General features: G+C 37.4%; 97 protein-coding genes and 2 tRNA genes (1 of these 99 running past the window's edge). 54 read left to right on the top strand and 45 right to left on the bottom strand.

The window, feature by feature from the left end:
- From LPB89_RS19100 to LPB89_RS19080, 5 genes are all read right to left on the bottom strand, one after another.
- Positions 1–31 carry the 5' end (the start) of a phospholipid scramblase-related protein gene (locus tag LPB89_RS19100; protein WP_230703255.1) on the bottom strand. It extends 557 nt beyond the left edge of the window, so the window shows 31 of its 588 coding nt (coding positions 1–31); the start codon lies at positions 29–31; the stop codon falls past the left edge of the window.
- Positions 32–133: 102 nt separating this feature from the next.
- Positions 134–799, bottom strand: coding sequence for a carboxypeptidase-like regulatory domain-containing protein (locus LPB89_RS19095; protein WP_230703254.1), 666 nt, complete (start codon positions 797–799; stop codon positions 134–136).
- Positions 800–825: 26 nt separating this feature from the next.
- The gene (locus tag LPB89_RS19090) at positions 826–1,791 is read right to left on the bottom strand and encodes a hypothetical protein (RefSeq protein WP_230703253.1); all 966 of its coding nucleotides are present in this window, start codon (positions 1,789–1,791) and stop codon (positions 826–828) included.
- Positions 1,792–1,793: 2 nt separating this feature from the next.
- On the bottom strand, positions 1,794–2,294 hold the full coding sequence (locus LPB89_RS19085; protein ID WP_154343219.1) for an RNA polymerase sigma factor: 501 nt from the start codon (positions 2,292–2,294) through the stop codon (positions 1,794–1,796).
- A 240-nt stretch (positions 2,295–2,534) separates the two neighbouring features.
- Positions 2,535–3,371, bottom strand: coding sequence for a hypothetical protein (locus LPB89_RS19080; protein ID WP_230703252.1), 837 nt, complete (start codon positions 3,369–3,371; stop codon positions 2,535–2,537).
- 274 nt (positions 3,372–3,645) lie between these two features.
- Between LPB89_RS19080 and LPB89_RS19075 the strand changes: the two genes are divergently transcribed.
- On the top strand, positions 3,646–4,521 hold the full coding sequence (locus tag LPB89_RS19075) for a PPK2 family polyphosphate kinase (RefSeq protein ID WP_230703251.1): 876 nt from the start codon (positions 3,646–3,648) through the stop codon (positions 4,519–4,521).
- A gap of 74 nt (positions 4,522–4,595) precedes the next feature.
- On the opposite strand, the gene LPB89_RS19070 is transcribed toward LPB89_RS19075, so the two are convergent.
- Positions 4,596–5,108, bottom strand: a complete 513-nt coding sequence (locus LPB89_RS19070) for a hypothetical protein (protein WP_230703250.1) — start codon at positions 5,106–5,108, stop codon at positions 4,596–4,598.
- A 188-nt stretch (positions 5,109–5,296) separates the two neighbouring features.
- On the opposite strand from LPB89_RS19070, the gene LPB89_RS19065 reads away from it, so the two are divergent.
- The 4 genes from LPB89_RS19065 to LPB89_RS19050 all read left to right on the top strand — a co-directional run bounded on the left by LPB89_RS19065 (position 5,297) and on the right by LPB89_RS19050 (position 9,711).
- Entirely contained in the window at positions 5,297–6,682 is a 1,386-nt protein-coding gene (locus LPB89_RS19065; protein ID WP_230703249.1) for an MATE family efflux transporter, read from the top strand.
- 29 nt (positions 6,683–6,711) lie between these two features.
- Positions 6,712–6,939: a hypothetical protein gene (locus LPB89_RS19060; RefSeq protein ID WP_127339667.1), complete on the top strand. Its 228-nt coding sequence runs from the start codon at positions 6,712–6,714 to the stop codon at positions 6,937–6,939.
- Positions 6,940–6,978: 39 nt separating this feature from the next.
- A complete protein-coding gene (locus LPB89_RS19055) occupies positions 6,979–8,919 on the top strand; it encodes an LTA synthase family protein (RefSeq protein WP_230703248.1) in 1,941 nt (646 codons plus the stop codon).
- A 249-nt stretch (positions 8,920–9,168) separates the two neighbouring features.
- Positions 9,169–9,711: a hypothetical protein gene (locus LPB89_RS19050; protein ID WP_230703247.1), complete on the top strand. Its 543-nt coding sequence runs from the start codon at positions 9,169–9,171 to the stop codon at positions 9,709–9,711.
- A 27-nt stretch (positions 9,712–9,738) separates the two neighbouring features.
- Here the strand turns inward: LPB89_RS19050 and meaB are convergent, their stop codons facing one another.
- The 3 genes from meaB to LPB89_RS19035 all read right to left on the bottom strand — a co-directional run bounded on the left by meaB (position 9,739) and on the right by LPB89_RS19035 (position 12,239).
- A complete protein-coding gene (gene meaB, locus LPB89_RS19045; protein WP_230703246.1) occupies positions 9,739–10,830 on the bottom strand; it encodes a methylmalonyl Co-A mutase-associated GTPase MeaB in 1,092 nt (363 codons plus the stop codon).
- Between the two features lie 305 nt (positions 10,831–11,135).
- On the bottom strand, positions 11,136–11,777 hold the full coding sequence (locus LPB89_RS19040; protein WP_230703245.1) for an NAD(P)-dependent oxidoreductase: 642 nt from the start codon (positions 11,775–11,777) through the stop codon (positions 11,136–11,138).
- 54 nt (positions 11,778–11,831) lie between these two features.
- Positions 11,832–12,239 carry an Rrf2 family transcriptional regulator gene (locus tag LPB89_RS19035; protein WP_230703244.1) on the bottom strand — a complete coding sequence of 136 codons (408 nt, stop codon included), beginning with the start codon at positions 12,237–12,239 and terminating at the stop codon, positions 11,832–11,834.
- A gap of 230 nt (positions 12,240–12,469) precedes the next feature.
- Between LPB89_RS19035 and LPB89_RS19030 the strand changes: the two genes are divergently transcribed.
- Complete coding sequence (locus tag LPB89_RS19030) at positions 12,470–13,267, top strand: AEC family transporter (protein WP_230703243.1); 798 nt, start codon at positions 12,470–12,472, stop codon at positions 13,265–13,267.
- 151 nt (positions 13,268–13,418) lie between these two features.
- A complete protein-coding gene (locus tag LPB89_RS19025) occupies positions 13,419–14,057 on the top strand; it encodes a peroxiredoxin (protein WP_230703242.1) in 639 nt (212 codons plus the stop codon).
- A 94-nt stretch (positions 14,058–14,151) separates the two neighbouring features.
- On the opposite strand, the gene LPB89_RS19020 is transcribed toward LPB89_RS19025, so the two are convergent.
- From LPB89_RS19020 to LPB89_RS19010, 3 genes are all read right to left on the bottom strand, one after another.
- The gene (locus LPB89_RS19020; protein ID WP_230703241.1) at positions 14,152–16,386 is read right to left on the bottom strand and encodes a cation:proton antiporter; all 2,235 of its coding nucleotides are present in this window, start codon (positions 16,384–16,386) and stop codon (positions 14,152–14,154) included.
- Between the two features lie 238 nt (positions 16,387–16,624).
- A complete protein-coding gene (gene purB, locus LPB89_RS19015) occupies positions 16,625–17,971 on the bottom strand; it encodes an adenylosuccinate lyase (RefSeq protein WP_127339675.1) in 1,347 nt (448 codons plus the stop codon).
- Positions 17,972–18,050: 79 nt separating this feature from the next.
- On the bottom strand, positions 18,051–18,740 hold the full coding sequence (locus LPB89_RS19010) for an NAD-dependent deacylase (protein ID WP_230703240.1): 690 nt from the start codon (positions 18,738–18,740) through the stop codon (positions 18,051–18,053).
- Between the two features lie 171 nt (positions 18,741–18,911).
- Between LPB89_RS19010 and cysC the strand changes: the two genes are divergently transcribed.
- Genes cysC through LPB89_RS18995 form a run of 3 tightly spaced genes read left to right on the top strand, consistent with a single transcriptional unit; the run spans position 18,912 to position 21,164 of the window.
- Positions 18,912–19,448: an adenylyl-sulfate kinase gene (cysC, locus tag LPB89_RS19005; RefSeq protein ID WP_230703239.1), complete on the top strand. Its 537-nt coding sequence runs from the start codon at positions 18,912–18,914 to the stop codon at positions 19,446–19,448.
- Positions 19,449–19,471: 23 nt separating this feature from the next.
- Positions 19,472–20,446 carry a sulfotransferase family protein gene (locus tag LPB89_RS19000; protein WP_230703238.1) on the top strand — a complete coding sequence of 325 codons (975 nt, stop codon included), beginning with the start codon at positions 19,472–19,474 and terminating at the stop codon, positions 20,444–20,446.
- Positions 20,447–20,501: 55 nt separating this feature from the next.
- On the top strand, positions 20,502–21,164 hold the full coding sequence (locus LPB89_RS18995; protein ID WP_230703237.1) for an RNA methyltransferase: 663 nt from the start codon (positions 20,502–20,504) through the stop codon (positions 21,162–21,164).
- Positions 21,165–21,226: 62 nt separating this feature from the next.
- Here LPB89_RS18995 and LPB89_RS18990 read toward each other — a convergent pair whose 3' ends face one another.
- The 7 genes from LPB89_RS18990 to LPB89_RS18960 all read right to left on the bottom strand — a co-directional run bounded on the left by LPB89_RS18990 (position 21,227) and on the right by LPB89_RS18960 (position 31,015).
- Positions 21,227–22,831, bottom strand: a complete 1,605-nt coding sequence (locus LPB89_RS18990; RefSeq protein ID WP_230703236.1) for a PepSY-associated TM helix domain-containing protein — start codon at positions 22,829–22,831, stop codon at positions 21,227–21,229.
- A gap of 77 nt (positions 22,832–22,908) precedes the next feature.
- A complete protein-coding gene (locus LPB89_RS18985) occupies positions 22,909–25,068 on the bottom strand; it encodes a TonB-dependent receptor (protein WP_230703235.1) in 2,160 nt (719 codons plus the stop codon).
- A gap of 94 nt (positions 25,069–25,162) precedes the next feature.
- Positions 25,163–25,528, bottom strand: coding sequence for a hypothetical protein (locus LPB89_RS18980; protein ID WP_230703234.1), 366 nt, complete (start codon positions 25,526–25,528; stop codon positions 25,163–25,165).
- Positions 25,529–25,737: 209 nt separating this feature from the next.
- Complete coding sequence (gene secA / locus LPB89_RS18975) at positions 25,738–29,082, bottom strand: preprotein translocase subunit SecA (protein ID WP_230703233.1); 3,345 nt, start codon at positions 29,080–29,082, stop codon at positions 25,738–25,740.
- A gap of 87 nt (positions 29,083–29,169) precedes the next feature.
- Positions 29,170–29,391 (bottom strand): DUF2795 domain-containing protein, encoded by a 222-nt coding sequence (locus tag LPB89_RS18970; RefSeq protein ID WP_007138072.1) that lies wholly within the window; start codon positions 29,389–29,391, stop codon positions 29,170–29,172.
- Between the two features lie 239 nt (positions 29,392–29,630).
- Positions 29,631–30,200 (bottom strand): cob(I)yrinic acid a,c-diamide adenosyltransferase, encoded by a 570-nt coding sequence (locus tag LPB89_RS18965; protein ID WP_230703232.1) that lies wholly within the window; start codon positions 30,198–30,200, stop codon positions 29,631–29,633.
- 128 nt (positions 30,201–30,328) lie between these two features.
- Complete coding sequence (locus LPB89_RS18960; protein WP_127339684.1) at positions 30,329–31,015, bottom strand: ABC transporter ATP-binding protein; 687 nt, start codon at positions 31,013–31,015, stop codon at positions 30,329–30,331.
- Between the two features lie 298 nt (positions 31,016–31,313).
- Between LPB89_RS18960 and LPB89_RS18955 the strand changes: the two genes are divergently transcribed.
- The gene (locus tag LPB89_RS18955; RefSeq protein WP_230703231.1) at positions 31,314–31,973 is read left to right on the top strand and encodes a DUF6565 domain-containing protein; all 660 of its coding nucleotides are present in this window, start codon (positions 31,314–31,316) and stop codon (positions 31,971–31,973) included.
- 63 nt (positions 31,974–32,036) lie between these two features.
- Here the strand turns inward: LPB89_RS18955 and LPB89_RS18950 are convergent, their stop codons facing one another.
- Positions 32,037–32,828 carry an O-methyltransferase gene (locus LPB89_RS18950; RefSeq protein WP_230703230.1) on the bottom strand — a complete coding sequence of 264 codons (792 nt, stop codon included), beginning with the start codon at positions 32,826–32,828 and terminating at the stop codon, positions 32,037–32,039.
- Between the two features lie 126 nt (positions 32,829–32,954).
- On the opposite strand from LPB89_RS18950, the gene LPB89_RS18945 reads away from it, so the two are divergent.
- Both LPB89_RS18945 and LPB89_RS18940 read left to right on the top strand, forming a co-directional pair.
- A complete protein-coding gene (locus LPB89_RS18945) occupies positions 32,955–34,508 on the top strand; it encodes an SDR family oxidoreductase (RefSeq protein WP_370635588.1) in 1,554 nt (517 codons plus the stop codon).
- Positions 34,509–34,668: 160 nt separating this feature from the next.
- Positions 34,669–35,037: a four helix bundle protein gene (locus tag LPB89_RS18940; RefSeq protein WP_230703229.1), complete on the top strand. Its 369-nt coding sequence runs from the start codon at positions 34,669–34,671 to the stop codon at positions 35,035–35,037.
- A gap of 169 nt (positions 35,038–35,206) precedes the next feature.
- On the opposite strand, the gene LPB89_RS18935 is transcribed toward LPB89_RS18940, so the two are convergent.
- Together LPB89_RS18935 and LPB89_RS18930 are read right to left on the bottom strand one after the other, a co-directional pair.
- The gene (locus LPB89_RS18935; RefSeq protein ID WP_230703228.1) at positions 35,207–37,069 is read right to left on the bottom strand and encodes an ABC-F family ATP-binding cassette domain-containing protein; all 1,863 of its coding nucleotides are present in this window, start codon (positions 37,067–37,069) and stop codon (positions 35,207–35,209) included.
- 93 nt (positions 37,070–37,162) lie between these two features.
- The gene (locus LPB89_RS18930; protein WP_230703227.1) at positions 37,163–38,125 is read right to left on the bottom strand and encodes a T9SS C-terminal target domain-containing protein; all 963 of its coding nucleotides are present in this window, start codon (positions 38,123–38,125) and stop codon (positions 37,163–37,165) included.
- Between the two features lie 235 nt (positions 38,126–38,360).
- On the opposite strand from LPB89_RS18930, the gene LPB89_RS18925 reads away from it, so the two are divergent.
- A complete protein-coding gene (locus LPB89_RS18925) occupies positions 38,361–39,698 on the top strand; it encodes an undecaprenyl-phosphate glucose phosphotransferase (protein ID WP_230703226.1) in 1,338 nt (445 codons plus the stop codon).
- On the opposite strand, the gene LPB89_RS18920 is transcribed toward LPB89_RS18925, so the two are convergent.
- Entirely contained in the window at positions 39,699–40,436 is a 738-nt protein-coding gene (locus LPB89_RS18920) for a tyrosine-protein phosphatase (protein ID WP_230703225.1), read from the bottom strand. It lies immediately after the preceding gene.
- A 136-nt stretch (positions 40,437–40,572) separates the two neighbouring features.
- Here LPB89_RS18920 and LPB89_RS18915 point away from each other — a divergent pair, with 136 nt between their 5' ends.
- The 11 genes from LPB89_RS18915 (at position 40,573) to ftsY (ending at position 49,871) form a co-directional block, all read left to right on the top strand.
- Positions 40,573–41,763: a DUF5009 domain-containing protein gene (locus tag LPB89_RS18915; protein WP_230703224.1), complete on the top strand. Its 1,191-nt coding sequence runs from the start codon at positions 40,573–40,575 to the stop codon at positions 41,761–41,763.
- Between the two features lie 180 nt (positions 41,764–41,943).
- Positions 41,944–43,107: a glycosyltransferase family 2 protein gene (locus LPB89_RS18910; RefSeq protein ID WP_230703223.1), complete on the top strand. Its 1,164-nt coding sequence runs from the start codon at positions 41,944–41,946 to the stop codon at positions 43,105–43,107.
- A gap of 84 nt (positions 43,108–43,191) precedes the next feature.
- Positions 43,192–44,541, top strand: a complete 1,350-nt coding sequence (locus tag LPB89_RS18905; protein WP_230703222.1) for a dihydrolipoamide acetyltransferase family protein — start codon at positions 43,192–43,194, stop codon at positions 44,539–44,541.
- A gap of 163 nt (positions 44,542–44,704) precedes the next feature.
- A complete protein-coding gene (locus tag LPB89_RS18900; protein ID WP_154343507.1) occupies positions 44,705–45,475 on the top strand; it encodes a 3'-5' exonuclease in 771 nt (256 codons plus the stop codon).
- Between the two features lie 97 nt (positions 45,476–45,572).
- Positions 45,573–46,184, top strand: coding sequence for a fumarylacetoacetate hydrolase family protein (locus LPB89_RS18895; protein WP_127339699.1), 612 nt, complete (start codon positions 45,573–45,575; stop codon positions 46,182–46,184).
- On the top strand, positions 46,184–46,528 hold the full coding sequence (locus LPB89_RS18890; RefSeq protein ID WP_127339700.1) for an Hpt domain-containing protein: 345 nt from the start codon (positions 46,184–46,186) through the stop codon (positions 46,526–46,528). Before LPB89_RS18895 ends, LPB89_RS18890 begins: the two co-directional genes overlap by 1 nt.
- A gap of 209 nt (positions 46,529–46,737) precedes the next feature.
- On the top strand, positions 46,738–47,991 hold the full coding sequence (locus tag LPB89_RS18885) for a CinA family nicotinamide mononucleotide deamidase-related protein (RefSeq protein ID WP_230703221.1): 1,254 nt from the start codon (positions 46,738–46,740) through the stop codon (positions 47,989–47,991).
- Positions 47,992–48,062: 71 nt separating this feature from the next.
- Entirely contained in the window at positions 48,063–48,299 is a 237-nt protein-coding gene (gene rpmB / locus LPB89_RS18880) for a 50S ribosomal protein L28 (protein ID WP_008468080.1), read from the top strand.
- A gap of 27 nt (positions 48,300–48,326) precedes the next feature.
- A complete protein-coding gene (rpmG, locus tag LPB89_RS18875; RefSeq protein WP_017495179.1) occupies positions 48,327–48,509 on the top strand; it encodes a 50S ribosomal protein L33 in 183 nt (60 codons plus the stop codon).
- A 7-nt stretch (positions 48,510–48,516) separates the two neighbouring features.
- Positions 48,517–48,669, top strand: coding sequence for a DUF4295 domain-containing protein (locus LPB89_RS18870; RefSeq protein ID WP_127339701.1), 153 nt, complete (start codon positions 48,517–48,519; stop codon positions 48,667–48,669).
- 248 nt (positions 48,670–48,917) lie between these two features.
- Positions 48,918–49,871 carry a signal recognition particle-docking protein FtsY gene (ftsY, locus tag LPB89_RS18865; protein ID WP_230703220.1) on the top strand — a complete coding sequence of 318 codons (954 nt, stop codon included), beginning with the start codon at positions 48,918–48,920 and terminating at the stop codon, positions 49,869–49,871.
- A gap of 315 nt (positions 49,872–50,186) precedes the next feature.
- Here the strand turns inward: ftsY and LPB89_RS18860 are convergent, their stop codons facing one another.
- Positions 50,187–51,251: a serine hydrolase gene (locus tag LPB89_RS18860; protein WP_230703219.1), complete on the bottom strand. Its 1,065-nt coding sequence runs from the start codon at positions 51,249–51,251 to the stop codon at positions 50,187–50,189.
- A gap of 234 nt (positions 51,252–51,485) precedes the next feature.
- Here LPB89_RS18860 and LPB89_RS18855 point away from each other — a divergent pair, with 234 nt between their 5' ends.
- From LPB89_RS18855 to LPB89_RS18845, 3 genes are all read left to right on the top strand, one after another.
- Positions 51,486–51,926, top strand: coding sequence for a hypothetical protein (locus tag LPB89_RS18855; protein WP_230703218.1), 441 nt, complete (start codon positions 51,486–51,488; stop codon positions 51,924–51,926).
- Positions 51,907–52,203, top strand: a complete 297-nt coding sequence (locus LPB89_RS18850) for a DUF721 domain-containing protein (RefSeq protein WP_154343525.1) — start codon at positions 51,907–51,909, stop codon at positions 52,201–52,203. Before LPB89_RS18855 ends, LPB89_RS18850 begins: the two co-directional genes overlap by 20 nt.
- Positions 52,204–52,367: 164 nt before the next feature.
- A complete protein-coding gene (locus LPB89_RS18845) occupies positions 52,368–53,087 on the top strand; it encodes a hypothetical protein (RefSeq protein ID WP_230703217.1) in 720 nt (239 codons plus the stop codon).
- A gap of 119 nt (positions 53,088–53,206) precedes the next feature.
- On the opposite strand, the gene LPB89_RS18840 is transcribed toward LPB89_RS18845, so the two are convergent.
- The 3 genes from LPB89_RS18840 to bshC form a co-directional block, all read right to left on the bottom strand.
- Positions 53,207–53,626, bottom strand: a complete 420-nt coding sequence (locus tag LPB89_RS18840; RefSeq protein WP_026984871.1) for a nucleoside-diphosphate kinase — start codon at positions 53,624–53,626, stop codon at positions 53,207–53,209.
- Between the two features lie 234 nt (positions 53,627–53,860).
- Entirely contained in the window at positions 53,861–55,132 is a 1,272-nt protein-coding gene (locus LPB89_RS18835) for an acyltransferase family protein (protein WP_230703216.1), read from the bottom strand.
- 115 nt (positions 55,133–55,247) lie between these two features.
- Positions 55,248–56,837, bottom strand: coding sequence for a bacillithiol biosynthesis cysteine-adding enzyme BshC (gene bshC, locus LPB89_RS18830; protein ID WP_230703215.1), 1,590 nt, complete (start codon positions 56,835–56,837; stop codon positions 55,248–55,250).
- 484 nt (positions 56,838–57,321) lie between these two features.
- Here bshC and LPB89_RS18825 point away from each other — a divergent pair, with 484 nt between their 5' ends.
- The 5 genes from LPB89_RS18825 to LPB89_RS18805 all read left to right on the top strand — a co-directional run bounded on the left by LPB89_RS18825 (position 57,322) and on the right by LPB89_RS18805 (position 62,187).
- Entirely contained in the window at positions 57,322–58,065 is a 744-nt protein-coding gene (locus tag LPB89_RS18825) for a hypothetical protein (RefSeq protein ID WP_230703214.1), read from the top strand.
- Positions 58,065–59,456: an RtcB family protein gene (locus tag LPB89_RS18820; RefSeq protein ID WP_230703213.1), complete on the top strand. Its 1,392-nt coding sequence runs from the start codon at positions 58,065–58,067 to the stop codon at positions 59,454–59,456. The genes LPB89_RS18825 and LPB89_RS18820 overlap by 1 nt, the downstream gene beginning before the upstream one ends.
- Positions 59,457–59,467: 11 nt before the next feature.
- A complete protein-coding gene (gene prfH / locus LPB89_RS18815) occupies positions 59,468–60,157 on the top strand; it encodes a peptide chain release factor H (RefSeq protein WP_230703212.1) in 690 nt (229 codons plus the stop codon).
- A gap of 36 nt (positions 60,158–60,193) precedes the next feature.
- Positions 60,194–60,727, top strand: a complete 534-nt coding sequence (locus tag LPB89_RS18810) for a hypothetical protein (protein WP_230703211.1) — start codon at positions 60,194–60,196, stop codon at positions 60,725–60,727.
- Positions 60,728–60,909: 182 nt separating this feature from the next.
- Positions 60,910–62,187, top strand: coding sequence for an MFS transporter (locus LPB89_RS18805; RefSeq protein WP_230703210.1), 1,278 nt, complete (start codon positions 60,910–60,912; stop codon positions 62,185–62,187).
- A gap of 58 nt (positions 62,188–62,245) precedes the next feature.
- Here the strand turns inward: LPB89_RS18805 and LPB89_RS18800 are convergent, their stop codons facing one another.
- Positions 62,246–66,277 (bottom strand): T9SS type B sorting domain-containing protein, encoded by a 4,032-nt coding sequence (locus tag LPB89_RS18800; protein ID WP_230703209.1) that lies wholly within the window; start codon positions 66,275–66,277, stop codon positions 62,246–62,248.
- Positions 66,278–66,423: 146 nt separating this feature from the next.
- Here LPB89_RS18800 and LPB89_RS18795 point away from each other — a divergent pair, with 146 nt between their 5' ends.
- A complete protein-coding gene (locus LPB89_RS18795; protein ID WP_230703208.1) occupies positions 66,424–68,646 on the top strand; it encodes a radical SAM protein in 2,223 nt (740 codons plus the stop codon).
- A 19-nt stretch (positions 68,647–68,665) separates the two neighbouring features.
- On the opposite strand, the gene LPB89_RS18790 is transcribed toward LPB89_RS18795, so the two are convergent.
- The 4 genes from LPB89_RS18790 to LPB89_RS18775 form a co-directional block, all read right to left on the bottom strand.
- A complete protein-coding gene (locus tag LPB89_RS18790; RefSeq protein ID WP_230703207.1) occupies positions 68,666–69,190 on the bottom strand; it encodes a hypothetical protein in 525 nt (174 codons plus the stop codon).
- Positions 69,191–69,277: 87 nt separating this feature from the next.
- On the bottom strand, positions 69,278–70,042 hold the full coding sequence (locus LPB89_RS18785) for an MBL fold metallo-hydrolase (RefSeq protein WP_230703206.1): 765 nt from the start codon (positions 70,040–70,042) through the stop codon (positions 69,278–69,280).
- Positions 70,043–70,100: 58 nt separating this feature from the next.
- A complete protein-coding gene (locus tag LPB89_RS18780) occupies positions 70,101–70,781 on the bottom strand; it encodes a response regulator transcription factor (RefSeq protein ID WP_230703205.1) in 681 nt (226 codons plus the stop codon).
- Entirely contained in the window at positions 70,778–72,040 is a 1,263-nt protein-coding gene (locus LPB89_RS18775; RefSeq protein ID WP_230703204.1) for a sensor histidine kinase KdpD, read from the bottom strand. The genes LPB89_RS18780 and LPB89_RS18775 overlap by 4 nt, the downstream gene beginning before the upstream one ends.
- A gap of 162 nt (positions 72,041–72,202) precedes the next feature.
- On the opposite strand from LPB89_RS18775, the gene LPB89_RS18770 reads away from it, so the two are divergent.
- Complete coding sequence (locus LPB89_RS18770; RefSeq protein WP_230703203.1) at positions 72,203–72,616, top strand: DUF1573 domain-containing protein; 414 nt, start codon at positions 72,203–72,205, stop codon at positions 72,614–72,616.
- A gap of 152 nt (positions 72,617–72,768) precedes the next feature.
- On the top strand, positions 72,769–74,352 hold the full coding sequence (locus tag LPB89_RS18765) for a murein L,D-transpeptidase (protein ID WP_230703202.1): 1,584 nt from the start codon (positions 72,769–72,771) through the stop codon (positions 74,350–74,352).
- Positions 74,353–74,376: 24 nt separating this feature from the next.
- On the opposite strand, the gene LPB89_RS18760 is transcribed toward LPB89_RS18765, so the two are convergent.
- The gene (locus tag LPB89_RS18760; RefSeq protein WP_230703201.1) at positions 74,377–74,889 is read right to left on the bottom strand and encodes a C40 family peptidase; all 513 of its coding nucleotides are present in this window, start codon (positions 74,887–74,889) and stop codon (positions 74,377–74,379) included.
- Between the two features lie 192 nt (positions 74,890–75,081).
- Here LPB89_RS18760 and LPB89_RS18755 point away from each other — a divergent pair, with 192 nt between their 5' ends.
- From LPB89_RS18755 to LPB89_RS18730, 6 genes are all read left to right on the top strand, one after another.
- The gene (locus LPB89_RS18755) at positions 75,082–76,176 is read left to right on the top strand and encodes an SGNH/GDSL hydrolase family protein (protein WP_230703200.1); all 1,095 of its coding nucleotides are present in this window, start codon (positions 75,082–75,084) and stop codon (positions 76,174–76,176) included.
- A complete protein-coding gene (locus LPB89_RS18750) occupies positions 76,166–77,545 on the top strand; it encodes a sialate O-acetylesterase (protein WP_230703199.1) in 1,380 nt (459 codons plus the stop codon). Before LPB89_RS18755 ends, LPB89_RS18750 begins: the two co-directional genes overlap by 11 nt.
- Positions 77,546–77,900: 355 nt before the next feature.
- Entirely contained in the window at positions 77,901–80,195 is a 2,295-nt protein-coding gene (gene bglX, locus LPB89_RS18745) for a beta-glucosidase BglX (protein ID WP_230703290.1), read from the top strand.
- Between the two features lie 657 nt (positions 80,196–80,852).
- Entirely contained in the window at positions 80,853–81,809 is a 957-nt protein-coding gene (locus LPB89_RS18740) for an aldo/keto reductase (protein ID WP_230703198.1), read from the top strand.
- 15 nt (positions 81,810–81,824) lie between these two features.
- Positions 81,825–82,394 carry a Crp/Fnr family transcriptional regulator gene (locus tag LPB89_RS18735; RefSeq protein WP_230703197.1) on the top strand — a complete coding sequence of 190 codons (570 nt, stop codon included), beginning with the start codon at positions 81,825–81,827 and terminating at the stop codon, positions 82,392–82,394.
- Between the two features lie 97 nt (positions 82,395–82,491).
- Positions 82,492–83,460: a zinc-binding alcohol dehydrogenase family protein gene (locus tag LPB89_RS18730; protein ID WP_230703196.1), complete on the top strand. Its 969-nt coding sequence runs from the start codon at positions 82,492–82,494 to the stop codon at positions 83,458–83,460.
- 66 nt (positions 83,461–83,526) lie between these two features.
- Here LPB89_RS18730 and LPB89_RS18725 read toward each other — a convergent pair whose 3' ends face one another.
- From LPB89_RS18725 to LPB89_RS18695, 7 genes are all read right to left on the bottom strand, one after another.
- Positions 83,527–85,515 carry a glycoside hydrolase family 97 protein gene (locus LPB89_RS18725; RefSeq protein ID WP_230703195.1) on the bottom strand — a complete coding sequence of 663 codons (1,989 nt, stop codon included), beginning with the start codon at positions 85,513–85,515 and terminating at the stop codon, positions 83,527–83,529.
- A gap of 70 nt (positions 85,516–85,585) precedes the next feature.
- A complete protein-coding gene (locus LPB89_RS18720; protein ID WP_230703194.1) occupies positions 85,586–86,875 on the bottom strand; it encodes a cellulase family glycosylhydrolase in 1,290 nt (429 codons plus the stop codon).
- 140 nt (positions 86,876–87,015) lie between these two features.
- Complete coding sequence (locus tag LPB89_RS18715; protein ID WP_230703193.1) at positions 87,016–88,248, bottom strand: glycoside hydrolase family 26 protein; 1,233 nt, start codon at positions 88,246–88,248, stop codon at positions 87,016–87,018.
- A gap of 26 nt (positions 88,249–88,274) precedes the next feature.
- A complete protein-coding gene (locus tag LPB89_RS18710) occupies positions 88,275–89,465 on the bottom strand; it encodes an AGE family epimerase/isomerase (RefSeq protein ID WP_230703192.1) in 1,191 nt (396 codons plus the stop codon).
- A 6-nt stretch (positions 89,466–89,471) separates the two neighbouring features.
- Positions 89,472–90,662 carry a glycosidase gene (locus LPB89_RS18705; RefSeq protein WP_230703191.1) on the bottom strand — a complete coding sequence of 397 codons (1,191 nt, stop codon included), beginning with the start codon at positions 90,660–90,662 and terminating at the stop codon, positions 89,472–89,474.
- A 28-nt stretch (positions 90,663–90,690) separates the two neighbouring features.
- Complete coding sequence (locus LPB89_RS18700; RefSeq protein WP_230703190.1) at positions 90,691–92,082, bottom strand: MFS transporter; 1,392 nt, start codon at positions 92,080–92,082, stop codon at positions 90,691–90,693.
- 88 nt (positions 92,083–92,170) lie between these two features.
- Positions 92,171–93,313 (bottom strand): glycoside hydrolase family 26 protein, encoded by a 1,143-nt coding sequence (locus LPB89_RS18695; RefSeq protein WP_230703189.1) that lies wholly within the window; start codon positions 93,311–93,313, stop codon positions 92,171–92,173.
- Between the two features lie 302 nt (positions 93,314–93,615).
- Between LPB89_RS18695 and LPB89_RS18690 the strand changes: the two genes are divergently transcribed.
- The 8 genes from LPB89_RS18690 (at position 93,616) to LPB89_RS18655 (ending at position 106,028) form a co-directional block, all read left to right on the top strand.
- Positions 93,616–94,494: an AraC family transcriptional regulator gene (locus LPB89_RS18690; RefSeq protein ID WP_230703188.1), complete on the top strand. Its 879-nt coding sequence runs from the start codon at positions 93,616–93,618 to the stop codon at positions 94,492–94,494.
- Between the two features lie 312 nt (positions 94,495–94,806).
- A complete protein-coding gene (locus LPB89_RS18685) occupies positions 94,807–97,974 on the top strand; it encodes a TonB-dependent receptor (protein WP_230703187.1) in 3,168 nt (1,055 codons plus the stop codon).
- An 11-nt stretch (positions 97,975–97,985) separates the two neighbouring features.
- Positions 97,986–99,548, top strand: a complete 1,563-nt coding sequence (locus LPB89_RS18680) for a RagB/SusD family nutrient uptake outer membrane protein (RefSeq protein WP_230703186.1) — start codon at positions 97,986–97,988, stop codon at positions 99,546–99,548.
- A gap of 19 nt (positions 99,549–99,567) precedes the next feature.
- Entirely contained in the window at positions 99,568–100,638 is a 1,071-nt protein-coding gene (locus LPB89_RS18675; protein ID WP_230703185.1) for an IPT/TIG domain-containing protein, read from the top strand.
- A gap of 83 nt (positions 100,639–100,721) precedes the next feature.
- Positions 100,722–101,969, top strand: a complete 1,248-nt coding sequence (locus LPB89_RS18670) for a fasciclin domain-containing protein (RefSeq protein ID WP_230703184.1) — start codon at positions 100,722–100,724, stop codon at positions 101,967–101,969.
- Positions 101,970–102,063: 94 nt separating this feature from the next.
- A complete protein-coding gene (locus tag LPB89_RS18665) occupies positions 102,064–103,296 on the top strand; it encodes a glycoside hydrolase family 27 protein (protein ID WP_230703183.1) in 1,233 nt (410 codons plus the stop codon).
- Between the two features lie 12 nt (positions 103,297–103,308).
- Positions 103,309–104,265, top strand: a complete 957-nt coding sequence (locus tag LPB89_RS18660; protein WP_230703182.1) for a glycoside hydrolase family 5 protein — start codon at positions 103,309–103,311, stop codon at positions 104,263–104,265.
- Positions 104,266–104,951: 686 nt separating this feature from the next.
- The gene (locus LPB89_RS18655) at positions 104,952–106,028 is read left to right on the top strand and encodes an outer membrane beta-barrel protein (RefSeq protein WP_230703181.1); all 1,077 of its coding nucleotides are present in this window, start codon (positions 104,952–104,954) and stop codon (positions 106,026–106,028) included.
- A 487-nt stretch (positions 106,029–106,515) separates the two neighbouring features.
- Here LPB89_RS18655 and LPB89_RS18650 read toward each other — a convergent pair whose 3' ends face one another.
- From LPB89_RS18650 to LPB89_RS18630, 5 genes are all read right to left on the bottom strand, one after another.
- Entirely contained in the window at positions 106,516–107,421 is a 906-nt protein-coding gene (locus tag LPB89_RS18650; RefSeq protein ID WP_230703180.1) for an N-acetylmuramoyl-L-alanine amidase, read from the bottom strand.
- 34 nt (positions 107,422–107,455) lie between these two features.
- A complete protein-coding gene (locus LPB89_RS18645; RefSeq protein ID WP_230703179.1) occupies positions 107,456–108,022 on the bottom strand; it encodes a hypothetical protein in 567 nt (188 codons plus the stop codon).
- 41 nt (positions 108,023–108,063) lie between these two features.
- Positions 108,064–109,377 (bottom strand): 30S ribosomal protein S12 methylthiotransferase RimO, encoded by a 1,314-nt coding sequence (gene rimO, locus LPB89_RS18640; protein WP_230703178.1) that lies wholly within the window; start codon positions 109,375–109,377, stop codon positions 108,064–108,066.
- Positions 109,378–109,606: 229 nt separating this feature from the next.
- Entirely contained in the window at positions 109,607–111,130 is a 1,524-nt protein-coding gene (locus tag LPB89_RS18635) for an OmpP1/FadL family transporter (RefSeq protein ID WP_230703177.1), read from the bottom strand.
- Between the two features lie 47 nt (positions 111,131–111,177).
- Positions 111,178–112,206, bottom strand: a complete 1,029-nt coding sequence (locus LPB89_RS18630; RefSeq protein ID WP_230703176.1) for a hypothetical protein — start codon at positions 112,204–112,206, stop codon at positions 111,178–111,180.
- Between the two features lie 101 nt (positions 112,207–112,307).
- Between LPB89_RS18630 and proS the strand changes: the two genes are divergently transcribed.
- The 4 genes from proS to rpsT all read left to right on the top strand — a co-directional run bounded on the left by proS (position 112,308) and on the right by rpsT (position 114,453).
- Positions 112,308–113,786, top strand: coding sequence for a proline--tRNA ligase (gene proS, locus LPB89_RS18625; RefSeq protein ID WP_230703175.1), 1,479 nt, complete (start codon positions 112,308–112,310; stop codon positions 113,784–113,786).
- A gap of 77 nt (positions 113,787–113,863) precedes the next feature.
- Positions 113,864–113,935, top strand: a tRNA-Glu gene (locus LPB89_RS18620).
- A 43-nt stretch (positions 113,936–113,978) separates the two neighbouring features.
- A tRNA-Glu gene (locus LPB89_RS18615) sits at positions 113,979–114,050 on the top strand.
- Between the two features lie 151 nt (positions 114,051–114,201).
- Positions 114,202–114,453 (top strand): 30S ribosomal protein S20, encoded by a 252-nt coding sequence (gene rpsT / locus LPB89_RS18610; protein WP_132037938.1) that lies wholly within the window; start codon positions 114,202–114,204, stop codon positions 114,451–114,453.
- Positions 114,454–115,343: the final 890 nt, after the last annotated feature.

The raw sequence follows: 115,343 nt of genomic DNA, 5'->3' as shown, positions 1-115,343 counted from the left end.
GGAATAAATTCTGATTTAAAATTGGATTCATTAAATTTTATTTAAAGTTAATTTTATAAAGGCTTTTATTAAAAACCAAATGTAGTAAAATAACTATAATGAAGCCTAAGGCGATTTCAAACACTTTAATAATTTAATCTCGCCTGGTTTCTTTTTTTGAGAAAGGTACCGGAAGCTTCATTAACTCAACAGCTATTTCTTCTTCTGAAAGGTTCTTGTAAATTTCGTTTTTCGTAACGATAATAATGGCTCCGTAATACCCTCTTGTGCCATACAGCGCCGTAGCCTCTTTTTCTTTTAAGACGCTGATATTCTCAATGTCATAGGGATTAATTTTGGCTATTTGTCCTGATTTCACAGGAATCCCGTCAACAATAAACAACGGTTCGCTTTTAGATGCAACAGAGTCAATAGTGCTGATTTGGGATTCCTTTAGCGGGAGATATTGTTTCTTGTTCTTTTTGTCAGCCATTTCCGGATTATAACCAGTTCTTTCAGGAAGTGGAGAAGTGGCAGTTAGTTTTACTTTAATTATATTTTCATTTCCTACGACTTGTTTTTGTACCTGACATCCCACATAACTAAAAACAAGTGTATCTCCTTTTTGGGCAGCAATTGTATATTCCCCATCGAAATTGGTGGCAGTTTCTTTTCCTGATTGCTGAATTTTAACAGACGCTCCGGCCAGCAGAACAGCATTGTAATCGGAAACAGTTCCCGTTATTGTTTTTTGCTGCGCAGCGGATACGAAACCTGTAAGCATAACAAGGACTAATGAAAGAAGTTTGAAACTTTTCATGATAGTAAATTTAAGTGAAGTTTTTGCTATTGCTGCGGAGCTGGTTTTCCGGTTTTGGTGGTGATTATGACAACTCCTTTTTTTCCTTTTTCACCATATTTTTCAGTAGCTTCAAGATCCTGAAGGATAGTAATGGTTTTGATCTCCTGTCTGTTTAAGGGTGCATAGGGGCTTTTTGGATCTTTCCCGAACAGATCATCTTCGGAATAATAATTGCCGTCAATAATATATAATGGCTCGTCCAGAACTACCAGTGATTCTACATTTTCAGGATTTAAGTTCGAAAGTTCGCCCTGCATCATCTGATCTCTTTTTTTGTCATCTGTATGGGAGATTGCTTTTCCGTTCAGGATTACCAGAGGGGCGCTTTTTTTGGCCTTCTGAGTTTCTTGCTCGGCAGCAGCCATTCGGTAAGATTCGCCTTTTAGCGGTTTTGAAGCTGCAACGGGAGCAAAAGCCTTGTCTTTTTCAACCGAATCTTCTTCACTTGAAAAACCCGAAGATATAGACGGAGCAGGTGCCGCAACTTCATCAGCTGCAATTGAAGGAGCTGCTTCATAAGCGGTTGTTGCTCTGTTCGCACTTTGTGTTTCGTGAAGGGCTACTTTTTCCTGCTGCTTTATTTGATTGTTCAGAATTTCTGTGGCTTCTGTTTTCGATACTATTCCTGAATCTTCAGAAGTTGCAATTTTATTTTTTTCTAACCCGGTTTGAATCGGTTCTTTTTGGGTTTCGTTCGTTACTACCGGGTTCGTTTCCGGAATAGTTGAGGTATGGTTTGTTTTTATAAATTGGGAACCTAAAGAAATCACCAATAGCAGAGAAGCGGCAATGGCAATTTTTTTCCATAATGCGATTGTTTTTTTATCTTCTTTTTTGTCCAGTTTTTCTTCAACGCGGGACCAGACTTTATCCATTGCGGGAAAATCTTTGCTCTCGGCGTTGTGCGAAGCTTCTTTTATTTTTTCGAATAATTTATCGTGATTGTCCATGACTATTTTGCTTTTTGATAATACAATTTGTTTACTAATTCCTTGAGCTTGGTTTTGGAAGCATTCAATTGTGATTTTGAGGTGCCTTCAGAAATGTTGAGCATGGCCGCTATTTCTTTATGTCCGTAACCTTCTATGACAAAGAGGTTAAAAACAGTTTTGCAGCCATCCGGAATATGGTTCAATAAATTGAGTAAATCTTCTTCTTCTAAATGCGTAATTTCGTCCGTAAAAGGTTGTGACAGCAATTTGACATCATCAAGATACATATTGAAATTTGTATTTTTCTTAATAGTCGCCAAACAATGGTTCACCGTTATTTTTCTGGCCCAGGCCTCAAAAGCCTGAACTTCCTTGAGCTGTTCTATTTTGGTAAATATGGTATAGAAAGCATCGGCAAGCGCTTCTTCTATTTCCTCTTCCTTTTTTAGGTATCGCTTGCAGAGGCGATACAGCTTTGGAGCCATATACTCATACACCTGACGCTGCGCATCACGTTGCATTTTTTTGCAGTTGGAAATCTGAGTTTCGTTTATCACAATTGTTGTCTTTATACTAAAGAGGGTTAAAAAGATAAAAAGGTTGGGAGGAGGATGATTTTTTTTAAAAAAGGTTCAAAGGTTCAAAGGTTCAGAGTTGCAAAGCGACAAAGGTTTATCGTAGAGGGGCGCAGCAGCGGTTCTACCGCTGTAGAGGCGCACAGCAGTGCGTCTTATCTCTCTTCCTTGTTAAAAACATTGAATTTACTTAACCGGCAAACTCAATTTAAAAATCTTAGTTTCCAATAACTCCGTGTCATTATCCTCGCAAAGCAAAAATTCAATTTTGTTGTTTTCTTTTTTGTAGAAAGTCAGGCCTTCAAATTTGTTGGTAGACGTTATTTTTTGGGTAAAATCGATTTTCATTGTTTTAAGATCGATGCGTCCGATGAAACTTCCGAGAATTTCCCCGTCGTCGTAAGTGGATTGGGTATCTTCGGCGGTTGAAAGGAAATAGATCTTGTCGTCGACTAAAACCGCATCGGTAAAACTGGAACGAACCCCTTTTATTTTAGGAAGTTTATAGTTGGTCGCTACCAGGGCAAATTCTTCCCCTAAGCTTTTAGCGTGGATCGTAAAAATGGTATTTTTATTGGAGACTCCGTTTCCGCGATTGAATAAGTACCAGTTTTCCCCATCGAAAATGGAGCCTTCAAGGTTGAAATCTTCCGGTTTGATTTCTCCGAAACTTTGCATTAGACCGTATAAGTCGACCAGGTTATTTTTTTGTAAAATCGTTTTGGTTTTCAGGTCAAACTCGATCATTTTGTTTCTGTTTTCGGTGGAACCAGAACCAAAAACATACAAAGTATCCTTGTGATGGGTAAGGGATTCGAAATCCGGTTTGATGTTTTTAGGAATGTTCTGCGATGGATTGTCAATTAAAGGATGTTGGCTTAACTGCTGGTCCTGCAGGTTGTATTCGTATAAGAATCCGCTGTTGTCACCAATGATGTAAAGGGAATTGTTATTGAAGAATAATCCTGATGCCGAACCGATTCCGATGATTTGAAATAATATTTCTAAAGTGAATTTTTCCATGAATTTTATTTTGTAAAAGAGTGCCCAGCCCTGATAGTAATGAAAATACTTTGAGGAGAAATTGTATTTTTTCCGGCAGAACAAAGCGACCGGCGGAAGCTCTTGTTATGGCTTGGAAAAAAACAATTTATTGAAAAAGTATTGCAATGAATAGCAGGAATATGCTTCGTAAAAGTACTATATTTACTAGTACGATAAAACGGAATGTTATGAAATTACCCTTACGATGCGGTAATAACATAAGAAATACCACTAATACCTAAAATTTTCAAATATGAAATCGATAGATCCAAATGATTTTAAAGTTGTTAAGAAAGTAAGTTTAAAAAATATTCCGACACTCCTGGATATAAAAGCGGATGATGACGAAAAAGAAGAAAAACTGGATAAGGTTCAGGCAAAACTGAGCGACTTGCAGGATGTGATGTATTCGCACAATAAATACAGCGTTCTGATTTGTCTTCAGGGAATGGATACTTCCGGGAAAGACAGTCTGATTCGGGAAGTTTTTAAGGAATTTAATCCGCGTGGTGTTGTGGTGCATAGTTTTAAAACACCCAATTCAACCGAATTGGAACACGATTATTTATGGAGACACTATATCGCGCTTCCCGAAAAAGGAAAATTTGCGATTTTTAACAGAACACATTACGAGAATGTTTTGGTAACACGTGTGCATCCGGAATTTATTTTAAGTGAAAACCTGCCCGGAATCAATTCGGTCGAAGATATCAAACCCAAATTTTGGAAAAAAAGAATTGAGCAGATCAATAATTTCGAAAAACATATTGCTGAAAACGGCACTATTGTCATGAAATTTTTCCTGCACCTGAGCAAAGAAGAGCAACGCCAGCGATTGTTGCGCCGTCTGGAAGAAGGAAAACACAATTGGAAATTTTCCCCTGGTGATTTAAAAGAGCGTGAACACTGGGATGAATATCAGAAATATTATCAGCAGGCCATTAATAAAACATCAACCGATCATGCGCCCTGGTATATTATTCCTGCCGACGATAAGGAAATGGCACGGTATATCGTAGCCAAAATTATCTGGGAAGAAATGCAAAAATACACCGACATTAAAGAGCCTGAACTGGATGAGGAAATCAAAGCCAATTTTGAATTGTACAAAAAAGAACTGGCAAAATAAAATATAAAACCCGACAGCCTATGAGCAACTGCCGGGTTTTTACCAAAAACAAAAGAATAAAAATAAATGTATTTTTACAAGTCAAAACCGTAGGCTACACGAAGCGCTACCTGATTGGTTCTGAAATCGTGATAATCTTCATATCGAACACTTAAATCGATGTATTTATTAGCATACCCAATTCCAGGAGCCCATAAAAACGTTGTGTCGTTGTAACCGTTTGTTACAGCAAAACCGGCACCGATTTCACCTAAAACATAAAATTGATCTTCCCATACAAAAGCTTTAAAACCTGCTTTTGCCGGAATAAAGCCAAGATCTTTAGCGTCGTCTCCGTTAAATAAATTCGTAAAACCTGTAGTCAGGGTTAATGATGTTCTTTTCGTTAAGTCATATTGCAGACGTACATCCCCACCAAGTGCCCAATCATAATCGTTGTCAGTTGGTATACCACCATTAATTCCAAATCCCAATCTGAATCCCTGATCGTAATTTTTAATTTCACTGTCCTGAGCGAAAGTTGTGTTGGCGTATAATAAAGCAATAACTGCTAGGCATAACATTTTTAGATTTCCTGATTTCATCATGACAATTTTTTTTAATTATTAATAGTGTAAAAGTAAAATCTAACGGTTTGAGCTTTGTTATATAATTCTTGACAATTGTTATATAATCTCAGGATTATTACACTTATTCTTAATATTGGCTTATATTTTTGATAATAGAAAAGAATTCAAAGCTTCTGAGTATCTTTGCCGACTTAAAAGCAGTAAAATTGAATTTAAAAAATTACACAAAAGAGTTCTCCTATAATTTAAGATTAGCGTACCCTATCATACTGGGAATGGTCGGCCATACCTTAATTGGTATTGTCGATAATATAATGGTAGGTAAATTGGGAAGTACGGAACTCGCAGCGGTTTCACTTGGAAATAGTATGATATTTATAGCGCTGTCATTAGGAATAGGATTTTCTACCGCTATCACTCCCATTGTAGCAGAGGCCGATGCAGAAAAAAATGAATCGAAAATTCGTGCTGCGTTTCATCACGGATTGTTTTTATGTATCATTCTGGGCGTTTTGCTTTTCGGAGTAATTGTGCTGGCCATGCCTTTGATGGAATTACTGCACCAGCCTGCAGATGTTATTGTCCTGGCAAAACCTTACCTGGCCTGGGTGGCCTTTTCACTGGTGCCGCTTATTATCTATCAGGGCTACAAACAATTTGCAGATGGCTTATCCATGACCAAATACTCGATGTATGCGATTATTATTGCCAATATAATTCACGTCGGAATTAACTATATGCTGATTTACGGCGTCTGGATTTTTCCTAAAATGGGAATTGTTGGTGCGGCTTTGGGTACCGTAATTTCAAGAATTATGATGGTGCTGTTCATGCACATTATCTTATCGAGAAGAGAACAGCTTAAAACCTACTTTCAGAATTTTAGTTTTGAAGAAATCAAAAAAGAAACACTTAGGAAAATTATAAGCTTAGGTTTGCCATCCGCCATGCAGATGCTTTTTGAAGTAGTACTTTTTACGGCTTCGATCTGGCTTTGCGGCAATATCGGAAAAACAAGTCAGGCAGCCAATCAGGTGGCTTTAAGCCTTTCGTCCCTGACTTTTATGTTTGCTATGGGGCTTAGTGTTGTTTCTATGATTCGTGTCAGTAATCAGAGAGGTCTCATGGATTATAAAAACCTGGTAGTTGTAGCACGGTCTGTCTTTTTGCTTTCCATTATCCTTGAAGTTGTCTTTGCAGCGGTATTTATTGCCTTTCACAGCATTTTGCCTTATCTCTTCCTGAATATGGAAAATACATTGCAGCTTACCGATAATACAGAAGTAATAGAGATTGCTTCAAAATTACTTTTAATAGCTGCAGTTTTTCAGATTTCCGATGGTATTCAGGTTGTTGTCTTAGGTGCTTTGCGGGGATTACAGGATGTGAAAATACCCATGTACATTACATTTGTGGCGTATTGGGTCATTGGGTTCCCAATTTCATACTATTTGGCAGAATATACGCCCTGGAAAGCACAGGGAGTGTGGATTGGACTTTTGGCCGGATTAACTTCTGCTGCAATTTTTCTCTATATTCGTTTTCACTACTTAACTAAAAAATTAATTAATAATTCAGTTGCAAATAACTAAATTTGAAACATAAAAAAATAAATTAAAAAATGGAATTACCTAAATTTTTACTCGGAGATAACACTGATTTTCCAGATGATATTTTTATCGTTCACCTTGATTATCCAAGATTTATTATCAACCTTAAAGATGATGAGGTTGAATTTATGGAAGAGGCCGAAGATCTTGATGAAGCTGAACTAAATGCAGAAATGGAAGGCTTGATTGTTCTGGCAAATGAATTTTACGACAGGGAAATAAACCGTTACGAAGAATAATTTTGTTTTCAATATATTTTTAAGCTCTAAATCTTTCTGATGAAAAAATTAAGTTTTTTAAAACCTGTTTTTAATTTCATAGCAATCGGATTGCTGATTACTACTTTAAGTCGAATATTTTTGTTTTTTCTGTTTAAAGAAAGAGTCGTCGAAACACCAAACTTCTGGTATATTTTTCCAATTGGTCTGCGAATGGACATGATCTTGTTATGCTACCTGTCCTTTCTTCCTTTTGTTTTGATTACATTCCTGCCGAACAAATGGGTTAAGTTTACCAATAACTTTCTGGTGATTTACAGCTTTTTATTCCTGTTCCTGATTCTTTTTGTAGAATTGGCATCGCCGGATTTTGTAAAACAATACGACACGCGTCCGAATAAAATTTTCCTGGATTATCTGATTTATCCAAAGGAAGTGGTCGGGATGCTCCTGAAAAGTTACCTGACTTCCATAATTGTGACCTTCCTTATATTGGGGCTGGTCTTGTATTTTGCTTTCAAAAAAGGGAAAAAACTTTTTCATACCACCAGTACAGCCTATAAATTCAAATTAATCGTTTTTCCAGTAGTGGCGTTTTTATTGTTTTTCGGAGCCCGTTCCAGTCTGACTTCAAAACGGCCAATCAATGCCAGTAATGCGGTTTTTTCTACCGATCAGCTGACGAATACTTTGGGACTGAATTCTTTTTATACGGTTGCTTTTGCGGCGTATTCCATTAAAAATGAAGGAAACACCAAAATGTACGGAAAAATGGACGAAGCCGAAGCGATCGCCCGTGTCAAAAAATACATGATTGCGGGACCAACGGATTTTACCGATGCTGAAATTCCGTTTCTTCACGTACAGCAGCCCGATACAACAGTAAAGCAACCGTATAATCTGGTGATCTTTTTACAGGAAAGCCTAGGTGCGGAATATGTGGGGATTTTAGGCGGAAAACCATTAACCCCGGAATTTGATAAATTATCGAAAGAAGGCTTGCTGTTTACCAATTTATATTGCACAGGAACCCGAAGTGTACGCGGAATCGAAGCCGTTGTAACCGGATTTCTGCCTTCACCATCTGAAAGTGTGGTGAAATTAGGAAACTCCCAACAGGGCTTTTTTACCCTCGCTGATGCTTTAAAACAAAAAGGATACGAAACCAGCTTCATTTATGGCGGAATGGCCAATTTTGACAATATGGCTTCGTTTTTCAACGGAAACGGTTTTCAGGATATTGTGGATCAGGAAGATTTTGAATCCGATGGAAATAAATATGCGTTCAAAGGAACCTGGGGTTATTCTGATGAAGATTTAGTGACCAAAGCAAACAATTATTTTAAGGCAAAAGGCAACAAACCTTTCTTCTCCTTAATGTTTTCGACTTCAAATCACGAACCTTTTGAATATCCGGCAGGAAGAATAAAACCATACGACCAGAAACCTGCGACGGTAAATAATGCCATGAAATATGCCGATTTTTCGATTGGAAAATTCTTCGAAATGGCTAAAAAAGAAGCTTATTTTAAAAATACGATTTTCATTGTCATTGCCGATCATAATACAAGAACGTACGGAAAGAATCTGGTACCGATCAATAAATTTCATATTCCGGCATTAATAATGGGGCCCGGAGTTCAAAAAGGACAAGTATACAGCAAACTGGCCAGTCAGATCGATATTCCGCCAACCTTATTGGGTTATTTAGGAATTCCGTTTGAAACGCCGATGGTGGGACGAAACCTGAATAAACTGGACGCTAAAGTGCAGGGAAGATCCATCATGCAGTTTAATGATATCAATGCCTTTAGAGTCGAAAATCAGGTGGTGATTATGCAGCCGAATTTGAAACCACTGCAATTTGAAATCAAAAATGATACGACCCTGATTCCTGTAAAACTAAACGAAGAACTGGCCAAAGATGCTTTGGCACATGTAATTACAGCAGGAAATTTGTACAAGGAAAACAAATATAAACTTAGAGGTACAAAAAAATAATTTTCATTTCATTTTAAAAAAAGCTGCTGGGTATGTAATTTCATACTTAGCAGCTTTTTCTTTTAAAAAGATTGATTTACTGACAATTTAAACCAGCAACGAATGAAAGCAATGGAACAATTCTTATTTTTTTTGAATTAAAAGCCAAATGAGAGGGTAACAAAAAATAAATTTAATTGATATATCATAAACCAAAAGGCGTAACCTGAAAAGCCTGTGATAGAGTAAGGTCAATTAAATTTATGTATTATGAAAAATTTACAACAAAAAAAATTAAAAAAATCTGAAGTATTAAAAGGAATGCTAGTTTTTGTGTTTGCAGCTTTTTTTATGAGCTGTAACAACGAATCCGGTGAAGATCAAAATGCTGAATCCTTAAAAACAGAGCAGCAAAATCAGTCAGTTTCCAGAAGAATCTATGACGACGATGCCATTATTGTGCGAAATTGGGGAGCGCATAACATTGATTGCAGTCAGCCGGAAGGATTTTGTTATGATATTTATACCTTTAGCTGGCACAACTTTTTTAAACCACAACCTACCGGAACACCAGTACGTGTTGCAAATGAAAAAGGAAATTTTGTTATGGAAATTCAAAAAAGTGCTTTGACTGCAGCGCATCAGAAAGAATTATTAAGAAATGGAGTGTATGTAATACCTGAAGGTCAAATTATAGCTCCGGAATTAGTTAAATCTTTAAAATTCAATTCAGACATTTTAACTCCTGGTAAATATCCTATTGAAGAAAGTGAAGAAACTTATACCATTGCAATCAATGTAAATGAGAAGTAAATGAAATTAAAAAAAGCTTTAAGGAATTTAGAGCTGTTTTTTATATTCACTTAATAAAAACCGGGCGGCTGCAAAAGGTGATATTTCATCATTTTGCACCGCTTTTTTTATTTGTTCCAATTGCCCAATAATCCCGGGCTGATTGTAAAAGTTTGATTTCAAATGTTCATCGATAGTTTCCATCATCCAGAACTGATTCTGGTCTTTTCGTTTTTCCTGAAAGAAACCAGATGCATTAGTCTGTACAAAATATTGGGAAATAGTATCCCAGATTTCAGAAATCCCTTCATTGGTGATGGCGCTACAAGTCGTAACTTTGGGCTGCCAGTTTGATTTTTTGGGTGGAAATAAATGCAAAGCCCTGTTGAATTCCAGTTTCGCCTGCTGTGCTTTTTTGATGTTGTCACCATCTGCTTTATTGATGACAATAGCATCTGCCATTTCCATAATACCGCGTTTGATTCCCTGAAGTTCATCGCCGGCACCGGAAATTTTCAATAGCAGAAAAAAGTCAACCATACTGTGTACGGCCGTTTCACTTTGCCCAACACCAACAGTTTCGATAATAATGGTGTCAAAACCTGCGGCTTCGCATAAAATAATCGATTCACGGGTTTTTCTTGCAACGCCGCCCAAAGTGTCTCCGGAAGCACTGGGTCTTATGAAGGCATTTTCATCCTTTACCAATTCTTCCATTCTGGTTTTGTCCCCCAGAATACTTCCATGCGAAAGTGAACTGCTCGGGTCAACTGCCAATACAGCCACATTTTTCCCCAAAGCGGTCAGGAATTTACCAAAGGCTTCTATAAAAGTACTTTTTCCAACACCCGGAACACCTGTAATCCCAATGCGTACGGATTTATTGGCATGAGGAAGACAGCCCTGTATTACTTCATTTGCTTTTTCAGCATGTTCGGGATGAGTGCTTTCTACTAAAGTTATGGCACGGCTTAAAGCCGTCCTGTTCTGATCGAGGATTCCATTTATTAATTCAGCCGCAGAAGGCTGTTTTCTTCTGTTTTTCTGAATCTGATGAATAGCAGCACTATTGGTGATTTCAGGAGGTGAAATCCCAGCTTTTTCGTGTAAACTGCCTGATTGTTTCTTTAAGCTTGACAAAGTGTGCTTTTTGGTTTTTGTAAAAGTACAGAAAACAAAGACAGTTTCAAAAAGTTAGTTTGCCACGAATTACACGAATTTACACAAATTTTTTTTTGACTTTTGTCATCCTAAAACAGGAAGGATCACACTCGTAACTCCACACAGAAAGTCGCCAATCTTTGTAGAATATCAATTTGATCCTTCCTGCGTCAGGATGACAGCAATAAAAAATTCGGGAAATTCGCGAAATTCGTGGCAAAAAAAAATACTTCCAAACTCAAGAACTTAGCCCCTCAGAACCTCACCCTCAGAACCTTTTCTCCTTAATATGCCGCCGTAAAACGAACCTGATGGTGTCTTGCATTTTCTGCTTCATCGGCAATAACAACCGCCAAATCTTCAACAGAAAGAATACTTCTTTGTTCGTCGTTAAAAACCGGGTTATCCAAACCTAAACGGTATTTTCCTGTTCTTCCGGTTGTAATGCCCTGATGCATTTCAAAAGCAGGGCTAAAAAAGGCCCAGTCCAGATCTTTTTCTTCTTTCAAAATATTCAGGTAATCCCTTGCTGCAGTTGCTCCGGCATGGTATTCTTTTGGGAAATCAGGTGTGTCCACCGCTTGTAAACCCGGGGCTACAAACAAACTTCCGGCACCGCCAATCGTGATAAAACGTTTCACACCGGATTTTTTTACCGCTTCCTGAATGGCTTTAGATCCTGCGATAAAATCCTCATAAATATTAGGATTAGCCCATCCCGGATTATAAGCAGAAATAATAACATCGTGTCCTTTAAGAGTTTCAGCCAATGCATCGACATTAAAAATATCCGTAGCTATCCAGTTTGCATTTGATGTTTCTTTTGGAGTTCTGGCGATCGCTGTGATGTCCTGGTTTCTGGATGCTAATTCGTTTAAGATAGCTGAGCCGACAAATCCTGTAGCTCCAATGATTGCAATTTTCATAATATATAATTTAATTAGTAATAAAAAATGTTACAGTTTTGTATAAAAAAAGGGTTAGAACTGACTCGAAAAATCTTCCAGTGTGATTTTTTTCAATTGTAAACCTACATTTTCATTGATGTCCGCATATAATTCAGCCAAATTTTGATTGACTTTTTTCCCAACCGGACAGTCAGGATTCGGCTGGTTTTTGGCATAGCCTAAATTGATATTGTCAAAAGTAAGTTCGAATATTTCCTTTAAAGTGATAGCTGAAGCTTTCTTAGATAATTTTGTACCTCCGTTTTTACCTTCTTTACTTTCTACAATATGGTGTGCTTTCAGATTCGCAATTTCTTTACGAACCAAAACAGGGTTGAGGTTCATGCTTCCTGCAATAAATTCGGATGACAAAAAATCATTCGGGAATTTAGTGAGTAAAGTTAAAATGTGAATCGTTATGGCAAACTTACCTGAAATCATACTGTAATAAAATATGTTACAAATGTAAAACGTTTTATTCAGTAAAAAAAAGTTTTAACTAAAAATTAATGTTCTTCAGTGTTTTATAAATCGCTATTTTTGTCCTGATCCTGTACTATGAACAACTTTATTCTAATATTCTTCTTCCTGGCTTTAGGTTTGCTTTTGCAAAGAATAAAGCAGTTTCCGGTGCATATCTACAAGCATTTAAACAAAATTGTCATTTATTTTTGCCTGCCAGCGATTACCTTATACCATATCCCGAAAATAAATTGGAATCCGGAATTATTGTTCCGATAGGAGCGGGCTGGATTAGTTTTCTGTTGGCTTTTATATTTTTTCATTTTTTAGGAAAACGGCTGGGCTGGTCGAATAAACTGATTGGCTGTATGATCCTAACCGCAGGATTAAGTAACAGTTCCTTTTTGGGTTATCCGATAATTGAAGCCTTATTTGGAAAAAAAGGTTTGGAAACAGCAGTTCTTGTCGATCAGCCGGGAACCTTTGTTGTGGTTTCGACTTTGGGCGTTTTCGTGGCTGCTTTTTATTCTAAGGGAAGTCCTGACACTTTCGGAATTATAAAAAAAGTGGCACTTTTTCCACCTTTCCTGACTTTCGTTTTTGCCTGCCTGATGAATGTTTTTAGCTTTGAATTTAACGACGACTTACAAGCTGTTCTATTGAAAATCGGAAGTTTTGTCACGCCTTTAGCGCTGCTTTCAGTTGGATTGCAGCTTACGTTTGACCGGAAAAGCAGACACTGGAAATTTTTGCAGCTCGGACTTCTTTATAAATTAATTCTGGCTCCTCTGATAATCCTCGTTTTATATGTTTTGATCTTAAGGCAGTATTCTGAGGTAATTAAAATAACTATTATGGAAATGGCGATGGCACCCATGATCACAGGTGCAATTCTGGCTTCGACATACGGATTAAAACCTAAATTAAGCAGCATGATGATTGGTTTCGGAATACCGGTTTCCTTCGTAACTCTTTCGCTGTGGTATTTTATCGTTAGTTTTATATAAATTTTACCCTTAATTGGAGTTTTAGCTTATTTTCTGCCAAACATTCAAAACAAGAAATAATTTATTCTCTTAAAATTGATAGAAAAGGTAGAGTTTAGTTTTTTTTAACTATTTTTTTATTAATTTTAGAGGAACTAAAAAACTTTAAATTATGTCAACATTACGATTAGGCGATATAGCTCCGGATTTTCAGGCCGAAACAACAGAAGGAACAATTCATTTTCATGAATGGTTAGGGGATTCATGGGGCGTTTTATTTTCGCATCCTGCAGATTTTACCCCTGTTTGTACCACTGAATTAGGTACAGTTGCCAATTATGTTCCTGAGTTTACAAAAAGAAATACAAAGGTAATAGCATTGAGCGTTGATGGTCTGGAGTCCCACAAAGAATGGATCAAAGATATTAACGAAACTCAAAATACAACGGTTAATTTTCCAATAATCGCTGATGAAGATAAAAAGATTGCAACTTTATATGACATGTTACACCCAAACGCCAGTGAGAAATTTACGGTGCGTTCGGTTTTTGTAATTGGTCCTGACAAAAAAATAAAATTGACATTGACTTATCCGGCTTCTACAGGAAGAAATTTTGAAGAACTGCTTCGTGTTATCGATAGTTTGCAATTAACAGCAAATTACAGCGTGGCAACTCCTGCAAACTGGAAAGACGGAGAAGATGTGGTCATTACACCAGCAGTTCCGGATAGTGATATTCCGGCGAAATTCCCAAAAGGGCATACGCCAATCAAACCGTATTTACGAATGACTCCGCAGCCTAATAAATAAGGGACTGAGGTTCTGAGGTACTAAGGTTCTAAGTTTTTTCTATTGTGAAAACTTAGAACCTTTTTTTTACTCAGTACCTTAGAACCTTAACCTCTTAGGACCTTAACAAATCAGACATTCTTTTTTTGTCTCCAACCACCCAAAGAATATCATTTTTCTCTAAGACTAAACTGGATTCCGGATTTAGTATCCTGTTTCCGTTTCGCTCAATTCCGACCACCATTCCGTTTGTCTTAGTTCTGAATTGACCGATAGATTTTTGAATAAATTCTTCCTGGGAAACTTCGAGCTGGCGTAACACTATATTAGCCTCCTCTACTTTTGCAGGAGCTTCCATTTCATTTTGATTTAGAAATTTTGTGAATTCGGTTACCTGGGCGTCGGTACCAATAACACAGATTTCATCACCGGGGAACAGGCGCTCGTTTTTGGTTGGAATTGGTATAGTGACCTCTCCACGTTTTATATAAGCAATATTGATTCCTAATTGCTCCCTGATTCTTAATTCTTCCAGCGTTTTACCTGCCAGATTCGATTCTTTTCCAATATCAAAAAATGACATGTGGCCGTCCCATGGCATTAAGTTGGCATATCTTCTGTCAATTTTTTTGTTTTCACGATCGTTCAGGTTTTTTAAGAAGTGATTTTCTATTTTATGGTATTGTTCGTTCAGCTTTTTAGGGAAGATCTGATAGGCTCCAATCGCAATCACCAATGCAATCAAAGCGATTAAAGGAGAAAAGAAGATGTTCAGTAAAAAACCAACAAAGAACAGACCAAGGCTCATTCTAATCAGAATCAGCATCAAAAGGGCACCTCTGTATTTTCGTTCTGCCCATAATTCCTCTACTTCTTCGACTGCAATGCGTCGCAGTGAAAGTGCCCATAAAAACGGAGCAATTATGATCAGGGTGATCAGTGCGGCCAATGTGTTTCCGAATCGCGTATCCACCACCAACGGCGCTACGAATTTTGACGATAGTAAGATTACGGCAACAATAACAATAGTATGTAAAATAATCTGAATAATATAAGCATGCAGTACTTTCTGCCAGGTACTGACCGATTTTATCGCCTGGGCGTTTACACTGTAGCGATTGATATTTTTGACCCATTTTTTCGGAAGTTTTCGTTCCAAAATTTCTGAAAATGGAACCGCGTATTTTACCATAAACGGAGTAGTAAAAGTAGTAACGGCAGAAACCGCAACTACTACCGGATATAAAAAGGAACTGGTAACGTTTAAAGTCATTCCGAGTGTGGCAATAATAAACGAGAACTCACCAATCTGAGACAAACTCATTCCGGTTTGTACGGACTGTTTTAAAGGCTGTCCGGCCAGTAAAGCTCCAATAGTAGAACTAACCGACTGGCCAACGATCGTGAGCAGTGTTAAGATAGCGACCGGAACGGCATGTTCGTAAAGCATTTTCGGGTCTATTAACATTCCGACTGATACAAAAAAGATAGCGCCAAATAAATCCTTAACGGGTTTTATTAAATGCTCGATATGCTCGGCCTGAGTAGTTTCGGCAATAATGGATCCCATTATAAAAGCACCTAAGGCAGGAGAGAAACCAACATTGGAGGCAAAACTTACCATCATTAAGCACAAGGCAAGGGAGATAATAAGCAGCATTTCATCTGTCAGTAAATGTTTGGCTTTTTTAAGAAGCGTCGGAATAAAAAAGATACCGCCCACAAACCAGGCCGTTAGAAAGAAAATCAACTTTAGAACCGACATCATTAATTCACTTCCGGAAAATTGCTGGCTTACGGCAATGGTCGAAAGTAAAACCATCATTAAAATAGCTACAATATCCTGTACGATTAGGGAGCCGATCACAATTCCGGCAAATTTCTGCGCTTTTACACCAAGTTCATCAAAGGTTTTTAAGATTATTGTAGTGGAAGAAATAGATAAAATGACACCCAGAAAAATACTGTCCATCTGCGACCAGCCCATCCATTGTCCGGCGAGATAACCAATAATCACCATGGTGATAATCTGAGTGATGGCAGTAATAGAGGCGGTTCCGCCGACTTTCATTAATTTTTTAAAACTGAATTCGAGCCCCAGGCTGAAGAGGAGAATAATTACTCCGATTTCTGCCCAGACTTCAACGCTTTTCATTTCGGTAATGGAAGGGAAGAAATCAAAGTGGTTTCCTGCGAGGAATCCGGCAATCAAATAGCCTAAAACAAGAGGCTGTTTCATTTTTTTAAATAAGAGCACAGCAATTCCGGCGGTAATCAGAATCAATCCGAGGTCGCTGATTAAAGGTTGTAAATGGTGTGTAGTTGCGGCAGCGGCGTTTAAGGTAATCATATAAGGAGGTGTTTTTCCAGGAGCTTAATCCGGTTTTCCATTCCAGGCTTTTACTCAAAACAACCCTTTTTTTGTAACCGTCAGAGCAGCTTTTGATTGTCGCTCTGTAACAGTCAAAAAAAGAACATTTTTTTCACAAAAGGCTTTTTATTTCAATCCGGACTAACTTCCTATGGTATTTAATAAAAAAAGCTATCGATAAAGATAGCTTTTTTTGAGAGAATATTTTGTGTTTTATTTAGATTCCGACGTAATTAGCAGGTGTTATTGCCATTAATTCTGCTCTTACAGCATCAGAAACTTCTAAAGTCGCAATAAAATTATGAATTGCTTTTTTGTCAATTGCTTCGTTTGTCCGGGTCAGGCCTTTTAAAGCTTCGTAAGGATTCGGATACGCTTCACGACGCAAAATCGTCTGAATCGCCTCGGCTACAACGGCCCAGTTTTTTTCTAAATCTTCAGCAAATTTAGCTTCGTTCAGAAGTAATTTGTTCAGCCCTTTCAGGGAAGCTTCAAAAGCAATAATGGTGTGTCCGATCGGAACGCCAATATTACGCAGCACCGTACTGTCAGTCAAATCACGCTGTAATCTTGAGATTGGTAATTTAGCCGATAAATGCTCAAAAATAGCATTTGCTATTCCTAAGTTTCCTTCAGAGTTTTCAAAATCAATCGGGTTTACTTTATGTGGCATAGCCGATGATCCGATTTCACCTTCTTTGATTTTTTGTTTGAAATAATCCATCGAAACATATGTCCAGATGTCACGGTCCAAATCTATAATGATCGTGTTGATTCTTTTTAAAGCATCGAAAAATGCTGCGAAATGATCGTAATGTTCAATTTGTGTGGTTGGAAAGGAATGGTGTAAGCCAAGACCAGTTTCAACAAATTTGCTTCCAAACTGTTTCCAGTCGATTTGCGGATAGGCTACATGATGTGCGTTGTAATTTCCGGTCGCCCCGCCAAATTTCGCCGCAAACGGAACGTTGAACAACAGACGAAGCTGCTCTTCCAAACGCTCCACGAAAACCAGAATTTCCTTTCCTAAACGGGTAGGGGAAGCCGGCTGTCCGTGTGTACGCGCCAACATTGGAATGGCTGCCCATTCTGTGCTTAATTCTTTTAATTTTGAAATTAGAGAAATTAAGGATGGCATATAAACCTGCTCAAAAGCTTCTTTTGTAGAAAGCGGAATTGCAGTGTTGTTAATATCCTGAGAAGTTAATCCGAAGTGAATGAATTCTTTGTATTGAGATAAACCCAGTTTTTCAAAAGCATCTTTGATAAAATACTCCACTGCTTTTACATCGTGATTGGTCACTTTTTCTGTTTCTTTGATCCAAAGGGCATCTTCAGTAGAAAAGTTTTTATAGATGTTACGTAAACTGTCAAATAAATTCGGGTTTACATCTTTTAGTTGTGGTAATGGCACTTCGCACAAGGCAATAAAGTATTCAATTTCAACCAGTACACGGTATTTGATTAAGGCTTCTTCAGAGAAAAAAGGCGCTAATGAAAGGGTTTTACTTCTATATCTTCCGTCAATTGGAGAAATAGCATTCAATTCGTTTAAAGTAGTCATTGTTATGTTGTTTGTTCGAAAGGTGCAAATATAAACAGAATTTGGGGATTAGAAGGCATCAAAACGGGCAATTGTACTTTTAAATTGATTTTAAACGGTCTCTTAAAATCGCCACTCCTTCAGAAGCAATTTCAGGAATGATTTCTACTTTATTCTGAATATTCGGAATTGCAATGGGCTTGGGATCAATATAAAAAACCGGAGTATCACTATAAGTGTAAGAAATCAGTCCGGCAGCGGGATATACCTGCAGTGAGGTTCCGATTACGGCAAAATAATCTGCTTCTTCCACTATCTTAATGGCTTCCTCCAAAGCAGGCACTTCTTCGCCAAACCAGACAATATGCGGACGCAGCTGATGTCCGTTTGCATCAAAATCCCCGGTAAACAAATCCTCTTGCCAGTCTAAAATCAGATTGCGGTTCTGCGTACTTCTTACTTTCAGCAGTTCGCCATGCAGGTGCAATACTTTGGTGCTTCCGGCGCGCTCGTGTAAATCGTCTACATTCTGAGTGATGATATGGACGTCAAAATCCTGTTCCAATTCGGCTAAAATCCGATGGCCAGGATTCGGCTGTACTTCTTTGAGCTGCTGGCGTCTTTTGTTGTAGAAATCCAATACCAATTCCTGGTTTTTGTGCCAGCCTTCTGGAGTTGCCACTTCCATTACATCATGGCCTTCCCATAAACCATCACTGTCCCGAAAGGTTTTGATACCGCTTTCGGCACTGATTCCGGCACCGGTTAAAACGACTAGTTTCTTTTTCATTTTTATTTGATTATCAAAAATAAAAATAGTCAATTCCAAATGAACTCAGTTACGTATTTTATAAAAAAATGAATGTGTTGACGTAGTTGTTTTTTTAGTATTTTTACTATAAATAAAACAGCAAAACATTGATTTATATCGTTTTGTTTATGCGTAAAAAATGATTTTTAAATGCTACTAATACAATTTACCGGTTTGTCAGGTTCGGGAAAAACTACATTGGCTAAAAATGTCGAACATTTGCTGGTGCAGCAGGGACACAAAGTGGAAATCGTAGATGGTGATATATACCGAAAAACAATTTGTAAAGACCTGGGCTTTTCAAAAGAGGATCGGTACGAGAATGTAAGACGCCTGTTTAATGTCGGACAGGATTTTATTCAGTCTAAGGTTATTGTTTTAATGTCGGTAATTAATCCCTATGAAGATTTAAGAAATGAAATCAGCCGGCATAATTTTGTCAGAACAGTTTATCTCGACTGCTCGATAGACAATCTCATTAAAAGAGATCCGAAAGGATTGTACAAAAAAGCACTGCTGCCCGATACTGACAGCAATAAGATCAGCAATTTTACCGGAATAAGTGATGTGTATGAAGTTCCTTTAAAGGCTGATTTAACTTTAAAAACCGATTCAGAAACAGAGTTTGTTTCAACCCATAAACTGTACTCTTTTATAGTGGAGAACATCAGCAATACCGTTCAGTAAGCACTATAACTAAATTTTAAAACATGGAAAATACAGATCACCCCCTTTTGCATTGGATTCCCAATAAGTTAATTGAAAAGGAGGGAGAGGTATATTTTGAGTGGATTTATTTGGGAGACAAAAGGTACCTGGATCCTTTTTTTGAGGAAACACTGGTAAAATGCGTAAGTCATCCGAACAATTCAAAAAGATTTAAAGTAGTGAGCACCGCAACTAATCTTATTGACTGGGCAGACCAATTGGTTGCTGCGGAATTAAAAGCTTTTGTGTTTCATGTCTCGCGTTGTGGCTCGACTATGCTGGCGCAGTCTTTGGCAGTGTCCCCGCAAAATATAGTTGTTTCAGAAGCTCCGATTCTTGATGCGATCCTAAGAAGTGAACTTTTTGATCCGGCCCAAAAAAGAATACTGATAAAAGCCGTGATCGCTTTACTGGGACAAAAAAGATTTCCTGAAGAAAAGAATTTAGTGGTAAAATTAGACTCCTGGCACATCTTTGAAGCAGATGAATTAAGAAGCCTTTTTCCTGAATTGCCTTTTGTGCTGTTGTACAGAAATCCAACAGAAGTATTAAAATCACATTCCAAACTCAAAGGAATGCATATGGTTCCCAATTTACTCCCTCCCAAAATTTTTGGAATTACCACTAAAGAGATGGAAGAAATCAGTTTCCAGCAATATAGTGCCGTAGTTCTTGAAAAGTATTATCAGGCTTATTTTGATTTTCATGAAACAGATCAAAATGTACTGGTCTACAATTACAAAGACGGGATGCGGGATATTCTCGAAAAGGTTATTGATATGATCAATGGCGATTATTATATCGAAGAAATCGACCAGATGTACGAACGTTTTAAAAAGCATTCTAAAAATGAAGGGAACACTTTTAAAGGTGATTCTTTTCTAAGTGAAAATTTAGCGATGGATCTCACCAGTGTTAATCATTTGTATGAAAAGTTAGAAAGTAAATTATCCGGACAATTGACGGACAGAAATTAAGGACTACTTTATTAACGATTCTTTTTTAGTATTTTTGCAGCAAATACAAGCAAAAATGACTGATTTAGATTACCTCGCCTTTCTTGAAAATATACTAACAGATAACCGAAAAGAAAAATTCCTAAAAGTGCTGGCCAACCGCACCAAACATTTTACGATTGCTGTCGAAGATGTTTTTCAGATGCACAATACCAGTGCCGTGATGCGCAGCTGCGAAGTTTTCGGAATTCAGGAATTAAATATTATTGAGCAGCGTTACGGTAAAAGAATCGATAAGGAAATTGCAATGGGTGCCCAGAAATGGGTAGATATCAATCAGTTTGATTCGATTACGAATTGTCTTTCTACCTTAAAAAATCAGGGCTACCAGATTATTGCCACAACACCTCATGAAAACGATTGTTTGCTGGAAGACTTTGATATCAACAAACCGAGTGCTTTATTTTTCGGCACGGAACGCGACGGACTTTCACAGGAAATTCTGGAGAAAGCGGATGGTTTCCTGAAAATACCCATGGTCGGTTTTACAGAAAGTCTGAATATTTCTGTTTCCGCTGCCATCATCATTCAAAACCTTACCAACAGATTGCGTAATTCAGATATTGCCTGGCAGTTATCGGAAGAAGAAATTCTTGAAAAACGCCTGGCTTGGGCAAAAAGTTCCATCAAAGATATCAAGAGAATCGAAGCGAGATATTTTGAGGAAAATCAGCGATAAGGTAAGTCTCTAAGGTTCTGAGTTTCTCTTCTTAGAACCTTAGAGACGTAGTACCTCAGCATCTATTTCTTTAAGAAAAGAATAAATCCCAAAACACTAACAATTAAAATAGTCAGTGCCGCCAAAACCATGGTCAAATCCCTGATGTTTTTTCCCGCCCAGTCCATAAATAAAAATTTATGCAGGATGGCAAACGAATATCCTTCCACTTTATCGGAATTTTTAACGACGGCGGCCAGTCTTGAAGTGGCTGTTTCGATAAAATAAGTGGTTTTTTCGGGTGTGTCGTAAGCCAGTTTTATTACGGGTAATCTTTTGTTGACAAAACCATATTCCCGGCTTTCAAAATCAGTTAAAATTTTTGATTCCAGTAATTTTACATTTTCCAAAGAAGGCTGAGGTTCGTCGTCATCACTTTCGATCATTTCGCAGCAAGCTTCTCTTGGGGCACCACCGGTAAAATAATAGGCTAAAAATTCTGCATAATCAAAATCCAGGTTGGGGGCGATTTTGTTTGTGACCGCATTGATATACACCACCTCTGATTTTGGCTCGTCTTTTTTATTCCATTTAGAACTGGGGTCTGCCTTTGGTTTTTTGAATTTTTTGGTTTCTGCTTCCACGAGCTGACAACGGTAATAGGTACTGTCGTTAAGGCTGATGATTCCAATGTTTTGAAAACGATTCCAGTCCAGATTTAAGTCGTTGTTAGGAAAATGAATTTCTTTGGTCGAAAATGTAGGTTCATACACCATTTGCGATAAAGTATAAGGTGCCCACTTTGTAGTAGCATGATAGGCTCCGCTAAAAGCAAACGTTAAAGTAAAAAGGGAAACCCAGATTCCGATCTGGCGATGGTATTTTCTCAGTCCTTTTTTGGGCTGTAACTGGTCTGTTTTTTTAAATTGTTTCCACAATAAACCATAGATTACAATTCCGCTCAGGGCAGAGAAACCAATGATGGACAACAGAAAAATCATGGTAATGATTCGAATACTGTTGTTCGTAATGGCATCAATAAACGACCAGTTGTGAAAAGTATCAAAAAACCAGATAAAAGCCTGTCTCGAAGTGGGGTTGTACGTGGCCAGTTTGCCTGAAGCAGTTTCCACATACACTTCCATAGCATCAGAACGATTGAAAGTTACTTTGTAAACGGGTAAATAACGGTTTACATATTTGTATTGTGAGGTAAATTCGGTAACGACTTCGCTCTTTTTTACCGGACTTTTTTGATCGTCCAGAAAATAACGTGAGAGCCATTGGGCATATTTTTGATCTCCGTTTTCGAGTTTTTTTCCAGTGGAGGTCTTAAAATACAGTAAATCCCCCGGAATCATTTTTACCTGATAAAAAGTAGTATTATTGAAAGAAACGATTCGGAAATTTTTGAAATCATTGATGCTGTTTTTCTTCAGCACTTCCTGAATCGAAAGCTGCAGCTGATTTTTATCGATGATTTGCTGTTCCAGTTTCTCATGGGCAATTTCTGGTTTAAAAAAATGTGCCATAAAAGGGTGCATCAAACCGGACAATGTCCAGAAAAGTACGGGAACAATTGTAATTAATCCAATAACACGATGCCATTTGTACATGTGCTGTTTGACTTTCTTAATGAATTTGGAATCTTTCTTTTTGGAAGATTTTTTATTTATCTCTTTACTCATGATTAGCTTCTGGTATTTTTTTTAGCCACAGATTGAAAGGATTTTGAATCGCTTCAGTCTGTGGCAAAAACTTTAGGTTACTTTTTTAGTGAAAAATTATATTGAATTCCAAAGACAAAAGTTCTTGGGGCTGCCGCTGTGTAAGTAGGCTGAGCATTTGTGGTGTTGGCTCTGGAAACATTATAAGCGTATAGTTTATCGGTAAGATTGAGTACGTTTCCGTAGATCTCAATTTTTTTCCACTGGTAACCAATTCTGGCGTTGAAGAAGTTATAACCGCCATATTTTATGGTATTGATCTGATCCTGATAATAACTGCCCACCAGCTGCCATTCGATAGAAGTCCTTAGATTTGGAAGCCAGCCTGGGTAATAACTCACCTCAGAATTTCCCGACCATCTAGGTGCTGCCGGCATTTCTTTTCCATTTAAATCCTGAATCGGGTCGCTTGGTTTATCAGAGAGTTTAAAATCGATATAGGTGTGTTGTGCATACGTCCCGCCAAAACGGATATTGAATTGTTTTGATGGACGGTACGAAGCACCGAACTCGATTCCTTTATGGCGTGTTTCTCCGGCGGAGCGATAATCGGTTGAGTTATCCGCCAGTTTAATATTCAATAATTCATTCTTGCCTTCCATATAATAAAATGCATAATCGAAGTTTAATTTGTTTTCCAGGAAAGAAAGCCAGCCGCCAATTTCGTAATTATCGAATGTTGCAGGTTCAAGATTATAATAAAAATCAGCTGGAACGCCCGTTGTTCCGCCAGTTCCGGGTTTCGTTCTGAAAATTGAAGTAATTCCGGGAGGTGCAAAACCCTGTGAATAGTTTCCGTAAAAACCGGCATATTCAACAGGATTATAATTGGCTCCAATTTTAAAAGTAGCTTTATCATACACTTTGCTTCCGGAAGAAAAATCCAGTGCATTGTCGTAGTTCACTTTCATATTGTCATACCGGCCGCCAAGAGTAAGTACAAATTTTTCGAATGGATTGATGCTTATCTGGGCATATCCCGCGGTATTAAAAATATCTGCGGTATAATCCGCCAGTTTCGAATCGGGATGCTCTGCGATAATTTCATAAGAATCAACAGTTTGTTTTCCTGCTTCTCCCGGATTTAGGTTTGCTTTTAAGTCAATGACGTACGACCAATAGGTTACGGGAGAGTAATCGTATAAAGCACCTGCAACAATTTTGGTATTCAGGAAATCAAACTTTTGGGTATGCTGTGCAATAGCGCCGTAACTTTTGAAGTTATTCGAATTTACTTCTCCTTTGGCTGTTGTGGGATTTACGGTTGGACTCCATCGGATTCCGTAGGAAGGATTCTGGCCTAATTTGTTATCTCGCAAATAAGCGGTAATGTAACTGCTTGATTTGTCATTCCAGTCGTGTTCGAGTGTTAATCTCGTTCTTAAAGCATCAGATTTTCGATATGTAAAATCAGAAGAACTTTTGTAGGTTCTGTTATTGAAAGCATCTTCATTCACACTTCCGCTCATATCGGAATAATATTTTCCGTACATGGTATTACTGATCAGTCGGGTAGAAGGAGATATGTTATAATCAATTCGGGCATTCAGGTTGTCTTTGTTATAATCCGAATATGTCATCCAGCCATTTTCCTGAAGACTTGAAATTCCGGCAATATGAAAACCCACTTTTCCAATTGTGGCACCACCGGCGGCCTGAAATCTTCTGTAGCCGTAATTATCGGCCTGGACCCCAAATTTAAATTCGGGATTGACAGGTGGTTTTAGCGAAATTAAATTGATCGTTCCTCCAACAGCTTCCGGTCCGTATAAAGAAGAAACCGGGCCTTTTACCACCTCAATGCTCTGCAGGTTATACTGATTGATTTCCAGCAGGGCATTATGATTGAAAATTCCCATGGGGCGAATCGGCAAGCCGTCTTCCAGGTATAAATAATAAGCATTGGTTGTCATCGGCTGACGAATCGACATCATGTGCTGCTCGTTGCCTAAATTGACCATTAAAACGCCCGGCGTTTTGTTGATGATCTCGTAGACAGCAGTAGCTTTTGTCTCATTAATGGTTTTGGCCGTTATTTTGCTTATGGCAACAGGTGTTTCCTTGCGTAATGTCGCAGTACGATTGGCAGTTATAAAAACGTTTTCAAGTTCCTGCGATTTTGTGGTGTCTTGTTCCGCTTTATGCTGTGCGAAGACACATTGCCCTATGATGAGTAGGGTAAAGTATATTTTTTTCATTTTAAATTATATAAATTTTAAAAGTAACAGGTATTTTTCCTGATTCTAAAACAGGAAAAAAGCTTTTCAAAAAACTGAAAAGTGCAGCTAAAATTTATATAAAAAAGGAAGGAGGGCGAAAAGTAGCATTCGAAACTGAAACAGGTTTGTTGTCAGGAAAAGCAAAGTTTTTTGCCTTTGATTCTATTAGTGCTACTAATTTGAAATTTAATATGGGAGTATTTTGAATGTAGACAACCTCAACTTTTTCTTTCAGGTTGTTTTGCATTTTCTTTTCGTTGTCGGCGTATTTTTTTAAACTTTTTTGAAGTTCACATCGGCCGTTACAGGAATTAAAAAGCATTTTGCGTTGTACACAGATGGTTTTTGAAATTTCTTCCTGATTTAATTTGAAGGAGGTATAAACAAAGAAACTGCCAAAGGATGGCACTAAAAGCATAAAGGAAAGTAATATGATCAAAAACTTCTTCAAGGTTAATTTAGTTGTTTCGGAAGCAAAAATACATCTTATTCGTTTTACAATGAATATTTTTTTTATTTTTTTAAATAATAAACCCGACAGGTTTTGAAACCTGTCGGGTTTATTTTAGTTTGCAGTCTCAGTTTTCAGTCTCGTTCGCAGTTTACAGTTTCAGACTGAGACTGTAAACTGCGACTGAATACTGAAAATTATTCTGTCACAAGAACCCAGGTGCCTGCTGCCAAAAGGGTTTCTGCTTTTTTGAATTTCATTGTTTCGGTTTTACCGGTAGCAACTTCCTGAACTGTTACAGTATCATTACGGTTGATTTTTGGCATATCTCTTACAATCGTTTCTGTAACCTGACGTTGTTGTGTTTCTCCCGCTTCACGGTTGATGTCTTCGCTGTTAACGATTTCGTCTTTGCTTAATTTGAAGTTTTCTTTCTGACGAACTTCTTTTGCCTCGTGAATTTCAGGAACGTTCTGAGCCGGTAAATCACCTTTGAATAAAAATGAAATCACCTCTTTGTTTACGTTGTCTAACATTCCTCTGAACAAGTTAAAAGCTTCTAATTTGTAGATAAGCAATGGATCTTTTTGTTCGTGAACGGCTAATTGAACAGATTGTTTCAATTCATCCATTTTACGTAAGTGTTTTTTCCACGCCTCATCCACAATAGAAAGTGTGATATTTTTTTCGAAATCAGCAATTAATTGCGCTCCTTCGCTATCGTACGCTTTTTTCAAATCTGTAACTACATTCAAAGTTTTGATTCCATCTGTAAACGGAACTACGATACGCTCAAAATGATTGTTTGGCTCTTCGTAAACTCCTTTGATGATCGGGAAAGCTTCTCTTGCGCTTCTTTCTGTTTTCTCTGTATAGAAAGCCAACGTTTCTTTGTACACTTTTCCGGTAATTTCGATGTCTGATAATTTTGTAAAATCAGCTTCAGAAATTGGGGAAGTGATTGAGAAATAACGGATCAGGTCAAATTCGAAAGTTTTGAAATCATTTGCCGCTTTATTTTGGCTTACTACTATTTCACAAGTATCGTAAAGCATGTTGGCAATATCCAGTTTCAGACGCTCACCAAACAAGGCATGGCGGCGACGTTTGTAAACTACCTCACGTTGTGAGTTCATAACGTCATCATATTCCAATAAACGTTTACGAACACCAAAGTTATTTTCTTCTACTTTTTTCTGAGCACGCTCGATAGATTTTGTCATCATCGAATGCTGGATCACTTCACCTTCCTGAAGTCCCATTCTGTCCATCACTTTAGCGACTCTTTCGGAACCGAATAAACGCATTAGGTTATCTTCAAGGGAAACATAAAACTGAGAACTTCCCGGATCTCCCTGACGTCCTGCACGACCACGTAACTGTCTGTCTACACGACGGGAATCATGACGCTCTGTACCCACGATTGCTAAACCTCCGGCAGCTTTTACTTCCGGTGATAATTTGATATCGGTACCACGACCAGCCATGTTTGTGGCAATAGTCACCACTCCGGCTTTACCTGCTTCTTCTACAATCTGTGCCTCTTGTTTGTGCATTTTTGCATTCAAAACGTTATGGGTAACGCCTCTCATTTTCAACATTCGGCTTAATAATTCTGAAATTTCTACAGAAGTTGTTCCAATCAAAACAGGTCTTCCTGCATTTGATAATTCCGTTACATCTTCAATTACCGCGTTGAATTTTTCACGTGTTGTTTTGTAGATATAATCTTCTTTGTCTTGTCTTGAAATTGGACGGTTGGTTGGAATTTCAACCACATCCAGTTTATAAATCTGCCATAACTCTCCGGCTTCTGTTACCGCTGTACCTGTCATACCTCCCAGTTTGCTGTACATTCTGAAATAATTCTGTAATGTAACGGTTGCAAAAGTTTGCGTGGCAGCTTCGATTTTTACATTTTCCTTTGCTTCAATCGCCTGGTGCAAACCGTCAGAATAACGACGGCCATCCATGATACGACCGGTTTGCTCATCGACAATCATAATTTTGTTATCCATGATCACATACTCCACATCTTTTTCAAACAAAGCATAGGCTTTTAAAAGTTGTGTTAACGTATGGATACGCTCGCTTTTTACGCCAAAATCCTGGAATAATTTTTCTCTTGCTTCGGCTTCAGCGTCTTTGTCCAGTTTTTGTTTTTCGATCGCCGCAATTTCAGTCCCGATATCCGGAAGTACGAAAAAGTCAGCATCTGTATCTCCTGAAAGGTATTGGATACCGTTATCAGTAAGCTCAACCTGATTGTTTTTTTCTTCAATTACAAAATACAAAGCCTCATCGACTTTATGCATTTCGCGATTGTTATCCTGCATGTATTGATTTTCGGTTTTTTGAAGCAATTGTTTAACGCCTTCTTCACTCAAAAATTTAATTAATGCTTTATTTCTTGGTAAACTTCTGTACGCTCTTAACAATAAGAATCCGCCTTCTTTAGTGTTTCCTTCTTTGATTAATCTTTTTGCTTCAGACAAAAATCCGTTTGCTAACTGACGTTGTTGCGCCACTAAGTTTTCGATTTTTGGTTTCAGCTCGTTAAATTCATGACGATCTCCCTGAGGAACCGGTCCTGAAATAATAAGTGGTGTTCTGGCATCATCAATCAGTACCGAATCGACCTCATCGACAATGGCGTAGTTATGTTTTCTCTGTACTAAATCGCTTGGCGAATGTGCCATGTTATCTCTCAGGTAGTCAAAACCAAATTCGTTGTTGGTTCCGTAAGTGATATCAGCGTCGTATGCTTTTTTTCTTTGTTCTGTACTTGGCTGGTGATTGTCGATACAATCCACAGTTAAACCGTGGAATTCGAACAATGGAGCTTTCCATGTACTATCACGTTTTGCCAGGTAATCATTCACCGTTACTAAGTGAACACCATTTCCGGTTAAAGCGTTTAAGTAAAGAGGAAGTGTAGCCACCAACGTTTTACCTTCACCCGTTTGCATTTCGGCAACTTTACCTTCGTGCAAAACCATTCCTCCGATTAACTGAACATCATAATGAATCATGTCCCAGGTAATTTCTTTACCGGCGGCATTCCATTTGTTAGCCCATGTAGCTTTGTCACCTTCTATGGTCACATATGTTTTTGTGGCAGAAAATTCCCTGTCTTTTGCAGTCGCAGTAACTTCAATAAAAGAATTGTCTTTAAAACGACGTGCTGTTTCTTTTACAACAGAAAATGCTTCCGGAAGAATTTCCAGTAAAGTTTTCTCTGAGATTTCGTAAGCTTCTTTTTCAAGAGCATCAATAGCATCATAAAGATCTTCTCTTTTGTCAATGTCTTCGATGTTTTCAACTTCCGCTTTAAGCGAAGCGATTTTAGCATCTTTGTCAGCTCTGGCTTCTTTTATCCTTTCTTTAAAATATACAGTTCTGGCTCTCAATTCGTCGTGAGACAAACTCATTAAGCTGGTTTCGAATGTTTTAATTTTATTTAAATAAGGTTGTAAAGCTTTGACATCTTTCTGTGACTTGTCACCTACAAAGACTTTAATAATACTGTTTATGAAACTCATGATTTATTGTATTTCTATATTATGTAAATGTGTATTTGAACCAAAAAAAAAGCCTCTGTGATGAGACTTTTTCCTTTGGTTTATTTTTTAATATTCATCCTCATTCCAAAGATAATCTTCGTCTGTTGGATAATCAGGCCAAATTTCTTCCATTGATTCATATATCTCTCCTTCATCTTCAATAGACTGAAGGTTTTCTACTACTTCTAATGGAGCACCAGCTCTAATAGCGTAGTCAATAAGTTCGTCTTTGTTAGCAGGCCATGGCGCATCACTTAAATAAGATGCTAATTCTAATGTCCAATACATCTGTTATCTGTTTAGTTTGTGCAAAAATAAATTTTTTACTGAAAAAGACAAGTAAATTTTGATTTATTTTAAGAAAATTTAAGAACGTCTCTTGTTAAATTCCAAAAAATAAATTCCAAATTCCAAAAAAGGAACATAAAACCTACTATAGAGGAACTTTTTGTATGTTGTTTAAATTCGCAGAATTTTTAATTTTTCCCTGGAATTTGGGATTTGAAAAATTGGAATTTTAAGAAAATTTATTTTCTCGGAATCCATTTCACTTCCTCCGCTTTTAAGTCAGAGGACAACTTCCGTGCCAAGACAAAAAGGTAGTCAGAAAGTCGGTTTAGGTACTGTATTGCAATTTCAGGTACCTGTTCATTATGGCTTAAATGTACTGCCAAACGCTCTGCGCGGCGGCAAATGCATCTTGCAATATGACAATGTGACACAGTAGGGTGTCCACCGGGTAAAACGAAATGCGTCATTTGTGGAAGGCTTTCTTCCATTTTATCAATCTCATTTTCCAGTAATTCGATATCCGTATCGACAATTCCCAGATTTTTTAGCCTGAGTTGTCCGTTTTTCAGGACTTCTTTTTCTGCCGGAGTTGCCAAAATGGCGCCTACGGTAAATAAGCGATCCTGAATTTCGATTAATATGGTTTTATAATGCGAATCAATTTCCTGATCACGAATGAGTCCTATATAAGAGTTGAGTTCATCCACAGTTCCATAACTGTCAATTCTGATGTGATCTTTGGGAACACGGTCGCCTCCAAAGAGAGCCGTTGTTCCTTTATCCCCGGTTTTTGTATATACTTTCATTTATTTTAGATTTTAGATTTCTGATTTTAGATTTAATATTTGGAAGCTAAAAATTATTTTAATCGATTTAAATCCTCAAAGTATGAGTTACACAACGAATCTAAAATCTAAAATCAGAAATCTATAAATTATTTGGTAGTGTCGCTTTCAATCAAACCATCGCGCAAACGAATTACGCGATGTGCATAAGCTGCGATGTCTTCTTCGTGTGTTACGAGGATTACGGTGTTTCCCAATGCATGAATGTCTCCGAAAAGCTTCATGATTTCTACAGAAGTCTTGCTGTCTAAGTTTCCGGTGGGTTCATCGGCCAATATTATGGAAGGTTTGTTGACCAAAGCACGGGCAATGGCCACACGCTGGCGTTGTCCTCCCGAAAGCTGATTCGGCTGGTGATCCATTCTGTCGGCAAGATTTACCTGTTTCAGCACTTCTGTGGCACGTAAGACACGTTCGGATTTAGAATATCCGGCATATATCATAGGTAAGGCTACATTATCTAAAGCCGTAGTTCGCGGCAAAAGGTTGAAAGTCTGGAAAACGAAACCAATTTCCTTATTTCTGATTTCTGCCAATTCATCATCACGCATCTTGCTTACATCTTTTCCATTTAAAACATAATGTCCGGAAGTTGGCGTATCAAGACAGCCAAGCAAATTCATCAAAGTCGATTTTCCGGATCCCGAAGGCCCCATTAAAGCTACATATTCACCTTTGTTGATTTCTAAGTTAATACCTTTTAATACATAAACAATTTCGTTGCCCAGGACAAAGTCTCGTTTGATGTCGGTTATTTTAATTAATGGATTTGCCATTTCGTTTTACAATTTTGGTTTTAAAAGTACAAAACACTTTTCAATAATCGATGAGTAGCCATTAATTGATTTTTGTTACAGAAAGCAGTATTTATTAGCGGTGTTTTTTCTTTTCTAAAAATTATAAAACATTTAAAAAAATCTTTGTTATATGATTCTAATTTGTTTTTACATAATTATCATATTTTGTAATTTTTATTAAATTATGTTTAAAATTTTTATTAAATTTTCTCAAATAATTTATAATTATTCAAATATTTAACTATATTTGTTCTATAACATTTAAATAATCAAAATTATGAGAAATATACAAATTGTATCAGGTATTGCATTAATAGCTTTAAGCTTCACATCATGTAAAGATGAAAAACAGGAAAATGCGAAAAAGACAATCGACGCTTATGTGACTTATGTCGATTCAGTAAAGAATGTTGCAGCAGATGATCTGAAAGCGGATTGGAAAGATGTTGATGCTGAATACAACAGAAGAGCAGAAAATGCACAATTGGCTCTTGCTGACATTAAAGATAATACAGCAGAAACAGAAAAAATAAACACTACAAAAGTTAAATACGAAGAGTTTAAAAATGAAATGACCAAAGTTTTGGCTCCACCGGCACCAAGTCCTAAACAACAATTGCGTAATGCGTTATTTGGTGAAGGAAAAATTGGTGACGATATGAGTTTTGCCTGGGTAAATGCTCAAAATATCCATAGTGTGTACCAACAATTTGTTCATACAGTAGAGAATAACAAAGACAGTTATTCACGTGAAGACTGGGATGAAATTAAATTAATGTACGAAGCACTTGACAGCCGTAAAAATACAGTTGAAAAAGAAGGTCTTACTTCTGAAGATAACAGAAAAATTGCAGGTTTAAAAGTGAAATTTGCTCCAATGTATACGCTTAACAGAATGGGAGCTAAATCTGAAGAGACAGCAGCTGCTAAAAAATAAAAATAAAATAAAAAAATTGTAATAATTATAAGAAATGACAATCAGAAATGGTTGTCATTTTTTTTATGCCCTGATGACAAAATGTTCTTTTTCCTGTTCGCGTCTGAAAAAGACAAATCCCCATTGAAATGTGTCGATCGTGACTTTTACTTTCGGGTGGTTTTTAATGATTTCCCAGGATTCCTCCATTTCAGCGGACCAGTGAATGTCATCGAAAATCCAAACGGAATCATTTGTAGTGGTAGGCAATAAAAGTTCAAAATACGCCAGCGTGGCTTTTTTAGAATGATTACCGTCGAAGTAGATGAGTTCAAAGTTTTCAGTCTCAGTTTTCAGTCTCCCTTTGATCTCTTGCAGGTACTTTTCGAATTCTGTTATAACTGAATTGACATTATTGAAATTAAATTTTTGCAATTGTAATTGAGATTGATTTGCAGTTTGAGGACAGCCTTCCAGCGTAATTACTTTTGCTTGTGGATTGCCTAACGCAAGGGCAGAAGTGGCCAAACCCAATGAGGTGCCAATTTCTAAAATGGTGTCAGGTTGAAAATAGTGAACGACGCGAAATAATAATTCGGCACGTTTTGGAGAAATTCCGGCTGTTTGTGCAATTTTTGCAATTTGTCTCGTATTCGATTTAAAAACTTTTGAACCGGCACCAAAATCGGTTACTTCTATAAAATTTTTATTTTCCAGAAGTGATTTTCTGTACTTTTTCAGAATTGCATATTCCGGCTTTGCTTTTTTATCGTAAAAACACTTCGTTATTAAATGAAATACAAACGGAGAATGAACGGCATGTTCGTTTTTGGAGTTCCAAAGAAATTTTAAGTATGATTTTATCTGAAATAGCATAGCAACAGTTACAAAGTGGCGACGAAGATACAAATACGAAAGACAATACCCAAAAGCCAATAGGTTTTAAGAAGTTTATTGCGCTCTTAAAAGACTATATTTGCGGCCTTGAAATAATACACATTTATGATGCTGAAGGAAGAATCAGAAGACAGGAAAATAATAACTCCGGAAGAAATTGAGCGATGCATTGCTATTCTGGCACAGTTGAATACGGATACCGATCAGATATTTGATATTCCGAAAGAACAGCGAATCGCGTTGATCAAAGAGGCAGGAATGTTCTCAAGACCGGATCGTGGTGAGTTTTCCAGAAGAATTAAGGACGGGAAGCAAGCGGCCAAACGCAAAATGGAAAAGAAAGACAAAACGGCCCGTAAAGAAACCGGAATTCGTCATGCCCGTGAAGCTAGTGTGTTTACGGCGCCCAAATTACTGGCTTTTAATGAGCTGGCTCATAAAGAACAATTAGAGCTGGAAACTCCCAGAAACTGTTATGTGTGCAAAACAGGCTTTACTAAAATGCACCACTTTTATGATACTATGTGTACCGACTGTGGTGATTTTAATTATGCCAAACGTTTTCAGACGGCTGATGTAAAAGGACAGATTGCTGTGATTACCGGTTCCCGGTTAAAAATTGGGTATCATATTACACTGATGCTTTTACGCGGCGGGGCAACTGTGATTGCAACAACCCGTTTTCCGGTGGACTCTGCCTTGCGTTTTTCTAAAGAAGACGATTTTATGGAGTGGGGGCACCGGTTGAAAATTCATGGACTGGATTTACGACATATTCCCAGCGTGGAAATTTTCTGCAATTTTATCGAGCAGAAATACGAGCGACTGGATATTCTAATCAATAATGCCGCTCAGACCGTTAGGCGTCCTGCAGGTTTTTATACACATTTAATGGAAAATGAGGAGCGCTCCATTGCTTCTCTGCCAAAACAGGCTCAGGAATTATTACTGGATCATATCAATTGTCTTGATGAATTGAAAATCCTGACCAGCGGAGCTTCTTCAAACCAAAATATGCCGGTGACATGGCACGGACCGGAACCGGGGATTGGGTTGCGCGCTTCGGCTAAATTATCCCAGATTCCGTATTCTTTTGATAATGCCCTGGTGGCAAACGAAGTTTTTCCGGAAGGAGAACTCGATGCCGATTTACAGCAGGTAGATTTAAGGAAAACGAACAGCTGGCGTTTGAGATTGGGTCAAATCGAAACGACAGAAATGATTGAAGTGCAACTGGTGAATTCGGTGGCTCCTTTTGTGCTTTGTAACCGCCTTTCGGAGGTCATGAAGAAAGACAATACCGGACAAAAACACATCATAAATGTTTCGGCAATGGAGGGGAAATTCCACCGCTTTTTTAAAGAAGATCGTCATCCGCATACCAATATGGCGAAAGCAGCGTTGAACATGTTAACACATACTTCTTCGGGAACTCTGGCGAAACATGGTATTTTTATGAATGCTGTCGATACCGGCTGGGTAACTGACGAAGATCCTGCTGAATTGGCAAAGAAAAAACAAGAGTTAGAAGATTTTCAGCCGCCATTGGATATTGTAGATGGCGCAGCCCGTGTTATGGATCCTTTGTTTGACGGAATAAATACAGGAAAACACTGGTGTGGGAAGTTTTTGAAGGATTATAATCCGATTCCGTGGTAGGGGATTAGTTGCAGTTTTTAGTCTCAGTCTCGGTCTTGGTCTCAGTCTTGGTCTCAGTCTTGGTCTCAGTCTTGGTCTCAGTCTTGGTCTCAGTCTTGATTTTTAGTAAAAAGAAGGTTTTTTCTTATTTTTTTTCTTATCATTGTGAAAAATTAAATTCATGGATTTTAAGGAATTACTGGCTTATAAAAAATCATTTCAGCTTGCAATGGAAATATTTGAACTATCAAAATCATTTCCATGTGAAGAAAAATACTCTCTTACCGATCAAATCCGTCGTTCCTCAAGAAGTGTTAGTGCTAATATTTCTGAGTCCTACAGAAAGAGAAGATATATAAATCATTTTATAAGCAAGCTGACAGACAGCGATGCGGAAAATTCGGAAACCAATGTCTGGCTGGAATTTTCGCTACAATGCAATTACATCAGTAAAGATACATTTGATACCTTAAATTATAAAAGCATAGAAATCGGAAGGTTGATTAACTACATGATAAACAATCCAGCGAAATTTGGATGTGTTGTTTAAGTCTCAGTTTTCAGTCGCAGTCTTCGGCGGGTTTCAACAAAAAAAAACACATTACAAAAATGCTTTTTGTAATGTGTTTTTTAATTTTAACCCAAAGAATTTCGACAATTCACTGTAAACCGCGACTGAGACTGCGACTGAGACTGAAAACTGCGACTAAAAACTAAAACTACCCTTCAATCTTCGCCGAAAGCTCAAACCAGCGTTCTTCTTTAGAATCTATTTTATTAATGATATTTTGCAGTTCGTTTGCTTTTTTCTCGATATCGGCATCTGCTACTTTTCCGTCAGAGAATAATTGTTCGATTTTGGTTTTGTCAATTTCTAAATCTTTAATTTCCCTTTCCAGTTTTTGATATTCTTTTTGTTCGTTGAAAGTCAGATTTCCGGTCGGATTATTTTGTTTCCAGTCTTTCTTCTCTGCTTTGTTTTCTTCTTTCTGCGCTACATCGGCACTGTCTTCGTAGGCTCTGAAATCAGAATAGTTTCCTGGGAAATTCTCGATTTCACCGTTTCCTCTGAAAACAAATAAATGATCGACAATTTTATCCATGAAATAACGGTCGTGCGATACCACAAGCAAACAACCCGGGTAATCTAAAAGGAAGCTCTCTAAAACGTTCAGGGTTACAATATCCAAATCGTTCGTTGGCTCATCCAGAATCAGGAAGTTTGGATTCTGAATCAAAACGGTACACAGGTACAGACGTTTTAATTCTCCACCACTTAATTTTTCGACAAAATCATATTGTTTTTTAGCATCAAAAAGAAAACGCTCCAGCAATTGTGAAGCCGAAATCATTCTGCCTTTCGCAAGCGGAATAAATTCGCCGTATTCTTTTATAATGTCAATCACACGCTGATTCGGTTTCGGGTTGATTCCGCTTTGCGTGTAATAACCAATTTTTATAGTTTCGCCTTTTACGACACGTCCGCTATCCAACGGAAGTGTTCCGGTAAGAAGGTTCAGGAAGGTTGATTTTCCGGTTCCGTTTTTACCAATGATTCCGATACGTGCGCCACGCTGGAAATCAAAACTAAACTGATCCAGAATTACGTGGTCTTTAAATTTTTTGGAGATTTTGTGAAGCTCAATAATCTTACTTCCCATACGTTCCATATTGATTTCAAGCTCGACTTTGTTTTCCTGACGACGGCTTTGTGCTTTTTCCTTGATTACATAAAAATCATCCTGACGCGATTTTGACTTGGTCGTTCTCGCTTTTGGCTGACGGCGCATCCATTCCAGTTCTTTTACGAATAGGTTTTTTGCTTTGTCAACACTTGCGTTTTCAGAGGTAATTCGTTCTTCTTTTTTCTCTAAATAATAAGAGTAATTTCCTTTGTACTGGTATAATTTTCCGTTATCCAATTCAATGATTTCGTTACAAACACGTTCTAAAAAGAAACGGTCGTGCGTCACCATAAACAAAGTGATATTTTCTTTGGCAAAATAACTTTCAAGCCATTCGATCATCTCCAGATCCAAATGGTTGGTTGGCTCATCCAGGATCAATAAATCAGGACGATTGATCAATATGATAGCCAAAGAAAGACGCTTCTTTTGTCCACCCGAAAGATTTTTTACTTTTAATTTAAAATCTTCGAGTTTTAATTTGAATAAAATCTGCTTGTATTGGGTTTCAAAATCCCATGCATTATGCTGATCCATTCCGTCAAAAGCTTTTTGGTAGGCTTCTTCGTCATCCGGATTTTCTAATGCTTTTTCGTAGGCTTCAATTACTTTAAGTGTTTCATTATCTGAAGCGAAAATACTTTCTTCGATAGTCAGTTCTTCCTGAAGGTTGTTGTCCTGCGAAAGAAAAGCCATGCGGATTCCTTTTCGTAAAACGACCTGACCGGTATCCGGTTCATCCAAACCGTTAATAATGCTCATAATGGTTGTTTTTCCAGAACCATTTTTGGCAATAAAAGCAATCTTTTGGTCTTTATTGATTCCGAATGAGATGTTGTCAAATAAGGTTCTTTCCCCAAACGACTTCGATATGTTTTCTACAGATAAGTAATTCACTTTGTAAATTATGAGTTATAAATTATAAGTTCTGAATGTTTTACAAATCACAACTTTTTTGCAAAAGTAAGTTATTATATTGCGATTTGCGAATTATTTATCGAGATCCGAATTCAAAAGCGAACTCAAATCAAAATAATGAATTTGCTGCGGAACATTGAGAATAGGTTTCCGCACCAGGCTTTCATTCGTTACATAATAATGAAGACCGTCGAGTGTTGCAATACCTTCAATCTGATGAAAAGGGAGTTTAAGGTCAATTTTCCTTTTGTTTCCGGTTAAGAAATTATGATCTTTAAAATCATACAAAAGATATAAAAAAGTTTTTCCTGTTTTGGAATACCCACAAAGTACAATCCGTTTTTTGGATTCCAGATAAGTGGCTCCGGTCACCAAACCTTCTGTGTTAAGGGTTTCCTTGTATTGGGCAATCTGTTTCCCGGGTTGATTGGGCAACACATAAATACTGGTTTTGGAAGAGCTCCACTGCTTGGAAAATAAATAAATGCTGTCGTGGGTTGCAATAAAAGCTTCACAGTCAAAATTGGTCGTGTTTCCTCTTTGGGCAGTAAAATCAGTCTGGTCTGAATAGGAGAAGGAGATCGTGTCCATAGTAGGATTTCCACCTAAAAAAGATTTTTTTTCAATTTTTAAAATATGCAGATCCGTTCGGTTTCCCCTGAAATTATTTCCAAAATCACCAACATACAAATAGGTACTATCCTGTGAAATTTCCTCCCAGTCGTGGTTTACAGTATTGAGAATTACTTTTTTTCTGATTTTGCCCAGGGAATCCAATCCGTAAAGCGTCGTATCGTGATCATCATTGTGTGACCATAACAAACCGTCAAAAGCAATTAATCCGGAAGTTTCTTTTAAGGAATCACTTAATCGGATGGAATATTCCGGTTTTATTTTTAAAGATTTATACTGGCAACTCCCGTCATTACTTGTGGCGGCCGGATTGTAATTTATGGAAAGCGGGTCTGTACAGCCGGAAATCTGACCATAAGAAACTGATATTGTTGCTATAAATAATAAAAAGTATTTTATCATTGAAGTCGTTTTAGATTCAGACAGGTTAAAAGTAAAATTTAAAAATAAATTGATTTTAAAATAAGCTAAAAAATATAATTTAAATGTTATTTTGCACCACGATTGCTTAGATCCGAATTTATTCTGAGAAAGTATTGCGCACAGTCCCCCGAATATGAAAATTTCTGAAAAAATATCACATTACCGTTTTTCCCGCTACTTCAAAATTTTGTTTGTCTGTTTAGATATTCTATTGTTGAATCTGGCAATAAATCTTTCTGCACTGGCCCGATTTGGAGGTTTGAAGGAACTCCTGCTAAAGGAGGAAAAAACGATTGCCTTATTGATGAATTTAATCTGGATCGGTTTGTTGCTGCATAGAAATTCCTATCGAATGATCCGCATTGAACGTATCGAATCGATACTGAAAAGAACCATCAATAAAATTGTGATCCATGCGGCACTGGTGGCGATTTTTGTTGTTTTTTTAAAATATGCCGACATTTCAAGGCTTCGATTATTATATTTTTATCTGTTTTTCTTCTTGCTGATCATGATTTCGCGTTACGCATTGATGAAACTTTTAAAAGAAATCAGGGCGAACGGCTTTAATTTTAAAAAAATAATTATTGTCGGGGCTAATGATACGGGAGAAAGAATGCAAAAAATCCTGGCGAAAGATTTAACATACGGTTATCGGTTTTTAGGTTTTTTTGATGATAAAGAAGGGATTGCTCCCGGCTTTTCAGGCCCGCTTTTAGGTGGATTTGACCGTATTGAGAGTTTTATCATTGACGAAAAAATTGACGAGATGTATGTGGCACTTCATATTGATAAAATTGAAGTAATTAATAAGCTCACGAAAATATGCGAACAGAACATGATTCGTATTAAATTTATTCCTGATTTTCAGTTGTATACAAAGTCAAGTAAAGTTGAGGTTACGTTTTACGAAAATACTCCCGTATTGATGTTTCGTCCTGAACCTTTGGAATTTGCTTCCAACAGGCTTATCAAAAAGGTATTTGATATTTGTTTTTCGCTTGGGGTTATTTTATTGATTTTTCCGTGGCTTTTGCCAATAGTGGCGCTTATTATTAAAGTGGAATCCCGCGGTCCGGTCTTTTTCAAACAGGAACGTTCGGGCAGGGACAACCGATCTTTTATGTGTCTTAAATTCAGAAGTATGTATGTCAATGATCTGGCACACAACAAACAAGCTGGAAAAGGCGATAGCAGGATTACCAAATTTGGAGCTTTTATCCGCAAAACAAGTATAGACGAATTGCCGCAGTTTTTTAATGTTTTCTGGGGGGATATGTCTGTTGTCGGACCAAGACCGCATATGGTCAATCTGGCAAAAGAATACAGCGAACTGATTAATAATTATTTAGTACGTCAATATGCGAAACCGGGAATCACAGGCTGGGCACAGGTAAATGGGTATCGCGGCGAAACGAAAGAGCTCATCGATATGGAAAACAGAGTCGATTACGACATTTGGTATATCGAAAACTGGAGTTTGCTTCTGGATATTAAAATTATTGTCAGAACGATTATTAATATTTTCAAAGGGGAAGAAAACGCCTACTAGCTAAAATTTGAAAAATTGATTGTTTGCAATAACCTCCTTTAAAGCAGAAGCATTTTTTATTTTTATTTTTTTACCCAATTCCTTCATGTGGTTGCGATGATGGACGTCAGAACCAACAAAATCATACATTCCTTTTTTCAGTAACTCTTCGCTAATTTTAGTGACTCCGCTACCGTAATAGCCAACGGCAGCCAGTAAATTCAATTGAAACAAACAGCCGGACTTTTTTAGTTTTTCATATTCGCTAAAGTTTTGATGATAATACAAATACCTTTCAGGATGTGCCAAAACCGGAATGTAACCCGCGACCTGCAAATCAAAAAGTGTTTTGTGTAATTGTGCCGGCGGACTGATGTACGATATTTCTACGAGTACATAATTGTCTTTTAGGGTCAGCAGTTTTTCAGTTTTAAAATGATTTTCAAACCAGTCGTCCATAAAATATTCTGCCGCGGCACGAAAGGGAGTAGTAATTCCATTTTCTTTTAATGCCATTGCCGTTTCCTGGTGATTGATCCTGATGACCTCAGGCGAATTATCCCAGAAATGGTGTTTTATGTGCGGCGTCGTTATAAATTGAGAAATGCCAATTTCGGCAAAATCCTTTGCGAGTTTTAGGGTGTCACCTATAGTTTTGGCGCCGTCATCAATTCCGGGTAAAAGATGCGAATGAATGTCGATATAATTATCGGAAAGAAGGTCTTTCAGGAATGGTTTTGATTTGAAAAGTGATAACATGCTGCAAAAATAAAAAAAAGGATGTGTTTTTGAAGAATTTGTTAAATGGAAATTCACCACTCAAAATTAAGGTAACAATGTAACTGCTCATTTCGTAATTATATTATATTTGGAGTTATTAAAAACGCAATAATTTATGAAAATAAAGGAAAACTTATACAATCAAAGGATTATTTCAATAGATGCCCTGCGCGGAATTACCATTTTTGTAATGATTTTTGTCAATGAACTGGCAAGTGTGAAAAACGTACCGCAATGGATGAAACACATGCCGGCAGACGCAGATGCCATGACCTTTGTAGATGTCGTTTTTCCGGCATTTTTATTTATTGTCGGAATGTCGGTTCCGTTTGCATTCAATGCCCGGCTGTTAAAAGGTGATAGTGCCAGAACGATCTGGACACATACTTTAAAAAGGGCATTGGCCTTAATTATTATTGGTGTTTTTATGGTCAATGCCGAATATGGCTATGACGCCTCAAAAATGATTATCACTCCGGCGCTATGGGGCCTTTTAGCGTATGCGATGCCCATTCCGATTTGGAATAAGTATGCCAAAGATTTTCCGGTTTGGTTAAAGAATACGCTTCAATATGGCGGAATGTTAGTATTAGTGGCCTTATATTTTTTATACGTTCAGGATACGGGAGCAATTGGGATGACGCCAAAATGGTGGGGAATTCTGGGCTTAATTGGCTGGGCGTACCTTTTTACAGTAGTGTATTATTGGCTCGTTAGCGGAAAATTAGGAGCCATGATTTTGTTTCTGGTAATTTGCGTACTTGCCAATTCACTTAATCTAATCGAAGGATCACTGGTTCATCAAAATACAGTACTTAGTTTTATTGCCGGACATTTAACGCACGCTGCCGTGGTAACTGCCGGTGTGATTATTTCGCTATTGTTTTTCGATCGAAAAGTCACTCCGAAAATTAATTGGCCCGTGATAGGTTTTGCAGTATTGCTTTTGGTAACCGGATATTTATTACGACCGTATTTCGGAATCTCAAAAATAAAAGGAACACCATCCTGGACGATGTTTTCGGCTGCAATTTGTACCGTGCTGTTTTACTTTTTGTACTGGCTCATGGAAATTAAAAAACAAACCAAATGGAGTAATTTCTTTATGCCTGCAGCGGCAAACCCATTGTTGATTTACATCTTACCGGGTGTTATTTATTATTTTACGCTTGTTTTTAATTTTCATATCATTCCCGATTATTTCCGTGAAGGCATTCCGGGCATTATCTGGAGTCTGGTTTTTTCAACGATTATGTTATTAGTAATGAAAATCTGCAACAAGTATAAGATTCAGTTGCATTTATAGGAGTTTTCAGTCGCAGTTTCCAGTCGCAGTCCACCTGAGACCGAGACTGCGACTGAATACTGCGACTGCGACTGGAAACTGCGACTAATTCTCAACCCTTTATAAAAACGATGCGTCTTTACCGTTGGGTTTATCTGAAAATTTCTAACTTTCCGAAAAAATAAAGAGACCCATTTTTTCATGCAGTTATCAGTTATTATTCTTAATTACAATGTACGTTACTTTCTGGAACAATGCGTCTTAAGTGTTCAGGAAGCCATTGCGACGCTTGATGCCGAAATTATTGTCATTGATAATAATTCGTCTGATGATAGCTGCATTATGATGAAAGAACGGTTTCCGGATGTCAGACTGATTCAGAACAAAGAAAATTTTGGTTTTCCAAAAGGCAATAATATTGGAGTAAAAGAGGCGCACGGAAAATACATCTGCATTCTCAATCCCGATACGGTTGTGGCCGAAGATACTTTTACCCAAATTCTGGCTTTCGCTGAAAAGCAGCATAATTTAGGGATTGTGGGCTGTAAATTAATTGACGGAACCGGACAGTTTTTGCCCGAAAGCAAACGTGGCATTCCGACGCCCTGGGTCGCTTTTACCAAGATTTTTGGTCTGTATAAAATTTTTCCAAAATGCACCCTTTTCAATCAGTATTATGCACAGCATGTTTTTGAAAATGAGACCGGTAAAGTCGAGATCTTGGTAGGTGCTTTTATGCTGATGGAAAGAAATTTATATCTTGAATTACAAGGTTTTGATGAAGACTGTTTTATGTATGCAGACGACATCGATCTATCGTACCGCGCATTACGGGACGGGAAAAATAATTATTATTTTCATGAAACAACGGTCCTGCATTACAAGGGAGAAAGTACAGTTAAAGATGAAAAATACATGAAACGTTTTCAGGAAGCGATGACTTTTTTTTATCAGAAACATTTCAGGAAATCACTGTTTTTCTCTATTTTTATCAAAATAGGGATTGTGTTTTTTTCTTTCGCTAAAATGTTTCAGGGAAAACCAAAAGACAAACCAAGACCCGAAAGTTATGTTTTATATTCTTCTGATGTGAAATTGTCTGAAAAATTGGCTGCTATTTTTGAAAATAAAGTAGTTGTTTTCAATTTCAAAAAAGAAAAAATGGTAAATTCGTGGCTGCTTTTGAAGGGTAAAACAGTAGAGATTATTTTAGATAATCAGCATGTTTCATTCGGAAATTGTATCAAAATCATAGAAAGTCTTAAAGATAAGCGTATTACTTTTAAAATTTTCCCCAAAAACACAAATTTTATTATTGGAAGTAATTCCAGAAATGACAGGGGGCAAGTGGTAAAAATCGAGTAAAAAATTATATTAAATGTAATTTATATTTAAAATATTCAGTAATTTCGCAATCTGAAAATCAAAATCACCCTTGAGGTTAACAATATGGCAAGATTTGAATTAAAACTTCCCAAAATGGGAGAAAGTGTAGCTGAAGCAACTATTACAAACTGGTTGAAAGAAGTTGGAGACAAAATTGAAGCAGACGAAGCGGTACTGGAAATAGCAACTGACAAAGTTGATAGTGAAGTACCCAGCGAGGTGTCGGGAATTTTGGTCGAAAAATTATTTGGCAAAGATGATTTAGTTCAGGTAGGGCAGACTATTGCAATTATCGAAACAGAAGGCGGCGTTGAAATATCATCATCGTTTTTAGTCGATAAAGTGGTAGAGGATGAAGCTCCGGCCGCAGCAGCTGAAATTGAAAAAACAATCGATGCGGCTAAAGAAACCGTTACGCCTCAGGATTTCTCAGCGTCCGATAAATTCTTTTCTCCGCTTGTGAAAAATATCGCAAAGGAAGAAGGTGTTTCTGTTGCTGAGTTAGAGAATGTTCAGGGTTCCGGAAAAGACGGACGTGTTACAAAAGAAGATATTTTAAAATATGTTGAAGATCGCAAAGCAGGCGCGGTTGCTGCTCCAAAAGCTGTTACAGAAACAGTTAAGGAAGTAGCTGCTCCGGTAAAAGCGGCAGAACCGGCAGCGGTTCAGAAAAGTCAGCAGGCGGTTCCGGTTTCTGTAAACGGAGGTGATGAAATCATCGAAATGGACAGAATGCGTAAATTGATTTCAGGATACATGGTGGCCTCGGTGCAGACTTCGGCTCACGTACAATCTTTTATTGAAGTGGATGTAACCAACATTGTAAAATGGAGAGATAAAGTAAAAGCTGCTTTCGAGAAAAGAGAAGGCGAGAAACTTACTTTTACGCCAATTATGATGGAAGCTGTTGCAAAAGCGCTGAAAGATTTCCCTGGAATGAATATTTCTGTTGACGGGGATTATATCATTAAAAAGAAAAATATAAATTTAGGAATGGCTGCTGCTTTACCAAACGGAAACTTAATTGTTCCGGTGATTAAAAATGCAGATCAGCTCAACCTTGTCGGAATGGCGAAAGCGGTGAATGATTTGGGGAATCGTGCAAAAGCAGGAAAACTGAAACCGGACGACACACAGGGAGGAACATATACGGTTACAAACGTAGGAACTTTTGGAAGTGTTTTCGGGACGCCGATTATCAATCAGCCGCAAGTTGGAATCCTGGCACTTGGAGCAATTCGTAAAGTACCTGCAGTTATCGAAACGCCGGAAGGTGATTTTATCGGAATCCGTCAGAAAATGTTCCTGTCCCACTCTTACGACCACAGGGTAGTAGATGGCGCTCTTGGAGGAAGTTTTGTAAAGAGAGTTGCAGAATATTTAGAAGCTTTTGATGTAGACAGGGATTTCTAAAAGGATCTGTCTTATAAATAATTAACCCTTTCCGTGTTTTAAACATAGAAAGGGTTTTTTCTTTTTACATTGTTAAAATCGGAACAGAAATCAGGAACTTTATGAAAAAAACAAGTGAAATTCAGCTTTAAAATTTATATTTGTAGACTTATAAAATTCAAAAATGGAACTCAAACTCAATAAACCAATTTGCTTTTTCGACCTTGAAACGACTGGTATTGATATCGGAAAAGACAGAATAGTAGAAATTTCAATATTTAAAGTTTTCCCAAACGGAAATAAAGAAAGTAAAACTTGGTTGGTGAATCCTACAATTCCAATTCCGCCTCAGACTACGGCTGTTCATGGTATAACAGATGAAAAAGTGGCAAACGAACCTACTTTCAATGAGTTGGCGCCACAGGTCTATAATATGATTAAGGACAGTGATCTGGGAGGGTTTAATTCAGATCGTTTTGATATTCCGTTACTGGCAGAAGAATTACTTCGCGCCGGAGTTGATTTTGACATGAAAAATAAAGTTTCTGTGGATGTGCAGACTATTTTTCATAAAATGGAAGAGCGTACGCTAAGTGCCGCTTTGAAGTTTTACTGCGGGAAAAGTCTTGAAAATGCGCATTCGGCAGAAGCCGATACCATGGCGACTTACGAAATCCTGAAAGCACAGTTGGACCGTTATCCGGAATTGGAAAACGATATGAAATCATTATCTGAATTCACAACGCGTAAAAAAATTGCCGATTTTGCCGGAATGATCGCTTTTGACAAGGACAATGAGGAAATTTTTACTTTCGGAAAACACAAAGGCGCCAAAGTCGATAAAATATTAGAAACAGAACCGGGCTATTTCAGCTGGATTCAAAATGCTGACTTTCCATTATATACCAAAAAGGTTTTAACAGCAATTAAATTAAGAAAGTTAAATACGAAATAAGTTTTCAGTCGCAGTCTCAGTATGCAGTTTTGCGCTGGGACTGATTTTGCGTTTAGTAAAGACTGTGACTGAAAACCGAGACTGAAAACTAAAAATAATGAAAATAATCTGTATCGGTAGAAATTATACCAATCATATTGAGGAATTAAAAAACGAAAGGCCAACAGAACCTGTTGTTTTTATGAAGCCCGATTCAGCGGTTTTATTAAAGCAGCATCCTTTCGTAATCCCTGAATTTTCTGAGGAAATTCATCACGAAATTGAGATAATTGTTAAAATTAATAAAGTAGGAAAGTACATTGAACCTAAGTTTGCGCATAAGTATTATGACGAAATTAGTGTGGGTATTGATTTTACTGCCAGGGATTTACAGGATAAACTAAAAGCAAAAGGATTGCCATGGGAAAAAGCCAAAGCCTTTGACGGCTCTGCTGTTATCGGTGATTTTTTGCCTAAAACAGATTTTGTTTCTATGGAAAATCTTACTTTTGAATTGACAAATAATTCTAAGACCGTTCAAAAAGGAAACACCGGCTTTATGCTCTGGAAAATTGATGAACTGGTGTCGTTTGTGTCACAGTATTTTACATTAAAAATCGGCGACATTATTTTTACAGGAACACCGGAAGGGGTTGCCTCTGTTAAACCAAACGACGTTTTGGAAGGCTTTTTAGAAGATAAAAAATTATTCAGAATACAAGTAAAATAATGGCATTAAAGTACAACCTTTCGAAAGTGTATGCACTTTCAGATAATGATCCTGAATTTGTAAACGAAATTCTAAAACTATTTGTTACCGAAGTTCCCGAGGATTTGAAACAAATCAAGGAAGGAATCAAAAAGAAAGATCATAAATATGCTTATTCTTATGCGCATAAGATAAAACCAACATTGGATTTGATGGGGTTAAATGTTGCATTCGAAGAAATCCTGCAAGTGGAGGCCTGGACAAAGGCCGAAGGCAAGAAAAAAGAAATTATCGAAACTTTTAAAAGTATAAAAATACAGGTAAAAGATGCGATTAAGGAAATCAAAAAAGACTTTGATTTGTAATATACAGACACGATCCTGTTTTTGGTTTTCTTATAATGAAATCAAAAACAGAGTCATGCCGATAGCTATTCTTTTGTTCATAAGATAGTAATGCGGTATTTCTTTTGTCGCAAAAAGATGCCGTTTCTTCCCCGCATGCAAATCGTTGCGGCAACAATCTTCTTTATAATAATGACTTACAATTCAGTAAGCAAAAATATTCCACAGCTATGAAAGCAACCATCATTACTATTGGAGACGAAATTTTAATCGGTCAGATCGTAGATACTAATTCCGGTTTTATTGCAAAATCATTAGACCGGATCGGTGTTGAGGTTCATGAAATGATTTCAATAAGCGATGACAAAAAACATATTTTAGACACCTTTGCACTATTGCAGAACAAAGTTGATATCGTTGTGATTACCGGCGGATTAGGGCCGACAAAAGACGATATCACTAAAAAGACATTCTGCGAATATTTTAATGATGAGCTTGTCGTGAATCCTGAAGTATTGGCGCATGTAACGGAATTAATAGAAGGATTTTACAAACGCCCGATATCGCAATTAAATAAGGATCAGGCACTGGTTCCTTCCACCTGTACCGTGCTCCATAATAAAGTGGGTACAGCACCGGGAATGTGGATGAAGAAAGAAAATACGGTGTTTATTTCGCTTCCGGGAGTTCCGTATGAAATGAAATATTTGGTCGAAAACGAAATAATTCCAAAAATTATCCGCGAATACAAGCGACCGTATATTATCCACAGAACGATTTTAACGTACGGGCAGGGCGAGAGTTTAGTCGCGGAACGTATTGAAGACTGGGAGAACAATCTGCCTGATTTTATCAAATTGGCGTACCTTCCAAATCCCGGCAGAGTGCGTTTGCGTCTTTCGGCAAGAGGTACCGATAAAGAAGTGCTCGAAGAGGCGCTTGAAGCCAATATAAAATCATTAGATGCTATAATTCATGATATTATAGTAGGTTATGAAGAAAACGAAACGATAGAGTCGGTAGTCGGAAAACTATTGACGAAACAAAATAAAACCATTGCTACGGCTGAAAGTTTTACGGGTGGAAAAATTGCATCGGTTTTATCAGCAGTTCCCGGAGCTTCCGGTTATTTCAAGGGCAGTGTGGTTTCGTATGCAACGGAGGCGAAGGTTAATGTTCTTGGGGTCTCACAGGATATCATTAACCAATATTCGGTCGTAAGTGCACAGGTAGCATCGGCTATGGCTTTGAATGTGAAAGAGATACTTAAAACAGACTATGCAATTGCGACTACGGGGAACGCCGGACCGTCAAAAGGTGACTCAGATGCGGAAATTGGTACCGTTTTTATCGCTTTGGCAACACCAAATGGTATAATTACGGAAGAATTTAATTTTGGCCAACCACGTGAAAAAGTGATAGATAGAGCTACGATTAAGAGTTTAGAAATATTACAGAAAGAAATTTTAAAAATTGTGCATTAATTTTTTGCTACAATGGTTTATTTTTCTTTTCTTTGCACCCTGATTTTGAATAACGATAAAAGATAAGTATAATGTCAAGAGTTTGTGACCTTACAGGTAAAAGAGCGATGGTAGGAAATAACGTTTCTCACGCTATGAACAAAACTAAGAGAAAATTTTCTGTAAACTTAGTTAAAAAGCGTTTTTATCTTCCAGAAGAAGATAGATGGATTACTCTTAGAGTAGCAGCATCTACGATAAAAACAATTAATAAAAATGGAATCACTGCTGTTTTGAAAAAAGCACAGTCAGAAGGATTTATCAAATAATCTTTTCCTAAATAAATATATAGCAAGATGGCAAAGAAAGGTAATAGAATCCAGGTAATTTTAGAATGTACAGAACACAAGACTTCTGGTGTTGCAGGTACTTCTAGATATATAACAACTAAGAACAAGAAAAATACTCCGGACAGACTTGAGATTAAAAAATTTAATCCAATCCTGAAACGTGTAACTGTTCATAAAGAAATTAAATAATTAAGTCATGGCAAAGAAAACCGTAGCATCGTTACAAACAGCTTCTAAGAGATTATCAAAAGCCATCAAAATGGTAAAATCTCCTAAAACTGGTGCATATACATTCGTAGAATCTATTATGACTCCTGAAGAAGTTGATAATTTCTTGAAAAAGAAATAATAACATACATCGCATATAGAAAAGCTACTTTCATTCGGAAGTAGCTTTTTTATTTTTTATATTTGTCTAAAATTTACAGAAACAAAATAGTATTGTTCTTCAGAAAAGGTTTCCGATTTTTCTTATAACAATTGAAAGCAATTGCTGAGGGAATCAGAAGCAGCTGAGAGTTGAATTTCTTCTGTAAACATTAAGATTATTGATTATCGAAAAATCATATAGTCTAGAACTAACAACAAATAAAAAAAATGAGTTTTTTTAAAAAATTATTCTCTACCGAAAAAAAAGAGACTTTAGACAAAAGTCTTGAAAAATCAAAAACTACTTTTTTCTCAAAGTTAAGCAAAGCTGTAGCCGGAAAATCTAAGGTTGATGACGATGTTTTAGATGACCTGGAAGAAATTCTGGTGGCTTCCGATGTTGGCGTAAATACAACATTAAAGATAATTTCGAGAATCGAAAAACGTGTTGCCGAAGATAAATATTTAGGAACAGAAGAATTAAATCAGATTCTTCGCGAAGAGATTGGTTCTTTGTTATCTGAAACAAATACCGGTGAAGCAACTGAGTTTGAAATCCCAAAAGATAAAAAACCATACGTTTTAATGGTGGTTGGAGTGAATGGGGTTGGAAAAACCACTACAATTGGTAAATTGGCTTATCAGTTTAAAAAAGCAGGTTATAAAGTGGTTTTAGGTGCTGCAGATACTTTTCGTGCTGCTGCCATTGATCAGTTACAGGTTTGGGCCGACCGTGTAGATGTGCCTATCGTAAGGCAAAATATGGGAAGTGATCCTGCTTCTGTTGCTTTTGATACCCTGCAGTCTGCTGTAGCTCAAAATGCCGATATTGTCATTATTGATACTGCCGGACGTCTTCATAATAAAATTAATTTGATGAACGAACTGACCAAGGTAAAACGTGTGATGCAGAAAGTTGTTACTGATGCTCCTCACGATGTTCTTTTGGTTTTAGATGGTTCCACCGGACAGAATGCTTTTGAGCAGGCAAAACAGTTTACTGCGGCCACAGAGGTAACTTCGCTTGCCGTTACTAAATTGGACGGAACTGCTAAAGGTGGTGTCGTGATTGGTATTTCAGATCAATTTCAGATTCCCGTAAAATATATTGGTGTCGGTGAAGGAATTGAAGATCTACAGGTCTTTAATAAATATGAATTCGTAGATAGTTTCTTTAAATAATAGCAGAATGAGTTTTTCTTCTTTAAAAAATATAACACCTGTAACTTTTTATTTCGCAAGTGTTTTAAGTTTTGTTTTGGCCAATGTTTTAAAAGATAAAAGTTTGTCTTTTTATTACATCTTATTGGTTTTGGGCCTTGTATTCTTTTTTATGGGAATGCTAAAAAGAATCCGCACAAAAAGATAAAATAAATAAATATCCAATTTTTAAATCCCAAATTCCAATACTGAAGTTTTAAATTCCAATGTATTAAATTCCAAATTCCAATTTTAAAGTTGGAATTTGGAATTTCTTTTTTTATTTATTTTATTAAACTATTGGTACAAGGCACTAATTTTCTCCCATAAAGTTTCATCAAAATCAGATAAAGCGAGGTTGACATCGTCAGCGGCGTCTCCCATTCTGATCACGACCATACTTTTACTTGGAATAACGTATATTTTCTGGTCGTTTTTTCCAAGTGCCATAAACATATCGTTGGGCGCGGTTGGAATTATACTTCCCGGAATCGTAAGCTGTGATTGTGGTAAATGGTAATTGGCTTTTCCGTTCAACCACCACAGGTATCCGTATCCTAAATTGATGTTTTGCGAAGTGTTGGTAGCTTCACTAAAATAACTTTCATTCAGAATGGTGGTATTCTCCCATTTTCCTCTATTGAGCATTAAGAGTCCGAAACGGGCCATGCTTCTTGTGGTGCTGGTGTAGACGCTATTTACGCCAAGTTGTACCCAGTTGCCGTTCATACCAATTTTGTCCCTTAGTTTAGTATTGAAATAGTTTTCCCAGGTTTGTTTACTTGCCTTCGCTACGACATCCTGCAGTTTTACGTATACATTATGATATGCCCAGCGTTTTCCGGCGTCGGCTTTGTAGATTAAGCTGGCAGGATCTACATCGTCTGTAGTGTCATCAAGTCCGGATGTCATGGTGAGTAAGTGTTTGCAGGTGATCTGGTTTTCCTGTGCAGGCAATTCACTTGTCCAGCCTGTGCCGATATAATCCGAAACCTTGTTGTTGATGTTGACCAATCCTTCTTGTTGAGCAATTCCGGTCATCGTTGATGTTAGTGTTTTCCCGGCACTAGCCCAATACCAGTTCGTGGTTGCAGTGTGATTGTTGAAATAATTCTCTAAAACAATTCGTCCGTTTACTAAAATAATAAATGATTTGGAATGTTTTAATTCTAAATAATCCAAAAGTGGCTGTACTGCATTGTGATTCCATTTGAGGTCTGAAATGGATTTTGTTTCCCAGGTGCTTCCTGTTAAAGGTGGAAAATACATGGTTTGTACCGGAGTCGATTCCGCATCGGATGATTCTTTAGTGCAACTGATAAAACTTAAGAGTATCAGCAGCTTAAAAATAGTTTTGGTCATGTTTTTGGTTTTTAGGTTTGGGGTTTGACCAAAAATATGCAAAATAGTTTAATGGGTTTTGTGAATTTTTATTTCTTTTGAATTTTTATAAGGTTAACTTTGTGACTCACGAAATTTTCTTTTTGAAAACGGGAGTCTTAGCCCTGATGGGAGCGGCATCCTTTTATGGCGGTGTTCGCCATAAAAGATAAAGCGGACAGCAGGAATCAGCTCCTTATTAATAGTATACTTATTATGAAAAACTCTTTTATGATTTTGGTTTTGTCTCTTTTGTTTGTGAGCTGCAAACAGGAAATTAAACCAGCAGATATTGCAAAACTGAACGGCTACTGGGAAATTACGAAAGTTGTTTTTGATAAAGGGGAAGAGAAGGATTATGGCATGAATGAAACTTTTGATTTTTTTGAAATTAAAAAAAATAAAGGAATCCGAAAGAAAGTGATGCCGCAATTTGACGGCACTTTTTTGACAAGTGATTCTTTTGAAAATGTTTCGGTTCGATTTGCTGATGGAAAGACTTTTTTAGATTATAAAACAAATTATGCAAAGTGGAGTGAGGAATTGATTTCGATTTCAGATGAAGAACTGGTGGTGAAAAACCAGGAAAATAAGGAATATCATTATAAAAAAGCAGGACCCATAAATTTATTAGACGATGGCAAAAAGGTTAAATAATCAGAGTTCGATTGGAGATGTGCTGCAACAGATTATTCAGGTGAATAAACTTCAGCCGGGAATGGATCAGATTGATGTAAAAGAAGCCTGGAGGCAGCTGATGGGAAATGGCGTAAATACGTATACAAAAAATGTTGTCCTGAAAGGAAGTACGCTTTATGTAGAACTTGGATCTGCCGTTTTGAGAGAGGAACTGAGCCACGGAAAATCTAAAATTGTCAAGATGATTAATGAAGAATTAGGGCGTGAAGTCGTTAAGGATGTCGTTTTACGTTAAATTCTATTTGACTTTAAACGATTTAGATCGTTAGGTTTTAATATTAAAAAATAAAATTAACACTTCTACTTTGGAAGTGTTTTTTTTATGATATATTTGACCGATAAGTATTTTTTTTAATACATATTTTTTTAATAATTAAATCCAAAAACAATCCAAAAACAATGAAAAAAGTATTCCTTATTTTAACCGTATTATTAGCTTTAAACAGTTATTCGCAAAAGAAAAAAGTTGCAGTTGTCGGTTTTTACACAGACAAAACAATCAGTCTTGCTGATTTGGGACTAGGCAGTTTGGCTGCAATAGCTGATTTAGGTAATAATCCTGATTTTAATCTTACCCCTATTTTAGAGAAGTATCATAATTCTTTTTTTAATGTTTTTTCTAAACAATTCCCTTTTGATTTACTTCCTGAAAATGAGGTAATCCAAAAACAGGAATATATTGATTTCGTTCCTAAATTTGCCAGAGAAGGAGATGCAGGGAAAACCATCATCAACTACCCTGGATACAAATATATTTATGAAGGTATGAATGGTTCTGAAAATGAAGTAGGAACTGCTACTATGTTTAAAGATGTTGCAGATGGTGTTTTATTTACTGAAATACATTTTGCTTTACAAAAAGGATTCGCTGTGGGTGGAACCGGAACGGTTAAAATGAAAGCGTATGCGAGAATTGCTTTATATGATAAAACAGGAAAAAAAGTATTTGCTTTTAGTGAAGGTGCAAACTCTAAAAAGACCGGAGCTATCATAGGAGGAATTCCGGTTTTAACTGCTGAAAAAATATTACCTATGTGTGAAAGTGCCTTAGATGAACTTTTGAAAGATTTAGATGAAAAAGTAGCTAAAATCATTAAAAAGACAGACGGTAAACTTTAATAATTTTACATCAGAATAAAAAAATCCATTCGCGCAGCGAATGGATTTTTTTTTTGCTAAAATCTAAAATCTAAAATCTAAAATCTAAAATCTAAAATCTAAAATCTAAAATCTAAAATCTAGAACTGCTCTCTTCCTGCAAAGTGGAATGCACCTTCGATAGCAGCATTTTCGTCGCTGTCTGAACCGTGAACTGCATTTTCTCCGATAGAAGTTGCGTATGCTTTACGAATAGTTCCTTCAGCAGCTTCAGCCGGATTTGTAGCTCCAATTAAAGTTCTGAAATCTTCTACTGCGTTATCTTTTTCTAAAATAGCAGCAACAATTGGTCCGCGTGACATAAATTCTACTAATTCTCCGTAGAAAGGTCTTGCAGCGTGAACAGCATAAAATGCCTGAGCATCCGCTACAGTTAATTGAGTTAGTTTTAACGAAACGATTTTGAAACCTCCGTTAGTAATCATTGCTAAGATGTTCCCAATGTGTCCGTTTGCTACAGCATCCGGCTTAATCATTGTAAAAGTTCTATTTGTTGCCATTTTCTTGCGTTTTTTAAATTTTGTGCAAAAATAGACTTTTTTATGAATTAATTTTAATTAATTGATAATTAAAACATCATGAAATGTTGTTTTGCTAAAGAAGAGTGCGTTTTTTTACCATATGAGTTATGTAAGTAAAAGCCGATATGTTTAGCGTCAGAAAAAGAAAAAGACGCACTCTTTGTGCGCCTCTCCTTATATTATGTTACATAACTTATATGGTAAAAGAAAAAACTAAACTTTAAAAATGAGTTTATTTTTGTAGAAGATCCATAAAATAAAGGTCCAGATGGCGACGTAAACTAATGCTCCGGCAAAGGAAGCCATCATTGGATTACTGAAAAACGGGGCAATTCCGTAACCATATAAATAACTGAGAAGATTAATCTGCTCTCCGGTTTTGTGCGGATTTTCAAACTGAATCATGACCAAAGCCTGTGGTATAATCTGAGAAGCAAAAAACACAATCATCGGATTGACGCCCCAGATTAAAAATAATTTGAAACCTTTTTTATAGGCTGCGATATCAATAATGTAATAGAGAATTGACAAGACGGTTGCTGCCAGTCCGGTTGTATATAATACGTAGCTGCTGGTCCAGATCGATTTGTTGATTGGGAAAACAATATTCCAAATCAGGCCCGCAATAATTAAGGCTATTCCGGCTACCATCATTTTTTTTGCAATCTCGGTTTTTGCAATTTTAAGTTGTAATAACTGACCAATCAAAAGACCAATAATTCCATTTACGATAGATGGAATAGTACTCAGAATTCCTTCGGGATCCCAGGTTACAGTGCCGCGATACATATGACCTTTAAGGAGAATGCTATCGAGCCATGAAGCTAAATTGGTCGCCTTATCAAGGTTCGCTTCACCGATTCCGGGAACCGGTATCAGGGTCATCGCTGCCCAATAGCCTAATAATAAGACAACTCCGGTTATGATTTGGGTCTTTTGTGATGTTTTTAAATATAATAGCGAAACAACAAAATACACCACTGCAATTCGTTGTAAAACGCCCGGAAGACGCACATCCTGATACGCTTCGATTCCGCTGTAGGCTAAAATGAGATAGATAAGCAATATCGAAAAAGCGAATATGTTTTTCAGTTTAGTATTAAAATTCCCCATCAGTGCATAGCCGACAGCGATTGTAATGATTAAGCGGCCAATAAGCAACGGAATTCCTTCGAGACCAAAAAGCTGTATTTTTCCGAAATAATTGAAGAAAATCCCAAGACATAACATTCGTAAGGAACGTACCAGGATTTTATTAAACGTCGTACCGTCGTATTTTTTATCCGGCATGGCAAGGGGAACTGCCACTCCCATAATAAATACAAAAAAAGGAAATACTAAGTCGGTTAGCGTACAGCCATTCCATTCGGCATGTAAAAGTGGAGGGAAAACATGTCCCCAATCTCCGGGATTGTTGACAATTGTCATTAATAAAATTGTGAGTCCGCGAAAGACATCTAGCGAAATTAAGCGTTCTTTTACCATTGGTTTTGGGTAAATTGGTTAGTTAATAATTTTAAAAGTCGCTATTTGGTTTAAAAACAATACTTTCAGAATCAGGTGGTTATTTTATCCTGAAAGTATTGCGGTAAAGTATAAATTATATTGTTATAATGGAGAAATTAGTGGATAAAGGTTTTAATTTTTGAGTTAATAACGGAATCAATTGTTCGCCTTTTTCTAAATAAAATTCAGAAAAATTAGTCTGGCGTTCCTGTAAGCTGTTGTTTGGAAACAATTGACACTGTAAATCCACAACGCGCTCCAGCTGGTCGTTTAATTTTCTTTTTTGCGCTTTAAGCAGACGCTTCTCTAAATTTTCAAGGCCTTTTTTCTGTTTTACTTCCTGTGCTTTTACCGCTCCGGTAAAGGATTTGTCTGTTTTTTGTGCTAATTCGGAAAGGTATTCAAATTGTTTCTCCAGAATTTCTTTTTGGGGTGTTAAATCAATGGGAAATTCTGAAATTTTATGCGTGACAGCATTTACCAAATCGGCTGGTTTGGTAAATAAGTCTTTCCAGCTTAAACCTAACTGATCGGCTTTTTTAGCTTGTTTTTCCGTTGTCAGCAATACCGAATTCCGAACCAGAATTATAGGGAAGGTGATGTTTACGGCATCAAAGAAAGATTTTAATTCCAGCCAATAGGCAATTTCCCCGCCTCCGCCAATATAACATAAATTGGGTAAAATAATTTCCTGATACAATGGACGCATGATCACATTGGGACTGAATTTTTCCGGATGACTTTCCAGTAATTGCAAAATTTCCGCTTTCGAAAATGAAGTTTTGGTATTATTGACAATAAATCTGTCCTTCTCCAAAACAATTCGTTCGCGCAAATCGTCTTCAATATAAAATAAATTGATTTCACGCGGATTTACCTGAACGGTATAATTTTTCAGTTTTTCAATCGTCTCCTGAACTGCTTTAAAAGAAGTTTGTTCCAGCAGTTCTTCTTTGATGTACGGAATAAAGGCACGTTTTAAATCGGCATTGTCAGCATCTATAATCACCAGACCCTGAGAAGCAAATAAACCATTCGCCAAAAAACGGGTTGCATCTGCAAGATTATCATGGTTCAGATAAGCGTCTTCAAATAGTTTTTTCAGCGTATTGGCATTCGTGCTTGAGCCTAATTGCAATGCATAAATTTCGAAAAATTCAGCCAGGCCTTCTGTGGAGAGTCTTCCTACAGGACCGGTACTTTCGGTATTCCAGCGGAATTTTTTTCCTTTAAAATTGAAATAATTGATCTCTTCAAAATCGTGGTCTTCGGTCGCCATCCAATAAATCGGAACGAAATTGAAAGTAGGATATTTCGATTTCAATTCTTTGGTCAGATTGATGGTTGAGATAATTTTATAAAGAAAATATAGCGGCCCGCTAAAAAGATTTAACTGATGTCCCGTCGTCACCGTAAACGTACTTTCGTGTGCTAAAAGGTCAATGTTTTGTTGTGTTAAATCTGAAATTTCAAGGGCAGCGTATTGCGCTTTTAAAACAGAAACCAGTGGAATTCGGTTTTGATTATCGAAATTCTGCTGCTTTTCAATGATTTGTTTTTCAAAGTTTTCCAGTGCCGGAAAATTATTATATAGCGGTTGAAGGTCCGGTTTTTGTTCTAAATAATCTTGTATCAAAGTCGAGAAATATCCTGAGTTTTGGTAGCTGATACAGTCGGTTGGCATAATTTTGGGTTTATTTTTGATAGCTGTAAATTTAAGCAAAATATGCAGTTAAAATTGGTTTTAACGATTGCTTATGACCTGAATTTTATTTTTGAATATAAATAACTGTAAATCAATATGTTTCGGTGGTTTTGAAAAATATTTCAAAAATAATTTGTTTATTAGGAAAATATTTCACAAAATTTGCCTCAGAAAAATAAATCATTAATTATTAACAACGAAGACAATGTTTGTACTAAACTTTACCTCTCAAAACATCGCATCAGGATCAGATTCTGTTGGCATGTGTCTTCGTGGCTTTTCTCAATCCTAGCAAATCAATTTTAGATATAGAAAAAAGCCCGAAGGAAAATAACTTTCGGGCTTTTTTTTATTCTAGACACTTCAGAAATTCCCGATCACGAACTTAATTTATCTGTTTAAGATAAAATGTTTTGCCCTCCATTTTTAAATGTTGGGTCAGAATTCATTTAATTTTTTTTTAATGGACAATTCTCTTTTCGACGATTACTTTGAAAGTAGTCGTCTAAAGAATAAAAGACGCAAAAAAAGATTGGTGAAAGGGGATTTTGAAAAACATCTTGTTCAATTAGCAAAACGAAAGCACGCAATTTATCTGGCAATTAAAGAGTTGCCTTTGATTGAATTGGAAGAACCTTATCAAAAAGGCTGGGTTCGTTTTTTTGTAGTTCGAAAAGATGTTTTGCACTCAGCGGAGGCGATGTTTTATGTGAATGTATTGGAAAAAATAAACACTTTCCAATTTTCAAATCAAAAAACATTTGCCAATCGGAAAAAACAATCTGGAAAAAAGACAGACCATCCAAGGGAGCAATTTCTGGCGAAAATTAGTGTCAGTGAATGGAATGCGAATAAACCCGGATTGACTGACAAGGAAAAATCCTGCTTTACACGAATCGAAAAATGGTCGGACCGATGGCGTTGTTTTAAGACCTATTATGAATTTACAGAGTCCTGGAGATTTGTATTTAAAATTGAGCCCAATATCATTACCCATAAAAAAGCGGTAGATGCCGTATTGGAAAGTGAAAATAGGCGGATAGAAAATTACATACAAAACCGGTATCTGGGATACAAGATTTATAAAACACGTAACAGAGACGCCAGCTATTATTATAGCCTGGAAAAGCTAAAAAATAGCAATCAAATAAATCATAACAATCTGAATACGATATACGAACAGTATTTAGAAGAAAAATATACCTAATGGGAAATAAATTATCCGGAAAGGACCTTATTAAAATAGGCTTTCCAAAGAATAACAGTATCAATATTGCTTTAGGGCAGATCAACAGATACAGAAAAAGAGAAAAAAAAGAGAGCATATTAACCGAAGCAAAGGAAGTTTTATTGTTTCCGGAAAAATTTACGGGGCATGGAACCTGGGGGAAAGTCGCGGAAGGACTGGTAAATCCGGTACAGGTACGCATGCATCAGCTTAACAACACTCGCGCACCGTTTTCGATATTCGGAGAAAATGAAATTGATGAACAGGCAAAGTACCAGTTGTATGACGCTTTAAAATTACCAATTTCAGTTGCAGGCGCTTTAATGCCTGACGCGCACTCCGGTTACGGACTGCCGATTGGCGGTGTGCTCGCCACAGACAATGCCGTAATTCCGTACGGAGTTGGTGTTGATATCGGATGCCGCATGAGTTTGTCCATTTTTGACATTCCGGCTTCATTTTTCAAAGGAAAAGAGCATCAGCTGCAGGCGATTTTAAAAGACCATACCAAATTCGGAATGTATGAGACCCACGCCATAAAAGCAGATCATGAATTGTTCAGCCGGAGTGAATTTCAGGATATTCCGCTTTTGAAAAATCTTTTGGGTAAAGCCTACAAACAGCTTGGGACTTCCGGCGGAGGCAATCATTTTGTGGAATTTGGGATTGCAAAAATCACCAATCCGCTTAACGAATGGAAAATTGGGGCTGGGGAATATTTTGCGGTGCTGTCACACAGCGGTTCAAGAGGATTGGGTGCCAATATTGCAAAACATTATACGTATCTGGCGACAAAACAATGTCCGTTACCTAAAAATGTACAGCATTTGGCCTGGCTGGATCTGAATACGCATGACGGTCAGGAATACTGGCTGGCGATGAATTTAGCCGGCGATTATGCAAAAGCCTGTCACGATGATATTCACCGCCGAATGGCAAAAGCGGTTGGAAAACGAGTGGTGGTGACCATTGAAAATCATCACAATTTTGCATGGAAAGAGACTGTAAACGGCAAGGAAGCCATTGTACATCGCAAAGGAGCGACTCCTGCGAACGTTGGTGAACTGGGTATTATTCCGGGTTCCATGACGGCTCCGGGATTTATTGTGAAGGGAAAAGGAAATGCGGAGAGTTTGAACTCAGCATCGCACGGCGCCGGAAGGCTTTTCTCGCGTAGAAAGTGCAAAGAATCGTTCACCCAAAGTGAAATTAATAAAGTGCTCAAAGCAAACGATGTCACTTTGATTGGAGGAAATATAGATGAAGCTCCAATGGCATATAAGGACATCAATAAAGTAATGGCCAACCAAAATGAACTCGTTGATGTACTCGGTACATTCACGCCGAAGATCGTTAGAATGGACCGCTAAATTAGTAAGAAATGGAAAAAATAATTCAAATAACATCAGGTCGCGGCCCGGCGGAATGCAGCTGGGTTGTGGCCCAGGTTTTAAAAACCTTTATAGAAGAAGCAAAAGAAAATAATATAAAAACAACAATGCTTCAACGGGAAACCGGAATTGAGAACGGAACAGTAGAAACCGCTACGATTTTACTCGAAAGTGATACGCTGGATCCGTTCATGAACTCATGGATCGGCACCATTCAGTGGATTGGGCAAAGTCAGTTCAGGAAATTTCATAAAAGGAAAAATTGGTTTATCGGCATTTTCGAAATAGAAAAATCTGCGGCAACCGAAATTTCGGAAAAGGATATTCACTATCAGGCGATGCGAAGTTCCGGAGCCGGAGGGCAGCATGTCAATAAGGTGAGTTCTGCAGTAAGGGCGACGCATTTTCCAACCGGAATCAGCGTGGTTTCTATGGATTTGCGTTCACAGCACCAGAACAAAAAACTGGCCACTGAAAGGTTACTACAGAAATTTAAAGAAGAAACCGTAAAGCAGTTTAAAGCTGAATTTCAGGCACAATGGATGAATCAGCTGCAGATTCAGAGAGGCAATCCGGTACGGATTTTTCAGGGTTCAGACTTTAAAAAACAAAAACAGGAAAAAAAATACAAACAGGAAAGACAAAAATTAAAAAGAGAAGATTATTTCGACAGGGAATAATACCCCGATTTTTGAATTTTCCAAATCTAAAAAATTATGAAAACAGTAGATAAATACATTTTTGAAGCCTTGGACAATTATCCGTATTCGTTGGTCGAAACCATAGAATCACTGGATTACGCTTTGTCTTATGACGACAAAAATACAATGGCATTATGCCTTTATGGCCGTGTTCAGGCCGATCAGCTATTGAAATATGAAGAAGCCAAGGAATATTTTCAGCAGGCCATTTCGATTAATATCAATGCTATAGAAGTATATTCGTATTACATCAATACTTTAATCCTGAATGAAGATTATGCGGAAGCGACAAGGCTTATCGATTTTGCTTTGACGATTAAAGGCATTAACAAAGTGGAGATTCTTCTTAAAAAAGTGATGCTTTTAGAAAGCCGGAAAGATTTTAAAAAGGCATTGAAAGCGCTAAAAGAAGCAAGACTTGAAACGTTAAGCAATGAATACGATTATCTTATGGAAGAAACCGAAAAGCGATTGCACAAAAAAATGAATAAAAAATCGAAAAAAACCGGATCTAAAAAAGGAAAATCAGCGGATAAAAGGAATAAGTAATACGAGAAAGGATGTCAGTACGGCATCCTTTTTATTTTTCCATTGCATTTGGAATGCGTACTATTTTGCTTTGAATTTTTCACAACGATCTTTTATTTTAACAGATAAATGTTTGTTACTTTCGAAAAATAGATTCATTTTTATACTCTATTTTCTTAAAAAAAAATCTATATCAAAACCAAATGAAAAATACCCCTAATCAGAAGAACTCGCTTCGACATGTTCTTTTTGGCAGTTTGATTGGTACCACCATCGAATTTTTTGACTTTTATATTTATGCCAATGCTGCGGTATTGGTCTTTCCGCAATTGTTTTTTCCGGGTTCCGATAAAACCATGGCTACTTTGGAATCACTGGCGACTTTTTCGATAGCCTTTTTGTCGCGCCCTTTGGGTTCTGCATTTTTCGGGCATTACGGCGATAAAATCGGACGTAAGTTTACGCTGGTTGCGGCTTTGTTAACGATGGGAATTTCAACTGTAACGATTGGATTTTTACCCGGTTATGCCAGTATTGGCGTAGCAGCTCCTTTACTATTGATGTTGTGCCGATTTGGTCAGGGTGTTGGTTTAGGAGGTGAGTGGGGAGGCGCTGTTTTGCTCGCGATTGAAAATGCACCTCCGCATAAAAGGGCCTGGTACGGGATGTTTCCACAATTGGGAGCACCCATCGGCTTATTGCTTTCGGGAGGTACCTTCCTGTTGTTAACGGATTCCATGACGAGTGAGGATTTCATGAATTATGGCTGGAGAATTCCGTTTATTGCCAGTTCTCTTCTGGTGGTAGTCGGATTTTATATTAGGACTAAAATTACGGAAACACCGTCTTTTGAAAATTCAAAAAACGAACACGAAGAGGTAAAAGTTCCTTTTCTTACGTTGGTCAAGTCGTATAAAAACCAATTGATTTTTGGAACATTTGCAGCGATTACCACCTTTCTGGTGTTTTACCTGATGACGGTTTTTACCCTGAGCTGGGCCACTTCGGATCTGGGGTATGCCAAAAGGGATTTCCTTTTGATTCAGATGTTTTCAGTGTTGTTTTTTGCTGCTTTTATTCCTGTTTCAGCAGTTGTTGCAGATAAAATTGGACGTCGCAAAATATTAATTATAACTACTATTGCTATTGCTGTTTTTGGTTTTTTCTTCTCTCATTTTTTAAATTCAGGAAGTATATTTATGGTAACTTTCTTTGTCTGTTTAGGAATGTCGTTGATGGGATTCACTTACGGACCTTTAGGAACTTTCTTATCCGAATTGTTCCCTACCAATGTTCGTTATTCCGGAGCTTCATTAACGTTTAATCTGGCAGGAATCCTTGGTGCAGCCTTTGCTCCAATGATTGCCATTTGGCTGGCCAGTACTTATAGTTTAACCTATGTTGGCTTCTATCTGACTATAGCGGCCTGCATTTCTTTGTTTTCTTTACTGCTTATTAGTAAAAAGGAGCATAAGTTTTAAGTCTGAAATAATAATTAAAAAAGGTTGTCCAAATTAAATTCGGGCAACCTTTTCTGTTTTAACGTTTCAGGCTAAAATGGCCTCTAAATTCGGCACCGTTTAAACGGGTCACTACGAACCAATAATCCGAGGCAGGCTCGTCCCGGCCTATGTAAGTTCCGTCCCATGAAGTATCAGTGGTGAGTTCTTTGATGAATTTTCCGTAACGATCAAATATCCTGATTCCTGTACGGGGAGCTAAATAAGCAAAATCAATCGTCCAGGTGTCGTTGTGGCCATCATTATTCGGCGTAAAGAATTTCGGAAAGGGAAGTTCATCGACATAATTGATACAATCGGCAGTTGTCGCTCCAAGGATTTTTATCGTTACCGGAGTTCTTTCACTTTCGCATTCATTGACGGTTTGGGAAGCATAATACGTAACTCCGTTTTCGAGCGGTGTTGATTCAGTTAAAATCATTCCTCCTATAGCCTGATCATACCATTTTATACGTTCGCCATTAATCTTAATTTTTTCTATGGAACTGTTTTGCTGGATACAGAATATTTGCGGAGAATCAATCATTGGACTTTGAGTGTCTTGTATTTTAACAGAAACCGCAAATCGTTCACTTTCGCAATTGTTGAGTCTTTGTGTTGCATAATAGATACCGTTTTGTAACAGGGTTGTTTCGGGCAAAATATTACCATTTGCTGGGGCATCGTACCATTTACGAGCTGTTCCTGTAAAGTTCAGATTGGCAATAGTTGCTTTTTCGTCAATACAAAATTGCTGATCATTATTGCCGGTTGGGAGTGGCGTGTCATCGATTTTTACCAATACCGGAACTCTTTCACTTTCACATCCCACAGTTTGTGAAGCATAATACGTTTTATTGTTTTCTAATAAAGTGGTGTTTGACAAGGTACCTGCTGCAACGGTAGAATCGTACCATTTTATATTCTGACCGTTAAGACCAATACTGTTTAAAGTAGCATTTTCGCTTTTACAAAACTTCGGATTTAAATCTCCTGAAGGTACAGAAGGTGTGTTTTGCACGGAAATCGTAACGGCTAATCTTTTGCTTTCGCATAAATTTATCGTTTGGGAAACGTAATATGTTTTTCCGTTTTGCAGACTGGTATTGTCCGGTAAGTTGTTTCCATTGGTCAGCGAATCATACCATTTTTTGTCTTCTCCGTTAACAGTGATACTATTTAAAGTTGGATCCTGACCTGTACAAAAAGGCTGATTTGTATCTCCAGTGGGCACGGGAGTGTCCTGAATTTTTATGGTAACTGCTGCTCTTTCGCTTTCACAGCCATTTATGGTTTGCGAGGCATAATATGTTTTATCATTTTGAAGTACACTTGTATTGGGTAAAAGTGTTCCGGCTGTTGCTGCATCATACCATTTGATATTTTGGCCGTTTGTAACACTGATATTGTTTATAGTTGCATTTTCCTGAATACAGAAGGTTTGTGGTGAAGTTACCGCTGGTAAAGGCTGACTGCTAATGGTAATCGTTTGATTTTGAGAAGATTTATTTCCATTTCCGTCATCATAATTCCACACAATAGTATACGTTCCGGGCAAATTGTAGGATAAAGGATCTGTCGTTGTTCCTGTAATTGCTCCTGCGCACGCATCGGTTGCTGTTGGAAATGTAGTTATTGTGGTAGTACAATCTCCGGTTATGGTTGGAAGAATTACTAAATCCGGGACGGGTGCTTCAATATCTCCAATAACAACTTTTAGGTCATAGTTTTTCTCACATCCACAATAGTCACTTGCTTTTAAATGATAGTCACCATTATTTATACCAGATACATTTGTAATAGTTGGATTTTGTAAAGTGCTTGTAAAATTATTAGGTCCTGTCCATAAATAATTATATCCCGAATCCGCAGTAAAATTTAATGTACCTCCAATGCAAACTGGTGAATTACTGCCAGGGTTCGCATTAATGTTACAATTATTTTCCTCAGAAAATTTCATTAAATAAAAATTCTTACGGCCTAAAATTTCAGGCTGATATGAATTTGCATCCGTTATTCCATCATTCATTGATGACGTCCCGCCGACTATTATCTCATTGTTGTTAACCGCTATTTCTGTCTGAGAGTATTGGTCAAATCCTCCGGCGTAGCTTCCCCATATTAAATTTCCCGATTTAGAAAATTTTCCCATATATCCACCAGCCATGCCAGTTCGTTTATAGGCACATATAGTTGTTATTGAATTATCAATTCCTCCATTACCGCCAACATATATTGAATTGTTTGTAAAAACAAGGGAGTAGATTATTGTATCAAGACCTAAAAAAGTACCCCATAATCTTTGCCCGTTCTGATCCAGTTTTGCAAGAAAACCTGTCCAGGAATATAAATTATAATCATCAAAGGAGTTGGGTGAAGCAATAGTATTAGAACTGGTAGTTTCCCCACCTATATAGATATTATTCTCATCATCAATTTCTACTGCATGAATTTTTTCCCCAGATTCCCCTCCGTAATAGGTACTCCATATTCGATCTCCATCTAAATTTAATTTAAAAACTATGCCATCGTTGGAGAGATTATAGATGTAATTGAGATTTTCCTGAAAAACTCCCGGAGTAGAAATGTTATCTGAACTATAGGAAAGACCGCCAGCTACAATGAAATTTTCTCCAACTTTAATCGATCTGAATTCATCCGTACCTTTACCGCCGTATAATTTATTCCAAAGGATATTTCCATTAGGGTTGAATTTGGCTATAAAGCCGTCGCCAATTGGGGTGTCAAAAATGTTTTCTGAATGATTGATTGAAAATCTCCCAACCATAAAAATGTTGTTATTTTTATCAATATCAACATCAAAAGATTCATCGTTATCTTTTCCTCCGTAATACGTACCCCAGAGTCGCATGCCGGAGGAATTAAATTTCACTAAAAAACCATCATCATAACCACCAAAAGAAGAACTGTATGAACCGGCTGTGCTGATATTGGTTTTACTATTTGTTTTGCCGACAATAATGACATTGTTTTGGTTATCTGTTTTTACTGCATTTATTCTGTCGTATTCTTCTCCACCGTAATAGGTTGCCCATAGTTTGCGGCCATCAGGCGAAAATTTCACAAGTATTCCGTCAGGAGCTATTTTATTAGGGTTTCCAATTGTTGTCTGATGTGCGCCCGAAGTTGCATAGGAAGAGTTAGGCACTGAAGTAAAACCAACCAGATAATTATTACCTGATAAGTCAGTTGCAATTCCGCCAAATTCATTTGAGCCATAATCCTCTTCATCCCCATAAAAAGTTCCCCAAAGCCTTGTCGGCACAGGATCAATAATCACCGTTTTATCAGAAACCGGTTCTGAACCGGTAAAACCGTAAACGTCTTTTTTAATCTTTCTGTATGCAATGGAAATCTCCTTTTTACCAGTCCCATCTTCAATCCAGCTCGCCGGAAGTGTTTCTTCCATTTTTCCAAAGCGAACATTCATACGGATTTTGTTATCTGCTAAATCAGTTTCAGCACCCTTAAATTTTAATTGAATATCAGAGATCTTTCCTTTTGGATGAATAACAAAATTGTATTCAACGACTTTTTCAGGATCATTCGGAATCGTAAAAACTACATCGATATTCGGATAAATATTCTTGTATGTGAGCTGTTTGTATTGATGTACGCCGATAATTCCCTCAGGTTTGTTTGGGACATTATAATAATTGTCAAAATCCGTTGATTTGTGATCTGTAAGCAATTCCACTTTGGAATTTGAGTTTACAAAGTCAATATCTATTCGATGAAACAGGTATTCTAAAGTATAATCAGGCTGTTCTGTTCTATCTTTGTCCGGTACTCCGGAAGAAACTGTTTTTGAGGCATTGGAGCGTACAACCGGAGTCTTTTTTACTTCATAAATGTCATAAGAAAAACCGTTTTTGCGTAACTGAACATTCAAGCCTCCTGTGTTTAATAAATATTTCACGGCATTGTTGGGCCTGCCTTTCTGGTCTGTAATCTGACCTTTGTTTTCTTTAAAACCTACAGATTGATTTTTGTTTAGTGCCCGGACAGGCATAAAAATCAGCAGTAATAAAAAAAGTAAAATTCGCTTCATAAGTAAGATTTATAGCGTCGCAAATGTAATTAAATATCTACTAAATAAGTCTAAAAGTTCCGGTTTCAAAATACAAACAGATCCTCCTGAATCTTTTCCTGAAAAAGATTATAAATATCCCGTATTTTTGCAGAAAATAATTCCCTTTGAAAACAAAACTTTTTGTAATCACACCGCCCTTTACTCAACTGAATACTCCGTATCCGGCAACCGCTTATATCAAAGGGTTTCTGAATACCAAAAACGTAGCAGCAGTCCAGGCAGATTTGGGTATCGATGTGATTTTGGAACTGTTTTCGAAGAAAGGTTTAGTTGATTTGTTTCTGTATTCCGGAAATCTTTTTGAAAACGTGTCCTCCCGAGCGGAGTCGAGGGATGAAATCTCGGATAATTCGAAGCGCATTTTTGCTTTACAGGACGAATACATCAAAACGATTGATGCCGTTATTCAATTTTTGCAGGGGAAAAATCCAACTTTGGCTTTGCAGATCTGTCAGGAAGATTTTCTGCCGGAAGCTTCACGGTTTGCACAATTGGAAGAACTCGACTGGGCTTTCGGAACGATGGGAACTCAGGACAAAGCGAAACATTTAGCCACTTTATACCTCGAAGATATTTCGGATTTTATTGTGGAATGTGTCGATGAAAATTTTGGTTTCAGCCGCTACGCCGAACGTTTGGGCCGAAGTGCCAATTCGTTTGATGAATTGTACGAAGCTTTACAACAAAAGCCGACCTATATCGATGCAATTTTAATTTCGTTACTGAAAGCTAAAATCGAAGCCGTTCAGCCTACTTTGTTTTTGATTTCAGTTCCCTTTCCCGGGAATTTATACAGCGCTTTTCGATGTGCGCAATGGGTAAAACAAAACCATCCCGAAATTAAAATTTCGATGGGCGGAGGTTTCCCAAACACCGAATTGCGTTCTCTTTCGGATGCACGTGTTTTTGAGTTTTTCGATTTTATTACGCTGGATGATGGCGAGGTGCCTATTGAAGAGTTAATATTCAATTTAGAAAACCCAAATTCCAATTCTTATAAAAGAACTTTTTTGCTGGAAGACGGGAAAGTGGTTTACAAAAACAATTCGTTAAAACACGATTACAAACAAGCCTACGTTGGAACGCCCGATTATTCTGATTTGCCTTTGGATAAATACATTTCGGTAATCGAAATCGTAAATCCGATGCACCGAATGTGGAGTGACGGACGCTGGAACAAACTCACCATGGCGCACGGCTGTTATTGGGGAAAATGTACTTTTTGTGATATTTCTTTAGATTATATAAAAGTATACGAGCCTGTTGCGGCTAATTTGCTGTGTGACCGAATGGAAGACCTGATGCAGCAAACAGGTCAGAATGGTTTTCATTTTGTAGATGAAGCGGCCCCTCCGGCACTGATGCGTGCTTTGGCTCTGGAAATTTTACGCCGAAAATTAGCGGTTACCTGGTGGACGAACATTCGTTTCGAAAAAAGCTTCTCTGCCGATTTATGTCTGTTGCTCAAAGCCTCAGGCTGTATTGCGGTCTCCGGTGGCCTGGAAGTGGCTTCCGACCGATTATTGAAATTAATCGACAAAGGCGTAACCGTAGAACAGGTAGCAAAAGTAACCCGCAATTTTACCGAAGCGGGCATTATGGTGCATGCCTATCTGATGTATGGATATCCGACACAGACCATTCAGGAAACGGTTGACAGCCTCGAAATGGTGCGTCAGTTGTTTGAAGCGGGAATTTTACAATCGGGATTCTGGCATCAGTTTGCCATGACAGCACATAGTCCGGTTGGCTTGTATCCGGAGAAATTTGGCGTTACAAAAGCAACGGAAGCCATTGGAACTTTTGCGAATAACGATATTGACTATAAAGATGCAACCGGTATCAATCATGATAAATTCAGTTTTGGCTTAAAGAAATCGCTTTTCAATTTCATGCACGGAATCTGTTTTGATTACGAATTGCAGGACTGGTTCGATTTTAAAATTCCGAAAACAAAAATTGACCCTGATTTTATTTTTAATGCACTCGAAGAAGGAAATGATTTCAATACAAAACCAAATGCAAAAGTAGTATGGTTAGGAGGGAAGCCTTCTCTGGAACATTTTACAAAATCTAAAAAAGGACAAACCTGGGAAATGATGACGCTGACTTTTCACGATAAAAAAGAAAGTTTTACCATTCAGACCAATAAAAATGAAGGGGACTGGCTGGTAGAAATCCTGAAAAAGATCACGGTTTCGAATAGCAAACATTATACTTTCCAGGAAGTAAAAGCAGACTTTGAAGCGCAGTTTGAAGATTTTGAATTGTTTTGGTATTCTAAACCGGTAAATACTTTACGGGAATTTGGGTTGTTGGTTTTGTAGATTTTTAAAATAAATTATGCTATCTTTTAGTTACCCAGTAATGAAAATCTCTTTCTAAATCATAAGCCATTCTGTTAACACTACGTCTTATTACAAAATAAGGAATCACCAGCATTACTGACATATGAATCATTAAAAAAGGAAGAATAAAGAAAGGAAAAGCATCATCATTTGAAATAGCCCCCACAAAAAAAAGGAGATAGAATAAAAGAATCATAACTCCAAATAGTAGTATTCTTTTTCTGAAACCAACAATTTCAACATTTATGGTTAATTCATTATTTTGCTGGATTATTTCTCCAATTACTTTTGCAAAAGAATAATTTGTGTCGAAGATTTTTTTTCTCTTTTTTAATTCAAAAGTATTGTTTTGAATGTTGCCTTTGTACTCATTTGTACTGGATTGAAAAACTTCAAAAGGTACATAACCCAAATCAGATTCGTCTACGTGATTTCGAAATTTTTGTATAAATTCCGTTTTTGTAATGGGTAATTGTATCGTAATATCTTTGATTAAGTTTATTTTTCTTAAGAAATTATCCATGAATTTGGCTTTGATTATAAAATCAAATATAATATTAAAACGGAAATTGTAATGGAATAATAAATTTATTTTCTAAAATAAAAATAATCAATACTCCACGCATTCCCCGTCATTCGGAACCACGGTTTTTGACATCAGATTATTTTGTATCAAAGCCTGTTTCAGCTCCTCCCTCGTGGTTGGGCAGTGGTTTAAGGCCTCCAGATGATTGGCGAAAACTTTCCCAGGAGCAAGGACGGCAAATTTCAGAATATCATCCATTCTCATTAATAAGGGCTGACCAATATCTAATCGTGCCGTACCGCAGGCAACTGTTGCAATATCAGGTTTCAGCTCGGTCAGTACTTTTTGAACATGCTCCGTAAAAATGGTATCGGAACTAATATAAACTGATTTTTCATTCTGAAGCTCAATATAAAAACCCATAACGTTTCCCATGAGTTTTGCTATAAATCCATAACCGTGAACGGCTGGTATTCCCGTAATTTTGCCATCCAGAAAATACTGAGGCTGCCAGTAATCCAGCGACTGAATGACGGTTAAGCCTCTTTGTAACAGTGCTTTTTCATCTTTGATGCTGCAGATTACCGGAATCGATTTTCTTTTAAGGAAAACCTCGCCGGCCCTGTCAATATGGTCCTGATGCAAATGCGTGATGAGGCAATGTGTTACCTTACTCAGGATATCCCTGCTGTTTTTGGGCAGTGCGGTAAGCGGGTTTCTTTTGGGCTTGTAACGGAATAGCGTAAATGGCGCAATAGTTTTTCTTTTGCCCAGCATGGGATCGATTAAAATCACGTGCTTTTCGGTTTCAATAACCAAAGTCGCGTTACGCAAATGATGCAGTTTCATATCCTGTAAGTTTGTTTGATACTAAAAATACAAAATTATATAGTTTTAAGTGTAAAAATTACATTGTAAATCGAAAACCGATTCCGTGTAAGTTTTCAATCGAAATTCCTTTTTCATTCACCAGGATCTTTCGAAGGCGGGAAATAAAGACATCCAGGCTGCGTCCCATAAAATAATCATCGTCACCCCATAGCGAAGTAAGGATTTGCTGTCTTTTTAAAACCAGGTTCTTGTTGTCCACAAACAGCTTCAAAAGATCCGATTCACGTTGGGTCAGGCTAATTTTTTCCGTTTCATTAAAAAGGATGAAATTTTCGGTATCAAAGTGATATTTTCCAATTTCATAAACGGATTTTTTGATCCCGTTTTTCTGTGAACGTTTCAGGAAAATTTCGATTTTCAGCAATAATTCTTCAATACTGAAAGGCTTGACGAGGTAATCATCGGCCCCTAAACGCAGGCCTTTTATGCGGTCTTCTTTTAAAGTTTTTGCCGAGAGGAAAATAATGGGAACATCAACATCAATTTTCCTGATTTCGGCTGCGACTTCAAAACCGTCCATTTTTGGCATCATGATATCCAGAATACAAATATCAAAAACTTCCTCCTTGAAAGCTTCTAAACTTAATTTTCCGTTAGAACAATGCGTGACATTATAGTTGTTTTGTTCTAAATTATCTTTGGTCAGAAACGCTAATGTTTCATCATCTTCGGCGTATAAAATTTTAAAATGTTTCATTTCTTATATGGAATTGTCAGCGTTATGGTAATACCTTTTTCTGAATTATTGGCGGCGTTTATTTTCCAATACTGTAAGTTACAAATTTCTTTTACATAATACAACCCAAGGCCGAAACCATTTACTTCGTTACTCTTTTCATTCTGAATGCGATAGAATTTGTCAAAAATAGAAGTGATATTTTTAGGAGAAATCCCAATTCCGTTATCGGTGAATTCTAGTTTCAAAGCCTGATTTTCTTTGGAAATGCGAATCAGTATTTCCGGTTTTTCATTGCAGTATTTTACGGCGTTGTCCAGTAAATTATACACTAAATTGGTAAAATGAAAAACGTCTGTTTGTACGGTATAATCAGGGGAATTTGTTTCAATTACAATATGGGCTTCCGGATATTTCAGCTGAATATTGGTAATCGTTTCTTCGATAATGGGAACAATTAAAACCGGTTCTGTTTTTAATTCCAGTGAAGTATGATCTGATTTGGCCACGTTCAGGATTTTCTCAATGTGGTTGTTCAGTTTATGGCTCTGATTGATAATGATGTCCGTGTAAGTATGAAGTTTTTTGTCTTCTTTTATGGCAGTCTGTTCAATTAAATATTGGGAAGCAATTAAAATAGAAGACAAAGGTGTTTTAAATTCATGTGTCATATTATTAATGAAATCACGTTGCAGTTCGGAATATCTTTTTTGCTGCAAAAGCGTAAAAATCGAATACACATAAATCAGTAAAATAAGAATCAGCACGGTGGAAAGTATAAACCAAAAACGCATTGAACTGAATAAATAAGTCGTTTCATTGGGAAAACGAACGGCGAAATAATACACCAGATTTTTATGCTTCGGGAAGTAAACCGTTTGTTTTGATTTTCCCTTCTGGGATAGTGAAATATAATTGCCATAGATCATTTCATCACTCTGACAATTGTACATCGCGTATTCAAAATCAGTCGTGATATTCATCTTTTTGAATTCTGATTTTAAATAAAATTCTAAAATATCAGGCTCAAAATCATTTTCGACATTCACGATATAATAATCATTGGCAATTTTCTGAACCGGATTTACAGCCGGCAATTCATGATTCGTTCCTTCATATAGTTTTCGCGCTACTTCCAGTAAAGCAATATGCGCTTTCTGGCTCAGTTTTTTTTGTTCCAGGTTAAATGCCTCTTTGGTCCACAGTAATTGTGCGACCAGTATGCTGATAATAGCTACAAGTCCCAGAAGAATAATGCTGTTGAGTTTATTTATTTTCAAGAGAAATAGGATTTACAGGTGTAATATTAATCAAAATTTAAATTAAAAACACCCATTAACAGGTCATTAACAAACATTTGAAACCGCTTAACATGACATTGGATTCTTACAAAGTACCTTTGAAATATAAAATGTAACCATTAACCATTTAAATAAAAAACGATGAAAATTATTAAAATTTCAATGTTGGCTTTAGCCTTAGGATTAATGTCCTTTTCAGCAATTGCACCGGTAAAAACATTAGTTTCTACTGTAAAAACAGAAACTACAGCGACTACAATTGTGTGGAAAGCAGAAACAATTGATGTTGGTCAGATTCCACAAGGAACTCCAAAAGCAATTGTGTATGAATTTAAAAATACCGGAAAAACATCGGTTGTCATTACGAGTGTTCAGGGATCATGTGGCTGCACAGCAACAGATTATACCAAAGAGCCAATTTTACCTGGTAAATCGGCTAAGGTGACTGCCACTTACAATGCAGCTAATAAAGGCGGATTTACTAAAACCGTTACAGTAACTACAAGCGCAGAAACAACACCGAAAGTCCTTACTTTAAAAGGAACGGTGATCTAAAATAAAAGGTTGAGATTATAAAGGGGAAAACTCCGGATATGTAATGTATCCGGAGTTTTTTTTGTCGATAATATTGTTTTAAGCAGGGATTTATTTTTTTGCAAAAAGGATGTTTTTGTAAAAACTTGTTTATTTTTAGTAAAAATATGAATATGAAAATTTTGTATCCGCTTGCCGCATTGATGCTGTTTTTTACGGTTATTTCCTGTAATTCTAAATCCAGTGACAAGGAAGACAACCCAAAAAATACTGCTGAGCAGGTAGTTCCCGAACTTAAAATTCCCATTGACAGCACCGATATTTCTAAATTTTACCAGACGTATCCGAAATTAGTTAAATTTCAGGGAGATGTTTTAGCCCTTTATAAGAAAAAAGGTGCTACTCAGCTTTGGCTGGATAATAAAGGAATCGTTGAATTTGGAAGTACTTTATTCAATAAATATAAAGGCCTGGAAGAAGAAGGACTGAAAGCCAATTTTCCGTATAATGAAAAAATCACTCCCATTTTTGAACGTATTTCAGACAATAAATTATCTAAGATAGATACCGATCTGATGATTACAAACTTATATTTCTATTATGCTGAAAAAGTATTTAGCGGTGTAGACGAAAAAACATCAACCTCTTTGCAATGGCTTTTACCCCGTAAAAAAGTAAATTATCAGGTTTTTTCAGATTCTATTTTCGAACATGCCACGATCAATGATGATAATAAGAGTAAAATGTTCAGTCAGTATTACAAACTCCGTGATGTGCTTAAAAAATATCGCGAAATTGAGAAAAAAGGAGGCTGGAAAACAATTGACGTCGGCGAAGATTTTAAAAATTTTAAAACAGGTGATTCCGCAGTTGCAATAGCGCAGATCAGAGAAAGGCTTGCGGTAACGGGCGAACTAAAAGAAAACAACAAAAGTGCTGTTTGCGATTCGACTTTAATTGCGGCAATGAAAGATTATGAAATCCATCACGGAAAAACGCCTAAGAATGTCATTTTAAAAGAACATATTGAAGAACTGAATGTTCCGGTTGCCGACAGGATCAAAACCATTATAGTAAACATGGAGCGCTGCCGATGGATTGACCCCGAACTGGAAAAAGGAAAGGAATATATCGAAGTCAACATTCCTGAGTTTAGACTGTATCTGATTCGCAATCATGAAATCAGTTTTGTTTCAGCCGTTGTGGTTGGAAAAGCCATGACCAAAACGGTTATTTTCAGCGGTATGATGAATAATATTGTTTTCAGCCCGTATTGGAACGTGCCTCAAAGTATTATCAATAAGGAGATCAAACCCGGTATGGCTAAAAACAAAAATTATCTGGCCGAAAAACATTTGGAATGGAACAATGGTGCCGTTCGACAAGCACCGGGCATAAATAATTCACTTGGTCTGGTAAAGTTTTTATTTCCAAATTCAAATAACATCTACCTGCATGATACACCTGCGAAAAGTTTGTTTGAAAGAGAAAACAGGGCTTTTAGTCATGGCTGTGTGCGTGTGGCAAAACCGAGGGAATTAGCGATTGAACTATTAAAGAATGATCCGAAATGGACGCCCGCACGAATTGATAAGGCCATGCATGCCGGTAAAGAAAGCTGGTATACGCTAAAAAAGAAAGTGCCCGTTTATATCGGTTATTTTACGGCCTGGGTAGACCGGGAAGGAAAATTGAATTTCTATAACGATGTGTACAGCAGAGACGAAAGCCTGATCAAATTACTGACCGAAGAATAAGTTACACAGGCAAGAAAGACTTCTCTATTTCGATAAAACATCAATACATTTATAAAAACGTTTGGTATAGTGTTCGGTATCTAATGCCGTAATCGTTACGCTATTCACTTTTCCGGAAGAGGCATGTATGAATTTGGAGTGCATGCCGTCGGCTTCGCAGATAATGCCAAGGTGCCCGACAACTGTCCTGTCTTTATAACCGTAAAAAACCAAAATATCCCCCACCTTAAAATCTTCAGGAGCCAGTGCTACTCCGAGGTTTTTATAACTATTGGAACTTCTGGGTAAGCTGACATCAAAATTCTTAAAAACATAACTCACAAATCCGGAACAGTCGAATCCTTTTTGAGGATCATTTCCGGCATACAGATACGGAGTCCCAAGGTATTTTTTGGCGTAATCAATTATAGAATCCCGGTCAGCAATTTGACTTTTTTCTTTTTTTGAAAGGACCGGATGGACGGTTTTATTTTCTTTTTCACAAAAAGAAAGAAATAAAATTGAAAAGCCAAATACGATATAAAGAGGGAATTTCATAAGAAGACAGGTTTAATTGCTAAAGGTAGACTGTTGCTTTGTAAAATCAAAGCCGTTATCTGTGGAAGCCGTAAATAAACAATAAGAAACGGATATGGTGTTTTTTTATTGCTTTTTGACGTTTTAGTATCTTTTTGATCGCTTTAGTTCCGGTATCTTTGTGAATCTCATTTATATTTTAACAGATAAATTATGTTTCTCAAAAAAATACCGCTTTTCATTTTGTTTTTGCTGATTGGGGTTGTTTCGACTTCACAAAATAAAAGTAACACCTTTCTTTACGAAGGCCGGGTCGATAAACTTCAGGACAATAACGTCATTCTTATTGGAACCGCTTCTTCGGTATCTTTCAATTTTACCGGTAATACCTGTTCGGTTTCCCTGCAAAGTGTGGATGCCTACGAACATCATAATTATGTGGCGCTGGTTTTGGACGGCAAGTATATGGGGAAATTAAGAATTGAAAAAGGTGCTGCACAATCTTTTCCGATACAAATTACTTCGAATAAAAAAGTGCATAATCTTACCATTTATAAAAATACGGAAGCCCAAAGCGGAAATGTTTTATTTGCCGGAACCACGGCCAAACTGGCTCCTATTGCGTCAAAAAAGAAAAAGAAAATTGAATTTATTGGAGATTCCATAACGTGTGGCGCGGCCAGTGACGATTCGGATGTCCCTTGTGATAAAGGGGAATATTTCGATCATCATAATGGGTATTATGCTTACGGGCCGGTTCTCTCCAGAGCAATTGGTGCAGCCTATCTTATGAGTTCTGTTTCCGGAATCGGAATGTACAGAAACTGGAATGATGAAAATAAAGAAGAAGGTATTATGCCTGACTTATACGGGAATTTGTACTTAATAAAAGATCCTTCCAAACCTAAATATGATTTTGCTTTTCAGCCGGATATTATCAGTATTGCTTTAGGAACCAATGACTTTTCGGGAGGAGACGGAAAAAAAGAACGCCTGCCTTTTAACGCCGGGAAATATATTTCGAACTATATTGATTTTATAAAAATGCTCTATAAGCACAATCCAAAAGCACAAATAGTCATTACCAACAGTCCTATGGTTGGCGGTGAAAAGGGAATTCTGTTTGAAGATTGCCTGAACAAAATTAAAGATGCTTTTAAAGAGGATAAAACGCATAAGCCGATTGTTATTTTCAAATTTAAGCCTATGACTCCAAAAGGCTGTTTAGGGCATCCCGATGTTGCAGACCAAAAAGTGATGGCAGATGCCTATGCTCCGGTTTTAAAAAAATTGCTAAATGAAAAATAATATATTTAAGTTTGCTTTCTTTCTGTTGATTTCCACTACTATGATGGCAAACGTTTCCCTTCCGAATATTTTTGGTGATAATATGGTTTTACAGCGCAATTCCGAAGTTAAAATTTGGGGCTGGGCCAATCCTAAAGAAGAAATCAGATTAGTTAGCAGCTGGAACCATCAGGAATATAAAGTGGTGGCGAACAATCAGGCACAATGGGAACTGAAAATAAAAACGCCCGAGGCCGGCGGACCCTTCACCATTTCGATAAAAGGCTACAATGAAGTGGTTTTGAAGAATATTTTAATCGGTGAAGTCTGGGTTTGTTCCGGACAATCGAATATGGAAATGTCGGTCAGCTGGGGAATTGATAATGGCGAGGAAGAAGCAAAAAATGCCACGAATCCGAATATCCGGTTTTTTACCGTTCCGAAATTAACCGCGACCACTCCACAAAATAACCTATTGGGGAACTGGACCGAATCGACTCTGGAAACCATGAAAAATTTCAGCGCTGTCGGCTACTTTTTTGCGAAGCGTTTAAGGGAAGATTTAAAAAATGTTCCGATCGGTTTAATTTCCTCGAATTGGGGCGGAACTCCCGCTGAAATCTGGATGCCGGAAGAAGTGGTGAATAATGATCCTCTTTTATTGGAAAATGCCAAAAAACTGAACGAGCAGGAATACGGACCAAGGCAGCCCGGCCGTGCCTACAACGCCATGATTTACCCTTTCGCCGGATTTAAAATTGCCGGAACACTCTGGTATCAGGGCGAATCGAATGTGGGTTCTGCCGTTTATGACAAGACACTTTCGGCTTTGATTACTTCGTGGAGAAAAGCCTGGCAGGATGACTTTCCTTTTTATTACGTACAGATCGCGCCTTATAAAACAGGCAGCAATAATTTCTCAAATGTTATAGTGAGAGATTCCCAAAGAAAACTACTGAAAGAAGTTTCGAATACCGGAATGGTGGTCATAAGCGATATTTCGGATACGATCGATATTCATCCAAAGAATAAAAAAGATGTCGGAATTCGTCTGGCAAATCTGGCTTTGGCCGCTACTTATAAAACCAATTCTAATTTGGTAAACGGACCGCTTTACAAAACTTTTAAGGTGGAGAAAAACAAAGGAATAGTTTCGTTGGATTACGCTGACGGATTGTATTTCAAAAATAAAATCTCAAATCAATTCGAATTGGCCGGAGCCGATGGAATCTTTTACACCGCAGAAGCTTCGATTAAAAACAATCAGGTGATTTTGACAAGTAAAAAAGTTACGGTTCCGGTAAAAGCTCGTTTTGCCTGGGGCAATACAACACAATCGGATTTGTTTAATAAAGCCAATTTGCCGGCATCCTGTTTTATTACGGAGTAAGAAGATTTTAGATTTTTGCCCACGGGTTTACAGGTTTAAACAGATTGGCACTGGTTTTTTTGTTGTTTTATCGCATTTTTGTCATTTCGACGGAAAAGAAATCACACTCATAATTCGACAAGGATTTACGATTATTTGTGCGGAGTTTCTAGTGTGATCCTTGTTCCTCAGGAGGACAAGATTGAGGAAATTGGAATAGCTCTTAAAAAAAACAAAATGATCTCATTACCCATTCGCGTGAGGGATAGTAGTGGAAAGCCCACAGCCTGACGAAGGAAGTGCGAGGACTTGCAGCGAATAGCCCGACCCGGAGGGACACGCCCAAATTATGAAACTATCTGATCATTATACTATCATGAATACAAAAAAAATAATAACCATTGGGCTTTTTGCCCTGCTGACCATTGGAAATATGAATGCACAGAAAAAACCATATCTGGATAAAAACAAAACAATTGAACAACGTATCGACCTGCTTTTGCCCTTAATGACGCTCGAGGAGAAAGTAGGACAGATGAATCAGTATAATGGTTTTTGGGATGTTACGGGACCCGCTCCTAAAGGCGGAACAGCCGAGCTGAAATACGAGCATTTACGAAAAGGACTGGTCGGTTCGATGCTTACCGTTCGCGGTGTAAGAGAAGTTCGTGCCGTACAGAAAATTGCTGTAGAAGAAACCCGTTTGGGAATTCCGTTGATTATTGGATTTGATGTCATTCACGGATATAAAACATTAAGCCCGATTCCGTTGGCAGAAGCAGCAAGCTGGGATCTGGAAGCGATTAAAAAATCGGCAGCGATTGCAGCAGATGAAGCTTCGGCATCCGGAATTAACTGGACTTTTGGCCCCAACGTAGATGTTTCGAACGATGCGCGCTGGGGACGTGTCATGGAAGGAGCAGGAGAAGACCCGTATCTGGGCAGTAAAATTGGATATGCAAGAGTAAAAGGTTTTCAGGGAGAAACAATTGCCGATTTGGCGAAAGTAAATACGATTGCGGCCTGTGCCAAACACTTCGCGGCATACGGTTATGTTGAAGCCGGATTAGAATATAATATCGTAGACATCAGTAATTCTAAATTGTACAATTCGGTTTTACCTCCGTTTAAAGCGACCGTAGACGCGGGAGTACGAACGTTTATGAATTCATTCAATACCTTAAACGGCGTTCCGGCAACAGGAAATGTTTTCCTGCAGAGAGATATCCTGAAAAGAAAATGGAAGTTTGACGGTTTTGTAATTTCAGATTATGCTTCCATTCGTGAAATGATCGCACACGGTTATGCTAAAGATGAAGCCGATGCAACTCTAAAAGCAGTGGTAGCCGGTTCTGATATGGATATGGAATCCTACTTATATGTGACAAAGCTGGCTGATTTGGTAAAAGAAGGAAAAGTAAAAGAAGCATTGCTGGATGATGCCGTTCGCAGAATTTTGCGTGTGAAATTTGAATTGGGACTGTTTGATGATCCGTACCTGTATTGTGACGAAAAACGTGAAAAAGCAGTTGTCGGAAATAAGGCCAATAATGAAGGTGTTCTGGATATGGCGAAAAAGTCGATTGTACTTTTAAAGAATGATAAAAACCTGCTTCCGCTAAAGAAATCCGGACAAAAAATTGCCCTGATCGGAGCCTTGGCAAATGATAAAAACAGCCCCTTGGGAAGCTGGAGAATTGCTTCTGATGACAATACGGCCGTTTCGGTTTTGGAGGGAATGCAGCAGTACAAAGACAATAAACTGACTTTTGAAAAAGGAGCTGATCTGGTGGTTGGAAAAACGTCTTTCTTAAAGGAAGTTATTTTGAATACCACCGACAGAAGTGGTTTTGAAGCCGCTAAAAAAGCGGCAAAAGAAGCAGACGTTGTGGTAATGGTTTTAGGAGAACACGGTTTTCAGAGTGGGGAAGGCCGCAGCAGAACCGATCTTGATCTTCCCGGCGTTCAACAGGAATTACTGGAAGAAATTTATAAAGTAAACCCGAATATCGTTTTGGTTTTAAATAACGGACGCCCGTTGACCATTCCGTGGGCAGCGGAGCATATTCCGGCCATTGTGGAAGCCTGGCATTTAGGAACCCAAACCGGAAATGCCGTGGCACAGGTTTTATACGGCGATTACAATCCGAGTGGGAAACTGCCGATGTCTTTCCCGAGAAATGTTGGACAAGTTCCGATTTACTACAATAAATACAGCACCGGAAGACCAACAGACAGTGATAAAAATGTATTTTGGTCGCATTATTCCGATGTAGAAAAAACACCTCAGTTTCCGTTTGGTTTTGGTTTGAGTTATACCAAATTCGATTATAAAAACCTGAAAGTAAACAAAACCTCTTTTGCAAAAGGAGAAACTGTTGAGGTTTCGGTGGAGTTGACCAACTCCGGAAATTACGACGGAAAAGAAGTGGTGCAATTGTATATTCATGATGAATTTGCCAGCATCATCCGACCAGTAAAAGAATTAAAAGGATTCGAATTAGTGGACTTGAAAAAAGGGGAAACCAAAACAATATCCTTTACGTTAACAGATAACGAACTGGGTTTTTATGATAATGAAGGAAATTATCTGATTGAACCGGGAACTTTCAAAATCATGGTGGGAGGAAGTTCGGATGCAGGTTTGGAAAGTGGTTTTGAGTTGAAGTAAAAAACTATTTTACGTTAAAAAAGAAAATATTATTCTCGCAGATTTTGCAGATTCGGCAGATTTTTTAATCTCTATAATCTGCAAAATCTGTGAGAGTTTTGGAGTTTGGTTTTTACAATAATGAACGAAATTATCTGGTTGATACGGGAACGTAAACCCGAAAGGTTTTAAAAACCTGTCGGGTTTACTGTTTTTAGATTAAAAGGAGAAAATATTTTTCACGCAGATTTTGCAGATTCGGCAGATTTTTTTTGATCTCCGTGATCTGCAAAATCTACGGGAGTTTTGGAGTTTGGTTTGGACCTGTCGGGTTTGTTGATTTTTTTAATCTCTATGATCTGCAAATCTGCGAGAGTTTTGGAGTTCGTTTTTTACAATAATGAAAAAAATATCTGATTGAACCGAGAACGTAAACCCAACAGGTTTTTAAAACCTGTCGGGTTTGTTTAACTAAAAAAAAGAAAATATTTTTCTCGCAGATTTTGCAGATTTTGCAGATTTTTTTTGATCTCTGTGATCTGCAAAATCTGCAAGAGTTTTGAAGTTGGTTTAAACCCTGATGGGGTGTTGATTTTTTTAATCTCCATGATCTGCAAAATCTGCGAGAGTTTTTTGTATTTTTAAAACCTAAAAACTGCAAACCATTAAACCAAAAAAATGAAATACAACAGATGTGGAAAAAGCGGGTTACTATTACCTGAAATATCTTTAGGATTATGGCATAACTTCGGGTCAGTAGATAATTTTGAAAATGCCGAAAGTATCGCTAAAGAAGCTTTTGATAAAGGAATAACACATTTTGATTTAGCGAATAACTACGGACCGGTTCCGGGTTCGGCCGAGGAAAATTTCGGTAAAATATTATGGCATAATTTTCAGGGAAACCTGCGAGATGAAATCGTAATTTCAACTAAAGCAGGCTACACGATGTGGGACGGGCCTTATGGAGACTGGGGTTCCCGTAAATATTTATTGTCAAGCCTGGACCAGAGTTTAAAACGCATGAATGTAGATTATGTAGATATTTTCTATTCCCATCGTCCCGATCCCGAAACGCCAATTGAAGAAACGATGATGGCTTTGGATCACACCGTAAGATGTGGAAAAGCACTGTATGTTGGGATCAGTAATTATTCGGCAGAAGAAACCAGAGTGGCCGTTGATGTTTTGAAACAACTGGGAACGCCATGTTTAATTCACCAGGCTAAATATTCCATGCTGGAACGCTGGGTAGAAAATGGTCTGCTGGATGTTTTGGAAGAAAAAGGAGTGGGCTGTATTGCATTTTCACCTTTGGCACAAGGTCTTTTAACCGATAAATATTTAAACGGGATTCCGGAAAATTCAAGGGCACATAATCCAAACGGACATCTAAAAGAAGCTGAGGTGACACCTGAACGTATTCAGAAGTTAGTGCAGTTAAACGAAATTGCGCAGAACAGAAACCAGTCTTTGGCGCAAATGGCTTTGGCCTGGCTGCAGAAAGACAAACGAATTACTTCTGTTTTAATAGGGGCAAGCTCTGTCCGACAATTGAACAACAATATTGACTGCCTGCAAAAACCTGATTTTTCATCAGATGAAATAAATGCAATAGAAAGCATTCTGCAATAATTTACCAATGCTCCCATGTTTGATCATCTTAAAAATAAATTCCCCATAGAAGACCATAAATGGGAGCGTTACCTCAATTGTTTCAACAAATTGGAGCTTCCTGCCAAAACTGTTCTTTTAAACGAAGGCGAAATTTCAGAACGGATTTTCTTTATTGAAAAAGGCTGTGTGAGATGCTGGTTTAACAAAGATGGAAAAGACCTTACCATGCAATTTTTTTTAGAAGGCGGAATGGTCGCTTCTATTGAAAGTTTCCGAAAGAAAATCCCAAGCCCCGTGACGATCGAAACGATTGAACCCAGCATTTTATGGTATGTCGACAAAAAAGAGATGGACCGCATCCTCAACGAATTAATTGAAATTCCGGAAATACGGGAAAAATTTATAGACATTCTTTTTGAGCGTACTTTCGATTATATGAAACATTTTGTCTCTTTTATAAAAGATTCACCGGAACAGCGCTACCTGAATATCTTAAAAGAAAAACCACAGTTAATTCAGCGTATTCCCCAACATTATATCGCTTCTTATCTTGGAATAACTTCTGTTCACTTGAGCAGGATAAAAAATAAACTGCTTAAATAAAACCAATCTGCATTTGATAACAAATGTTATCGTCCAACGATTTACTGCAGACTAATTTTGCTTCATAAAACTTAAATAACACTTAAAAATTTAAAATATGAAAGCAGCAGTAGTTTATAAAAAAGGAGAATTACCACAGTATACTGATTTCCCAGATCCCATTATCGAGAATGAAAATCAGTTATTAATGAACGTTAAAGCCTCGGCAGTTAAGAATTTAGACAAAAACATAGCAAGCGGAAAACATTACTCGGCAGACGACAAAGCAACAGCAAAAGTGGCTGGAGGCGATGGTGTGGGTTTTCTGGAAGACGGAACGAGAGTTTATGCCTTAGGCGTGACCGGAATGATTGCGGAAAAAGCCATTGTGGATAAAAATAAAATGGTAAAAGTTCCCGAAGATCTTGACGATTGTACAGCAGCAGCATTACCCAATGCGGTCGCGGGTTCTGCCATGGCGTTGCGATTTAGAGCCGATATTCAGAAAGGAGAAACGGTTTTAATCAACGGCGCCACTGGAGTTACCGGGAAAATAGCGATTCAGCTGGCGAGGCATTACGGAGCAGAAAAAATAATTGTGACCGGAAGAAAGGAAGAAACCTTAAAAGCCTTATTGGATTTAGGTGCAGATGAATATGTACTATTGATGCAGCCTGATGAAGACTTTATAAAACACATAAAAAAGATTCACAGTACGGCACCAATTGATATTATAATCGATTATTTGTGGGGACGTTCAGCGGAATTAATTCTAAAATCTTTGAAAGGGGATGGCTCCTTTACGCCTAGAACGAGATTTGTTTCTGTGGGTTCTTTAGGCGGAGATACGATTCAGTTATCGTCAGAAATTTTAAGAAGTGTCGATCTTCAATTGTCAGGTTCAGGTTTCGGAAGCTGGACGAAAATGGAAATGAAACAACTGATAACAGAGATTTTACCCGAAATGTTTGAACTGGCGGTATCGAAAAAGTTAGTGATTGAAACCATTTCTATCGCTATAAATGACATCGAAAAAGCCTGGGATATGCCTCTTGCTGACGGAAAAAGATTAGTTGTTACAATTTAAAAGTGTAATTTTTAATCACAAACATCCAGAGAATCGCGCTTTTTACGCCTCTGGATGTTTTTGTGCTTAATTTTTCAACTGAATAATTGCAGCCAATCCACCGCCCGGTGCTAAATGATATTTTAGTTTTGTGTTGGAGTCAACTGTAATGATTTCTCTTTTGTAATCTGTCGCTGCTTTATCGGCATTCAATCCGTCGGAGAAAATTTCAGCTTCGAATTTTTTACCTTTTTCAAGGAAAGAAAAATCAACTGTCAGCTCTCTGGAATCCCAGTTGGTAATAGCCCCTAAATACCAGGTTTTGTTTTTTCTTCTCGTGATTGCTACGAATTTTCCAACTTCTCCGTCTAAAGCTACGGTTTCGTCAAAAGTGGTTGGGGTTTTGGCTATAAAATCGGTGCTTTCCTGTTCCTTCATATAAGCCGTCGGGCTATCGGCCATCATTTGTAAAGGTGCTTCAAAAATAGTGTACAAGGCCAGTTGATGGCATCTGGTGCCCTGACTCATTGGGTTGGAATGACTTGGTTTGAATTCGTTTTTTGTGGCATTACGCATCGCACCCGGCGTATAATCCATTGGGCCGGCCATCATTCTGATAAACGGAATGGTGCAGTCGTACGTTGGAACATCGTCATTGGGTGTCCATTTGTTATTTTCTAAACCTTTTACCCCTTCAAAATTTAGGATATTGGGAAAAGTACGCTGAAGTCCCGTTGGTTTATACATGCCGTGAAAATCCAGAAGCAAATGGTGACTGGCTGCTTTTTGGGCAATATCATAAACTGATTGCACCATTTTAGCATCGTCACGATCTAAGAAATCAACCTTAAATCCTTTGATTCCCAAATCGGCATAATTCTTTAAAATTCCGTCCGTATTTTTAGTCAGTGCCATCCAGGAACTCCACAAAATAATTCCCACATTTCGTTCTTTTCCGTACCCAATCAAAGCTTCGAGATCCACATTTGGGTTGTGTTTCATAATGTCTTCTTCGAGGCTCCATCCTTCATCCAGAACCACATATTCTACTTTGTTTTTGGAGGCAAAGTCAATGTAATATTTGTATGTTTCCGTATTAATCCCGGCTTTAAAATCAATGTTATAAATGTTCCAGTCGTTCCACCAGTCCCAGGCTACTTTTCCGGGTTTTATCCAGCTGAGGTCTTTTATTTTGGTGGGTTCCGATAATTTCTGAACCATATCATTATTAGCCAAATCACTGTCGTTTTCTGAAATGACAACAATTCTCCACGGAAAATTTCGGGTTCCTTTTGTCTGAACCAAATAATCAGCTCTTTCGGTAATTAATCGGTTGATGTTGTTGAATCCGCCATTCTTTTCCTGTAAAGGATACCTGGAAAAACGACTTTCAAAACCGGATTTCGACGGGTTATGGGTTACAAATAATCCCGGATAATCTTCCAGATTGGCTTCCAGAAATACTGCTTTTTTATGATTTTTATAGTCAATTAAAAAAGGTAAAAATGCCAGGGTGTCTTTTGCAAACTCACTTATTTTTTTGTTTTCATAATGGGCTTCAAAAGACGAAATATAAGGATCTTTCGGGTTTCTTAAATCACGGACATATGGCATTAAAGTAGGATAATCCTGGTCGAATTTCAAAACCACTTCTTCCGATTTTACCGTAATGTCTTTTTTCTTTTTGGTAACAAAACGATAGGCAGCACCATCATCGAAAGCACGGTATTTAATGCTGAAATCATTTTTAAAATTTAAAATCAGCTGATTGTAATTGTTTTTAACCGATTTCTTTTTGTAGAACGGAGCATCAAATGAAGAATTAACTGTTGCTGTTTTTGAATTTAAAACTATCGCATTTTTTCCTAAAACCTGATTTTCGCTTAAAGTCATTGACATTGCCGAAGGCGCCAGAATAACATCTTTTTCATGAGAAATAGTCCAGCTAATTTTATCGTTCACCAGAATTCGGATTTTAATTTTTCCATTCGGAGATTTCAATATAAAGTCCTTCCCCTTCTGTGAAAAAGAAAGATTTACAATCAGGACAAGAAACAAAGTAAATAGTTTTTTCATGCTGTTTTTTTTACCCTATAAGTTATAATAAAAAGCTTGGACTTATATGATCTTATATTACTTATATGATTTAAATTTTTTTAAGTTCTGAATTGTATTTTTTTACAATTTCCAAAGTCGATTTATCGGTCGAAAAAACGGAATTCAGTCCTTGTGGTTCCTGCGGAGGATCTGTTGTCAGAGGATCTCCGGGATTCCATTTCCCATCGGCTGTAACTGCTTTTCCTTCACCGCCAAATCCCCAGAAGTTGGCAGCCTGAAGCGGGCCATTATTCGCCACACTTTCGGCCACGCGACCAAAAATATAATTGTAAAAAACATCTCTGTTGGCAACGGAAGAAGAGCTTAACAGACTTTCGTTTTCTCTTGGCAGGCCAAATTCCTCAATAATAATCGGACGTTTCAGGTTGTTGGCCACTTTTACATGTTTGTCGATATAAATTCCGGCATTTTCAAGCGTTGCTTGCAGCGTTTTTTCTGCATTATCTGCTTTAAACCAACCCCAGTTTTTGGGCCAGATGTGCATGGTCAGATAATCAATATGCGGATTTTGATGTGTTCTTTCAAAAATTTCCATGCTGTCATTCGAACTGTTTAAACCTTCAGAACCGGTAGAAATCAAATGATTTTGATCTAAACTATCAATTAAATCGACAATAGTATTGAGCCAGACTGTAAATTTGGCTTCGTTTTCCGCTGTAAAGGTACGTGGCTCATTTCCAACCTGCCACGCCATAATCGTGTTGTCTTCGGTGTATTTCTTTTTCGAATATTTATTTGTTCTTCCTATGATAAACTTCACATGATTGTTCAAACCTTCCATACAAGGAGCACAACTGTGAAATTGTTCTGTGTACGACATAAATTGCGGCCAGGTATTCGGGGCGATATTGGGAACCGGAATCGGGCCTTTTCCATTCCATTCTAAATACTGCGACATTCCGCCCGACCATTCCCAGTTATTCGTCAAATACAAAACCGCATACATGCTGCGTTTCTTCATTTCATGAAGCAGAAAATCCAGACCGTCAAGCAAATCTTCATCATATTTTCCCTGTTCGTATTGTAAAGCAGGACGAACGGTAAAATCATATTTTCCACCATCAGCACCCACTAAAATCCGCAGGTTATCAATTCCTTCTTTTTTTAACAAATCCAGTTCACGCAGCAATCTTTTTCGGTCTCCGATTTTTTTAGAAGCCAGGAGACTGCCGTACCAATAATTGGTTCCAATATAGGAGTACGGTTGGTTGCCTTTGTAAAATTGAGTTCCTTTAACGGTAATTCTTTCCTGCGCCTGGCAGGCTAGTGTCGAAAGAATTAAAGCGAAACTCATTATTTTGAGGAAATCATTTTTCATAATTTATTTTTTTAGGAGCTATTCCACTCATTTTTTGTCATTTCGACGAAGGAGAAATCACATAGGGAGAGCGACGTACTTTACGGATTCAGCGCATGTGATTTCTCCTTCGTCGAAATGACACGGAGTATACTTATTTTTTATTTTGGTAACTCGTACATCTTAGGCAAAGAATTCACCAATGCCGCTCTTGTTTTTTTACTAAAAGTATTAAAATCTCCCGTATTCGAAACAGAACCATTTGGGACATAATAGCCATCTTTGTTATTGTTCCAAAAAAGCACATAACTCACTTCAATAGTATTGGATGTCAGAGCATCATACAAATAAACAGAAAACCAGTCTTTTACAGGAACAATCGATTCCGTAACGCGATAGCCGGTCTCGGTCAAAGCAGCAATTTTTACTTTGGTTTTGGCTAAATCGGATACTATTTTTAATTTAGAATTGGCCGTGTTCGCTCCCGATTGTCCTTTATTATCGAAGTCGCCATAATTATCCATTCCCAAAATGTCTACGTATTTATCACCCGGATAGCGGCTTAGATAATTGCTTTCCGTGGTATACGAGTTGTCGGGAGAAAAGGCGTAGAGGATATTGTGGACGCCTTTGGTGTTTTTTAGATAATCAACCGTAAACTGATAGCCCTTTTTGTATTCTTCCGGCGTACAAAAGTTCGCGCCCCACCAGAACCAGCTTCCGTCAAATTCATGAAAAGGCCTGAAGATGATCGGAATCAATTCGCCATTAGCTGCTTTCAGGTTAGAAACCACGCTGGCTATTTTATCGAGTTTCTTCTTGTACCATTCGTGATTGGCTCCGCCCGGCAAAATACTTTTGAAGGCGTTAGTTTTTTGTTCCGTTGTCATGTCGGACACATAAAAAGATTCTTCTTTGTTGGGTTCTCTCAGGTGCCAGCAAAAAGTATTGATCATGCCTTTCGCGTAAGCCGCTTTGGTATCGTTTATTATTTTTTGTTCCTGTTGGAAAAACCAGTTGCCAGACTGATTGTTGTTGTTTTTGTCCGTGATAAACATAAAATCGGAGCCTAAAACTGCAGGATCGAAACCGGTACTTTTTTTAATATCGGAATCTCCGCCGGCATCCAAATAGAAGCTGTTAAAAGCATCCTGCTGACCAATAGCGGTTTTGGTTTTGGCGAGTTTCTTTAAATTAAAAAATAAAGCCACAGTTTCTTTGGTCGCATTTGCATCAGCCATGTAACCGGTAACGTTTTTGGTCGTTAAGGGATCACTTTGCGTTGGCGGATCAATGATGATTTCATCGTTGGTGTTTTCGTTATCAGACGAACAGCTGATGACCGTCAACATCGATAAACTTATAAATGCTGTTTTAAGAAAAGTGGTTTTCATGGGTTAGGTAGTTAGGTTAGGTTAGGTTAGTTTTTTATTCTGTGAATAAGTTCTAAACAGGCGCGGCTATTGTGATAGGGACATTTCCAGAAACCGGCCTTATCCTTTTCTATCAAAGAATAGTCGCGGTAAATTCCCCAAAACCATTCTCCGTTTTCAGCATCCAGAATGTGGTTTTTAATAAAATCCCAGTTTTTGAAAACGATGTCTAAATAATTTTCATCACCGGTAATCTGGTAAGCATTGTAAAAGCCAATTAAGGCTTCAGCCTGAACCCACCAATGCTTTTCGGCAACGAGTTCGTTCTTTTCAGCGTCAAATTCGTACCATAAACCGCCATCGGAGTCCAGCCCTTCTTGGGTCACTTCTGCCATCTGAGCGGCATGTTTTTTATAATTAGTGATTAGCGTCTGATCTTCTGAAATTTCGGCACACTGTAATAAAAGCCAGGCTGCTTCGATATCGTGACCGTAGGAGATGACGTCTGGTTTTTCGATCCAGTTTTCATCAAAAAACAAACGTAAATGCCCGGTTTCGGTATTGATGAAATGTTTTTCTATAGTTTGTAAAAGTTCAATAATATCGTTTTGAAGCGTTTTGTCTTTCCAGACTTTAAAGAGATTGGCATAGGCTTCTACGATGTGCAGATGCGTGTTCATCGTTTTCTTTTCGTTAGCATCCTTGTCGCTCAGGCGCAGATCTTCAATTGGCTGCCAGTCTCTTGTGAAAGCTTCCAGATATCCTTTGTTTACCCGATCGTAACTGTGCTTCTGAATTTTTTTATATAAATTAATGGCGATTTCTAACGCTTTTTCGTCTTTGGAAATAACATAATATTCCGATAGTCCGTAAATAGCAAAAGCTAAAGCATAAATTTGATTCTTAGTATCTTTTGGTGTTTTATCAGTATGGATGCTCCAGAACAGACCACCAAATTCGGTGTCGTAAAAATGATTCGACACGTACTCAAAAGCCCTTTGTGCTATTTTTTTATGTTCTTCCTTTTTCGTAACCTGATAACCTGAAGAAAAGGACCATAAGATTCTGGCATTTAACACGGCACCTTTTTCAGCATTTTCAATTCTGTTTTCGGAATGGTCGATCTGTCCGACGAATCCATCATTTTGGGAATCGATTGCGTTTTGGGACCAATAGCTTAAAATGTTTTCAAGCTCTGCTGCTAATTCGGTTTTGAGTTGCTTTAGTTGTACTGACACGATCAATTATATGGCGTTATTTTTATCAATCTGACTGATGATTGTATGGACAGAACCTGCCGAAATAAAAGTATCTTCAGGCGTATTCATGACGTAATCAGTTAATTTTTCTACCGATGAAACAGCCACATGCATTCTCGTGTCTGAGGAGGCGTAATAAATAAAAACAGTTCCGTCAGTATCTTCGATCCAGCCGTTGGTAAATAATACATTCGATACATCGCCCACTCTTTCGATCCCTTCAGGGCCCATAAAATGCCCGGCAGGAACATGGGTGACTTTGGCAATATCATGCAAATCGGTCATGAACATGTATAGCGTGTAACGCAAACCTGCAGCGGTATTTCGAACCCCGTGTGCCAAATGCAGCCATCCTTTTTCTGTTTTGATAGGAGCAGGACCGGCGCCATTTTTTAATTCGTAGATCGTATGGTATTTTTTTCCGAAGATGATTTTTTCGTCTTTTACCACCGGGTTTGCCATATCGTCGATGTAGCCCAAACCAATTCCGCCGCCATTTCCAACATCAATAAAACCATCTTGCGGACGGGTGTATAAAGCGTATTTTCCATTTACAAATTCGGGATGTAAAACCACATTGCGCTGCTGGCCTGTATTCGAAATTAAATCCGGTAACCTTTCCCAATTTACCAAATCTTTAGAACGAACGATACCTGCATTGGCTACCGCCGAACTTGTATCGCCCTTTGGTGCTTTAGGATCTTTTCTTTCGGTACAGAAAATACCGTATACCCAACCGTCTTCATGGTGAATCAGACGCATATCGTACACGTTGGTGTCCGGTTCTTCGGTTTGCGGAATCACACATGGTTTTTCCCAAAATTTAAAATGATCCACTCCGTTTGGACTTTCCGCTATTGCGAAAAAAGACTTTCTGTCGATTCCTTCTACGCGAACGGCAAGCAGGTATTTTTCGTTCCATTTGATGGCTCCTGCATTAAAGGCGGCGTTAATTCCGATTCGTTCCTGCAGGAAAGGATTGGTTTCCTCGTTGAGGTCAAAACGCCAGTTTAAAGGAACGTGCGCTGCTGTAACTACAGGATTTTTGTAGCGTTGGTATATACCGTTTCCGATAGTGTCCTGAGGAGCATTTCTTTGCTCAATCAGTGTGGTATGTTCTTTTTCTAATGCTACTTTTCTATCCTGAAATGTAGTTGAAGTGGCTATTGTTGTCATAATAATCGATTTCTGTATCTGTATTTTTTTAATTGTTGAGGTCTCTTTTTTCGTTTAAATCCTGTTCTATGGTTTGTAATTTTTCTTCGGATAAAGGATAAAACAAAATAAAAGCTACTGAGATAACTGCTGCGATTGCAGGGAGTATACTTAACATTAATTGTATTCCGTTTTGAGTCACTGTGGTTTGCTCTACGTTGGCCTGAAAGCCGTAATAGCCCAAAAGCCATCCGGTTCCTGCACCGCCAATCGTCCATCCGAATTTTTGTGACATGGAGGAAGCGGAAAAAACCAGTCCGGTCGCCCTGCGTCCTTGTTTCCATTCTGAATAATCGGCGCTGTCAGCATACATCGACCAGATTAAAGGAAAAATACAGCCTGCACAAATACTGATCAGCACCTGGAACCCCATGATCAGGAAAATATCTTCTTTTCCGAAGAAATAGAAAATCAGACTCAGAAGCGCTGCCAAAGCCATGGCGCCAAAAAAAGTTTTCTTTTTACCTATTCGGTTTGCAATGGGAGTCGCAATGATAACTCCGATGATATTGGCTGCCTGGCCTAAAACCAAATAAATGGAGGTTGGCGTCATGTGAAAATCAGTTCCAAACAGTGAAAAGTCAAAGTTTATATTGCCGCTTACATAATATTTAAAGTAATATACTGCTGCTCCGTCACGGATGGAATTGAATACCAAGGCACCAATTCCGGCTCCCAGTAAAATCCACCAGGGTTTATTTTTTAGTAAATCTTTTAAGTCTTCCTTTAAATCGTTTTTTTCGTCGGCAATAGGTTTTACCCTTTCTTTCGTGAAGAAAAAGCAACCCCAGAAAAAAGCAGTGGTAATCAAGCCAAATACTGAAATGGTAGCGAGCCATCCCGATTTAGAGTTCAGGCTTCCGCCGAAATAATTTACCAAAGGTTCAATCAGCCACAGCGCCAGGAGACTTCCGCCAAAGGCAAAAACCATACGGTAGGAGGAAAGTGTTGTTCTTTCTTTTCGGTCAGACGACATGACACCCAAAAGTGATGCATACGGGACATTGATTAAAGAATAAATCATCATCATGGCTGAGTAGGTAACATAGGCATAGATGATTTTTCCTTTTTCGTCAAAATCAGGGGTGTAAAAAGTTAGTACTCCAATGACAGCAAAAGGCAGGGCCACCCATAACAGATAAGGCCTGAACTTTCCCCATTTGCTTTTCGTGCGGTCAGCAATGATTCCAACGATAGGATCAAAACAGGAATCCCAGATTCGGGTAATCAGAAACATGGTTCCGACAACGGCTGGTGCCAATCCGAAAACATCGGTGTAGAAAAATAAAAGGTACATGCTGAAGATTTTCCAGAACATTGAAGATGCAGCATCTCCAAGACCGTAACCTACTTTTTCTTTTAAACTAATTTTGTCGTGCATCAGTTATTTTTTAATTGTTGTGGTTTATATTTAGTTAGTTGTTTTCTTTCTGTGTGCTGTTTTTTTTGCACGCAGATCAGGCAGATTTTTAATTCTCAATTTTTAATTTTTTAAGGTCTTTTTCGAATAATGTTTTTTCGAGCTTGTAAAAATCAACAAAATCTTTCTCGCTTGGCTGTCCGGAATACGGAACATAATAATGCATTTTCTGTTCTTTCTCCTGCCAGCCGTGGTTTCTCCAGAGTAAAACATAAGAAATTTTATAGTCTCCAATGGCTTTTAGTAAAGTTCCGGTCCACCAGTTGGCATCAGGAATGGCCTCGTATCCTGCTTCTGCCAATGCAATAGGTTTGTGTTTCTCTAAGCCGATTTCATTTAAGATTTTAAGTTGTTTCTGAACGCCTTCAATAAACTTTTTCCCTTCTTTATCATCATTGTTCTGGTAAGCGTCAAAACTCAGCATATCGACATAATTGTCGCCCGGATAATGGGCCAAAAAGTCTTCTTTAGAATCAAAACTGCCGGTGTTGTAGCTGTAAATTAAATTATGGACCCCTTTTTTCTGCAGGTATTCGAAAGTAAATTTCCAGGCGGCTTTAAATTCTTCCGGCGTGCAATTGCCTTTTCCCCACCAAAACCATCCGCCGGTAAGCTCATGATACGGTCTGAAAAGAATCGGAATGTTTTTTTCTTTATGATCTTTTAAGGACAGGAAGAAAGCTGCCGCTTTGTCTAACCATGAAGTAAATTTTTGATGGTTTTCCCCGCCGGGCAAAATCGTCTTTAGTGAATTTGGCGTGTTGTCCCAGGCACTTTTTCCGGTAGCGGGATTGTCAAAATGCCAGCTTATGGTCGAGATTCCGCCTCTTTGATTGGCTTCCTGAATGTATTGTTTCATTTTGGCAAAAGGAACCCCGTCTATATTATTGCTTTCGTCTTTTTCTAAACCGGCAATGTCCCATCCGTACAGGGCGGGATAATCACCTGTAACCTCTTTTACATCGCTGCGTCCGTCTTCGTATTTCCAGTTTACCCCATACGCCAGATCATCCTGATGGCCAAAGAGGAAACCTTTTTGAGTCAGTTGAGTCAGTTTTTTATATAAGGAAACAGTCTCAGGTGTTGCTTTTTTATCTGAAAGTGACAAATTAGTATTAGTCCCAATACGCTGCGAAGAACAGGAAGTTCCAATGAATACTGAGGTTATGAACATTAAAATATTTTTTTTCATTACGAATAAGTTTGTTTTCAGTATAATAGGCTCCAATTCCTTATTTAATATCCAATCCCGGACTACTTGTTTTTTTAATCGATAATTCACTATGCTTTGCCGGCTAAAATTATTAAAACTTTAAAAAGATATTCTATTAAAAATGATTAATGTTTATTATTAATACTCTTTTTGTAAAAATGATAATTCTATTTTTCAAAGATAAACGGATGTATATCGTATAATTAATATTATTTTATCAATTATATATCATATTATTGCAAATAAAAAAATCAAATACCACTTCTAAAAACCAATTTAAGATGAGTAGTTCCAAGAATTTTTACAGAGAAATTGCGCCGCTTTCGGCCGGAGACAGTTTTTTAGTTTTTGACAGGGTGAAGGATAGTTTCGATTTTCCGGTACATTATCATCCGGAATTTGAGATCAATTTTATCTTAAACGGAAAAGGAGTGAAGCGTGTTGTAGGAGATAACATAGAAGAAATTGACAATGTTGAACTGGTTTTAATCGGTCCGAATTTATATCACGGCTGGGAGTTAAATAAATGTACGAGTAAAAAAATACATGAAATTACAATTCAGTTTCACAACGATCTTTTTCCTGAATCTTTTCTTTCCAGACGTATTATGAATCCGATTCGTGATATGTTCAATCGTTCCATTCATGGCATTCTTTTTTCCAAAAAAGTAGCTGAAGAATTGACGCCAAGATTGGTAAGACTCTCAAAATTAGACGGAATGGATTACTTTTTGGAAATTACTTCTTTATTATATGATCTGGCGAACTCCAGGAATCAGCGATTGCTTTCTACTTATACAGTAGATTATGATACGTTTGATGACTATGATAAAATGAAGCTGGTTTACGAATATGTGCAGAAACATTTTGCAGAAAAAATTACGCTGGAAGATGTTGCCAATGTCGCCAGCATGTCAATTATTTCCTTTAATCGGTTTATAAAAAAACGCACCGGCAAAACTTTTGTCAATTATATAAATGATATCCGTATCGGATATGCGGCCCGCTGGCTTGTAGAAAAGGATATGAGCGTTTCAGAGGTTGCTTTTAAATCCGGCTTTAATAATATTGCGAACTTCAATCGTAGTTTTAAAGCTACTAAAAATTGTACGCCAAGTCAGTATAGGGAAGATTTTTCTGGATTAAAGCGTATTCTGTAGTGATACTTTTTTTGCACAAACAAATATTATTTTTAACGAAATCGTTTGCATTTTCAGCGATTCGTTAATTTTAATTTATAATTCATATTCAAATAGCGGATGTTGATTGCGAATAATGCAATTTTTAACTGAAATTATTTTTATATATGTTTTTTTAAACCGGTATAGTAAAAATATTATCATTAAATGATATAATACTATCGATTTGCTGTTTCCTTCTGTTATAGATTTGTTAAATAATTTAAGAAAATAATAACCAACTCTTTATTGCTTAATTATAACAATACTAATTTAAACTAACCAAACATTATTATGAAAAAACTAATGACTAATTTCATTCATTGGAATGCTAACCACATAGCGGTTCCTTTGATTTTATTTTTGTTGCTGACGAGTAATTGTATTACTGCTCAGGTAAAAGTTACAGGAGTCGTGTCTGATGATAAGGGACTTTCTATTCCCGGAGCAAATATTACGGTAGTTAGTACTAAAAAAACAACTTCAACAGATTTTGATGGAAAGTATGTTATTGATGCTCCCGCTAACTCCAGCATTTCAGTTTCATTTATTGGATATGTTACTCAGACCGTTAATGTAAAAAATGGCGGGCCTGTTAATGTGGTCCTGAGACTTAACGCTGAAGATTTACGTGAAGTATTGGTAAATGTCGGATATAGAAGCCAGAAGAGAAAAGATATTACAGGGGCAGTTTCTTCTGTGTCATCAAAAGATTTCAAGGATTCCCAGCAAGTTACGATCGAGCAGATGTTGCAGGGAAGAGCTGCAGGGGTTGTCGTGACTAATAATTCCGGAAAACCGGGAGGAAGTGTTTCGGTAAAAATTCGTGGAAATGCTTCTTTGGGAGGCAGCAACGAACCTTTATATATAGTAGACGGTATTCCAATTTCGGGTGATGCTACCAGTCAGGCTACGGGAGGAACGATTGTAAGTGGATACATCGGAACCAATACAGGTAGTGTAACCAATAGCCCGCTGGCATTTCTGAATCCAAACGATATTGAAACGATGGATATCTTAAAAGATGCGGCTTCTACCGCTATTTACGGTTCAAGAGCTTCTAACGGAGTGGTTATTATTACGACTAAAAGAGGTAAAAAAGGTGCCGGAAGAATAACATATGATACTGCATTTTCGGTACAGGATGTAACGAGATTACTGAAAACAATGAATTTAAGCCAGTATGCGACACAACAAAATGCATTGGCACAATATTATGGTGTGGCACCGCGTGACGAGTTTGCTGTGCCTTCTGTTTTAGGTAACGGAACCAACTGGCAGGACGAAATATACAGAACAGCCTTAATGACAAGCCACCAGTTATCTTTTTCAGGGGCGAATGACAGCACGAATTATTATGTTTCAGGATCTTACCTGAATCAGGATGGTGTGGTCATAGGATCTGATTTCAAAAGATATACTTTCAAAACTAATTTTGAATCAAAAGTAAAAGACTGGCTGACAATGGGAGTTAACCTGACAGCAGGGATCACCAATCAGAACATTACCATTGAAGGATATAGTGATGGTATTATAGGTACCACTATATTATCTACTCCCGATGTTGCGGTTAGAAATTTAGATGGCAGTTATGCAGGACCTCCTCAGGATGGCTCGCAGGGTGCGTGGATTAATCCGGTGGCGAGTACTTTAATGAATACCAATTATTTAGTACAAAAGAATTTTCAGGGGAATTTTTATTCCACTTTTAGATTAGCGAAAGGATTAGAATACCGTTTCGAATTGGGAGCGAATACCTCGCTTCAGAATTTTGAAGCCTTCCAGCCTACTTATGTTTGGGGAGCTGCTGTAAATAAAGTAAACCAGCTTCAGGAAAGAGCGAATACCTGGTATCAGTTAAATATTAAAAATATGCTGACATACCGATTTTCTTTAGGAAAACACAGCTTTAATTTTATTGGTGCTCAGGAAGCTACAGATGCAACCTGGTTTGGAAACAGTCAGTCTATTGGCGGACTATTAAGTAATGACGTTCATTCTATCAATCTTGGTGATCAGGATACATTAGTAGCAAGTGAATATAAAGGAAGCAATGCCCTGTACTCTTTTTTCGGAACTTTTAATTATAGTTTTGATAACAGGTACAGTATTCAGGGTACCATAAGAGCTGATGGTAGTTCTAATTTTGCCAAAGATAAAAGATGGGGTTACTTTCCCGCAATTTCCGGAGCCTGGAATCTTTCGAATGAGAAATTCATGGAAGGCACGAGAGATTATGTAGACAATATTAAATTCAGGGCGGGTTACGGTGAAACCGGAAATCAGGTTGTTGGAGGAGGCTTGTACCTTTCTAACATTCAAACGATCAAATCGGCTTTGGGTAATTTCTTTACTGCCGGTAATATTGCAAATCCGGGGCTGACCTGGCAGACTGCAGAAGATACCAACTTAGGACTTGATTTCAGTTTGTTTAAATCAAAACTGAATGCCAGTGTAGACGTTTACAGAAAACAATCTTCAGGATTTTTATTTGTACTGCCATTGCCAACGTATGTGACAGGTTTAGAGCAGTATCAGGGTGGTCTGGCTGCGCCGACAGTAAATCTGGGAAGTATGAGAAATCAGGGTATAGAAGCTACATTAAAATATTCAAATAAATTTAGTCCTAATTTTTCATGGGATGTAACGGCTATTTTCTCTAAAAATAACAACAAACTATTAAGTTTAGCCGAAAATTTTGATTTAATAAAAGAAGTTCAGGTGAACGGTTATACGACCAAAACAGTTACTAAAAGTGAAGTTGGTCAGCCAATAGGTCAGTTTTACGGCTATCAGACGGTTGGAATCATCCGTACCAACGAACAACTTGCAAATGCTCCAATCCCTTTTACGGGTAACAAAGCTACAAAAAGTGTTTTGGGCGATGTAGAATATGTAGATCAGAATAAAGATGGGTTAATCGATGAAAAAGATTTGACTTACATAGGGAATCCAATGCCTGATTTTACGTATGGTCTGAACAATACATTCAAATATAAAAATTTAGATCTTACTGTTTTCCTTCAGGGTTCTCAGGGAGGTAAAGTAATGAACTTAACCAGAAGAGCGGCGACAAAAAACCAGCGTCTTTACGAAAATCAACTGGCAGAAGCTGCTGATTTCTGGACGCCTGATAATCCGAACGCAAAATATCCAAGACCTGATGGCGGAGACGGACATCCGAATATTGCCATATCAGATCGTTATGTAGAAGATGGTTCGTTTTTGAGAATTTCACAGGTAACTTTTGCTTACAATCTGCCATCGGATATTCTTTCTAAAACCAAATTAAGTAAACTAAGATTTTATGCAAGTGTTCAGAATTTGTACACTTTCACCAAATACACGGGTTATGATCCTGAAATTGGAGACTATAATCAGAATGCTTTACTGAGCGGAATTGATTCAGGGCGTTATCCTACCAACCGTACCATTACGTTTGGAATGAATGTTGAATTTTAATAAAAACTATTATGAAAATATATAAAATAAATTTTAAAAGCTTAGCGGTAGTGGCTTTGCTGGCTTTATCTGCTTCATGTAGTGAGGATTATTTAGACCGACCTACCCAGGACGGATATGTAAGTGATAATTTTTATACATCAGATGAGCAGGTACAACGTACCACTTATGGAATGTATGGAAGAATGTGGGCTCCGTTTTTTACAAAATGTTTTTTCGCGCTTTCCGAAATGTCTTCCGGAAACTGCTGGTCAAATGTGGATGGAAATGAGGTAATCCAGTTTAAATTGACATCGGACAGTTTCATTTTGTCAGATCCGTGGAGATCTTGCTTTGGTATCGTTGCCCAATCAAATGATCTGATCAATAACCTGAATACCAATGCAAAAGCAGGAGTAAGTCCCGATGTGATTAAGAATACAATCGCAGAGGCACATTTTTTCAGAGCAGTTTCTTATTTCTACCTGGTACGTTTATTTGGTCCTGTGCCTATTATCGAAGATAATTTAGCATTGGCAAAAAACCCGATGGTAAATAACAACAGAATCGAAGATGTATATAAGTTTATCGAAAACGATCTGAAATATGCTGCAGCAAACCTGAAACCAAAAGTAAGATTAAGAGGCTCAAGTACGGTGAATGTATTTATATCACAGGGAACTGCAGAATCATTTTTGGCAAAAATATACCTGTACCAAAAAGATTATACCAATGCCAGAGCCATGGCTGAAAAAGTAATTAATTCAGGAGAATTTGGACTTTTACCGAACTATGGAGATTTGTTTCTGACCAGTAAAAATAACAATGAAGAATCGATTTATTCCTGGCAATGGTCCGGAGCAGTCAATGAATATCAGGCCGGAAATCCTTCTAATGTTCAGTATGGTCTGGATATTTTAAATGACAATGTCTCCTATGGAGCAGTTTATATTCCTTCGAATGATATTCAGGAAGCTTTTGAAGTAGGGGATGTCAGAAGAAAAGAATCGTATATGATTTACGGAGACTCTTATCCGGGATTAAAAGGCGGTGATGTGGTAGGCTTTACATTAGATAAAACGAAATATCCAAACGTATTAGATGCAACCGGAGCGGCTGTAAAAAAATATGTAGTGGGTCAGGCAACCAGTGAAACAGGTGTTGCGGACAGATGGGGTTCTATGAGTAATTGTAATTATATCATGCGTTATGCCGATGTTTTGTTAATTCATGCTGAAGCAATATTGGCGGGTGCGAACGAAACAAGTGATCCGAATGCAAAAGCATCTTTTAATAAAATCAGGAAAAGAGCAGGTTTAAGTGAATTGAATGTCAATACGCCATTAACCAAAAAAGCATTGTTTCAGGAAAGAAGAGTCGAATTTGCTTTTGAGGGAGAATTCTGGTATGACTTGGGAAGATTGCCAAGAGCAGAGGCTATTGACATCATTTCGAAACAAGACAGAGGTTCTGATTATGAAGGCGTAAAGCATTACACACCGGTAGAAACAGATTTTATTTTTCCTAAACCGGCAAATGATGTCAGAAAAAATCCAAAGTTAAAAGAGGCTCCGGTACCTTATGTTTTTAAATAAACTTTAAAGCGAAACAATTATGAAAAATATAAAAAAAATAATGCTATTGAAGTTTTACTTTTTAGCTTCAGTTTCAATGCTATTGTTTAGTGCTTGTTCAAACGATGAAGGCGGTAGTTCTTCGTCAGGTAAATTAGCCGTAACAGGAATTAGTAAATCGGTTATTGATGATCCTTTAGTAGAAGGAGACAGGCAAGTAGACGTTCCAACAGATGTCATAAATGCAGGGAATACCTATATTATTAGAGGTTCAGGTTTCGCCACTTTGCAATCCATATCTTTCAATGGGTTAGAATCTTCTTTTAATCCGACGTTGGTAACAGATAATGTAATTGTAATTTCTGTTGATCAGGACACTCCATATTTTAATGAAATGGATGAATTGAAGATTGTAACCAAAATCGGAACATTGAAATACACGGTAAAAGTGAGACCGCCTTCTCCAACTATTTCCGGTTTTCCTATTAACCCAAACCCGGGAGATATTATTACAATCAAAGGAGAGTATTTTCTGAGACCGATCGTTAATTTTGGAACTACAGCAGTTGAACCAATTTCTTCAACCTTAACTGAAATCACCGTAAAAGTACCGGCAGATATATTGTATAAAAAACTGTCTGTGACCAATGTTTCCGGAACTACTGTGGCAGGACAAACTTTTGGGAGCGCTATTTATGATGACGCTTATACTTCACTGCGATCTTATGATGGTTTGTGGGATGCAACAAATCCGTATGACACTGCCTATGATAAAGATCCAAAGCAGGGTTCAAAAAGCATTTCATGGAAAGCCGGCCAATGGAACGGATTGTATATCGGAATTGATAATTCAAAATTTGATATTTCTAAATATAAAGGAATCAGAATAAGTCTTAAAGGACAAAATTCAGGTTCAGTTGGTGTGTTTATTAACGGAAATGATAAAATAAAACCGGTTATTAATTTTTCATCTGACTGGACGTATGTTGAAATCCTTTTCAATACGTTAGATAGCCCAACTGAATTAACACAAATTACATTTCAGGAATTTGGAGGTAAAGAAGGAGGGAATACCATTTTTATTGATGATTTAGGTTTGATATTAAAATAGTAGAATTTTTAAAAGAATCATTTAGTACGATGAAATGATTCTTTTAATTCTTTTCATTGAAAAAAATATAAAAAAGAAAACTTATGAAAATACTATATAAACTAAAACAAATAGCAGTATGTGCCTTTTTAGTTGCCCTCGCTTCTTCTTGTGATAATGATCTTCCGGGTGTGGGAGGTGCAGAACAAAATTACAATACGGCCTATGGCTTAATCAAGGCAAACACGAATTTGATACTTTTTAATAAAGCAATACAACTGGCAGGTTTGGAAGCGACTCTGAACACCACTGAAGATTTTACTTATTTTGTTCCTGCTGATGCCATTCTGGAAGCCTATCTTGTAAAAAACGGATACGTAAATTCATTGGGTTATCCGGATATCACTTTAGTACCGGTTGATGTTTTAAAACAAATCGTATTGAGCCATGTGGTAAAAGGAGTTAAAAAAAGAGTGGGTAAACTCGCCGGCGTAACTGCTGATTATCTCGAAACAGGCGAATTGACCACATTGGCAAATGCAGCGAATCCTGATTTGTACCTGTTAAGCGTAAATGTGACCAACGGAGTTTTAAAAGTGAATGGTTCGGATAAACCTGCCACTGGTTTGGATTATTACGCAACAAACGGCTTTGTGAATGTTTTAGATAATGTGATAGCATTGTCTCCGCCTGCACCTGTTGTTTCAGCTCTTTCTCAGTCATTTGCATCACCTGGCGATGTGATTACCATTACCGGTTCAAATTTTGTAAAAGTCAAAAGTGTCAAATTTGGCGATACAGAAGCAGTATTCAAATCGATATCAAAAACAGCAATAGAAGTAACAGTTCCGGCAGATTTTGGTTCGTATGCCCTTGTAAAAGTGCAGACAGAATATGGTACATCCAATATCGCAACAATCGGTGTTAAATTTTTAGTGTATGGTGATAATTTCTCCGGATCTCCAACGCCGGTTTCTACATGGCAATGGGGTGGAAGCGAAAATTTCCAAAGTACTGAAAATGTGAGTAGGGGAACGTATTCCATTAAGCGTACTACCGATAGCTGGAGTGGTTTATATATGCAGTATAATGCAGTAAATGTTGCCGATTACGGATATTTAAAACTATCTGTATATGCTACAGTAAGTACCAGGGTTTTATTCTCCATCGGAGGCACAAATGATGATGATGGAAAAGCAATTGATATCAAAGCAGGAGAATGGAATAATATCTCCATACCAATATCAGATCTTCATCCTGAAAAATTAGGAACAACCGTAAATTCGTTGTTCATGAAAGAATATTCAGGATTGCCGGGAGTCATATATCTGGATGATATTGGATTTTTGTAAAAAAGCATTTGTTTTATTTTGAGTTTGTTTGAAGTATTCCCTAATCACTCGTTAGGGAATACTTTTTTTATAATATTAATTTGAATTTTTTATAATGAAAAATATAGTTTTAATACTTGCATTAAGCGTTTCCTTTTTGGGCTTTAGTCAGGGGAATACGCATACGCAAGCGGGCGGCAAATTTGAAGGTTTGGCGATGACACCTCCAATGGGCTGGAATTCCTGGAATACTTTCGGAACCAGTATCGATGAAAAACTGGTAAAAGAAACGGCAGATATTATGGTTTCATCAGGAATGGCCGCAGCAGGATACAATTATATTGTACTCGACGATGGCTGGATGACGAGGGAACGTGATGCGAACGGGGATTTAATTCCTGATCCGGCTAAATTCCCGAACGGAATGAAAGCAGTAATTGATTATGTGCACAGCAAAGGATTGAAATTTGGTTTATACAATTGTGCCGGAACGCAAACCTGTGCCGGTTATCCGGGAACACGCGGTTACGAATATCAGGATGCCCGGTTTTATGCCAGATTAGGAATTGACTTCCTGAAGTACGATTGGTGTAACACGCAGGGAATTACTGCCAAAGAAGCCTACACTACCATGAGCAATGCCATAAAAACAGCCGGAAGACCTATGGTTTTCAGTCTTTGTGAATGGGGCGACAATCAGCCTTGGGAGTGGGGAAAACCGGTTGGGAATCTCTGGAGGATTTCCGGAGACATTTACCCGTGTTTCGATTGTGAGTTCAAACATCCGGAAAATTGGTCGTCGTGGGGATTTATGAAAATTGTTGAAATGCGCAAAGACATTCGTAAATATTCAGGACCCGATCACTGGAATGATTTTGACATGATGGAAGTCGGAAACGAAATGAACGATACGGAGGATAAATCCCATTTCGCCATGTGGTGCATGATGGCTTCGCCGCTTGTCGCCGGAAATGATTTTAGAAAAATGTCTAAAGAAACACTGGCAATCCTTACCAATAAAGAACTAATCGCAGTTAATCAGGATAAATTGGGAATTCAAGGTTTTAAATATGGGGCAGAAGACGGATTGGAAGTATGGGTAAAACCTTTATCAGACGGAAATTGGGTAGTTACGTTTTTAAACAGAAGTGAAGTGCCGAAAAAAGTCAATTTTGACTGGAAAAAACATAACATTAAAGATGCCGATTTTGGTTACGAGGCTGATTTCAGTAAAACCGTTTTTAAGCTAAAAGATCTGTGGAAGAACAAAGAGACAGGTTCTACAAAAAAGAATTTTGTGGCAGATCTCGCTCCTCATGATTCCGTTACCTTGAGATTAATCCCCTAAACGCCAATAGTTATGAATGTTAAGAGTAGATTATTTAGTATTATTTTAGTATTACTGTTTTCTTTTTCAAATGCTCAGGTTAAAACTCATGGACAGCTGAGTGTTGTCGGAACTCAATTAGTAGATCAATATAAGGTCCCCGTTGTTTTAAGAGGAATGAGTTTTGGCTGGCATAGTATGTGGCCAAGGTTTTATAACGAAAAGGCGGTTAAATGGCTGCGAAAAGACTTTAATTGTAATGTTGTTCGTGCCGCCATGGGCGTTGAATTAGGGGAGATGGCCTATAGGAAAGAACCGCAATTTTCAAAAGATAAAATTGACGCTGTTATTAAAGGAGCGATAAAGGCTGATATTTATGTAATAGTCGACTGGCACAGTCATAATATCAACTTAGAAGAAGCTAAAGCCTTTTTTTCGGAGATATCCAAAAAGTATTCAAAGTATCCCAACATTATATATGAGATCTTTAATGAACCGGATTATGAAAGCTGGGCTGAGGTCAAAGCCTATTCCGAAGAAGTAATTAAGGTCATACGGGAAAATGATCCGAACAATATTATTTTGGTGGGTTCTCCGCATTGGGATCAGGATGTTGACCTTGCCGCAGCCGATCCTATTTTAGGGGTTACCAATATAATGTATACGATGCACTTTTATGCCGCAACTCATGGAAAGGAGTTAAGAGACAAAACAGATATAGCAATAAGTAAAGGTCTGCCTGTTTTTATATCAGAATCTGCCGGAATGGAAGCTACGGGTGATGGTCCTTTAAATCTAAAAGCCTGGCAGGAATACATAGACTGGATGGAAGCACGAAAGCTCAGCTGGATTACCTGGTCCGTATCTGATAAAGATGAAACCTGCTCCATTTTGAAAAAATCTGCAAAATCAGAAGGGAAGTGGAAAATGGAAGATTTAAAAGAATCCGGTAGTAAGGCTCGTGAATATCTTCGAAAATACAATAGGTAACTTACGATGCCAGATTATTTGGTTAAATAGAAACCCTGTCTTTTTTTCTATTGATTCATTAGCAGGGCAAAACCAATTCTTTAATTCAAATAGATTTTAAAGCTTAATGATACAGACGCACAGTAGTGCGTCTTTTTTTTGTCTTTAATCGAAATTCGATCTGTTTACGAAGAGCTGTTTAGTAAGACAAAAAGTGTTTTTGATGAGTATTTTTGTAAGAATTTAGATTATCTAACTTAACAGGCTTTATTTGTTATATTAATTTTTATTGAATATCATTTTTTAGTTTTTATTTTATAGTACCCCCATATTTTTTAGGGGTATAATTTTTTTAATGACGTTTTTGGCTTGTTTTTGGCTGTTTTAAAATAGTTTTTTTGGCTGAAACCCTTATTTTTTTTAATTTAAGAGTAAAAAATGGTTATTAAATTTTCAAAAATAATTCAGTATTAATGTCATATCACGATTATTGTTAAGGTAATTTTTGTAATCCGTAATTCTTTCCTTAAAACATCAAAAAAAGCGGCAGCTGTTCTTTTACTCTCACAAAAGTTAATAAATTCGCTAATGAAAATGAGGATGTTTTGTTGGCGAATAAGAGGTTTTAGAAATGACTTATACTATTAAATAGATATATAAAAGATTAACTAACCAGAATCAATTAATAACTAAAAACCAATTAAAACATGAAAAAAGTATTTCACATTTTAGCCGCGATGTTAACAAGTTCTTTTGCTTTTGCCCAGGATGATACTGAAGCTTCAGTTTCACCGGCAACAACTTGGGGAGGATCGGCAGACGCTTACTATAAATATGATTTTTCTAAACAAATGAATGGATTAACGAGCTTTACCAACTCACAGGATTCATTCGAACTGGGAATGGCTTCCATTCAGGCAGGGCATAAATTCGGAAAGGCTTCCGTTTTTGTAGATTTAGGTTTCGGAACCAGAGCAGAAGAGTTTTCATATAATGAAGAGAATACAAAGTTCATCATAAAACAATTATTTTTCACTTATGATATTACAGATAAATTTAAAGTAGTAGCGGGTAGTTTTGGAACTCATATCGGGTACGAATTGCTGGATGCGGTCAGCAATAAAAACTACAGTATGTCGTACGCGTTTTCATATGGGCCGTTTTTTAATACAGGGGTGAAGGCACAATATACAGCCGGAAAATTCACAGCCATGTTCGGGATTACAAACCCTACTGATTTTAAATCAGCGATGGATGCAGGATCAACTCAGAAAACCTATGTTGGACAGTTAGGATACGTTGCTGAAACAGGAAGTGCCTATTTGAATTTCACATCAGGAAGTACAAATCCGACTCCGGGTACTGTAATTCCTCCGACGGACGAGAATAAAACACAAATTGATTTTGTAGCCTCAAAAACAATTAGTGATAGTTTTGGACTTGGATTTAATGCTACTTACGCTAAAGTAACAAATGATTTTAATAGTGACTTAGACGGAGAATGGTTTTCATTAGTAGGATATGCTAATTATGCCTTTAAAGAGTCTTTAAGCCTGGCGTACAGAGTGGAATATTTTGATGCTAAAGATGCTTTGAATTTGGGGGTACTTAATGGTTCAAGTGTATTTGCTAACACACTTTCATTAAACTATAAAGTTGGAAAGCTAACCATAATTCCGGAGTTAAGATATGACGCTGCATCCGAAGATATATTTTTAGACAAAGATGCATTACCAACAGGCGGATCGTTTTTTGGACTAATTGCTACAACATACTCTTTCTAAGAGATAAAGATTGATATTTTTTTTTTTTTTTGGAGCTGTCGAAACATACTAATGTTTTGGCAGCTTTTTTAATTTTAAAATTATTTTAATGAGTATTCCGTTATTTATGGACTCATTTACTTTAAGCAAAAAACATTGAGATTCGTCAAAAAAAATCTTATTTCTCCAACAAATAGTAGTTTTCCAAAATCTAATATAGCATCCCAAATAAAGGCAACATTCAGCATCCTCACCAAAATCTAACTCACGTCCAACAGCCAACGTCTAACAATATCTAATATCCAACATCCAATATCCAACATCTAGTATCCAACATCTAATATCCAACATCTAATATCCAACATCTAATATCCAATATCCAATATCCAACATCTAATATCCAACATCCAACATCTAATATCCAACATCTAATATCCAACATCCAACAATAAAAAAAACCGCATCCCCTAAATATAGAAATGCGGTATCTTATATAAGTAAAAAAATACTACTGCAGTTGTTTTTTGTAAATAGAGTAGATAGTATCTATTGTTTTTCGGTCTAAAGTTGAGGTAGTATCAGTTTGGATATAATGCAGCTTAAAAGCCATTATCGCTGCTGACAGATTTTTGGTATTATAACCAATAATGCGCAAACCCTGCTCTATTTTAAAATCAAAAGGGGCTTCTTCCAGAATTTCATCCGGCCAGATTCCGAATCCTTTTTCGGCTAATGTTTTCCACGGAAATAAAGCGCTCGGATCTTGTTTTCTTCCCGGAGCAATATCCGCATGACCAAGTATATTTTGAGTTGGTATGTTGTAATCTTTTTTCAATTTAGTTAAAAGAGCCACAAGACTACTGATTTGCGCTTCTGTAAAAGGTTTAAAACCATTATTATCCAATTCAATACCAATAGAACTTGAGTTAAGATCTGTATTCTTTCCCCAGGTAGATGCTCCTGCGTGCCATGCTCTAAGATAATCATTAAGCATCTGAACTACTTTTCCGTTTTCAGAAATCACATAATGAGCACTCACCTGTGTTTTCGTTTTTGTAAAAGTATTGATTGTTTGCTGAACAGAATCTTGTGCAGTATGGTGAATAATGATAAAACTTGGTTTTCTTAAATTGAAATTAACAGTACCGATCCATTCTGTATTGATCCCATTCAATAAAATAGTTGATCCTGTTTTAGATAAAGTATCTTTTACAATCCCTAACTGTTGTGCATATGTTGTATCAATAACTACCGGACTAACCGAAGGTATTGGTTGGGCCTCTTTACTGGTAATTTGATTTTCTAAAGTTTTAAGTTGCTTATCGTAAACTTTTTCAGTGTTTTTATAGGGATTTGTGGAGCACGAAGTAATAATAATCGCTAAAAGCAGATAGTATAAATGTTTTTTTATCATAATTAATTACATTATTGGAATTAAGTTAAGATAATTATTCTTGAACTTTTCCTGTTTCTGTGTCTTCTTTTATTTCTTTATTTTCCTTGTTTTCTTTAGTGTCTTTTTTCTTTTTTGACTTTGACTTTTTGATTTCTTTGAAGTTAGCCATAAAACTGGTGTATTTTTCTATCTGGTCCGGATTAAGAAAAGCAGTTATTTTCTTTGTAGTGCTTTCTTGTAAAGCTTTCAATTGCTCCATTTTCACATCCTGACTACTGCTTTCGTTTTTTAACAGGATACCTTGTTCCCTCATACTGTCAGCAAAAACATTCGTGATGGCAATAGCCTGAAGTTCATCAAGATTTACAACTGGTTTCATTTGCTCTACGAACTTAGCCGCAGTTTCTTCGGCCGGGATTTCTTTGGGCTTACTCTGACTTTGAGGTCCTGCCTGTGTCATACTTCTGTCCATTCCCATTCCGCCGCCTCTTCCGTAACCGCCTCCGCCATAACCACCTCCACCGTAGCCGTTATTATATCCATTTCCGTATTGAGCAGAAACAGAAGTAATGCTTAATAACGTGAAAACCAAAAGAAATAAAGATTGAATAGGTTTCATAAGATTGTTTTATCAAAAGTTAGCAAATATCTATTGTAAATTTAAGCAGGTTCTCCGTATAAATCAAATTCTGTTGCTTCAATTATCTTGATATTAACAAAATCTCCTGTTTTTACGTAATGTTTAGAAGCGTCAATTAATACTTCGTTATCAACATCGGGGCTGTCAAACTCAGTTCGGCCTACAAAATGGGCACCCTCTTTTCGGTCAATAATACATTTAAATACCTGCCCGACTTTTTCCTGGTTTAAATCCCATGAAATTTGAGATTGTAATTCCATAATTTCGTTAGCTCTGGCTTGTTTTACATCGTCCGGAACATCATCTTCAAGTAAGTAAGCATGTGTATTTTCTTCGTGTGAATAAGCAAAACATCCCATTCTGTCAAATTTCATTTCCTGAACAAAATCTTTCAGGATTTCAAAATCTTCCTGAGTTTCACCCGGATATCCAACAATTAAAGTCGTTCTGATTGCCATTCCGGGAACAGCAGCACGGAATTCTTTTAATAATTGAGTCGTTTTAGCCTGTGTAGTTCCACGACGCATAGACTTTAATATAGAATCCGAAATGTGTTGCAATGGAATATCAATATAGTTGCAAATTTTAGGTTCACGTTTCATAATTTCCAAAACATCCATCGGGAAGCCGGTAGGGAAAGCATAATGCAGACGGATCCACTCAATACCTTCAACTTTTACTAAAGCTTCCAGAAGTTCACCAAGATTTCTCTTTTTATAAATGTCAAGACCATAATATGTTAAATCCTGAGCAATCAGAATAAGTTCTTTAACACCGTTTTTAGCCAGACCTTCTGCTTCTTTAACTAATTTTTCAATTGTTTGTGAAACGTGTTTACCGCGCATAAGAGGAATGGCGCAAAAACTGCAGGGTCTGTCGCAGCCTTCGGCAATTTTTAAGTAAGCGTAGTTCTTAGGAGTGGTAGTTAAACGTTCTCCTAATAATTCATGTTTATAATCGGCTCCTAGTGCTTTCAATAACTGAGGCAGTTCGGTGGTACCGAAATATTGATCAACATTCGGGATTTCTTTTTCTAAATCTGGTCTGTAACGCTCCGATAAACACCCGGTTACAAATACTTTATCAACAAGTCCTTTGTCTTTTTTGTCAGCATATTCCAAAATCATGTTTACCGATTCTGCTTTGGCATTATCAATAAAACCACAGGTGTTAATTACAATGATGTTTCCTTCTCGTTCTGCAGGCGCTTCATGTTCAACATCTTTTCCGCTTGCACGAAGCTGCCCCATCAGGACTTCACTGTCATATACATTCTTCGAACACCCAAGAGTGATTACGTTAATTTTGTTCTTTTTTAAAGACTTGGTTCTCATACTTTTATAAATTGGAGTGCAAAATTACACTTTTTTATTCAAACACCGCCTGTTTCCCTTTCTTTTAGCTGTTTTTTATGAAGCTTTCGATAGCTTTTAGAGCTGTTATCCAACGTGTTTTTTTTCTGACGGAAAATAAGTCAGCTAAGCGATGTCATTTTATTAGCGATAAAAAAAATCCGCCAAGCAAAATACTTAACGGATTTTCATTCATTCTATTTATCTTTAATTACAATTCAAATAATAAAGTCAGGGAAACATTGTTCAGCTTCGATGAGATGTTTGCACCATTAGTAAGTCCTTGCGCAAAGAAACCTTGATTTGATTTTCTTTCGAAGTAGGAGTAAGCCAAATCTACTTTGGTAGTACCAAAGTTATAGCCTAAACCACCCGAATAACTTGTTAAATCGCCAATTGTTGTTCCGTCTCTATAAGGGCTTCCTTCAAAACGATAACCACCGCGTAAACTTAATTGTTTGATTTTATATTCTGCACCAACCCGTAATTCTCCAGTAGAAGTTAACTCGTCACTTATCTGGTTGTTCAGGCCTTTGAAGCCTTCGTCGCTTGTTGGTTTGTATTTTGTATTTCCGTAATCTTTAATAGCATAATCAACACTGATTAAACCGGATTTTCCAAATACATAAGCAGCACTAAAAGTTGTTTTGCCGGGAGTTTGTAAAGTGTAAGGGTCATAAACATTAACAACATTCGGATTAACAGCTTTGTCTATAGGCTGGCCTCCTGCAGCCTGACGTGTAGTGTAAAGACTTTGTGAAATTTCATCATACAGTTCGTACCAGGTATTGGATTCATAAGCTAAACCAAGACGAAAAGATTCCGTAACCTTCGCGATAGCCCCAAGTTGAAAAGAAAACCCATTACCATACGTATATTGGTCATTGTTGAAACGTAAACTTGATATGGTTTCACCTGCAACTAATGGTTTGTCATTATCCTCATAAAAAGTACTAGTTCTTCTGTAGTCTGTTACATGTACATTTAAATTGGCTCCTAAATAGAGACGGTCTTTGTAGGATGTTGCAATATTGAAACTTACTTTACTATTGTAGCCTGTTTCGTAAACTTCGTTTTCCTGGTAGTAATTGCCTCCGGTAGGAACGTTAGTTGTGTATTTTGTATTATTGTTATCGCTAGTAACGGGGTTTATTACATAGCCTTCAGCGCCAAAAAAAGCTTGTTGCTGTTTATATGTTTTATTAGTATATGATATGTTTTTTATGTCCCCCAATCTAACTCCATTGTTTTTTAGAGGATCTCCATTAGCATAAGCTAAAAAGTACTGATCAATAGAATTGACAGGATTAGTTCCTACCGAAACAGTATTATTGTCAAAATTGTTAGTATTCTCATAAGTAGCTCCAATAGCAATTTTTTTCCAGTTGCTGTTTGGGTTTCGGTCATGAAAGACAAAAACGCCGCCAGCCTGATTCAGGAGAAAAGAATTTTTGTCGTCACTGGTATTTGTGCCAAAATAGTTGGAGTTGTTTTTAATACTCTGATTGCTTAACGTTATTCCGGTCTGATTATTGGCAAATATGGCCGATCCTGCAGGGTTTACACTTAAGGAAGAAAGGTCGCCGCCCACTGCTCCAAAGGCTCCGCCCATGGCTCTGAACCGGGCAGTTCCGGTAAGATTGTCTTGTGCATAACGAACGGCGTCTGAAACTTCTTGTGAATGTGAGACGCTAAAAGATAGTCCCGCTATTAATAGGAATACTATTTTCTTCATTGGATTCAAATTTTTAGATGATTGTATTAGGTGTAACGAACAGGAAGTTATCTTCTTCCGCCACCGCCACCACTGTACGATCTTCCACCGCCGCCACCGCCACCGCCGGATGATCTCATGCTTCCTCCGCCACTATTCATAGAACGTGATGGGCTAGGAGAGTAACTTCTTGTTGGGCTGCTGTTTGTCGTGTTATTGTAGTTTCGGGTTGTTGTACCGCTTGATCTTCTGTTAGAATAATCATAGCTGTTATTTTGTCCTTGCGTGTAGCTTCTGTTTGTAAAAGTTGGATTTGTTGTTGTTCTGCCATTTGCAGAAGAACTTCTTCTGAAGTCTGTATATTCGCGTCTGTTAGTAGTATAGCTATTTCTGTTGTTAGTATAACTTCTGTTGGTGAAGTTTCTATTGGTATAATTTCTATTACTGTAGCTTCTGTTAGTGTAATTTCTGTTTGAGGAGTAATCTCTACCGCCGTAATAAGAAGCAGAACCTCTTCTTCCATAATTATAGGCATAATTATTATATCGGTAGGAAGGTCTTCCCCAATATCCTGGATAACCGCCCCATCCGTAACCAGGGTAGCCCCATCCGTATCCGTATCCGTAATAAGGATATCCTCCCCATGCGTATCCCGGATAACCGCCCCATCCGTAGCCAGGGTAACCCCATCCGTAATAAGGATATCCTCCCCATCCGGCAGAAATTCCCCATGACCATGAGTTGCTAGGATAATAATTAATAGCTACTTCAGTGTTGCTGCTTCCCCATGCAGGATAGGCTGTAGCAGTTGCAGTTTCAGTACTATCGTTTACAGCATAATTACCATAATTATCTACATCTGTAAAAATTTCAGTAGGCTGATCGTCGTTCTGTAATGATTTGAAGTAGTCCTTATATTGATTGTTCGTCTCTGAGGTGGTCGCTTGTGCGTAAGTATTTCGTGTGTTACCATAAACACCATCATTGTCATAATAAGATGTATTCTGGTAAGAACCACACGATGCAAGTAGAAAACTCAATAATCCAATTAAGTAAAAATGACTTGAGTTTTGGCGAAGAGAAATAGAAGTTTTCATATCTGTGGTGTTTTTTATTGTTGCACATTACAAAAATAGTTAGTTTTGTCAAACTATTTAGTTAAAATTATTAAAACAAAATTTGTGCCAAACTATTCAATATGAGTAAGAACCTCACTACAAGATCAGAAGATTATTCAAAGTGGTATAACGAGCTGGTTGTCAAAGCAGATCTAGCTGAAAATTCAGGAGTTAGAGGATGTATGGTTATTAAACCGTACGGATATGCTATTTGGGAAAAAATGCAGGCTGAGTTAGACAGAATGTTTAAAGAGACCGGACATCAGAACGCGTATTTTCCTTTATTTGTGCCCAAAAGCATGTTTGAGGCGGAAGAAAAAAATGCAGAAGGATTTGCAAAGGAATGTGCTATTGTTACGCATTACAGATTAAAAAATGATCCCGATAAACCTGGAAAGCTAATGGTTGATCCAAATGCAAAACTGGAGGAAGAGCTTATTGTTCGTCCAACAAGTGAGGCAATTATCTGGTCTACTTATAAAGGATGGGTGCAATCTTATAGAGATTTACCTTTATTAATTAATCAGTGGGCAAATGTGGTCCGTTGGGAAATGCGTACACGTTTGTTTTTGAGAACGGCTGAATTTTTATGGCAGGAAGGACATACAGCACATGCTACAAAAGCAGAAGCGATTGAAGAATCTGAAAAAATGATGAATGTTTATGCTGATTTTGCCGAGAATTTTATGGCAATTCCTGTTGTTAAAGGTATAAAAACAGAAACAGAACGTTTTGCCGGTGCCGATGAAACATATTGTATTGAAGCGCTGATGCAGGATGGAAAAGCATTGCAGGCTGGTACATCACATTTTCTTGGACAGAATTTTGCGAAAGCATTTGATGTGAAGTTTGCTAACGCAGAAGGGAAGCAGGAACACGTTTGGGGTACGTCATGGGGAGTTTCTACTCGTCTGATGGGGGCTTTGGTTATGACACACTCTGATGACCAGGGATTGGTTTTGCCTCCAAATTTGGCTCCAATACAGGTTGTTATTGTGCCAATTCATAAAACAGATGAGCAGTTGGAGCAAATTACCACTGCAGTTAATGAATTGACAGCTAAGCTGAAGAAATTGAAAATTTCGGTTAAATATGATAACAGAACAACTCAGAAGCCAGGATTCAAGTTTGCTGAATGGGAACTAAAAGGAGTTCCTGTTAGAATTGCCGTAGGGCCAAAAGATTTAGAAAATGGCACTTTTGAAGTTGCAAGACGTGATACCCTGACAAAAGAGGTTGTTTCGGCTAATGAAATCGTAAATTATATAAATGACTTGTTAGAGCAGATTCAAAACGACTTATTTAATAAAGCATTGGACTATCGTAATACTCATATAACGGAAGTAAATAGTTTTGAGGAGTTTAAGGAAGTTTTGGATGGAAAAGGTGGATTTGTATCGGCTCATTGGGATGGAACGGCTGCCACTGAAGAGAAAATAAAAGACCTGACAAAAGCAACAATTCGTTGTATTCCTTTAGATGCTTTGGAAGAGGCGGGAGTCTGTGTATTTACAGGGAATCCTTCATCTAAAAGAGTGCTTTTTGCGAAGGCATATTAAAAAAAAATAAAAATTTTTGCTTCAGGTATTGTGCATCTTAAAAATAGATGTATCTTTGCATCCGCATTAGAGAAGCAGGCCCGTTCGTCTATCGGTTAGGACGCATGGTTTTCATCCATGTAAGAGCGGTTCGATTCCGCTACGGGCTACTACTTTTACTGCTGATTAAGTTGTTAAACTTGATGTCAAAATGGCCCGTTCGTCTATCGGTTAGGACGCATGGTTTTCATCCATGTAAGAGCGGTTCGATTCCGCTACGGGCTACAAAAATCAATTGAATAAATTGAAGAAAACTTAGAAGATTAGTTTTATTCATCTAAGGATTGGAACTACAAGATTTGGTACTGGTAACAGAAATCTGTTCCTGTGAGCACTACGAAAAAAAGAATTATAAAAAAGGTAAAAAAATAATAAAATGGCAAATCATAAGTCAGCTTTAAAAAGAATTAGAAGTAACGAAAAAAGAAGAGTTCTTAACAGATATCAACATAAAACTACTCGTAATGCTATCAAGGCATTAAGATTAGCTACTGAAAAATCTGATGCTTCTTCAAAATTATCAACTGTAATTTCTATGATTGATAAATTAGCTAAAAAGAACATCATTCATGATAATAAAGCTTCTAACCTGAAGTCTAAATTAACGAAACATGTTGCTAAATTGTAATTAATTACAGTTTCCTAAATACAACAAGAAAGCCCTCTAAAAGAGGGCTTTCTGTGTTTAAAACAAATCATTTCCGGTCTGGCAATATAAGACATTGTAGTTGTTAGGATTTAGGAAGTTGCAGGTATTGGTTGTTCGGAATAAGTGTTCCTTTGTTTGTGTGTTTTGGAATTGAGATCTAAATGTGGTTAAATTGAAAAATGCTGAATTGTCCTCGCGTTTTTCTGTTTTATTGTTTGGCTATTGTTTTTTTTATTTTTATAACGTTGTTGTTATTTCATATAGCAAATCATCATTAAAAGGTTTTATAAACGGAAAGACTAATTTATAGAAACAATTCTTCTAAGAGGATTCGAATCCGGTCGGTTGAATCATTGGGAGTCAAAAGCAAAATACTCGATAAAAAATAACTCTTCTATATAAGAACTGATTTTATTTCTATAACCCGACAGTTTTCCAAAACCTTTCGGGTTTGTTTTTGTACATTATATATACGTATACAATAATTATCCTGTCCAGCTAAGCATAGCCGAAGCTTTTGGAATTTGGAATTTAAAAATTTGGAATTTAATAAGGAGCTATTTCCCGCTGTCCGTTTCAGTCTTTTGCTTTTTTGACAGCAAAAAGCAAAAGGATTTCCACTTCCATCGGGGCTAGGCAGTGATTTTCAAAAGAGATATTCCGTAAGATGAGAAACTTTGCGCCTCTGTGTCTTTGCGTGAGCTAACGAATGTGCGAGAAAACCCAAAGCCAAAAAGGATTTCCATTTCCATCAGGCCCAGGCAGTGATTTTCAAAAGAGATATTCCGTAAGAATAGAAACTTAGCGCCTCTGCGCCTTTGCGAGAACCAATGAGAGTACCGAATTTAAAGGTGTCTTTTCTGCAAACC

Origin of the sequence: Flavobacterium sp. ENC, from assembly GCF_020991415.1 — a bacterium.
Taxonomy (GTDB): domain Bacteria; phylum Bacteroidota; class Bacteroidia; order Flavobacteriales; family Flavobacteriaceae; genus Flavobacterium.
Note: the sequence above shows the minus strand (reverse complement) of the source record. Positions and strands in the feature narration are given on the sequence as shown.

Coding starts and splice junctions, on each gene's coding strand:
- LPB89_RS18960 (WP_127339684.1), bottom strand. CDS start 31,015: ATGGCAAATCCATTAATTAAAATAACCGACATCAAACGAGACTTTGTC.
- rimO (WP_230703178.1), bottom strand. CDS start 109,377: ATGAGAACCAAGTCTTTAAAAAAGAACAAAATTAACGTAATCACTCTT.
- LPB89_RS18680 (WP_230703186.1), top strand. CDS start 97,986: ATGAAAATATATAAAATAAATTTTAAAAGCTTAGCGGTAGTGGCTTTG.
- secA (WP_230703233.1), bottom strand. CDS start 29,082: ATGAGTTTCATAAACAGTATTATTAAAGTCTTTGTAGGTGACAAGTCA.
- purB (WP_127339675.1), bottom strand. CDS start 17,971: ATGACTACTTTAAACGAATTGAATGCTATTTCTCCAATTGACGGAAGA.
- LPB89_RS18920 (WP_230703225.1), bottom strand. CDS start 40,436: ATGTTATCACTTTTCAAATCAAAACCATTCCTGAAAGACCTTCTTTCC.
- LPB89_RS18730 (WP_230703196.1), top strand. CDS start 82,492: ATGAAAGCAGCAGTAGTTTATAAAAAAGGAGAATTACCACAGTATACT.
- LPB89_RS18890 (WP_127339700.1), top strand. CDS start 46,184: ATGGCATTAAAGTACAACCTTTCGAAAGTGTATGCACTTTCAGATAAT.
- LPB89_RS19060 (WP_127339667.1), top strand. CDS start 6,712: ATGGAATTACCTAAATTTTTACTCGGAGATAACACTGATTTTCCAGAT.
- LPB89_RS19035 (WP_230703244.1), bottom strand. CDS start 12,239: ATGATTTCAGGTAAGTTTGCCATAACGATTCACATTTTAACTTTACTC.
- LPB89_RS18735 (WP_230703197.1), top strand. CDS start 81,825: ATGTTTGATCATCTTAAAAATAAATTCCCCATAGAAGACCATAAATGG.
- LPB89_RS18825 (WP_230703214.1), top strand. CDS start 57,322: ATGGACAATTCTCTTTTCGACGATTACTTTGAAAGTAGTCGTCTAAAG.
- LPB89_RS18895 (WP_127339699.1), top strand. CDS start 45,573: ATGAAAATAATCTGTATCGGTAGAAATTATACCAATCATATTGAGGAA.
- LPB89_RS18850 (WP_154343525.1), top strand. CDS start 51,907: ATGGCAAAAAGGTTAAATAATCAGAGTTCGATTGGAGATGTGCTGCAA.
- LPB89_RS19000 (WP_230703238.1), top strand. CDS start 19,472: ATGGAAAATACAGATCACCCCCTTTTGCATTGGATTCCCAATAAGTTA.
- LPB89_RS19020 (WP_230703241.1), bottom strand. CDS start 16,386: ATGATTACCTTAAACGCCGCTGCCGCAACTACACACCATTTACAACCT.
- cysC (WP_230703239.1), top strand. CDS start 18,912: ATGCTACTAATACAATTTACCGGTTTGTCAGGTTCGGGAAAAACTACA.
- LPB89_RS18995 (WP_230703237.1), top strand. CDS start 20,502: ATGACTGATTTAGATTACCTCGCCTTTCTTGAAAATATACTAACAGAT.
- LPB89_RS18715 (WP_230703193.1), bottom strand. CDS start 88,248: ATGAAAACCACTTTTCTTAAAACAGCATTTATAAGTTTATCGATGTTG.
- LPB89_RS19085 (WP_154343219.1), bottom strand. CDS start 2,294: ATGCAACGTGATGCGCAGCGTCAGGTGTATGAGTATATGGCTCCAAAG.
- LPB89_RS18725 (WP_230703195.1), bottom strand. CDS start 85,515: ATGAAAAAACTATTTACTTTGTTTCTTGTCCTGATTGTAAATCTTTCT.
- LPB89_RS18700 (WP_230703190.1), bottom strand. CDS start 92,082: ATGCACGACAAAATTAGTTTAAAAGAAAAAGTAGGTTACGGTCTTGGA.
- LPB89_RS18965 (WP_230703232.1), bottom strand. CDS start 30,200: ATGAAAGTATATACAAAAACCGGGGATAAAGGAACAACGGCTCTCTTT.
- LPB89_RS18810 (WP_230703211.1), top strand. CDS start 60,194: ATGAAAACAGTAGATAAATACATTTTTGAAGCCTTGGACAATTATCCG.
- prfH (WP_230703212.1), top strand. CDS start 59,468: ATGGAAAAAATAATTCAAATAACATCAGGTCGCGGCCCGGCGGAATGC.
- bshC (WP_230703215.1), bottom strand. CDS start 56,837: ATGCCAACCGACTGTATCAGCTACCAAAACTCAGGATATTTCTCGACT.
- rpmB (WP_008468080.1), top strand. CDS start 48,063: ATGTCAAGAGTTTGTGACCTTACAGGTAAAAGAGCGATGGTAGGAAAT.
- LPB89_RS18630 (WP_230703176.1), bottom strand. CDS start 112,206: ATGAAAACTTCTATTTCTCTTCGCCAAAACTCAAGTCATTTTTACTTA.
- LPB89_RS18915 (WP_230703224.1), top strand. CDS start 40,573: ATGAAAATAAAGGAAAACTTATACAATCAAAGGATTATTTCAATAGAT.
- LPB89_RS18985 (WP_230703235.1), bottom strand. CDS start 25,068: ATGAAAAAAATATACTTTACCCTACTCATCATAGGGCAATGTGTCTTC.
- LPB89_RS18665 (WP_230703183.1), top strand. CDS start 102,064: ATGAAAAATATAGTTTTAATACTTGCATTAAGCGTTTCCTTTTTGGGC.
- LPB89_RS18840 (WP_026984871.1), bottom strand. CDS start 53,626: ATGGCAACAAATAGAACTTTTACAATGATTAAGCCGGATGCTGTAGCA.
- rpmG (WP_017495179.1), top strand. CDS start 48,327: ATGGCAAAGAAAGGTAATAGAATCCAGGTAATTTTAGAATGTACAGAA.
- LPB89_RS18705 (WP_230703191.1), bottom strand. CDS start 90,662: ATGACAACAATAGCCACTTCAACTACATTTCAGGATAGAAAAGTAGCA.
- LPB89_RS18860 (WP_230703219.1), bottom strand. CDS start 51,251: ATGACCAAAACTATTTTTAAGCTGCTGATACTCTTAAGTTTTATCAGT.
- LPB89_RS18900 (WP_154343507.1), top strand. CDS start 44,705: ATGGAACTCAAACTCAATAAACCAATTTGCTTTTTCGACCTTGAAACG.
- LPB89_RS18800 (WP_230703209.1), bottom strand. CDS start 66,277: ATGAAGCGAATTTTACTTTTTTTATTACTGCTGATTTTTATGCCTGTC.
- LPB89_RS19040 (WP_230703245.1), bottom strand. CDS start 11,777: ATGAAAATTGCAATCATTGGAGCTACAGGATTTGTCGGCTCAGCTATC.
- LPB89_RS18835 (WP_230703216.1), bottom strand. CDS start 55,132: ATGGTAAAAGAACGCTTAATTTCGCTAGATGTCTTTCGCGGACTCACA.
- LPB89_RS19095 (WP_230703254.1), bottom strand. CDS start 799: ATGAAAAGTTTCAAACTTCTTTCATTAGTCCTTGTTATGCTTACAGGT.
- LPB89_RS18885 (WP_230703221.1), top strand. CDS start 46,738: ATGAAAGCAACCATCATTACTATTGGAGACGAAATTTTAATCGGTCAG.
- LPB89_RS18870 (WP_127339701.1), top strand. CDS start 48,517: ATGGCAAAGAAAACCGTAGCATCGTTACAAACAGCTTCTAAGAGATTA.
- LPB89_RS18990 (WP_230703236.1), bottom strand. CDS start 22,831: ATGAGTAAAGAGATAAATAAAAAATCTTCCAAAAAGAAAGATTCCAAA.
- LPB89_RS18940 (WP_230703229.1), top strand. CDS start 34,669: ATGGATTTTAAGGAATTACTGGCTTATAAAAAATCATTTCAGCTTGCA.
- LPB89_RS18805 (WP_230703210.1), top strand. CDS start 60,910: ATGAAAAATACCCCTAATCAGAAGAACTCGCTTCGACATGTTCTTTTT.
- LPB89_RS18770 (WP_230703203.1), top strand. CDS start 72,203: ATGAAAATTATTAAAATTTCAATGTTGGCTTTAGCCTTAGGATTAATG.
- LPB89_RS18670 (WP_230703184.1), top strand. CDS start 100,722: ATGAAAATACTATATAAACTAAAACAAATAGCAGTATGTGCCTTTTTA.
- LPB89_RS19050 (WP_230703247.1), top strand. CDS start 9,169: ATGAAAAATTTACAACAAAAAAAATTAAAAAAATCTGAAGTATTAAAA.
- LPB89_RS19080 (WP_230703252.1), bottom strand. CDS start 3,371: ATGGAAAAATTCACTTTAGAAATATTATTTCAAATCATCGGAATCGGT.
- LPB89_RS18970 (WP_007138072.1), bottom strand. CDS start 29,391: ATGTATTGGACATTAGAATTAGCATCTTATTTAAGTGATGCGCCATGG.
- LPB89_RS18790 (WP_230703207.1), bottom strand. CDS start 69,190: ATGGATAATTTCTTAAGAAAAATAAACTTAATCAAAGATATTACGATA.
- LPB89_RS19090 (WP_230703253.1), bottom strand. CDS start 1,791: ATGGACAATCACGATAAATTATTCGAAAAAATAAAAGAAGCTTCGCAC.
- LPB89_RS18720 (WP_230703194.1), bottom strand. CDS start 86,875: ATGAAAAATGATTTCCTCAAAATAATGAGTTTCGCTTTAATTCTTTCG.
- LPB89_RS18660 (WP_230703182.1), top strand. CDS start 103,309: ATGAATGTTAAGAGTAGATTATTTAGTATTATTTTAGTATTACTGTTT.
- LPB89_RS19010 (WP_230703240.1), bottom strand. CDS start 18,740: ATGAAAAAGAAACTAGTCGTTTTAACCGGTGCCGGAATCAGTGCCGAA.
- LPB89_RS18950 (WP_230703230.1), bottom strand. CDS start 32,828: ATGCTATTTCAGATAAAATCATACTTAAAATTTCTTTGGAACTCCAAA.
- LPB89_RS18635 (WP_230703177.1), bottom strand. CDS start 111,130: ATGAAGAAAATAGTATTCCTATTAATAGCGGGACTATCTTTTAGCGTC.
- LPB89_RS18655 (WP_230703181.1), top strand. CDS start 104,952: ATGAAAAAAGTATTTCACATTTTAGCCGCGATGTTAACAAGTTCTTTT.
- LPB89_RS18650 (WP_230703180.1), bottom strand. CDS start 107,421: ATGATAAAAAAACATTTATACTATCTGCTTTTAGCGATTATTATTACT.
- rpsT (WP_132037938.1), top strand. CDS start 114,202: ATGGCAAATCATAAGTCAGCTTTAAAAAGAATTAGAAGTAACGAAAAA.
- LPB89_RS18855 (WP_230703218.1), top strand. CDS start 51,486: ATGAAAAACTCTTTTATGATTTTGGTTTTGTCTCTTTTGTTTGTGAGC.
- LPB89_RS18820 (WP_230703213.1), top strand. CDS start 58,065: ATGGGAAATAAATTATCCGGAAAGGACCTTATTAAAATAGGCTTTCCA.
- LPB89_RS18955 (WP_230703231.1), top strand. CDS start 31,314: ATGAGAAATATACAAATTGTATCAGGTATTGCATTAATAGCTTTAAGC.
- bglX (WP_230703290.1), top strand. CDS start 77,901: ATGAATACAAAAAAAATAATAACCATTGGGCTTTTTGCCCTGCTGACC.
- proS (WP_230703175.1), top strand. CDS start 112,308: ATGAGTAAGAACCTCACTACAAGATCAGAAGATTATTCAAAGTGGTAT.
- LPB89_RS18750 (WP_230703199.1), top strand. CDS start 76,166: ATGAAAAATAATATATTTAAGTTTGCTTTCTTTCTGTTGATTTCCACT.
- LPB89_RS18695 (WP_230703189.1), bottom strand. CDS start 93,313: ATGAAAAAAAATATTTTAATGTTCATAACCTCAGTATTCATTGGAACT.
- LPB89_RS18690 (WP_230703188.1), top strand. CDS start 93,616: ATGAGTAGTTCCAAGAATTTTTACAGAGAAATTGCGCCGCTTTCGGCC.
- LPB89_RS18930 (WP_230703227.1), bottom strand. CDS start 38,125: ATGATAAAATACTTTTTATTATTTATAGCAACAATATCAGTTTCTTAT.
- LPB89_RS19070 (WP_230703250.1), bottom strand. CDS start 5,108: ATGATGAAATCAGGAAATCTAAAAATGTTATGCCTAGCAGTTATTGCT.
- LPB89_RS18780 (WP_230703205.1), bottom strand. CDS start 70,781: ATGAAACATTTTAAAATTTTATACGCCGAAGATGATGAAACATTAGCG.
- LPB89_RS18755 (WP_230703200.1), top strand. CDS start 75,082: ATGTTTCTCAAAAAAATACCGCTTTTCATTTTGTTTTTGCTGATTGGG.
- LPB89_RS18675 (WP_230703185.1), top strand. CDS start 99,568: ATGAAAAATATAAAAAAAATAATGCTATTGAAGTTTTACTTTTTAGCT.
- LPB89_RS18910 (WP_230703223.1), top strand. CDS start 41,944: ATGCAGTTATCAGTTATTATTCTTAATTACAATGTACGTTACTTTCTG.
- LPB89_RS18760 (WP_230703201.1), bottom strand. CDS start 74,889: ATGAAATTCCCTCTTTATATCGTATTTGGCTTTTCAATTTTATTTCTT.
- ftsY (WP_230703220.1), top strand. CDS start 48,918: ATGAGTTTTTTTAAAAAATTATTCTCTACCGAAAAAAAAGAGACTTTA.
- LPB89_RS19025 (WP_230703242.1), top strand. CDS start 13,419: ATGTCAACATTACGATTAGGCGATATAGCTCCGGATTTTCAGGCCGAA.
- LPB89_RS18685 (WP_230703187.1), top strand. CDS start 94,807: ATGAAAAAACTAATGACTAATTTCATTCATTGGAATGCTAACCACATA.
- LPB89_RS18740 (WP_230703198.1), top strand. CDS start 80,853: ATGAAATACAACAGATGTGGAAAAAGCGGGTTACTATTACCTGAAATA.
- LPB89_RS18905 (WP_230703222.1), top strand. CDS start 43,192: ATGGCAAGATTTGAATTAAAACTTCCCAAAATGGGAGAAAGTGTAGCT.
- LPB89_RS19075 (WP_230703251.1), top strand. CDS start 3,646: ATGAAATCGATAGATCCAAATGATTTTAAAGTTGTTAAGAAAGTAAGT.
- LPB89_RS18645 (WP_230703179.1), bottom strand. CDS start 108,022: ATGAAACCTATTCAATCTTTATTTCTTTTGGTTTTCACGTTATTAAGC.
- LPB89_RS18765 (WP_230703202.1), top strand. CDS start 72,769: ATGAAAATTTTGTATCCGCTTGCCGCATTGATGCTGTTTTTTACGGTT.
- LPB89_RS18845 (WP_230703217.1), top strand. CDS start 52,368: ATGAAAAAAGTATTCCTTATTTTAACCGTATTATTAGCTTTAAACAGT.
- LPB89_RS18785 (WP_230703206.1), bottom strand. CDS start 70,042: ATGAAACTGCATCATTTGCGTAACGCGACTTTGGTTATTGAAACCGAA.
- LPB89_RS18945 (WP_370635588.1), top strand. CDS start 32,955: ATGATGCTGAAGGAAGAATCAGAAGACAGGAAAATAATAACTCCGGAA.
- LPB89_RS19055 (WP_230703248.1), top strand. CDS start 6,979: ATGAAAAAATTAAGTTTTTTAAAACCTGTTTTTAATTTCATAGCAATC.